Annotated in this window: 99 protein-coding genes (1 of these 99 running past the window's edge); 67 read left to right on the top strand and 32 right to left on the bottom strand. The window is 53.6% G+C overall.

Features of this window, described 5'->3' with window-relative positions:
• The first annotated feature begins 225 nt into the window (after nucleotides 1–225).
• The 6 genes from AAC019_RS08690 to AAC019_RS08715 all read left to right on the top strand — a co-directional run bounded on the left by AAC019_RS08690 (nucleotide 226) and on the right by AAC019_RS08715 (nucleotide 6,384).
• A complete protein-coding gene (locus tag AAC019_RS08690; RefSeq protein ID WP_339898365.1) occupies nucleotides 226–1,281 on the top strand; it encodes a LacI family DNA-binding transcriptional regulator in 1,056 nt (351 codons plus the stop codon).
• A gap of 531 nt (nucleotides 1,282–1,812) precedes the next feature.
• A complete protein-coding gene (locus AAC019_RS08695; RefSeq protein ID WP_339898366.1) occupies nucleotides 1,813–2,790 on the top strand; it encodes a TRAP transporter substrate-binding protein in 978 nt (325 codons plus the stop codon).
• A gap of 14 nt (nucleotides 2,791–2,804) precedes the next feature.
• On the top strand, nucleotides 2,805–3,299 hold the full coding sequence (locus AAC019_RS08700) for a TRAP transporter small permease (protein WP_339898367.1): 495 nt from the start codon (nucleotides 2,805–2,807) through the stop codon (nucleotides 3,297–3,299).
• 58 nt (nucleotides 3,300–3,357) lie between these two features.
• Nucleotides 3,358–4,662, top strand: a complete 1,305-nt coding sequence (locus tag AAC019_RS08705) for a TRAP transporter large permease (RefSeq protein WP_339898368.1) — start codon at nucleotides 3,358–3,360, stop codon at nucleotides 4,660–4,662.
• A gap of 16 nt (nucleotides 4,663–4,678) precedes the next feature.
• Nucleotides 4,679–5,062, top strand: a complete 384-nt coding sequence (locus AAC019_RS08710; protein WP_339898369.1) for a VOC family protein — start codon at nucleotides 4,679–4,681, stop codon at nucleotides 5,060–5,062.
• 38 nt (nucleotides 5,063–5,100) lie between these two features.
• Nucleotides 5,101–6,384: a right-handed parallel beta-helix repeat-containing protein gene (locus tag AAC019_RS08715; RefSeq protein WP_339898371.1), complete on the top strand. Its 1,284-nt coding sequence runs from the start codon at nucleotides 5,101–5,103 to the stop codon at nucleotides 6,382–6,384.
• A gap of 64 nt (nucleotides 6,385–6,448) precedes the next feature.
• Here the strand turns inward: AAC019_RS08715 and AAC019_RS08720 are convergent, their stop codons facing one another.
• Nucleotides 6,449–7,405: a sugar kinase gene (locus tag AAC019_RS08720; RefSeq protein ID WP_339898372.1), complete on the bottom strand. Its 957-nt coding sequence runs from the start codon at nucleotides 7,403–7,405 to the stop codon at nucleotides 6,449–6,451.
• A gap of 384 nt (nucleotides 7,406–7,789) precedes the next feature.
• Between AAC019_RS08720 and uxaC the strand changes: the two genes are divergently transcribed.
• From uxaC to AAC019_RS08735, 3 genes are read left to right on the top strand one after another with little or no spacing between them, the layout of a single operon-like run.
• Nucleotides 7,790–9,205: a glucuronate isomerase gene (uxaC, locus tag AAC019_RS08725; RefSeq protein ID WP_339898373.1), complete on the top strand. Its 1,416-nt coding sequence runs from the start codon at nucleotides 7,790–7,792 to the stop codon at nucleotides 9,203–9,205.
• Between the two features lie 9 nt (nucleotides 9,206–9,214).
• Nucleotides 9,215–10,687, top strand: coding sequence for a mannitol dehydrogenase family protein (locus AAC019_RS08730; RefSeq protein ID WP_339898374.1), 1,473 nt, complete (start codon nucleotides 9,215–9,217; stop codon nucleotides 10,685–10,687).
• Complete coding sequence (locus AAC019_RS08735) at nucleotides 10,687–11,871, top strand: pectinesterase family protein (RefSeq protein WP_339898375.1); 1,185 nt, start codon at nucleotides 10,687–10,689, stop codon at nucleotides 11,869–11,871. The genes AAC019_RS08730 and AAC019_RS08735 overlap by 1 nt, the downstream gene beginning before the upstream one ends.
• Nucleotides 11,872–12,058: 187 nt before the next feature.
• Here the strand turns inward: AAC019_RS08735 and AAC019_RS08740 are convergent, their stop codons facing one another.
• Entirely contained in the window at nucleotides 12,059–15,070 is a 3,012-nt protein-coding gene (locus AAC019_RS08740; protein WP_339898376.1) for a TonB-dependent receptor, read from the bottom strand.
• A gap of 885 nt (nucleotides 15,071–15,955) precedes the next feature.
• Between AAC019_RS08740 and AAC019_RS08745 the strand changes: the two genes are divergently transcribed.
• The 8 genes from AAC019_RS08745 (at nucleotide 15,956) to AAC019_RS08780 (ending at nucleotide 31,444) form a co-directional block, all read left to right on the top strand.
• On the top strand, nucleotides 15,956–16,960 hold the full coding sequence (locus AAC019_RS08745; RefSeq protein ID WP_339898377.1) for a substrate-binding domain-containing protein: 1,005 nt from the start codon (nucleotides 15,956–15,958) through the stop codon (nucleotides 16,958–16,960).
• A gap of 23 nt (nucleotides 16,961–16,983) precedes the next feature.
• Nucleotides 16,984–18,648 carry a family 43 glycosylhydrolase gene (locus tag AAC019_RS08750; protein ID WP_339898378.1) on the top strand — a complete coding sequence of 555 codons (1,665 nt, stop codon included), beginning with the start codon at nucleotides 16,984–16,986 and terminating at the stop codon, nucleotides 18,646–18,648.
• A gap of 348 nt (nucleotides 18,649–18,996) precedes the next feature.
• On the top strand, nucleotides 18,997–21,753 hold the full coding sequence (locus AAC019_RS08755) for a TonB-dependent receptor (RefSeq protein WP_339898379.1): 2,757 nt from the start codon (nucleotides 18,997–18,999) through the stop codon (nucleotides 21,751–21,753).
• Nucleotides 21,754–21,874: 121 nt separating this feature from the next.
• Entirely contained in the window at nucleotides 21,875–22,084 is a 210-nt protein-coding gene (locus AAC019_RS08760; protein WP_339898380.1) for a hypothetical protein, read from the top strand.
• Nucleotides 22,085–22,103: 19 nt separating this feature from the next.
• The gene (locus AAC019_RS08765) at nucleotides 22,104–23,699 is read left to right on the top strand and encodes a carboxylesterase/lipase family protein (protein WP_339898381.1); all 1,596 of its coding nucleotides are present in this window, start codon (nucleotides 22,104–22,106) and stop codon (nucleotides 23,697–23,699) included.
• A gap of 133 nt (nucleotides 23,700–23,832) precedes the next feature.
• Nucleotides 23,833–24,069 carry a DUF2789 domain-containing protein gene (locus AAC019_RS08770; protein ID WP_339898383.1) on the top strand — a complete coding sequence of 79 codons (237 nt, stop codon included), beginning with the start codon at nucleotides 23,833–23,835 and terminating at the stop codon, nucleotides 24,067–24,069.
• Between the two features lie 138 nt (nucleotides 24,070–24,207).
• Nucleotides 24,208–24,828, top strand: a complete 621-nt coding sequence (locus AAC019_RS08775; protein ID WP_339898384.1) for an energy transducer TonB — start codon at nucleotides 24,208–24,210, stop codon at nucleotides 24,826–24,828.
• A 637-nt stretch (nucleotides 24,829–25,465) separates the two neighbouring features.
• On the top strand, nucleotides 25,466–31,444 hold the full coding sequence (locus tag AAC019_RS08780) for a discoidin domain-containing protein (RefSeq protein ID WP_339898385.1): 5,979 nt from the start codon (nucleotides 25,466–25,468) through the stop codon (nucleotides 31,442–31,444).
• A gap of 103 nt (nucleotides 31,445–31,547) precedes the next feature.
• Here the strand turns inward: AAC019_RS08780 and AAC019_RS08785 are convergent, their stop codons facing one another.
• Nucleotides 31,548–32,027 carry a hypothetical protein gene (locus AAC019_RS08785; RefSeq protein ID WP_339898386.1) on the bottom strand — a complete coding sequence of 160 codons (480 nt, stop codon included), beginning with the start codon at nucleotides 32,025–32,027 and terminating at the stop codon, nucleotides 31,548–31,550.
• Between the two features lie 310 nt (nucleotides 32,028–32,337).
• On the opposite strand from AAC019_RS08785, the gene AAC019_RS08790 reads away from it, so the two are divergent.
• The 3 genes from AAC019_RS08790 (at nucleotide 32,338) to AAC019_RS08800 (ending at nucleotide 36,860) form a co-directional block, all read left to right on the top strand.
• A complete protein-coding gene (locus AAC019_RS08790) occupies nucleotides 32,338–32,880 on the top strand; it encodes a sigma-70 family RNA polymerase sigma factor (protein WP_339898387.1) in 543 nt (180 codons plus the stop codon).
• Nucleotides 32,873–33,931, top strand: a complete 1,059-nt coding sequence (locus AAC019_RS08795) for a FecR domain-containing protein (protein ID WP_339898388.1) — start codon at nucleotides 32,873–32,875, stop codon at nucleotides 33,929–33,931. Before AAC019_RS08790 ends, AAC019_RS08795 begins: the two co-directional genes overlap by 8 nt.
• Nucleotides 33,932–34,124: 193 nt before the next feature.
• Nucleotides 34,125–36,860, top strand: coding sequence for a TonB-dependent receptor (locus AAC019_RS08800; RefSeq protein ID WP_339898389.1), 2,736 nt, complete (start codon nucleotides 34,125–34,127; stop codon nucleotides 36,858–36,860).
• A 145-nt stretch (nucleotides 36,861–37,005) separates the two neighbouring features.
• Here AAC019_RS08800 and AAC019_RS08805 read toward each other — a convergent pair whose 3' ends face one another.
• Nucleotides 37,006–38,703, bottom strand: a complete 1,698-nt coding sequence (locus AAC019_RS08805; protein WP_339898390.1) for a carbohydrate-binding protein — start codon at nucleotides 38,701–38,703, stop codon at nucleotides 37,006–37,008.
• Nucleotides 38,704–39,012: 309 nt separating this feature from the next.
• On the opposite strand from AAC019_RS08805, the gene AAC019_RS08810 reads away from it, so the two are divergent.
• Genes AAC019_RS08810 through AAC019_RS08825 form a run of 4 tightly spaced genes read left to right on the top strand, consistent with a single transcriptional unit; the run spans nucleotide 39,013 to nucleotide 41,247 of the window.
• A complete protein-coding gene (locus AAC019_RS08810; RefSeq protein ID WP_339898391.1) occupies nucleotides 39,013–39,885 on the top strand; it encodes a hypothetical protein in 873 nt (290 codons plus the stop codon).
• Between the two features lie 12 nt (nucleotides 39,886–39,897).
• Nucleotides 39,898–40,455, top strand: a complete 558-nt coding sequence (locus AAC019_RS08815; protein ID WP_339898392.1) for a nucleotidyltransferase family protein — start codon at nucleotides 39,898–39,900, stop codon at nucleotides 40,453–40,455.
• A 31-nt stretch (nucleotides 40,456–40,486) separates the two neighbouring features.
• Entirely contained in the window at nucleotides 40,487–40,837 is a 351-nt protein-coding gene (locus AAC019_RS08820; RefSeq protein ID WP_339898393.1) for a hypothetical protein, read from the top strand.
• Between the two features lie 38 nt (nucleotides 40,838–40,875).
• Nucleotides 40,876–41,247: an STAS/SEC14 domain-containing protein gene (locus AAC019_RS08825; RefSeq protein ID WP_339898394.1), complete on the top strand. Its 372-nt coding sequence runs from the start codon at nucleotides 40,876–40,878 to the stop codon at nucleotides 41,245–41,247.
• Between the two features lie 113 nt (nucleotides 41,248–41,360).
• On the opposite strand, the gene AAC019_RS08830 is transcribed toward AAC019_RS08825, so the two are convergent.
• From AAC019_RS08830 to AAC019_RS08865, 8 genes are all read right to left on the bottom strand, one after another.
• A complete protein-coding gene (locus tag AAC019_RS08830; protein ID WP_339898395.1) occupies nucleotides 41,361–43,874 on the bottom strand; it encodes a glycoside hydrolase family 95 protein in 2,514 nt (837 codons plus the stop codon).
• A gap of 16 nt (nucleotides 43,875–43,890) precedes the next feature.
• Complete coding sequence (locus AAC019_RS08835; RefSeq protein WP_339898396.1) at nucleotides 43,891–44,688, bottom strand: rhamnogalacturonan acetylesterase; 798 nt, start codon at nucleotides 44,686–44,688, stop codon at nucleotides 43,891–43,893.
• An 84-nt stretch (nucleotides 44,689–44,772) separates the two neighbouring features.
• Nucleotides 44,773–45,567 (bottom strand): gluconate 5-dehydrogenase, encoded by a 795-nt coding sequence (locus AAC019_RS08840; protein ID WP_339898398.1) that lies wholly within the window; start codon nucleotides 45,565–45,567, stop codon nucleotides 44,773–44,775.
• A gap of 22 nt (nucleotides 45,568–45,589) precedes the next feature.
• A complete protein-coding gene (gene kduI, locus AAC019_RS08845; protein ID WP_339898399.1) occupies nucleotides 45,590–46,429 on the bottom strand; it encodes a 5-dehydro-4-deoxy-D-glucuronate isomerase in 840 nt (279 codons plus the stop codon).
• Nucleotides 46,430–46,457: 28 nt separating this feature from the next.
• Nucleotides 46,458–48,953 (bottom strand): glycoside hydrolase family 88 protein, encoded by a 2,496-nt coding sequence (locus tag AAC019_RS08850; protein ID WP_339898400.1) that lies wholly within the window; start codon nucleotides 48,951–48,953, stop codon nucleotides 46,458–46,460.
• 175 nt (nucleotides 48,954–49,128) lie between these two features.
• Nucleotides 49,129–51,837 (bottom strand): TonB-dependent receptor, encoded by a 2,709-nt coding sequence (locus AAC019_RS08855; RefSeq protein WP_339898401.1) that lies wholly within the window; start codon nucleotides 51,835–51,837, stop codon nucleotides 49,129–49,131.
• 313 nt (nucleotides 51,838–52,150) lie between these two features.
• On the bottom strand, nucleotides 52,151–53,563 hold the full coding sequence (locus tag AAC019_RS08860; protein WP_339898402.1) for a glycoside hydrolase family 28 protein: 1,413 nt from the start codon (nucleotides 53,561–53,563) through the stop codon (nucleotides 52,151–52,153).
• Between the two features lie 143 nt (nucleotides 53,564–53,706).
• Nucleotides 53,707–54,474 carry a FadR/GntR family transcriptional regulator gene (locus tag AAC019_RS08865; protein ID WP_339898403.1) on the bottom strand — a complete coding sequence of 256 codons (768 nt, stop codon included), beginning with the start codon at nucleotides 54,472–54,474 and terminating at the stop codon, nucleotides 53,707–53,709.
• Between the two features lie 211 nt (nucleotides 54,475–54,685).
• Between AAC019_RS08865 and AAC019_RS08870 the strand changes: the two genes are divergently transcribed.
• The 32 genes from AAC019_RS08870 to rplQ all read left to right on the top strand — a co-directional run bounded on the left by AAC019_RS08870 (nucleotide 54,686) and on the right by rplQ (nucleotide 73,630).
• Entirely contained in the window at nucleotides 54,686–56,212 is a 1,527-nt protein-coding gene (locus AAC019_RS08870; RefSeq protein WP_339898404.1) for an altronate dehydratase family protein, read from the top strand.
• 217 nt (nucleotides 56,213–56,429) lie between these two features.
• Nucleotides 56,430–57,605, top strand: coding sequence for a Re/Si-specific NAD(P)(+) transhydrogenase subunit alpha (locus AAC019_RS08875; protein WP_339898405.1), 1,176 nt, complete (start codon nucleotides 56,430–56,432; stop codon nucleotides 57,603–57,605).
• Between the two features lie 12 nt (nucleotides 57,606–57,617).
• Complete coding sequence (locus AAC019_RS08880) at nucleotides 57,618–57,902, top strand: NAD(P) transhydrogenase subunit alpha (protein ID WP_339898406.1); 285 nt, start codon at nucleotides 57,618–57,620, stop codon at nucleotides 57,900–57,902.
• 9 nt (nucleotides 57,903–57,911) lie between these two features.
• Entirely contained in the window at nucleotides 57,912–59,315 is a 1,404-nt protein-coding gene (locus AAC019_RS08885; protein WP_339898407.1) for an NAD(P)(+) transhydrogenase (Re/Si-specific) subunit beta, read from the top strand.
• Nucleotides 59,316–59,746: 431 nt separating this feature from the next.
• Nucleotides 59,747–60,058: a 30S ribosomal protein S10 gene (gene rpsJ / locus AAC019_RS08890; RefSeq protein ID WP_020210111.1), complete on the top strand. Its 312-nt coding sequence runs from the start codon at nucleotides 59,747–59,749 to the stop codon at nucleotides 60,056–60,058.
• Between the two features lie 102 nt (nucleotides 60,059–60,160).
• Nucleotides 60,161–60,805 (top strand): 50S ribosomal protein L3, encoded by a 645-nt coding sequence (gene rplC, locus AAC019_RS08895; protein WP_339898408.1) that lies wholly within the window; start codon nucleotides 60,161–60,163, stop codon nucleotides 60,803–60,805.
• Between the two features lie 20 nt (nucleotides 60,806–60,825).
• Nucleotides 60,826–61,440 carry a 50S ribosomal protein L4 gene (rplD, locus tag AAC019_RS08900; protein WP_041522371.1) on the top strand — a complete coding sequence of 205 codons (615 nt, stop codon included), beginning with the start codon at nucleotides 60,826–60,828 and terminating at the stop codon, nucleotides 61,438–61,440.
• On the top strand, nucleotides 61,437–61,733 hold the full coding sequence (rplW, locus tag AAC019_RS08905; RefSeq protein ID WP_041522372.1) for a 50S ribosomal protein L23: 297 nt from the start codon (nucleotides 61,437–61,439) through the stop codon (nucleotides 61,731–61,733). Before rplD ends, rplW begins: the two co-directional genes overlap by 4 nt.
• A 13-nt stretch (nucleotides 61,734–61,746) precedes the next feature.
• Nucleotides 61,747–62,574 (top strand): 50S ribosomal protein L2, encoded by an 828-nt coding sequence (gene rplB, locus AAC019_RS08910; protein ID WP_339898411.1) that lies wholly within the window; start codon nucleotides 61,747–61,749, stop codon nucleotides 62,572–62,574.
• Between the two features lie 33 nt (nucleotides 62,575–62,607).
• Nucleotides 62,608–62,886 (top strand): 30S ribosomal protein S19, encoded by a 279-nt coding sequence (gene rpsS, locus AAC019_RS08915; RefSeq protein ID WP_339898413.1) that lies wholly within the window; start codon nucleotides 62,608–62,610, stop codon nucleotides 62,884–62,886.
• Between the two features lie 27 nt (nucleotides 62,887–62,913).
• Nucleotides 62,914–63,246, top strand: coding sequence for a 50S ribosomal protein L22 (gene rplV / locus AAC019_RS08920; RefSeq protein WP_041522375.1), 333 nt, complete (start codon nucleotides 62,914–62,916; stop codon nucleotides 63,244–63,246).
• Between the two features lie 13 nt (nucleotides 63,247–63,259).
• Complete coding sequence (gene rpsC, locus AAC019_RS08925) at nucleotides 63,260–63,937, top strand: 30S ribosomal protein S3 (RefSeq protein ID WP_339898415.1); 678 nt, start codon at nucleotides 63,260–63,262, stop codon at nucleotides 63,935–63,937.
• Between the two features lie 12 nt (nucleotides 63,938–63,949).
• A complete protein-coding gene (gene rplP / locus AAC019_RS08930) occupies nucleotides 63,950–64,363 on the top strand; it encodes a 50S ribosomal protein L16 (RefSeq protein WP_041522377.1) in 414 nt (137 codons plus the stop codon).
• Nucleotides 64,363–64,554, top strand: coding sequence for a 50S ribosomal protein L29 (gene rpmC / locus AAC019_RS08935; protein ID WP_041522378.1), 192 nt, complete (start codon nucleotides 64,363–64,365; stop codon nucleotides 64,552–64,554). The genes rplP and rpmC overlap by 1 nt, the downstream gene beginning before the upstream one ends.
• 2 nt (nucleotides 64,555–64,556) lie before the next feature.
• On the top strand, nucleotides 64,557–64,823 hold the full coding sequence (gene rpsQ / locus AAC019_RS08940; protein ID WP_041522379.1) for a 30S ribosomal protein S17: 267 nt from the start codon (nucleotides 64,557–64,559) through the stop codon (nucleotides 64,821–64,823).
• 37 nt (nucleotides 64,824–64,860) lie between these two features.
• Entirely contained in the window at nucleotides 64,861–65,229 is a 369-nt protein-coding gene (gene rplN, locus AAC019_RS08945; protein ID WP_041522380.1) for a 50S ribosomal protein L14, read from the top strand.
• A gap of 36 nt (nucleotides 65,230–65,265) precedes the next feature.
• A complete protein-coding gene (gene rplX / locus AAC019_RS08950) occupies nucleotides 65,266–65,580 on the top strand; it encodes a 50S ribosomal protein L24 (RefSeq protein WP_041522381.1) in 315 nt (104 codons plus the stop codon).
• Between the two features lie 5 nt (nucleotides 65,581–65,585).
• Nucleotides 65,586–66,125, top strand: coding sequence for a 50S ribosomal protein L5 (gene rplE / locus AAC019_RS08955; RefSeq protein ID WP_041522382.1), 540 nt, complete (start codon nucleotides 65,586–65,588; stop codon nucleotides 66,123–66,125).
• 10 nt (nucleotides 66,126–66,135) lie between these two features.
• A complete protein-coding gene (gene rpsN / locus AAC019_RS08960; protein ID WP_041522383.1) occupies nucleotides 66,136–66,441 on the top strand; it encodes a 30S ribosomal protein S14 in 306 nt (101 codons plus the stop codon).
• Nucleotides 66,442–66,472: 31 nt separating this feature from the next.
• Nucleotides 66,473–66,865, top strand: coding sequence for a 30S ribosomal protein S8 (rpsH, locus tag AAC019_RS08965; RefSeq protein ID WP_041522384.1), 393 nt, complete (start codon nucleotides 66,473–66,475; stop codon nucleotides 66,863–66,865).
• A gap of 11 nt (nucleotides 66,866–66,876) precedes the next feature.
• Nucleotides 66,877–67,410 (top strand): 50S ribosomal protein L6, encoded by a 534-nt coding sequence (gene rplF, locus AAC019_RS08970; protein WP_339898419.1) that lies wholly within the window; start codon nucleotides 66,877–66,879, stop codon nucleotides 67,408–67,410.
• 10 nt (nucleotides 67,411–67,420) lie between these two features.
• On the top strand, nucleotides 67,421–67,771 hold the full coding sequence (rplR, locus tag AAC019_RS08975; RefSeq protein WP_041522386.1) for a 50S ribosomal protein L18: 351 nt from the start codon (nucleotides 67,421–67,423) through the stop codon (nucleotides 67,769–67,771).
• Between the two features lie 10 nt (nucleotides 67,772–67,781).
• Nucleotides 67,782–68,291 (top strand): 30S ribosomal protein S5, encoded by a 510-nt coding sequence (rpsE, locus tag AAC019_RS08980; RefSeq protein WP_041522387.1) that lies wholly within the window; start codon nucleotides 67,782–67,784, stop codon nucleotides 68,289–68,291.
• Between the two features lie 37 nt (nucleotides 68,292–68,328).
• On the top strand, nucleotides 68,329–68,514 hold the full coding sequence (gene rpmD / locus AAC019_RS08985) for a 50S ribosomal protein L30 (protein WP_041522388.1): 186 nt from the start codon (nucleotides 68,329–68,331) through the stop codon (nucleotides 68,512–68,514).
• Between the two features lies 1 nt (nucleotide 68,515).
• Nucleotides 68,516–68,950: a 50S ribosomal protein L15 gene (gene rplO, locus AAC019_RS08990; protein WP_041522389.1), complete on the top strand. Its 435-nt coding sequence runs from the start codon at nucleotides 68,516–68,518 to the stop codon at nucleotides 68,948–68,950.
• 9 nt (nucleotides 68,951–68,959) lie between these two features.
• Complete coding sequence (gene secY / locus AAC019_RS08995) at nucleotides 68,960–70,297, top strand: preprotein translocase subunit SecY (protein WP_041522390.1); 1,338 nt, start codon at nucleotides 68,960–68,962, stop codon at nucleotides 70,295–70,297.
• A 22-nt stretch (nucleotides 70,298–70,319) separates the two neighbouring features.
• Nucleotides 70,320–70,436 (top strand): 50S ribosomal protein L36, encoded by a 117-nt coding sequence (rpmJ, locus tag AAC019_RS09000; protein ID WP_020210089.1) that lies wholly within the window; start codon nucleotides 70,320–70,322, stop codon nucleotides 70,434–70,436.
• Nucleotides 70,437–70,700: 264 nt separating this feature from the next.
• The gene (gene rpsM / locus AAC019_RS09005; RefSeq protein ID WP_339898420.1) at nucleotides 70,701–71,057 is read left to right on the top strand and encodes a 30S ribosomal protein S13; all 357 of its coding nucleotides are present in this window, start codon (nucleotides 70,701–70,703) and stop codon (nucleotides 71,055–71,057) included.
• 57 nt (nucleotides 71,058–71,114) lie between these two features.
• The gene (gene rpsK, locus AAC019_RS09010) at nucleotides 71,115–71,510 is read left to right on the top strand and encodes a 30S ribosomal protein S11 (protein WP_041522392.1); all 396 of its coding nucleotides are present in this window, start codon (nucleotides 71,115–71,117) and stop codon (nucleotides 71,508–71,510) included.
• Nucleotides 71,511–71,522: 12 nt separating this feature from the next.
• Nucleotides 71,523–72,143 carry a 30S ribosomal protein S4 gene (gene rpsD, locus AAC019_RS09015; RefSeq protein ID WP_041522393.1) on the top strand — a complete coding sequence of 207 codons (621 nt, stop codon included), beginning with the start codon at nucleotides 71,523–71,525 and terminating at the stop codon, nucleotides 72,141–72,143.
• Between the two features lie 26 nt (nucleotides 72,144–72,169).
• Nucleotides 72,170–73,159: a DNA-directed RNA polymerase subunit alpha gene (gene rpoA / locus AAC019_RS09020; protein WP_041522394.1), complete on the top strand. Its 990-nt coding sequence runs from the start codon at nucleotides 72,170–72,172 to the stop codon at nucleotides 73,157–73,159.
• Between the two features lie 75 nt (nucleotides 73,160–73,234).
• Nucleotides 73,235–73,630, top strand: coding sequence for a 50S ribosomal protein L17 (rplQ, locus tag AAC019_RS09025; RefSeq protein ID WP_339898421.1), 396 nt, complete (start codon nucleotides 73,235–73,237; stop codon nucleotides 73,628–73,630).
• Nucleotides 73,631–73,732: 102 nt separating this feature from the next.
• Here the strand turns inward: rplQ and AAC019_RS09030 are convergent, their stop codons facing one another.
• The 3 genes from AAC019_RS09030 to uvrA all read right to left on the bottom strand — a co-directional run bounded on the left by AAC019_RS09030 (nucleotide 73,733) and on the right by uvrA (nucleotide 80,248).
• Complete coding sequence (locus tag AAC019_RS09030) at nucleotides 73,733–74,707, bottom strand: glutathione S-transferase family protein (RefSeq protein ID WP_339898422.1); 975 nt, start codon at nucleotides 74,705–74,707, stop codon at nucleotides 73,733–73,735.
• A 182-nt stretch (nucleotides 74,708–74,889) separates the two neighbouring features.
• Nucleotides 74,890–77,118: an NADP-dependent isocitrate dehydrogenase gene (locus tag AAC019_RS09035; RefSeq protein WP_339898423.1), complete on the bottom strand. Its 2,229-nt coding sequence runs from the start codon at nucleotides 77,116–77,118 to the stop codon at nucleotides 74,890–74,892.
• 274 nt (nucleotides 77,119–77,392) lie between these two features.
• A complete protein-coding gene (uvrA, locus tag AAC019_RS09040; RefSeq protein WP_339898425.1) occupies nucleotides 77,393–80,248 on the bottom strand; it encodes an excinuclease ABC subunit UvrA in 2,856 nt (951 codons plus the stop codon).
• A 173-nt stretch (nucleotides 80,249–80,421) separates the two neighbouring features.
• Here uvrA and AAC019_RS09045 point away from each other — a divergent pair, with 173 nt between their 5' ends.
• Nucleotides 80,422–81,789, top strand: a complete 1,368-nt coding sequence (locus AAC019_RS09045; RefSeq protein ID WP_339898426.1) for an MFS transporter — start codon at nucleotides 80,422–80,424, stop codon at nucleotides 81,787–81,789.
• A 99-nt stretch (nucleotides 81,790–81,888) separates the two neighbouring features.
• On the top strand, nucleotides 81,889–82,452 hold the full coding sequence (ssb, locus tag AAC019_RS09050) for a single-stranded DNA-binding protein (protein WP_339898428.1): 564 nt from the start codon (nucleotides 81,889–81,891) through the stop codon (nucleotides 82,450–82,452).
• 322 nt (nucleotides 82,453–82,774) lie between these two features.
• On the opposite strand, the gene AAC019_RS09055 is transcribed toward ssb, so the two are convergent.
• The 5 genes from AAC019_RS09055 to AAC019_RS09075 form a co-directional block, all read right to left on the bottom strand.
• Complete coding sequence (locus AAC019_RS09055) at nucleotides 82,775–83,137, bottom strand: hypothetical protein (RefSeq protein ID WP_339898430.1); 363 nt, start codon at nucleotides 83,135–83,137, stop codon at nucleotides 82,775–82,777.
• Between the two features lie 31 nt (nucleotides 83,138–83,168).
• The gene (locus AAC019_RS09060; RefSeq protein WP_339898431.1) at nucleotides 83,169–83,576 is read right to left on the bottom strand and encodes a roadblock/LC7 domain-containing protein; all 408 of its coding nucleotides are present in this window, start codon (nucleotides 83,574–83,576) and stop codon (nucleotides 83,169–83,171) included.
• Nucleotides 83,566–84,141 carry a hypothetical protein gene (locus tag AAC019_RS09065; protein ID WP_339898432.1) on the bottom strand — a complete coding sequence of 192 codons (576 nt, stop codon included), beginning with the start codon at nucleotides 84,139–84,141 and terminating at the stop codon, nucleotides 83,566–83,568. Before AAC019_RS09065 ends, AAC019_RS09060 begins: the two co-directional genes overlap by 11 nt.
• A 160-nt stretch (nucleotides 84,142–84,301) precedes the next feature.
• Nucleotides 84,302–84,976 (bottom strand): BLUF domain-containing protein, encoded by a 675-nt coding sequence (locus AAC019_RS09070; RefSeq protein ID WP_339898434.1) that lies wholly within the window; start codon nucleotides 84,974–84,976, stop codon nucleotides 84,302–84,304.
• A gap of 314 nt (nucleotides 84,977–85,290) precedes the next feature.
• Entirely contained in the window at nucleotides 85,291–86,421 is a 1,131-nt protein-coding gene (locus AAC019_RS09075) for a DUF5610 domain-containing protein (protein ID WP_339898435.1), read from the bottom strand.
• Nucleotides 86,422–86,673: 252 nt separating this feature from the next.
• On the opposite strand from AAC019_RS09075, the gene AAC019_RS09080 reads away from it, so the two are divergent.
• Nucleotides 86,674–87,534 (top strand): sugar nucleotide-binding protein, encoded by an 861-nt coding sequence (locus AAC019_RS09080; protein WP_339898437.1) that lies wholly within the window; start codon nucleotides 86,674–86,676, stop codon nucleotides 87,532–87,534.
• Between the two features lie 119 nt (nucleotides 87,535–87,653).
• Here AAC019_RS09080 and fabB read toward each other — a convergent pair whose 3' ends face one another.
• From fabB to AAC019_RS09115, 7 genes are all read right to left on the bottom strand, one after another.
• Entirely contained in the window at nucleotides 87,654–88,871 is a 1,218-nt protein-coding gene (gene fabB, locus AAC019_RS09085; protein WP_339898439.1) for a beta-ketoacyl-ACP synthase I, read from the bottom strand.
• 122 nt (nucleotides 88,872–88,993) lie between these two features.
• Entirely contained in the window at nucleotides 88,994–89,518 is a 525-nt protein-coding gene (fabA, locus tag AAC019_RS09090) for a 3-hydroxyacyl-[acyl-carrier-protein] dehydratase FabA (RefSeq protein WP_041522413.1), read from the bottom strand.
• 173 nt (nucleotides 89,519–89,691) lie between these two features.
• The gene (locus tag AAC019_RS09095) at nucleotides 89,692–90,654 is read right to left on the bottom strand and encodes a polyprenyl synthetase family protein (RefSeq protein ID WP_339898440.1); all 963 of its coding nucleotides are present in this window, start codon (nucleotides 90,652–90,654) and stop codon (nucleotides 89,692–89,694) included.
• A 79-nt stretch (nucleotides 90,655–90,733) separates the two neighbouring features.
• Entirely contained in the window at nucleotides 90,734–92,026 is a 1,293-nt protein-coding gene (locus AAC019_RS09100) for an NAD(P)/FAD-dependent oxidoreductase (protein ID WP_339898441.1), read from the bottom strand.
• A gap of 118 nt (nucleotides 92,027–92,144) precedes the next feature.
• Nucleotides 92,145–93,134 (bottom strand): Gfo/Idh/MocA family oxidoreductase, encoded by a 990-nt coding sequence (locus AAC019_RS09105; protein WP_339898442.1) that lies wholly within the window; start codon nucleotides 93,132–93,134, stop codon nucleotides 92,145–92,147.
• Between the two features lie 98 nt (nucleotides 93,135–93,232).
• Nucleotides 93,233–94,264 (bottom strand): helix-turn-helix domain-containing protein, encoded by a 1,032-nt coding sequence (locus AAC019_RS09110; RefSeq protein ID WP_339898443.1) that lies wholly within the window; start codon nucleotides 94,262–94,264, stop codon nucleotides 93,233–93,235.
• 1 nt (nucleotide 94,265) lies between these two features.
• Nucleotides 94,266–95,180 (bottom strand): diguanylate cyclase, encoded by a 915-nt coding sequence (locus AAC019_RS09115; RefSeq protein WP_339898445.1) that lies wholly within the window; start codon nucleotides 95,178–95,180, stop codon nucleotides 94,266–94,268.
• A 373-nt stretch (nucleotides 95,181–95,553) separates the two neighbouring features.
• On the opposite strand from AAC019_RS09115, the gene AAC019_RS09120 reads away from it, so the two are divergent.
• From AAC019_RS09120 to AAC019_RS09130, 3 genes are all read left to right on the top strand, one after another.
• On the top strand, nucleotides 95,554–98,343 hold the full coding sequence (locus tag AAC019_RS09120) for a TonB-dependent receptor (protein ID WP_339898447.1): 2,790 nt from the start codon (nucleotides 95,554–95,556) through the stop codon (nucleotides 98,341–98,343).
• An 80-nt stretch (nucleotides 98,344–98,423) separates the two neighbouring features.
• A complete protein-coding gene (locus tag AAC019_RS09125; RefSeq protein ID WP_339898449.1) occupies nucleotides 98,424–100,313 on the top strand; it encodes a phytase in 1,890 nt (629 codons plus the stop codon).
• Entirely contained in the window at nucleotides 100,306–102,318 is a 2,013-nt protein-coding gene (locus AAC019_RS09130; RefSeq protein WP_339898450.1) for a PhoX family phosphatase, read from the top strand. Before AAC019_RS09125 ends, AAC019_RS09130 begins: the two co-directional genes overlap by 8 nt.
• An 8-nt stretch (nucleotides 102,319–102,326) precedes the next feature.
• Here the strand turns inward: AAC019_RS09130 and AAC019_RS09135 are convergent, their stop codons facing one another.
• From AAC019_RS09135 to AAC019_RS09145, 3 genes are all read right to left on the bottom strand, one after another.
• Nucleotides 102,327–104,720: an efflux RND transporter permease subunit gene (locus tag AAC019_RS09135; protein WP_339898451.1), complete on the bottom strand. Its 2,394-nt coding sequence runs from the start codon at nucleotides 104,718–104,720 to the stop codon at nucleotides 102,327–102,329.
• Nucleotides 104,713–105,597, bottom strand: a complete 885-nt coding sequence (locus AAC019_RS09140) for a VacJ family lipoprotein (RefSeq protein ID WP_339898452.1) — start codon at nucleotides 105,595–105,597, stop codon at nucleotides 104,713–104,715. Before AAC019_RS09140 ends, AAC019_RS09135 begins: the two co-directional genes overlap by 8 nt.
• Before the next feature lie 295 nt (nucleotides 105,598–105,892).
• Nucleotides 105,893–106,579, bottom strand: coding sequence for an OmpA family protein (locus tag AAC019_RS09145; RefSeq protein ID WP_339898454.1), 687 nt, complete (start codon nucleotides 106,577–106,579; stop codon nucleotides 105,893–105,895).
• Nucleotides 106,580–106,882: 303 nt separating this feature from the next.
• On the opposite strand from AAC019_RS09145, the gene clpB reads away from it, so the two are divergent.
• On the top strand, nucleotides 106,883–109,531 hold the full coding sequence (gene clpB, locus AAC019_RS09150) for an ATP-dependent chaperone ClpB (RefSeq protein ID WP_339898455.1): 2,649 nt from the start codon (nucleotides 106,883–106,885) through the stop codon (nucleotides 109,529–109,531).
• Between the two features lie 91 nt (nucleotides 109,532–109,622).
• Here clpB and AAC019_RS09155 read toward each other — a convergent pair whose 3' ends face one another.
• Entirely contained in the window at nucleotides 109,623–110,054 is a 432-nt protein-coding gene (locus AAC019_RS09155) for a DUF4124 domain-containing protein (protein WP_339898456.1), read from the bottom strand.
• Between the two features lie 445 nt (nucleotides 110,055–110,499).
• Here AAC019_RS09155 and AAC019_RS09160 point away from each other — a divergent pair, with 445 nt between their 5' ends.
• On the top strand, nucleotides 110,500–112,233 hold the full coding sequence (locus AAC019_RS09160; protein ID WP_339898457.1) for an acetolactate synthase 3 large subunit: 1,734 nt from the start codon (nucleotides 110,500–110,502) through the stop codon (nucleotides 112,231–112,233).
• Between the two features lies 1 nt (nucleotide 112,234).
• On the top strand, nucleotides 112,235–112,726 hold the full coding sequence (ilvN, locus tag AAC019_RS09165; RefSeq protein ID WP_041522423.1) for an acetolactate synthase small subunit: 492 nt from the start codon (nucleotides 112,235–112,237) through the stop codon (nucleotides 112,724–112,726).
• 46 nt (nucleotides 112,727–112,772) lie between these two features.
• On the opposite strand, the gene ilvY is transcribed toward ilvN, so the two are convergent.
• Nucleotides 112,773–113,639, bottom strand: a complete 867-nt coding sequence (ilvY, locus tag AAC019_RS09170; RefSeq protein ID WP_339898458.1) for an HTH-type transcriptional activator IlvY — start codon at nucleotides 113,637–113,639, stop codon at nucleotides 112,773–112,775.
• Between the two features lie 120 nt (nucleotides 113,640–113,759).
• Here ilvY and ilvC point away from each other — a divergent pair, with 120 nt between their 5' ends.
• A complete protein-coding gene (ilvC, locus tag AAC019_RS09175; protein ID WP_339898459.1) occupies nucleotides 113,760–114,776 on the top strand; it encodes a ketol-acid reductoisomerase in 1,017 nt (338 codons plus the stop codon).
• A gap of 112 nt (nucleotides 114,777–114,888) precedes the next feature.
• On the top strand, nucleotides 114,889–115,343 hold the 5' portion of the coding sequence (gene pssA / locus AAC019_RS09180) for a CDP-diacylglycerol--serine O-phosphatidyltransferase (protein WP_339898461.1). 430 nt of this gene lie beyond the right edge of the window; 455 of the gene's 885 nt are visible here — the first part of the coding sequence; the start codon lies at nucleotides 114,889–114,891; its stop codon lies off the right edge, out of view.

The following is a 115,343-nucleotide window of genomic DNA, read 5'->3' on the forward strand; positions in this document are numbered from 1 at the left end:
CGCGAAGGTGGTCGTACCGTTGGTGCCGGCGTGGTTGCCAAAATCATCGAGTAATTTTGACGCTTTGATCGCACAAAAAAAACGCCCTCGTGGCGTTTTTTTTGTATTTATGGTATCAAGAAGTTCTTCGCAAAGTGGCGGAAGGCTCTGAGTACCTTCGTATAATAATAAGCGCCTTCAGCGGTTTTGCTCCGAACGATCACCTACCAATGGAATAGTAGACTCATGAGTACCAGAGAGCGCACGGGGAAAGCCAAGAAAGTCACCATGAAAGATGTCGCCAGCCGCGCTGGGGTATCGATAATGACGGTGTCTAGAGTGCTCAATAACGACAAGGTGTCAGAGTCCACTCACGAGCGGGTAATGGAGGCGGTAAGTGCACTTAACTATCGCCTTAACGTATCGGCGCGCAGCTTATCTGGCTCGCAATCCTATGTTCTTGGTTTTTTTTACGATAACTCTTTAGGTAGTTACATCAGTCAGTATCTGATTGGTGTTTTGCAGCGCTGTAACGAGCTGGGATACCACCTGGTACTGGAGTCGTGCTCGTTTGGTGCCGGCAATGTTGTAGAAACGGTGAGTGGGCTGACCAACCGGTATATGCTGGATGGTGTAATACTGCCGCCGCCAATGTGTGAGTTTTTACCTCTGCTCGATGCGCTGGAAGAGGCTGGGGTTCGCTATGTAAGAGTGGGGCCAGGGCTGGAGCTCGATCGCTCCGCGTTCGTCTCTATCGACGATTATCAGGCCACTTACGAGATGACCGAATACTTGATTAATGCCGGCCATAGGGATATCGGTTTTATCAAAGGCGATCGCCGTCAGGGGGTCTCTGCTACCCGTTACCGAGGATTTTGTGACGCATTGGCGGCACACGGTGTTGTGATCAATGAGGCGTTGGTTGCCGAGGGTGATTTTAATTTTGCCGGTGGCATGACCGCTTGCGAGCAAATTTTGGACTCGGGCGAGCCCGTGAGTGCGATCTTTGCCAGCAATGATGATATGGCCAGTGCGGTGATTGCCACCGTACATCGCCGCGGTCTTCGTGTGCCGGAGGATATCGCGGTTGCCGGCTTTGATGATACCGCCATTGCCCGCTCCATATGGCCGCCGTTAACGACGGTAAAACAGCCTATTGATCAGATGTCCACCGATTCGGTGGATCTATTGATTGAGGCCATCAGAGCGGACAGCCTACTGGGCATTAAGCTCAATAAGCGCGATATTCTGCCGCACTCTATTGTTGTCCGCAGTTCAACGATGGGGGATCGACCCGGCTAGCCTGGCTGGAGGTGGGGTGATAGGCGCCGCCTGTGGCGCCGAATAACACTTTTATATCGGCTATTTTGGCGTTAGTACCATACCTGCACAGTAACGGGCCACTTGTTGGCCCGTTTTTTATACCAGCTTTCCCCCCCTTTAGGTCTATCAACACGTGATGATTTGGTGGCCAGCTTGTTTGTGCCGCGGTGCGGCCATGGTAATTTTCCCTCGCGTGATAAAAGTGGTCAGCCACCCCTTGTTTTTGGTAGTCCAATATGCAACTATTACCTTGATTGGTCAGGCAGGTTGTTTGGCGACTTTTGGCCTGGATGTTGGTGGTCTAGTCACTCCAAGGCTTGAGCTTAATGTTATCTGGTCTGGCCAATTAATGTGGCTCTCCTAAGTCTTTGCTTAGGTTGTGCGGGTGATTCAGGCTGAGTCAGCGACTCTTATGGTCGTTTTGACTCTAATTCTGATAGCCCGCTCTTTTTATACCCTGTATGATTCCGGAGCCTACTAAATAAATATAAAAACCTGTGAGATGTAAGAATGGGTAAGAGCTGGATTAAAGCAATAATGTTTTTGGCTGCCACTGTGCTGCTCTCAGCCTGTGCTAAAGAAGCCGATATCAAAACCTTAAAAATGGCCCACAGTCTGGATCAAACGCACCCGGTACACCAGGCTATCGTGTTTATGTCCGAGCGGCTCGACAGTATCTCGGGCGGAAAAATGAGCATTGATATTTACCCGGGCGGTCAGCTAGGTGATGAGCGCGAGCTGATGGAGCTGTTGCAGATCGGCTCGCTGGCGATGACCAAAGTCTCGTCCAGCCCCATGGAGGGTTTTGTGCCCGCCATGAAGGTCTTTAATATTCCCTATGTATTTCGCGATAACGACCACTTTTGGCGGGTGCTTAACAGCGCCGAAGGTGAAAAGCTGCTGTTATCCGGTGATTCGGTGAACCTGCGTGGCTTAGGTTATTTTGACGCGGGTAGCCGTAGTTTTTACACCACCGATACCCCGGTGCATTCGCCTGAAGACTTAAAAGGCTTGAAGATTCGTGTGCAGCAAAGCCAAACGGCGCTGCGTATGGTGCAGGCGTTGGGCGGCTCGGGTACGCCCATCTCATGGGGCGAACTTTACACGGCTTTGTCGCAAGGTGTGGTTGATGGGGCCGAGAACAACCCGCCAAGCTTTTACACCTCCAAGCACTACGAGGTCAGTAAATACTACACCCTCAACGAGCACACATACGTGCCCGATATTGTTTTGATCTCTAGCTATATTTGGAACAACCTTAGCGCGCAACAGCAGCAGTGGTTACAGCAGGCTATGGACGAAGCCGTGGTGTACGAGCGCAAGCTCTGGGCTGAGTCTACCGCCGAGGCGTTGGCTGCGGTAGAGGCGGCCGGTGTAACCGTTATTCGCCCCGATAAAAAGCCCTTTATGGAGCGGGTAGAGCCTATGCACGAATCCTACAAAGGAACCGAACTGTACGATTTGATCCAAACCTTTAAAGCGATGTAAGCGAAGAGTCGACCATGAAGCAGTTAACCGCAGTGATAGAAAAGTTTTTGGGGGCCTTTTTGGGGCTGCTAATGGCCATAATGGTGCTGGATGTAACCTGGCAGGTTGCCACCCGGTTTATCCTGCAGGAGCCAAGCTCATACACCGAAGAGCTCGCGCGCTTTTTGTTGGTCTGGATTGGGCTTTTAGGCGCTGCGTATGCTTACCGCAAAAAGGCGCACCTGGGGCTAGATATCCTCTCGCAAAAATTAGAGGGCGATGCAAAGCGCAAGCTGGATATTTTTATTAGCGTGGTCTGCGCGCTATTTGCCTGTGTGATTATGATTTACGGGGGCGCCAAGTTAATGCTGCTGACGCTCGATTTGGGGCAGATGTCCGCCGCCCTGCAAATTAAAATCGGCTATCTCTACAGTGTCATTCCACTCAGTGGGGTGCTGATCGTACTTTTTTCTTTTGATCGTATTGTCAATGGTGATCCAGAGCCGGATCACGTCGAGTTTTACGAGTAACAGCTTGGTTCGAGCTGCGCTAACGCCAGACAAAATAAACATAATTTGAGGTAGAAAGATGGATTGGTCCGTAATTGTCCTGCTGGTGACCTTTGTGGTCCTGCTTGTGTTGAATGTCCCGATCTCTATCGGTATTGGCATTGCGACCTTCGCGGCCATGTTGTTCACTATCGATTTTGGCCCGGCGGCAGTCACCGTCGCCCAGCGAATGGCGGGTGGTATTAACAGCTTCGCGTTGTTGGCCATTCCATTTTTTGTGTTGTCCGGGTTGTTGATGGGGCGCGGCGGTATCGCCCATCGGCTGATTGAATTTGCCAAAGTTCTTATTGGTATGCTCCCTGGCGGTCTGGCCTTCGTAAACATTATTAGTTGTACTCTGTTTGGCGCTATTTCCGGCTCGGCGGTAGCGGCTACTTCCGCTATCGGTGGCTTTATGATTCCGACAATGGAGAAAGAAGGCTACGATAAAAACTTTACCGCCGCTGTAACCGTTGCATCGTCGACCACCGGGCTGCTTATCCCGCCCAGTAATATTTTAATTGTGTACTCGCTGGCCAGTGGCGGGGTGTCTATTGCCGCTTTGTTTATTGCCGGTTATTTACCCGGAATTTTGGTCGCCTTAAGCCTGATGGCGGTGTGTGCCGTTTATGCCAAAAAGCATGGTTACCCGGTTGGGCATGTGCCGACTATGAAAGAGCTGGCTAAAAAGTCGTTCGATGCGGTGCCCAGCTTGTTTTTAATTGTGTTGGTGATTGGCGGCATTGTTGGCGGCTTTTTTACCGCCACCGAGGCGAGTGTGATTGCCGTTCTCTACTCATTGCTGTTATCGGTATTCGTCTACAAAGAGGTAAAGCTGCCAGAGCTGCCCGAAATTTTTATTAAGGCTGTCGAGACAACGGCCATTGTGATGCTCTTGATTGCCACCTCTACCGCTATGAGCTGGATGCTGAGCTACGAAAATATTCCGCAAAATATTAGCGCCGCCCTGATGGGCCTGAGTGACAATCCGTTTATTATCCTGCTCACCATTAATATTATTTTGCTGCTGGTGGGGATCTTTATGGATATGACCCCAGCAGTGCTTATTTTTACCCCAATCTTCTTGCCGGTGGCGATGGAGCTGGGCATGTCGCCCCTGCACTTTGGCATTATGATGGTGCTTAACTTGTGTATCGGCCTGTGTACGCCACCGGTGGGGGCGGTCTTGTTTGTCGGGTGTGGTATTGCAAAAACCTCTATTGCCAAGCTGATAAAACCCTTGATGCCTATGTATGCCGCTATGGTGGTGGTCTTGTTACTGGTTGCGTATGTTCCGGCCATTAGTGAGTTCTTGCCCACCTTCTTTGGCCTGTACGAAAAATAATACTGGGAGTGCTGTGATGCGAATCGAACACTTTGCGTTTAATGTAAAAGATCCAATTGCTGTGGCTGATTGGTATTGTCAACACTTGGGCTTTACGGTTAAGCATAAATTTAACAAAGCGCCCCACACACACTTTTTGGCCGATAGCACCGATAAGGTAATGATCGAGATTTATAACAACCCGCCCGACGAGGTGCCGGATTACCCCTCGATGAACCCCTTAACCCTGCACTTGGCGTTTGTCTCGGAAGATCCCGAAGCCGACGCCGAGCGCTTGTGCGCCGCCGGCTGTAAGGTGGTCGACGACGTGCGCCTCAATGACGGTTCGGTGTTGTTAATGCTGAAAGATCCCTGGGGTTTTGCGGTTCAACTTTGTAAGCGCGGTAACCCAATGGTGTAGAGCTGGTTGCTGCATTTTAACGCTAACGGGGTAAAGTTATGAGTCAATCGGGGTCTTGTTTTAAGCGGATGTGGTGCTTGGCACTGTCGTTATTGTCGCTGTGTGCGTTTACCGCCAATGCGGTGGATCTTTCGGCGATGGAAGGCTTTGGTGCCGATACGACGGCCGGTTTGGGTGGCGAGGTGCTCAAGGTGACCAGCCTGGCGGCGAGTGGCCCGGGCTCCTTGCGAGCCGCGCTTGCGCAGCCGGGCAAACGCGTTGTTGTCTTTGAGGTTGGCGGCGTTATCAATTTAGCCGGACGTAACCTGGATATTGCCGAGCCGTTTGTAACGGTTGCCGGGGAAACCGCTCCGAGCCCAGGCATTACTATTATCCGGGGTGGGATCAGTATTCGTACCCACGATGTGCGCATTCGTCATATTGCCGTTCGCCCAGGTACCAACGATCAGCCAGCGTTATCAGGCTGGGAACCGGACGGTATTGGTATTTCCAGAGCCAAAGCCCGGAATGTGCATATCGATCACGTCTCTACCAGTTGGGCGGTGGATGAAAACATGTCTGCCTCGGGCGAGCGCTATGAGGGGCCGGCGGCTACCTCGGGGCGCGTAACTTTTAGCAACTCTATTATTGCCGAAGCGCTGGATTACGCAACGCACAAAAAGGGCAAGCACTCTAAGGGTATTTTGATTCACGATTACGTGCAGGACATTGCCGTTGTGGGCAACTTGTTTGCGCATAACGACCGTCGCAACCCCTATTTTAAAGCCCATGCGACGGGGGTCGTGGTGAATAATCTAATGTACAACTTGGGTAATGCTGCGATTCAGCTTGGCTATATTGCCCACGAGTGGGAAGGGCACGAGCTTAGCCCCGGCAACCCCCGGGTTGCAGTCGTCGGTAATCAGCTTATTTATGGTAGAGATACTTACTCCGACCTGGCACTGGTATCGTATCAAGGTGATGTATACCTAAAAGATAACCAAGTATTAAACCTCGATGGCGGTGATATGGCGCAGGTTCAGGGCGATATTAACTTGCTGGATAAGGCGCCGGTTTGGCCGCAAGGCCTGCAGCCGCTAGCGCTTAATAAAACTTACGATCATGTGCTAACGCATGCCGGCTCGCGGCCGTGGGAGCGCGATAAAGTGGACCTGCGGATTGTGGATTCCGTGCGGCGTAAAACCGGACGGATTATCGACTCCCAAGAAGAGGTTGGTGGCTATCCTGATTATCCCGCAGTGCGTCGGGCGTTAGAGGTGCCTGCCAATTCCGATGAGGTGGCCGATTGGTTGCTGAGCTTTGTGCCAAAGGAGTATCGTTAGAGCAGCCTTTGATACATAAAAAACGGCGCCCAAGGCGCCGTTTTTTTGTGTTGCAGTCGCGTTGTTACTGGTTGTTTTGTGCCAGCTCGCTAAGGAAAAGTTCACGATCAATAACGCCACCGCGGTGCTGGATAATAACGCGCGCACAGCGACAAGCTTGTTGGGCGGCGGCTTCGGCCGATTGCCCGGCACTGCGCGTTGCCAGATAGCCGGCATTAAAGGTATCGCCTGCAGCCGTGGTGTCGACGATGTTTTCTACCTTAGGTACCGCTACGCGCGTTTGTTGTTCAGCGTTTAAGATAATCACATCTTGGGCGCCGCGCTTGAGCACAATCTCTTCGATATTGTAAGCGGCGTAGCGCTCTTTTACCGCTTCGACCGAATCGGCCTCTTCATCGCCCCATAGCAGCTCTTCGTCATCCAGTGTCAGCAGGGCCAAATCTGTCACCGAGAGTAGCTCGCTCATAGCGCGCTGGGCCTGCTCGGGTGTTTGCCACAAGCGCGGACGATAGTTGCTGTCAAACGCGACTTGGCCGCCTTGCTCTTTAAAACGGCGTAAAAAGGCCAGCAATTGTTGTCTGGCGTCTTCACTAATAATAGCCAGGGTAATGCCGGAAAGGTAGATCATATCGTAGTCGCTGAGGGCGTCTTCGAGCATCACGATTTCTTGCTGCTGGCTAAATAAGGCCCGGGCGGGAGCCTGCGAACGCCAGTAAAAAAACTCGCGCTCACCGTCGGGGCTGTTGTGAATCATGTAAAGGCCGGGCACCGTGCCCTCTTGATGCACAATGGCCTGAGTGTCGATTTGCTCGGCTTGCAGGCGCGCGATAATGGCGTCGCTGTAATGGTCGTCGCCGAGCCGGGTGATATAAGCCGTGTCGGCACCCAGACGGGACAAGGTAACCACGGTGTTGTAGGTGTCACCCGCGTAGGACAGGGCCTTGAATTCGCGGCCGTCACCGCTGGGTTCACTGGCGGCAAGCTCGATCATAACCTCGCCGATGCAGGCAATTTTTGCCATGGTGTCTACACTCTCTTATGTGTTTTGAGGCCCTAAAGTCAGCTGGGCCGTCTTTGATAAATGTATGCTTTGCGCCGGATTTTACAATTGGTCAGACCGGTGTGCAAGCGATGGCTACTCTGTGTGACTTAGATGCGCGCTCTGGTACTCACTTTATGTTATAGTCTGTAAAACTATAAGCCTGCTAAGGCCGCCGTGCTGTTTTGATGCCAGCACCCGGCGGCCTTGCTCTGAGTCAATATTTCCCGTGCGGTATTCGATGGCGCCATTGACATAGGCGCAGACATTTGTAACTATAAATTGGTCATACCTTAGTGCGTAAAAATCCTATGGCTGGTCAGGCTGATTTTTGCCCAATCTTTTAACAATGGTAATAATATCATCATGAGTGCACTGAATTTACACCCAGATCGTCTGTTTCCCGCTGATGAAACTACCCGCGCTATCGCGCGTCGACTCTATCAAGAAGTTAAGAGCCTGCCAATTGTTAGCCCGCATGGTCATACCGACCCGAGCTGGTTTGCTGAGAATCAGCCGTTTGGCAACCCCGCCGACTTATTGATCAAGCCTGACCATTACGTGTTTCGTATGCTCTACAGCTTGGGGGTATCGCTGCCGTCACTGGGGGTGCCCAGTAAATCCGGTATCGCGGTGGAGCAAGATCCACAAAAAATCTGGCGCTTGTTTGCCGACCACTACTGGGCATTTCGCGGCACGCCTTCGCGTATGTGGCTCGATTATGTTTTTAAAGAAGTCTTCGAGTTAGATCAGGTTTTAAGTGCCGATACGGCCGACGCATACTATGAGCGCATTAACAGCTACCTGCAAAAGCCCGAGTTTTTGCCGCGCTCGCTGATGGAAAATTTCAATATCGAATATCTGGCCACTACCGAGTCGCCATTGGACGATTTGCGTCACCATAAAAAAATTCGCGACAGTGGCTGGGGCGGTGGCGTAATCACCGCATACCGCCCCGACCCCGTGGTTGACCCCGACTTTGAAGGCTTTGCCGCTAACGTGGCCAAGCTGGGGGAAATTACCGGTGAAGATACTAATACTTGGTCTGGTTATTTAGCGGCCTTGATGAACCGGCGTGAATATTTTAAATCCTTTGGCGCCACCTCAACCGATCACGGCCACCCGACGGCGACCACCGCAGATTTGTCGGTTGCCGAGTGTGAAGCACTATTTGCCAAAGCGCTGGCCGGTAACTGCACCGCGGCGGAGGCCGAGCAGTTTCGCGGGCAAATGCTGACAGAAATGGCCGGTATGAGCATCGAAGATGGCTTGGTGATGCAGATTCACCCGGGCTCGTTCCGCAACCACAACCCCAATGTGTTTCGCGATTTTGGCCGCGATAAAGGGGCGGACATTCCGTCGCAAACTGAGTACGTCAAGGCGTTAAAACCTTTGCTGGACAAGTACGGTAACGATACCCGCTTGTCGATTATTGTCTTTACGCTGGATGAGACCGTATACAGCCGCGAGCTAGCTCCGTTGGCCGGACATTACCCCGTGCTTAAGTTGGGCCCCTCGTGGTGGTTTCACGACAGCCCGGAGGGGATGCGTCGCTTCCGCGAGCAAATTACCGAAACCGCCGGCTTTTATAACACCGTTGGTTTTAACGATGATACTCGGGCGTTTTTGTCGATCCCGGCGCGTCACGATGTGGCTCGCCGTATGGACTGTAATTTCTTAGCCCGCTTGGTGGCAGAGCATCGCCTGCCGGAAGACGAAGCTCGCGAGGTGGCAATCGATTTAACCTACAAACTTGTTAAGCAGGCTTACAAGCTCGACTAAGGATTTTTCATGCAGCGCTTAAATAATCAAACACTCGCGAATGTGACGGGCGTGGCTAGCACGCCCGGCTACGACCGGGCGAACAGCAAAGCCGGAATTGTTCATTTGGGCATAGGTGCCTTTCACCGCGCCCATCAGGCGTGGTACACCGAGGCTTTGCTCAACAAGGGTGCCTCGGGCTGGCAGATTATCGGTGCGAGCCTGCGCTCGCCCACCGTTAAAGATCAGCTGGCTGAACAAGATGGTTTGTACACCATTGTCGAACGCGGCCCGGAAGGCGAAAAGTTTCAGGTCGTGGGGGCGGTTAAAGATGTGCTGGTGGGGCCCGAGTCTCCAGCAGAGTTGTTGGCGGTAATGGCCGATGCTCAGGTTAAAATCGTGTCGTTAACGGTGACCGAAAAAGGCTATTGCCACGATCCGGCAAGCGGGAACCTAAACCTTAGCAATGCCGATATTAAACACGATCTGGCTAACCCCGGCTCACCTAAGTCAGCCATTGGTTTTATTGTCGCCGCGCTCGATGCCCGCCGCCAGGCAGGGGTAGACAGCTTTACGGTATTAAGTTGCGATAACTTACCCAACAACGGTGAAGTGTTAGAGAAAGTCACTTTGCAGTATGCCGGGCAGGTCAGTGATGAGCTGGCGGCTTGGATTCGCGCCAATACGACCTTTCCCTGCACCATGATCGATCGCATTGTGCCGGCTACCACAGATGCCGATCGCCAGGAGCTGGAAGGTAAGTTGGGGCTGCGCGATGAAGGTATGGTGTTGGCGGAGCCTTTTAGTCAGTGGGTGATTGAAGATAAATTTTGCTCTGACCGGCCCGCCTGGGAGGATGTTGGCGCGTTACTGGTAGACGATGTCCACGTCTATGAAATCATGAAGCTGCGTCTGTTAAATGGCAGTCACTCTCTGCTGGCTTACTGTGGTTATCTGGCCGGTTTTGATTACGTCAGCGAGGTTATGCGCGAGCCGGTGCTGGCTAAGCTGTGCCAATATTTTATGGATCGCGAGGTGAGCGAAACTCTGACTGTGCCCGCGGGCTTTGATATGGAGCACTACAAGGTAGAGCTGCGCGAGCGATTTGCCAACCCGGGTTTAAAGCACCGCACCTGGCAGATTGCGATGGATGGCTCGCAAAAAATTCCTCAGCGCTGGTTGCAAACGCTGCAGGCGCAGCTAGAGGGTGAAGGCAACCTCGACCTTTTGTGTCTCGCGTTAGCGGCTTGGATTCGCTACGTATCGGGGGTAGACGAAAAAGGCGAAGCCATTGATGTGCAAGACCCTCTTGCCTCTGACTTAAAAGCGTTGTGCGACGCCAGTGATACACCAGAGGCAACTGTTCGCGCCGTCCTTAATGTCAAAGAGGTGTTTGGTGAAAGCTTGGCAGGCAACGAGAAAGTGTTGGCGGCTACCACCCAGTGGCTGACGCGGATAAACGAGCAGGGCGTTTTGGCTGCATTAAAAGCTGAGTTAACCTAATGGTCTGGGGGCGTAGCGCTTTAGGGCAAGTTAACGTCGGCTGGGCTAGAGTCGTTCAGTTTGTTCTGGTGATCGCGGTGATGCTGGTGGGGGTGGACTTGGCGCGCGCCGAGCCCACCTACCATGCGCTGGTGTCACCCGTGCCCGCCGCTGAGCTGGCTGATATTTCAGATCAGTATCGTGACTTACCCCGTTATGAGTCGGTAACAAAAGCGCTAGCCGCTGCGCCCAAAACGGGGCGCTATCGTGTGGCGATTTGGCCCGGTGAGTACTACGAGAAAATTACCATTCAGCGCGACAATGTATCGCTGCAAGGCATCACAACCGATGGTGTTTTACCGCGTATTTATTTTGACGCCTATGCGGGTATGGCTGGAAAGTACCATCGGGACGACTGGGGAACACCCGGCTCGGCCACTCTTACTATCAACGCCACAGGTGTGCAGGTACATAACCTGCATATCGAAAACAGCTTCGATTTTCTTGCCAACGACGGGCTGGATAAGAGCGATCCTAAAAAGTTATCTCACTCGCAAGCGGTTGCACTATTACTGGATGTCGACAGCGATAGAACGCTGATCACGGACAGTGTTATCGACGGTTATCAAGACACCGTATTTTCCGACGGTGGGCGTAGTTATTTCTACAAAACTCGCATAAGTGGCAATGTCGACTTTATTTTTGGCGATGGATTTGCGGTGTTTGATCAGTGTGAAATTGTCTCGCGTCGACGCGCCAAGGCTTTTTCGGCCGGGGATATCCAGGGGCACTTAACGGCGCCGTCAACGAATATTAACCAGCCTTACGGGTTAGTTTTTATCGACTCTACGCTCGTGCGGGAAGAGGGCGTACTAGAAAATAGCGTATCCCTCGGTCGCCCCTGGCACCCCACCACGACCTTTCCCGATGGTCGATACGCGGATCCCGAGGCTATTGGGTCGGCCATATATATTGATACCTGGATGGACAGCCATATTCACAAAGAGGGCTGGGCCAGCATGGGTGGTACCGCTCGCGATGGCACTAAAAGTCGGGTGTTTACTCCAGAGGAGTCGAGATTCTTTGAAGCGGGCAGCCGTGGCCCGGGAGACAACACGCATCCATCCCGACAGCGGCTTACGGATGTTGAGGTTCGCGCACTGAAAGATTTTATTGCTGGCTTTAAAAAAGAGCTGACTCAGTAGTTGAGGGCGTGCCCGGTTAGTGACCCAGAGGGCGAGCTGATAAATTGTGTGGGATAAAAAGGCGGCCCGATAATAATCAGGCCGCAAAAGCGATAGTGAGGAATCAGCCCTGACTCTACTTGAGCTCTCCTTTTCTCAAGATCGGTTGGATGCCCCATGGGGCATCCACCAAATACCCTTAATAATGTTAAAAGTTAACCCGGGCCCCTAAAGACCAGCGGGCCTCGTAGATATTCTGAAACGCTTTTTGGTCGCTGAACTCAAGATAGGTTTGCTGAAACTCTTCCGTGATGTTGGAGCCGTTTAGGTACAAAGCGACCGAGTCGGTAACATCCCAGGTCACGTTCATATCCAGCTGACCATAGTCGTCTTGATAAAGGCTTTGATAGCCCGTATCCAGATCTCCTGTAGTGATTAGGCGTGGTGAACGAAAGTTGTAAGCCAGGCGCGCTGAAAGGTAGTCGTTTTCAAACCAGCCTACAATGTTGTAGGTGTCTTCGGAGTTGTTAACAAAAGGCACCTCTTTGCCGCCAAAGCCAACGGCATCTTGCGAGCTATCTGAATAGGTGTAATTGACATCAAAACCAAAGTTGGAAATAAAACCGTCCATGAAGTCACTAAAGGCGATCTTTGCCGCCAGCTCAACCCCTTCGACTTTACCGCCGGTGCCCTGTACGGGTGCGGTAAACGGGTGAGGCCCGCGGTTAATGCCGTCGGCGTCGGGCTCATCGACCATAACTCGTCCAGATTGGATGAAGCTATCGATGTTGATTTTATAGAGCGCGGCGCTCAAGATCGAGGCGCTGCCAACGTACCATTCGGCACTAATGTTGGTGTTGTCACCCCGGGTTGGGTCGAGCTCAGGGTTACCGGAAAGACTGCCGTTTAATACTCGCATACAGTCGCAATCTTCGTTGTACACACGCCCGATGGATTTGCCCCCACCCCAACGCAGCAGATCGAGGGGCTGCATGGTCTCGGCGTAAGTAAAGCGCAACTTGACGTCATCGGTAACGTCATAGTTGACGTTTAATGATGGCAATACATCGGTATAGCTGCGTTGCGTTATCTCATCGCCAATATCGTAATTGCTGCCTGAGTGTGGGATGGCATCGCCCACAATGTTTTGTATCACTTGCAGGTCGGTCTCTATAACTTTGACACCTACGTTACCGTGCACTGGGCCATGCTCAAAGTTGGCTTGCAGAAAGTAGCTGAACTCGTCGAGAGCGACCTTGTATGACTGCCCGGGGTTGATGACCTCGTCCTGCGGGCCATAGATAGACTCCTGATAAGACACCACATCATCGAAAATTTCCGGGTTGGCAACCCAGACGCCAGGAATCCCAGAGACGCCGCTGAAATCATCGACCCAAATCATCTCGGCGTAATCGGCACTTTGCATCGGCGGCACTAGCGTATAGTTTTCAAACTTGCCATCGACGTACTCGCCCTGCGGAAGGCTCATGTCACACTCTGGTGTACCGGCAAACTGATCCACCGCTTTCCACAAAGCGTAACAGCCGGTCTCTTCCATGGTACTGAACAGGTCGTAAAGCTCGTGGTCGACTTTACGTTCACTTTTTCTTACCCCCATATCTATGCTCGATATGAAGGGCGTATCGGAAAACTCGTAGCTCCAGTTGGCACTTATGGTGTCTAGTTCACCTTTGTCGCGTGTGTTGCCCTCGGATGCGATCGCGCCCACATGATAGGAGTCCTGGCTTCGCATGTAATCGGCGACACTCATTTGCCCCTGGCCACCCTCAACAATTTGATCGAAACCCGAAAAGACCGGATGTTCACCCGATGCGTCGTAACGCAAATTAAAATTGCTGTCTTCAATGCCGCCAGGAGAATAGGAGACATAACAGCCTCCGTTATCACCGACTGGCGTATCGTCGGGGCCACAGTACTCGGCTGGCATGAGCCCGCCGGGGCCCGTCACAATGGAGCCTTGGTCAATGCTCAGCATGTCGCCTTCGGTATAGCCGTGACGCATTTTTGCCGAGGCCGTGGCGTGGGTGATTCTGAAGTTTGCTGTTAGTGGGCCGCCATTATCATAGTTGACTTCTATATTGGCGTTTTCAGAGTCCTCTAAATTGAAGTTAGTTTGTGAGAACGATTGCATTCGGTAAGGATTAACTTCGAAGGTGTCGCTTGTGCGCCATTGTTGCTCGTTACCATCGTCGTCAAGAACGACAAAGTCATGATCCAGAAATTCACCCTCTGGAACATACAGGTATTCGCTGAAGGATTGCCAGCGGTTATTCATAGAGAAGCCAGCACGCCGGTTGAACCGCTCCTGCTTGCTATAAAAGTAATCGGCGGTAATTTCTACCGAGTCTGTAACCATTGCTTGAAAGGATGCGTTGATTCCATCGCGATTACGCTCTTCTTGTTTTTTAAACGCGCCAAACCCTTGTGGGGAAACGTGATAGATTTCAGGGTTTACACTTGGCGTATTAGAGTAGTGATTGTTAAATGTAGCACCGATACCGCCGTTTTCAGAAGAATCAAAATAACCGTTAAAATCTGACGCTAAGTTTTTTTCGGTGGTGACGGCACTGATAAGAAAGCCCAGCTTCTCGTTGTTCCAACCGATTAAGGCATTAAAAGTTGGGTCGGCCTCTTCGGTAATGGTCCCTGTATCTACTTCGGCGGCGCCGGAGAAGGTCCAGCCTTCGTCTAAGTCAAACGGGCGCCGTGTTTTTAGATTGATCGCCCCGGAAATGCCAAAGGCGGCGTGGTTTGCCGACGGCGACTTATAAACATCGGCGCCGGAAAAGAGCTGAGAGGGTAGGTCACCAAAGTTTGCGCCAGAGCTATCGATGGTGGTTGCGCTCAAGAAGCTTTCACCGTTTAAGGTTGTAGCCACATCCCCCAGGCCGCGGATTTGTACCGGGCCACCTTCACCGGCGGTTCGCTCTACCTGAACCCCTGGCACGCGCTGAATCGAGTCCGAAATCGTGACGTCCGGAAGCTTGCCAATGTCTTCGGCCGAAATTGAATCAACGACAGATGCGGAGTCGCGTTTAATATTGACCGAGTTTTGTTGCGAGGCGTACACGCCAGTCACCACGAGTTCTTCTATGGGAGCGTCGGTTTGTGCTGAAACACCTGCCGCGCTGAATAGCGCCGTGGCGATCGATGATGCCAATAGCCGGCGATTAAAATGGTTGCGTTTTGATTGCTTCATGAGTTCCTCAATGCTTTGGTATTGTTGGTGTGAGTGCGCTAGCAATGCCTTCCTGGCTAAGCTGCTGGTTAGCAGCGTCTCCGGTAATTCTGTTCCCGCGCGTTGTCGCGCTCCGGTACTTACCACCTTGTCGCTTTAGCGTTGTCAGACCAATTAGGTGGCCTCTTCGGGGCAGTGTTGCTGGTTTTTACCGATCACCATGTAACCGGTTTATTCTGAATGTGGTCGCCAAGACAACGTTGTCAGATCATCTTATGAAATTAACTATCGTATTGATACATCACTTCTCGGTGGTGAGTGTCCGCTGTGGTGAGTGTTTGACAAGAGGGCCAATAACGGCCTGCCTTAGCGGGCCATAGAAAAGATAGGTTAAGAAAAGCGCGCTTAATTAACAGTATCTTTTTGCACCAAATCGACCCGTAAATTCCTGTGTTTTCAGTGGCTTGCACCATTTTTGGGCTGGTGTTTTGCAGCCCGGCAGTAAAGTTAATTAAGTGCCGTGCTTGCCAAAAAAGCCGCCGTTGCCGTCAGTTATTGGTTGCGCAAAAGATGACGTCGGTACTTTTTGAGCTTGCTGAGTCACGGTTTGACGGGGTTCTACACGGCGCGGCCGCTGTTGTTCGCGTTTTGCGCTATGTCTTCTGCCAGCCAAGTGCCTGGTTGCCGCCAGAAATACACGCCATCAGCAGGTGGGGGAGGTAAAAGGCGTTCTTTTACGCAGCTTTTGGTGCCATTTTTGTGTTTTAGCCTATTGCTAACTCGCATTAGCAAATTATGTACTATATATTTTCTGTAAATCGGTAAAGCCAAAATGATTATTTTGGTAAGGCTCCGGGTTTTGCCCTGGAGTCTGCAATGCACCCAATAACAATAACTGGGAACGCTATGGCTCAAACCGTCGATGATATCGCCGACCATATGGGGTTGTCGGTAACCACTATTCGCCTGGTGCTGCTCGGCAAAGCGCGTCAGTATCGTATTAGCCGTGCCACGGAAACCCGGGTGCGCGATTATATTGATGAGCATGGTTACCAAATTAATCACACGGCGCGCAGTTTGCGCTTAAAGCGCACCGATACGCTGGCGCTGATATTGCCTCGCCTGTCGAATCACTATTTTGCCTACCTTGCCGAGCTGCTGGAGTGTCGCTGTCGTGAGGCGGGGCTGCAGTTGATGGTGGCTTGCTGTGACGATAGCGAGGCAAACCAGCAAGCACTAATTGATAATTTTCAGCAGCGCAATGTCGATGGGCTTTTTTTAGTGCCTGCCAACGCCAAGTTGGCGGCTAAGCTTTTTGATAATCGCCTGGTTCTGCTCGATCGTGATTTTGGCATGTCGGAATACCCGGTAGTGGTGTCCGATAACGAGCGTGCCGGTTTTGAGCTGGGCCAAAAGTTAATCAGCTTTTGCCGTCAGAGCGGGCGTGACCCTTCGATCCTGCTGCTGGCTGGCAACCCCTTTATGCCGTCGATTGACGCCCGTACAGAGGGCATCAAACGCGCCGTAAAAGAAGCCGGGGTGCCCCGCAAAAACTTGCATGTGCAGCAGGCGCCGCGCAACGGCTTTAGCGATGGCAAAAACGCCATGCACCGCTATTTGCGCGCGGGCCAAAACCTACCCTCCGTGTTAGTGAGTTCCTCAATTCCTGTTTTTGAAGGTGCCCTGGCCGCTTTGCGCGCAGAGCAGCGGGGCTACTCTTGCGAGCAGGTGTTGGCCACCTTTGATGACAACACGATGCTGGATTTTTTACCCAACCCGGTTTGCTCTATGCGGCAAGATTGTCCGCACATGATTGATCTGGCCTTTGCCGAGATGCAGGGGCTAATGACAGGCCACGCCACTATCGGGCGGCATATCTCGCCGTTGACGTTAGTGGCTAGAAATATGTGATCGCAACAAGCAATAGGTGATTTATGAAAACGATAACGACGTTGGTGACGGCCCTTGGTGCCGTGGTGCTTTTATCGGCCTGCCAGAGCAGTCAGCAAGCCTCTGGGCAAGCGGCGCGCGAGTGCTCGAACAACCTTGGCAATGCCTTTATTGCCAGTTGTCAGCAATGGGCCACCACTTATGAGGGGCAGCGTCAGGCAGACATGGGTGACGGCACTTATCTCAATCCTATTATGGCGGGCGATCACCCGGACCCGAGCATTTTAAAAGATGGCGATGACTACTACATGGTGTTCTCCACCTTTGAGTCCTATCCCGCGTTGACGATTTGGCACTCCACCGATATGGTCAATTGGGAGCCTGTGGGCCCGGCGCTGGAAAAGTACGTCGGCAGTATTTGGGCGCCCGAGCTGACCAAACATGGCGAGCGCTACTATGTGTATATCCCGGCCAAGTACCCGGGGCATAACTCCAATTACGTTGTCTGGGCGGACGATATTGCCGGCCCCTGGTCTGATCCGGTGGATCTCGACCCCAACGAGGAGTATCCCGACCGTATCGATCCGGGACACTTGGTGGGGGAGGACGGCAAACGCTATCTGTTTTTCTCGCACGGTGATTACGTGCAGTTATCTGACGATGGCCTGAGCTACGTGGGTGAGATGAAACACGTGTACGACGGCTGGCAATACCCCGAGGAGTGGGACGTAGAAAGTTACGCCCAGGAAGGGCCAAAAATGATGAAGCGCGGCGAGTACTTTTATATGACCACTGCGGTAGGTGGCACCGCTGGCCCACCCACCGGTCATATGGTGATTACCGCGCGCTCTAAAAGCGTCCACGGCCCGTGGGAGAACTCACCCTATAACCCGATTATTCGCACTGAGTCCGCCGCCGAAAAATGGTGGTCGCGGGGGCACGCCACTGTGGTTGAGGGCCCCACCAAAGGCGATTGGTACATGATGTATCACGGTTACGAAAACGGTTTTTACACGCTGGGGCGCCAGAGCTTGCTCGAACCGATTAAGTGGCTCGAGGACGGTTGGTATGTGTCCGCCGGCTATGATGTGGGTAAACCTATTCCCAAGCCCGATGGGGGCATTGATGGCATCAAGCACGGTATGCCGCTATCCGATGACTTTAGTGAGAACAAGTTTGGTGTGCAGTGGAGCTTTTTTCGGGGTGACATCAGTGAGCAAGAGCGGTTGCACTATGGTGTTGACGAGCAGGGCCCATATTTAAAGCTCGATGCCAAAGGCGATTCGCCTGCTAACTCTTCGCCTATGACTTTTGTCGCCGGCGATCAAGCCTATCAGTTCGAGGTGGATGTTGAGATCACCCCGGGCGCCATGGGCGGTGCCTTATTGTTTTACAACGATAAGCTCTACGCCGGTGTGGGGGTGCTGGAGGATAAGCTGCTGCTGCATCGCTATGGCATGGATCAGCGCTTTAGTGATAAGCCCCGGGGCAAAAAATTGCGTCTGCGGGTGACTAATGACCGCCACATTCTGACCATTCACTACAGCACCGATGGCGGTAATAACTGGACTAAATATGACACCCAAATGGAGGTGTCTGGTTACCACCATAACGTGGCCTACGGATTTATGAGTTTGCGCCCGGCGATTTATGCGGCCGGTGACGGCGCTGTTATCTTCCGTAATTTGGTCTACCGAGCTTTACCATGACGGCGTTTAAATAAAGATGTTTGTGGTTCCCGGGGTGTTTTAGCTTCGGGGTGGGGAGTACTTTTGTTTTTTTGGTAATACCAAAAATGGGCGTATTTTTCCACGATATATGGTGGTTTTGGGCGGTTTTTCCTTGAAAAGTAAAGTTTAATCAACTTTAATTGGTAAGTCTGATTTGGTTTTTCTTTGCGGTTTATGGTTAGGCCAAATTTGGGTTTCGCTACAGCTTCGTAGATGAGGTTTTGCTCAATTTAATAATAACAGCCCCGGTATACCTCTGAGCCAGAGGTGAGGGCGTGATGAATAGACCTGTTAGTTACTAAATAATAAACACACTAGGAGAAGTTTATGTCACTTGCTAAAAGTTCAGTAAGGCGCCAACTATTGACCAGTTCATCGGTACTTGCGATGACCCTGTCGATGGCGGCTCATGTCAATGCCCAAGAATCAGCAGAGCAAATGGCTCTGGAAGAAGTCGTTGTGACGGGTTTCCGTCAGAGTCTGGAGCAGGCTCTGGATGTTAAACGCGAGGCAACGGGTACTGTCGATGCCATTATGGCCGAAGATATTGCCGATTTCCCCGATCAAAACCTGGCTGAATCGCTCCAGCGTATCCCCGGTGTAACCATTACCCGCGACTCGGGTGAAGGGCGTGGGATATCGGTACGCGGTTTATCGGGCGAGTTTACCCGGGTGCGTATCAACGGCATGGAGGCAATGGCCGCCACCGGCGGTGAGGGCGGGCCTAACCGAGGTCGTGAGTTTGACTTTAACGTCTTTGCCTCAGAGCTATTTAACTCTATCGTGGTACGTAAAACAGCTTCCGCCAATGTGGACGAAGGCTCGCTGGGCGCTGTGGTCGACTTAAACACCGGCCGCCCATTTAACTACGAAGAGGGCGTCACTTTTGCCGCAAATGTCGAAGGTCAGTACAACGATTTGACCGAAGACGTTGGCCCACGGGTGTCGGGCTTGTTTGCCTATCACGACCCCGAGGGTGTCTGGGGTGCTTCTGTTTCGGCGGCTTACTCTGATACCACAACCGAAGAGCTGGGACAAAACACCGTGCGCTGGCAGCAGGCTGAGTTTCAGTCGGTTAAAGGCGTAGATTGTGCGGCCAACCCAGGTGATGCGGGTTGCGCTGAAGTAAGTAACGCTTTTCACCCCCGTATTCCACGTTATGGTCAAATTGAAGTTAAACGCGAGCGTTTGGGGTTAACCGGTAGCTTGCAGTTCCGGCCCACCGATGCCACTAAAGTGAGCATCGATGCGCTCTATTCAGAGCTGGATGCTTCGCGTGGTGAAAAGTGGGGTGAAGTTCTACTTCGTGGTAATGAAGATGGTATGGATGTACTTGATTACACCTACGATGCCTCGACCAACAACCTTACTATGATGGAGATGAATAACGCGTGGGTGCGTAACGAGAACTTTGAAAAAGCCTGGACCACCGAGTTTGACCAAATTGGTATCGATATCGAGCACGACTTTAGCGATACCTTTTCTATGCACGCACTAGTGGGGCAATCTACCTCGACGCTGGACTTCTCGCACGAAATTACCTTTATGTACGATGACCGTGACTACAACGGTTATATGTACGACTACAGCGATGATGAAAATCCTGTGTTGGCATTTAATGGGCCGGACGTTACCGACCCGACCAACTTTCAAATGTCAGAGTTTCGCGATCGCCCCAGCAGCGTAGAGCACGCTTACGACAATGTGACCATCGATTTCACCTGGCAAATGAATGATGTGTTTAGCCTGGAGTTTGGGACCAGCTATAAGAAGTTTACCTTCGAAACAACCGGTTATAGTCGCGATTCTACCGTATGCGGTAACGAGAATATCGATTTTAACTGTGACCCCGACGGCGATGGCGAGAACGAGTTGTACGGTATTCAGGGAACGGCTGATCTTAGTGAAGTCTACCACTTTGATGATGACGTAGCGGGGGGAAGCACCACCAGCTGGGTAATCCCCAACTTGGATGCGTGGATCAATGAGATTGATCTGTTTAATCAGCCATTAAAAGAGGATACAGGTAATATTCGCAATGTAGAAGAGGAAGATCTGGGTGTGTTTATCCAGTTAAACGGCGATACTGAATTGGCTGGTATGAACTTTCTATTCGATGTAGGCGTCCGTTATGTTGAAACAGATCAGATCTCATCGGGTTATAACGGAGAGTTATGGCGCACGATCGATCGTGACCCTTATGATGATGTGCTGCCCTCGTTTAATACCGCCTTGTGGATTACTGATGATTTAGTGTGGCGAACTGCTGCAGCTCAAGTGATGACCCGTCCAGGACTGGGTAATTTGAGCCCAGGCGGTAGCGTGGATACGTTTAACTACAAGGTCTCCAATAAAAACCCCTACCTGGATCCGACCCGCGCCGACTCTATAGACACGTCTGTAGAATGGTACTTTGCCGAGCAGTCGGTATTGTCGCTAGCGCTGTTCTACAAAGACATTGAGTCTCGTCCCATTGGTTCAGAGTCGGAGGGTACTTATGCCTCTACCGGTTTGCCGCTTTCTTTGCTGAACCCGACATCGCCCGCAGGCCAAGACCCTGAAGGTCAGCCATGGACGATTTCATCTATCGATAATGGCCCCGGCGGTGAGGTCGAAGGTTTTGAGCTTGCTTATCAGTCGCCTCTGTCGGTGTTCGGTGGTAAAGACACAATTTTGGATAACTTTGGTGTAATTGCAAACTACACCTATGTGACTTCCGATGTGGACTACACCTTCGGTGACGATACTATCACCGAGCGTTTGTTTGGCCTGTCAGAAAACTCGTACAACGCCACGCTTTACTATGAAGACGATAAGTTTAACGCTCGTATTTCTGCAGCGTATCGCGATGATTACCTGACCAGCACCAGTGGTAACAATAACCGCTTTGAAGGCTACGAAGGCACAATGAACGTGGATATGTCAGCCGGTTACGCGCTAACTGAGAATTTCGACTTAAAATTTGAAGCGCTGAACTTGACCGACAATTATCAGGATCGCTTTACCGACCTTGAAAATAAGCGCCGCTATGAGTGGGACCATACCGGTCGTGTCTTTACCGTAGGCTTTAAATACACCATGTAATCTTTATCCCCAGAACGACGGTTTTTGAGCACTTTTTACCACTCGTTCTGATTCCTTCAGCCGAACCAGCTTGCTGTGTTCGGCTGCTTTTTTTTGCAGGTTTGCAAAGCCTGAGGTGGGTATGAAAACACTTTGGATGCTGGCGCTTATTGTGCTTGCCGGCTGTCAAACGTCCTCCGAGTCTGTATCGTCAAGCAGCTCAGTCAATACTTATCAAAACCTTATTATTTACGCCGATTATTTTGCCCCGGATGTGGTTGCGATAAACGGTGACTTTTTAGCGGTGGTGAAGCAAGTGATGGTTATGTCGACTTCGATTACGTCCGCTTAGGTGAGTTAGAGGGTAAACAATGAAAGATCAAATCAATAATAATCGACGCCAGCTCTTAAAAACCGGCGTATTGGCCACTGCCATTACGCCTTTGTCTTCCGCTTCTTTTGCCGCCGGGGGCGCCGAGCTGCAAACCCGCAGTGGCCGGGTGCGGGGTGAAAAGCACAATGGGCTGCATATTTTTAAAGGTATCCCCTATGGCGGGGATACCGCCAAACGCCGCTTTCAGCCACCGTTAAAAGAAACGCCCTGGAGCGGTGTGCGCGATGCCACTAATTATGGGGCCTCGGCACCGCAAGGGCGTGATGACACCGGCAGTGAAGACTGTTTGTTTTTAAACTGTTGGACGCCGGGCTTGGCTGATGGCGCTAAGCGCCCCATTCTCTTTTACATTCACGGTGGCGGCTATGCCACAGGGTCCGGCAGCGACCCTCTGTACGATGGCTCCACGTTATGCCATCAAGGCGATGTGGTGGTCATTACCGTCAACCATCGGCTTAATGCGTTTGGCTATTTGTACCTCGCGAATTTGGCGGGGCCCGATTACGCTCACTCGGGTAATGTGGGGCAGCTGGATTTAATTGCCGCGCTGCAATGGGTGCAAGAGCACGCGGAGGCACTGGGAGGCGATCCGAACAGCGTCACGGTTTTTGGCCAATCCGGTGGGGGTGCCAAAATCGCCACTATGATGGCAATGCCCGCGGCAAAAGGTTTGTTCCATCGAGCCTGGACGATGAGCGGGCAGCAGGTGACGGCCGCGGGGCCCCGCGCCGCGACTCAGCGCGCCGAGCGTTTTCTGGCGACTCTTAAGCCAGGTTCTAGTCGCGATGCGCAAATAAAGGCATTGCTACAGGCGCCGGTGGCCGATGTGTTGGCCGCGACTAAAGCAAAAGACTTCTCCCGTATTGAAGATAAGTCACTGCACTTTTGCCCCGTGATGGACAGCGGCGTGTTGCCGCGCCATCCGTTTTGGCCCGATGCTCCACTGCAGTCGGCCAACATCCCCATGGTAATTGGCAATACCCGCGATGAGACCCGCGCGTTTCTGGCAAAAGACGAAAACTTTTCGCTTAAGTGGGAGGATTTGCCCGATAAAATTCGCCGCCAACAATATGTGGATATCGAGCCCCGTGCCGTGATCGAGTTTTATCGTAAACAGTACCCAAACTACACGCCCTCGCAAGTGTTTTTTGCGGCGACTACCGCTGGCCGATCCTGGCGTGGGGCAGTAGAAGAGTTAGAAGTGCGGGCAGCGCAAGGCAATAATACCTGGGCCTATCAGCTCGATTGGGGCTCACCGCTGGACGGCGGTAAATACGGCGCCTTCCACACACTGGATATTCCTTTGGTATTTAATAATATTCACCAGGCCGGCTCGCGCACCGGGGGCAGTGACGACGCTCAAAAAATGGCGCGCAGCATGAGTGCCGCGCTACTGGCTTTTGCCAAAACCGGCAACCCCAACGACGCTGCCGTCCCTAAGTGGAAGCCGTATACGCTGGAGCAACGCGAGACCATGGTGTTTGATGTGCCCTCGCACTTAGAGAATGACCCGCGCGGCGCCGAAAGAGCGTTCTATGCGCAGGTGCCGTTTATGCAGCGGGGAACCTTCTAAGTCCGTCTGAAGAAGGCCCGTTTTAGGGCTGCAGAAAACGCTTTGAATGTGTAATGCACTCGTATCGTCACGCAATAGGTATACAGTAATGGAGTCTATACTTACCTCTGCAGTCACCGTATAGGAGCCGTTTATGGAATCGCCCGTCCACCCTTTGTCTGCCCTATTTGATCAGCTGGGATTGCCCAGTAACCCTGCAGCGATTGAGCAATTTATTGCCAACCACCGGCCGTTGGCAGCGGACGTTAAATTGGCTGACGCCCCATTTTGGGGCGACAGCCAGCAACGTTTTTTACAGCAAGCGATAAGCGATGATGCCGACTGGGCCGAAGTTGTCGATGAGCTGGACGCCTTGCTGCGCCACGGATAACCCTGTTTGCTGACTCCCCTGAAATAACGTTCTTTGCGAATCTCATGGCTTATTATTGCTAAAGGGACTTTGCGCGCCACGCTTGCGGTAACTAAGGTTAAAGCGTTGGTATCGATCATTCGCGTGAGGTAACGGGTTATGACTACAGCAACAGTAATGCGTTTTACGGCGATTCCCATGGGCATGCTGGCTACGGCGGGTTTGCTTTTGGTGATGGCCACCCTGATTCAAACGGACTATGTCGCTATGGAGCCCCCGGAGTCGGTGACCATTGGCAAGATTGTTATGCCGGAGGCGGAGATTATCGTGGATTACGAGCCGCCACTGGCCAGACCTGAAGCGCCCCCGGCACCTCCTGAAATGCCCCTGATGTCCCGTAAAATTCAAATAGACCCAGCGGCGCCCACGGGCACCGGGGTACAGTTTGCCGACCCGGTCGATGACACCCTTAGCGTTGGCCTGGTACAACCGGGCGATTACTTGCCCATCGTTAAAGTCGCGCCGCAGTATCCGCGCACGGCTATTCGCCGCGGTTTAGAAGGCGAGGTTGTGGTCTCCTTTACGGTAACCCGCACGGGTGCCACACGTGATATTGCGGTGATCAGTGCACACACGCTCGATGGTAACCCAACCAGCGTATTTAATAGCGCGGCGATAAAAGCGGCCGAGCGATTTAAATACAAGCCCCGCATTGAAAATGGCGCACCACTGGAAGTACACGGTGTGCAAAATCGTTTTATCTTTGAGTTAGCTCAATAGGCCGTACTTATACTCATACCCTCCTGCCGACCAATCGCTGGTCGGCTTTTTTGTTTTTCCGCTTGCTTAGAATACGGCGTTCCATTTATGTCTCCGCGCTTACTGTGTTTGTCTGTCCGGCGGTTACGCGTACCGTTTTTCGTTAGGTGGGGCTGGCAGGACGATAGTGCGGACGTCTCAGCCCGCTAATGCCCGTTCTATCTGGTTATAATTTGATCTCTGTAGCGTCATGTTAAGCGTCGGGAATAAGGCTAATAAAACCGTCCGCGACCGGGTTTGTCTCTCGTTAACTATTGTGTGAACGGTTTCTCGTTCTGGCCGATAAGCGGCCTTGGTTATTTTGTCAGGCACATCTTCTAAGTCTTTGAAAAAGCGATGCTTTTAAGTGCCGTTTAAATTTCACCAAGGTTTGGTGCCGATATTTATTATGGCGGATATCAGCAAGCCGCTCGTCTTGAATGTCAGGTCAAAGCGCCACTTGCCTAATGGTATGAGCGTTTCGATGTTGAGTGAAAGACTATAGCAGTCAAAGCGTTCGGTTTTTGTCGGGCGCGATAAAAGCAATAACAACACTATTGCGCACCGAGTGAGAGCCACACAGGGAAGCGCGCAAAGCAACTACACTGGAGAACACAATATGAAGAAGCCAGATAAATGGTCTGACGCTACCGGCACGCTGTCGCGTTGCTATCGCATAGGATGGAAATCGTTGCTTGGCTCCTGTGCGCTTATGTCCCTCGGCGCCACTACCGCCTTTGCGCAATCGGCTCCCACCGAGGACGACTTTCAGCGCCAGGTGGTTGCGGAAAACCTCGACCTGCCGATGGAATTTGAAATCTCTCAGGACGGACGTGTGTTTATCGCCAGTAAATGTGGCGCGCTGTACGCGTGGAATATTGATAATGGCACGCCCATCCAAACCGACACAGTGCCCAATGTGCGTTGCGCGTTTGAAGACGGCTTGCTGAGTGTTGCGCTAGACCCTAACTTTACGCAAAACAATTACATTTACTTTCAGTACACCTCACCCGGTAGCATCACTCGGGTCTCACGCTTTACCGTTAACGCCGACAACTCGCTTGACCACAACTCCGAGTCAATTGTGCTGCAGTGGATCACCGGCGATGAAGCGCACGGCCACATGGGTGGCTCCATGCAGTTTGATACGGCCGGAAATTTAATTATTACTACCGGGGACAATAAGGCCGCGGGTGGTTATTTTCAGTCGGCCGCGCAAGGTACCTCGGGTAATACCAATGATTTACGCGGTAAGGTGCTGCGCATTACCCCGACCGCTAACGGTAGCTACACCATTCCGGCTGGTAACTTGTTTACGGGCGACGCGCTGCATCGGCCCGAGATTTACGCCATGGGTTTTCGCAACCCCTTCCGCTTGAACATGGATCCGCAAACCGGTTGTTTGTACGTTGGCGACATTGGCCCAGATGCTTCGGCCGATAGTGCCGAGGGCCCGGGTGGTCTGGATGAGCTGAACGAAATATGCAGCTCGGGCAACTACGGCTGGCCTTATATTATCGGCTACAACCAGCCGTACGCCGGCTTTGACCCCAACAATATTGTGAACAACGCCTCGGATAATACCGGTGCGACTAATTTGCCCAACTCAACGGGCGCCATTTGGACTGTTCGCCATCAGGCGACTATGGCCGGCCCGGTATACCGCTACGATGAAAGCATCGAAAGCGAGTTTAAACTGCCGCCTTACTACAGCGGTAAATTGATTTTTTGGGACTTTAACAGCAGTCGGTTTTCTGTACTCGACCCTGCATCCGGTAGCAATCCGCCGGTTGCTGAAGACTTTCCGTTGAATACCGCCGGGTTTCAGGGGGCGATCGATGTTGAGCTAGACCCGCGCACGCATCAGCTCTACGTGCTGCAGTGGGGCGCGGGCTGTTGTGATAAAGAGCCTTATGGTGGTGGTGCTCTGTATCGCTTTGATTATGTTGGCGATCGCGATGACGGCCCTTTACTACCGGTGTTTAGCGCCTGGGCCAGCAGCGAAACCGGCGGCAATGTGGCGATGGACGCGTTTGACGGCGACCTCGATACCACCCGCTGGGAGAGTGAGGCCTCTGACCCGCAGTGGTTAAAAGCCGAGCTCGATCAAAGCTCTGTTATCAGTACCATTAAAATTAAATGGGAGGGCGCTTACAGTGCGCGCTATGTGCTGGAGGGCTCAAACGATGACGTCAACTGGGACATGTTGGCGCAAGAGTTAAACGGTGTTGGCGGCACGGCATTGCATATTATTGAAAACACCAATGCGTATCGCTATGTGCGTTTAACCAGCACCCAGCGCGGTACCGGTTATGGCCACTCGTTATTTGAGATGCAAATGTTTGGCGCGGGGGGCGATGAGCCCGAGCAGTGCGAGCCGACCGGCTTTGCCTACCTGAATATGCCTTGCAAGTTGGACGCAAATTTTACCGATGTGCCAACCTTGTTGTCGCAAACCGGTGTCTTTAGCGATACCGCCAATATGGTGCCGACACAAAACCTAATTGAGTTTAAACCCAATACTAAATTGTGGTCGGATCGGGCGCTTAAATCGCGCTGGATCTCGCTGCCAACCGGCACACAAATTGGCTGGGATGAAAAAGAGTTTTGGGAGTTTCCGGCCGGTACCGTGGCGGTGAAACATTTTGAGTTGCCGCTCGTGGGTGATGATGGCGCGGTGACCAAGCGCCTGGAAACACGCCTGATCGTGATGCAGCAAAACGGTAAGGTGTATGGCCTGACTTATAAATGGCGTGCCGATAACAGCGATGCCGATTTACTGACCACCGAGGTGTTGGAAGACATCGATGTGGTGGACGCTAACGGTAATAGCTGGACGCAAACCTGGGCTTACCCAAGCCCGACTCAGTGTATTGACTGTCATAACGCCGGCTCTAGCCAAATTCTGGGGATGAGCACGCGTCAGTTAAACAGCGACTACGGCTACCCCGGTGGCAGCGAGAACCAGTTGGTTCACTTTAATAATATGAACCTGTTTAACCCGGGCTTTAATAATGCGCAGGTAGATACTTTTGATCGCATGGTAGCGATTGATGATGCCAGTGCCAGTTTGGAGACGCGGGTCAAGTCGTATCTCGATGCTAACTGTGCCCATTGTCATGGTACCGGTAACGGTGGTTCGCAATGGGATGCACGCTTTAATACGCCGCTTGCCAATATGCAGGTTGTCAGCGAGTTAACCACCGGTATTCGCAACTACGAAAACTATTATGGAATCGCCGATGCCGAAGTGGTTACCCCCGGTGCACCGCACCAATCGGTGCTGTTTATTCGCGATAAGAGCGAAGACCCGGATGATCGTATGCCGCCTATCGGGCGCGCGCTGGAGCACACAGAGTACATCGATGTGTTAGAGCAGTGGATTAACTCGCTCGAAGGTGGTCAAGACACAGGCGTACGTTTGTTGTCGGATGGCGCAACCGTGCAGGCATCGTCGGTACAGGACGCATTTGTCGCTGACTTTGCAACCGATGGCGACCCGACAACGCGCTGGTCGAGCCTGGCCGAAGATCCACAGTGGCTGCAAATTGATTTAGGTGGTGTGTATGCCATCGATTCGATGACGCTTAACTGGGAAACCGCCTACGGCAGTGCCTACACCATCGAAGGCTCCACCGACGGCGTCACCTGGACTGAGGTGCTGGTCAATAATAACGGTCAGGGCGGCGTAGAAGAGTTGTCCAACCTATCCGGTAATTATCAGTACATCCGCCTGACGGGTACCGAGCGCGGCACCGAGTGGGGTTATTCGTTGTTTGAAGTTGCAGTGTACGGCACAGACGCTGTGGCTACTGAGGCCGGCTTACTGTCGCTGAATAAGCCCGCCAGCAGCTCCGATGTTGAGGGCGACATGGTGGCGGCCAATGCCTTTGACGGCGACATGGTGGCGGCCAATGCCTTTGACGGCGACCCGGCAACGCGATGGGCCAGTGAGTTTGCCGACCCGCAGTGGTTGCAGGTAGACCTTGAAGAGGTGTCCACTTTAACCGCCGTTAACTTAAGCTGGGAGGCCGCGTACGGTAGTAGCTACACCATTGAAGGCTCGGTGGATGGCAGCAACTGGACCGTGCTCGCCAGCGTATCTGGCGGCAGTGGTGGTAACGAGTCGCTGAATGTCTCGGGTGATTACCGCTATGTGCGTATGGTTGGTACTGAGCGGGGCACCGAATGGGGCTACTCGCTGTTTGAGATGGAGGTGTGGGGCTACGGCGATGTACAGGCGCCAACGGCCAGTGTCACCATTCAATCTCCAAGCGCGGGTCAGGCTCTGCAGGCCGGTCAAGCTGTTAATCTGGCGTTGTCAGTCAGCGATGCTAACTGGTTTACGGCCGGTGGCAGCGTGCGCTACAGCGTCGATGGTGGCGCTGATACGACGACTACCAGCTCGACGGTAAACCTTGGGGTACTGCCCGCCGGTGCGCATAGCGTCACGATGGTGTTGCTGGACGGCGCCGGTGATACCGTGGGCGCAACGCGCAGTGTGAACTTTACGGTGCAGGCCGGCGAGACGAATGATGCTGAGCTTTTGAGCTTAAACAAGTCGGCCACGTCGTCTGAGATCGAGGGCCCACACGTTGCCGGCAATGCGTTTGACGGCGACATGAATACCCGTTGGAGCAGCGAGCATTCGGCGACTCACTTTTTACAGGTGGACTTGGGTGCAAGCTACGCCATTGGCGGTATTCAAATCGATTGGGAGCCGGCGTACGCCACCGCTTACAGCATTGAGGTGTCAGAAGATGGCAGTGCCTGGGCGCCGGTTTACAGCACAACTAGTGGTGCCGGTGGCAACGAAACGCTCGATGTTACAGGCGTTGGTCGTTACGTGCGTTTAAACGCAACGGAACGTGCCACGGCTTACGGTTACTCCATTTGGGAGATGCGAATTTACGGCGAAGGTGATGTCGCTGTGGATGCCGGTATTGATATAACCGCCCCGTTTAACAATCAGGCTTTCGTTGTGGGCGACGCTGTTAATTTATCGGTGGCTATCGATGACGCCGACTGGTTTAACAACGGCGGTAGCTATCGGTATTACCTGGACGGCAACGGCGCGATTAGCGTGACTCAGCCGGGCAGCGTAAACCTCGGTGTGCTAAGTGTTGGCAGCCACACGGTTAGCGTCGATTTACTGGATGCTAATAACGCGGTGGTGGGTGACGGAGACTCGGTTCAGTTTGTGGTAAACACCGATGGCGGCAATAACGGTGGCCCAACTGGCTCTCCCGAGCAGTTAACGCCCATTGATGTAACCGCCTCTAGCAGTGTAGGTGCCGGTGTTGCCGCGAATGCCATTGATGGCAACGAGGCCTCGCGCTGGGAGAGTGAGCCAAGCGATCCGCAGTACCTGCAACTGGATATGGGTGAGTTAACCTACTTTACCCGTATCTTGCTGGATTGGGAGGGCGCTTACGCCAACGTTTACACCATTGATGTTTCGGATGATGGCAACACTTGGACCACTGTTTACTCAACCGACAGCGGCGATGGCAATGTCGATGACATTACGCTCAATGGTGAGTCGGGGCGCTACATCCGTATGCACGGCACAGGTCGCGCTACCGGTTACGGTTACTCGCTATTTGAAGTGGCGGTATACGGTATGGCGGCCGACCCGGATCTGGCGCTGGTGAATATTCTCTCGCCCGCAGCGGGAGCCAGCATCGCCGAGACGGACCCGGTGAACCTGCAGGTAAACATTACCGATAGCGGTTGGTTGGCAAACGGTGGCAAATATCGTTACCGCCTTGACGGCGGCGCGCCGGTGGATGTCACTAACCTAAATACCGTTAACCTCGGTAACCTGGCCACCGGCCGGCATACTTTGCAGGTTACCTTGGTTGATGCCTCTGGTGCCGAAGTGAGTATTCCACGCACACGGGAGTTCTCGGTTAACTGCGGTAATGACTGCCCCAATGTGTTGGTGTTTTCGAAAACATCGGGCTTCCGTCACGGATCGATCCCGGCCGGTATCGCGATGGTTGAAGAGATCGCCGCCGACTATGGTTACGGTATCACCGCCAGTGAAGATGCGAGTCTGTTCAGTGCGGCTAACCTTGCGCAGTACAGCACCGTGGTATTTATGAATACCACCGGTGATATCTTTACTCCTGCGCAAAAAGCGGCCTTCCAAAGCTATATCGAAAATGGCGGTGGTTTTGTCGGGACACACTCGGCGGCCGATACCGAGCACGGCTGGGATTGGTATACCGACACCTTGATGGCCGGTGCGGAGTTTATTCATCACGGTGACGGTATCCCTTATGCCCGGGTGGAGATTGAAACGGTCAATGATCCTTTGGTGGATCATATTGGCTCCGATTGGTACCTGGCCGATGAATGGTATTTCTGGCAGGGCAACCCCCGTGGTGTGGGCAATGTTCAGGTGTTGGCTAACCTCGATCGCGGTAGCTATAACTCAAACTACCCGGTGGAAGATCACCCTGTAGTGTTTAAAAACACCGTGGGTGCGGGTCGTGCGTTCTATACCGCCGTCGGGCATGTGGATGCCAATTTCTCTGACCCCAATATGGTTGAGATGATTCGCAAGGCTATTGAATGGACGTCTGAAGACTAGTCGTGCGCTGATGGCCGCAAGGCAACCGAAAGCCCGCCGCCAGGTTCTGGTCGCGGGCTTTTTTATGTAGGGTACTGGCTCGCACTATGCAAGGCTTGGCTGTTCAGCGGTTACGATTCCCGAGCGAGGTAATCTGGCTGAGCCCCTGAATAAGTTCCTGGCTAAACGACTCTATTGTGTAAGGCGCAACCGCTGTGGCTATCAGCCAGTATTGCCGCCCTCTGATGTTTAATAAATGATACAGCGCCTCAGACTTTACGCCATCTTCCTGCCAGCTAATAAGCTGATAACTGCCTTCGCTATCGGTCATGGTTTTAATCTGGTAGTGCTTTGGGCGCTGCGGCCTAACGCTCACTCGCGAGTGTTGCTGTTTAATACGCTGAGCTAAATCCAACCACAGGCGCTGTTGATTAAGCGTTCCCTCTATTTGGATTACCTGCAGCAAGTACTGACCGTCTTCTCTCTCATCTCCTGTATCAGCGTTGTTGTGACGAATAAAAATAGTGGCGTCGGCGGGCGTGCTGCTGGCGATAGGGCGTAACTGTATCGGCGCGGGAAAAGTGACACAGATCTCAGGTTGCACGCAATAAGCGCTATCACTATTGCCACTTTGCGCAAAAGACAAACGTGGACTGATCAAAGCCGAGATTATTGTTATACCGATGCACAAGGATATCGATACCGAACGCGCCACCGGTTTGGCCGCTTTGTTGTTAAGCCGCTTGCGTGGTTTAAGGTTGTGTTGCCAATGGCTGTTCACAATGGGTCGCTTAGGTATCCAAAATAACATTGGTGGAAATTGCGCTCGAAATCGTCATGGTAATTAGGCCAGAAGAATATTGCCAGCGGTCTCAACCGAACGGCCCTAATAATAAGTACAGCCAGGTATGAGCATGCACTATTCAAATGGTATGGAACGCATCTACTTTAAGGCCCTCGGATTAATGCGCCGCACTGTGGGCAGAGTGGTACCACCTGACGATGTGGAAGATATAGTGCAGGAAACCTATGTAAAAGCCTGTCAAATTCGGGATTTGGGGCACATACGCAACCCTCAGTCATTTTTACTTAAAATGGCGCGTAACCTTGCTTTAGATCACATAAAGCGAGCGGAATACCGTTTGGCTACCTCAATCACTCAGCTATCCGGCGATAGTGACTTTGAGCTTGGCTCTGAGCACGACAGTACCCTTGACTGCGTTACCGGTGATCAGGAGTTCTCGCTTTTTTGTGAGGCCGTGCGGCAGCTGCCGCAACAGTGCCGGCGCGCTTTTGTGTTAAAAAAAGTCTACGGCTACAGTCAAAAAGATATCGCTGATCGCTTGGGCATCAGCGAGAGCACGGTAGAAAAGCACATAGCCACGGGGCTGCTTAAGTCTCGCCGGTTTATGCGAAATAAAATGGGCGCATCGCTGGAGCCGGGTCGCTATGAGTAATGTATTGCGCTTTGAGAGCCGGGATGACATTGACCAGCGTGCATGTCGCTGGGTGGCCGCTATGGATCGCGGCTTAAGTACCGCTGAACGCAGCCAATTAAGCCGCTGGTTAAAGCAACACCCAGCCCATGAGCGGGCGCTGTATGAGTGCGCCCAGCTGTGGGACAACATGGATCAGCTAAGCAGGTTGGCCGAGCTGTTCCCGGAGGTAAACCCATCCCCCAGGCGCCGCCCGCTACTGTTAAGCGCCGCGGCTTCGGTGCTGTTCGTGGTTTGCCTGAGTGTCGCCTTAATGATTTCCGGTGTGGCGCAGCCCGGTTGGTTTAACCAGGCGCTACTGTCGTCGGCTCCATCCAAGGGCGTACTGACCACCGCAAAAGGTGAGCGTCGCAGCATCGCCTTGAGTGACGGCAGCCGTTTAACGTTAAATACCAACTCGCAACTTGAGTTGGATTTTAATGCCCGTTACCGCGATATTCTGCTGCGCCGTGGTGAGCTTAATGTGCAAGTGGCTCATGATAGTTCGCGCCCGTTACGGGTTTTTGCCGGCGGTAAATTAGTCGAAGCGGTGGGTACAGCATTTAATGTGCAGCTGTTGGAAGACAACCGTGTTGAGTTGATTGTGACCGAGGGTAAAGTACTGGCGGCCCACGCACGTGCTGCGGATGCACCTCAAACCCGGGCGAACACAAATTACAGCCGTATAGACCCGGCGGTGAAGCCGGTTGGGGCGCGCGAGCGGTTAGTGCTTGCCCAGGCGGAGACTGACGTAGAGCGCATGAGTGACGCCGACGTTAATACCCTGCTGAGCTGGCAGCGCGGCGAGTTAGTGTTTCGTGGCGAGACCTTGGCGCAGGCGATTGCCGAGGTGAGCCGCTATACCGATACCCGGATTACCTTTGCCGACCCGGAGCTAAAGTCGATACGTATTGCCGGGCTGTTTCGCGCCGGCGATGTCGACGGCTTGTTGGCTGGACTGCAAAATAATTTTTCAATTGGTCATCGCTACCTGGATGACAACTCTATCGAACTTAATACCCTAACCGACTAGCACCTAAGCATCTTGCCTTGATCGATAATAAAACTCAGGCCAAACCGATGAGAAAATAATAATGACAGATTGGTTTTGGGGGAAATTAACAGCAGGTTCGTCTTTGACCTTGGTGAGAGTAATACTCGCCGGGATTATAAAAAGTGTTGCGTTTTTGTTTCTGTCAGTAATGGTTTTTACACACGCTTATAGTGTGAGTCTTGACGAAAAACATCACTTTGACATCCCCGCAAGCCGAGCTGATATTTCTCTGACTGAGTTTGCTTTGCAGGCCAATATAACCTTGGTGTTTCCGTTTGATCGAGTGAAAGGCGTCACTACCAACCCGCTAGTGGGGACTTACAGTCTCGCCCGGGCACTGGATCAAATTTTAGCGTATACGCCATTGACTTATAGCGTCAGTGAAGACGGTCAGCTCGCGATAATGAACGAGCCATCTACGCAAGAGAGCGATAATATGAATAAAAAGTATCTGTCTGTGGCGGTAGCTACCGCCCTTGGCACCTTAGCAAGCGCAGCCAGCGTTGCACAGCAGGTCGCAGAGCCTGAAGCCCACGGCCTGGAGGTGGTTACTGTGACCGCCCGCCGTAAAGAAGAGAATTCACAGCAGGTTCCCGATACCGTTATTGCCTTTTCCGGTGATGCGGTAGAGCGTGCGAATATCCAGGCCGCACGGGATGTAACCGTTAGAATCCCCAATGTGGCAATTACCGAATCCTTAAGCCCTTCGTCAACGTTTTTAATTGTGCGCGGTATCTCGTCGGTACGTAACTCTGAGCCCGCGGTGGCGGTTGTTGTCGATGGTGTTCAGGTGGGTAGCGCGTCCGAAATTTCGCAATCGTTTTTTGACGTAGAACAAATTGAATTGCTAAAAGGCCCGCAGGGGGCTCTGTATGGGCGAAATGCTTTAGGCGGCGCCTTGATTGTCACCTCAAAGAAACCCACTGAGGATTTCGAGGGCCGCTTTAGTGTAGGCGGTGGCAATGGCGATTTGTTTGAGGTGAACGGATCGCTCGCGGGTGCGATTACCGATGATTTAATGTTTCGCTTTGCCGGCAATCATCGCTCGTTTGGCGGCACCATCGAAAACCAGTACTTAAACGATGTCTATGAGCGAAACTCACGTGCGGTGACCGGAGATACTCCCGGTAGCAGCTACATGGACTTTGAAGAGAATCGCGATTTTCGTGCCCAGCTACTCTGGGAGCCAACCGATCGCACCTCGGTGGATTTACGCTATTCGCAAAATGACCTCGAGTCGGGCGCCATGTGGTATCGCAATATCTACCGCTTAGAGACTGATCCAAACGAGGTTTATGAGTTTCCGATTAACTCCAACGGCAACCCCACCGCGAATCGCACCATCAATAGTGGATCGTTAAAAATTGAGCATGGTTTTGATGATGTTACCTTAACTTCGATTACCGCCGCGACGGATACCAACGAGCGCTATGGCGTTGCCGGTGAAACCCGTGGCAATGATCGCACCGGTAACGTGTTGTTTTTTACCGAGCCCTACGTCAATGCATTTATCGATAGCCTTGATAGCGGAGTCGATCGCGAATTTTTTAGCACAACACTGGCAGACTGGGCCGCGGGTAATTTTGTCGGCTCCGATCAGTACTATGATGTACAGACAGTATCGCAAGAGCTGCGTTTGTCTGGCAGCTTCTCAGACGAGCTTGAATACGTGGTTGGCGCCTACGGTTTGTTAACCGATCGCGCCGATACGCTGCGCACCACCTGGGAGCGGCCAGAAGGGCAACCCTTTGACTGTCAGCCAGCTTACCCCGGCGGCCCGATAAAAACCGACTTTAGTACCTGTAACGGTTTAATTGATGCCACCCAAAATGAGCAAGACAATACCGCCTGGGCGGTGTTTTTTAGCACTGATTACCACATGACCGACACCTTAACGTTGACCGTGGCTGGCCGTTACGACGAAGACAAGCGTGAGGTCACCCGTATTGATGGGCCAACGGTGGACACCTTTGGTCTGGGAGTGGGCAGCTGTGATTCTGTCGCTGACCCGGAGAACTGTTCGCCCTCGGGCTCTACCATTAGCCGGACTTTCTCGGCGTTTCAGCCGAAGGTGTCGCTGGCTTATACGCCAAGCGATGACTGGACCTTTTACGGCACCGCGGCGCGTGGCTTTAGAAGCGGTGGCTTTAATGCCTCGGGCGCGTTATTGACGGACAGTTATGATCAGGAGACGCTGGACAGCTTCGAGCTGGGTTTTAAGTCAACTTTGTTGGGAAATCGGTTGCGCGCCAACGGTGCGATCTTTCATCAGCGTTACGAAAACGCCCAACAGTTTGAGTTTGACGGCGCAATTTTTGTGCAGAGCTTGTATAACATTCCCCAAAGCGAAATAAATGGCGTTGAGCTGAGCTTGGACTTTGCCGCCACCGACAACCTGTTGTTGAGCGCCGGTGTTGGCATTATGGATTCCGAGATTACCGAGTTCGATTCGGGTATTCGCGATCGCATGCAATCGGAGTTACTGGCTCGTACCGCTAACACCGTTAAATTGCCCGCAGGTACTCAGGCGTCATTCGACAATAATTTTCAGGGCGAGAAAATGCCCAATTTTCCGCATCAGTCCGCTAATGTGTCGGCACGACACGATTTACCCATTGGCCGGGACGACAACCTGATCACGCAAATTGAGTATAGCTACACGGCTGACCGTTATTGGTGGATAGATGGTCAGGATGTGCAAGACGATGTGGGGTTAGTCAACGGCAGTATCGCCTACGTGTTTGACGATAACCTTGAGTTTCAGTTGTGGTGTAAAAACTGTACCGACGTCGATTACGACTCTGAGTACGCTCCCACCGAGAAAGAGCTGTTTGGTGGCGCGGCAAAAGATGTGGCCTATCAGGCCCGCGGTCGTACGTTTGGCTTAAAGGCAAAGTATAAGTTTTAGTGCTTGGAGTCCTCTGGCATGGGGTTTCGATACCCTCACTTGGCGGGCCGTTATGGCCCGCCTTTTTTATGCCCGCAGTGACACTGGTTATCCGACATAAAAAAGCCCGCGAGACTATCGCGGGCTTTTTTGGGTACGGTGGTTGTTATTGATAAACCCGAACGTAATCGACGTACATGCGCTGGGTGCTAAAGTTGGCGTGATCCGGATCACCCGGCCAGTTGCCACCAACCGCGACGTTAAGCAAGAACCAGAAGGGTTGGTCGTACACCCATTGGCCGTATTGCTCGACTTGGGCACGGGTAACACTGTAAAAGTTGATATCGTCTACGTACCAGCGAATACCGTTTGCATCCCACTCAACCGCGTAGATTTTATAGGATTGCTCGATAGGTGTGGCATGATCGAGGTGCCCGGTGATAGGCGTGTTGCCTGAGTAACCCGGCCCGTGCAGCGCGCCCGAGGTGATGTTGTTGGTACCAACATGCTCCATAATGTCCAGCTCGCCGCCCTGAGGCCACCCTTGTGTATTAAAGTTGTCACCCAGCATCCAGAAGGCGGGCCAAATACCCTGTGCTTTGGGCAGCTTTAAACGAGCTTCCATCCGGCCGTATTTAAACGACTTTTTGTTGCGGGTGTTCATCCGGGTTGAGGTGTAGCCGCAGTTGCCACCAAACCAGCAGGCGCCACCAGTCTCTTGTCGAGCTTCTAGCACCAGTACATTGCTGCCGGCCTGCGGATCGTACTGGATCGAGGCATTGTTGCCATTGGTGTAGTACTGCAGCTCATTATTACCCCAGCCGTTGCCGCCGGTTTCAAAGTTCCAGGTGTTTAAGTCGATACTATCGAACTCATCGCTCCAGGTAACCGTTGGGTTGGGGTTTGGGTTGCCGCCGCCACCGGTCGGCGTGGCTTTAATCCAGTTGAGGTTCCAGCCGCCAGTGGTGGCATACACGCCGAGACTGTGGTTACCGGCCGGTAGGTACGCATCAAGCGTCACCGTTTGCCAGGTTTGCCAGCCGCCGGTTACCGGAATGGCGACTTCGCCCAGTGAGGTGCTGCCGCCGTTTAAGTCCAGCGATAGTACTCCGCCGCTGCCACTGGCTACCCGCACCTCGAATTGATAGTTGCCGGCGGTGGGGACATTAAAATCATTGTAGGCCAGCCACTCGCCGGATTCGGTCCAGCCAACATTGTAGCCGCCGCCCTGGTCACTGGTGGCTTCGATATCCACATCGCCGCTACGATAGGCGCCCCCGGTGTTGCCTGGCGTGGTGTCGCTGGCGTTGTCGTAATCTTCTGCCTCAATCGTTATGCTGCTGCCTCCGCCACCGGTGCTGCCCACGGGCTCGACTTCAATCCAATTAAAGTTCCAGCCGCCAGTGCTGGCGTAGACGCCCAGATTGTAGGTGCCGGCGCTCAAATCGACCTCTCGCTCTAGGGTTTGCCAGTTTTGCCAGCCGCCTGTGGCGGGTATGGCAAGCTCGCCGAGCAGGATCGAGCCGGCATTGAGGTCGACTGACATGGCACCGCCCGTGCCACTGGCGACGCGTGCCCGAACCACATAGCGGCCATTGGCGGGGATGTTCAGGCTGGCGTAGGTTAGCCACTCTCCGGTCTCCACCCAGCCCACATTGTAACCGCCGCCCTCGTCGCTGGTGGCCTCGATATCGACGTCATCCGAGCGATAGGCGCCCCCGGTATTGCCGGCGGACGTGTCGGCAAAAGCGGTGTAATCTTCGGCCTGAAAGCGCGCGGCCAGAGATGCATGGCTGCACAGTATGGCGCTGGCACAGAGCGCAGCGCTGAGTAACGTTTTGGGATGTGAGTACTTTATTGTCATAGTGGTTTCCCTTGGTAGTCATTCGATACCGCAACCGGTCTTTGCACAAGGCTGCGGCTGATGCAGGCTAGGGGGCGCGGCAGGTGAGGTCGCCACACTTTGCGACTCACGCAAAGTGTGACGTCTGAAAACCGGTATGCCTTTGCGTCACGCTATAGCTGGCGGGCCCTGTAGCCGGTAGATGGGTTTGGAATATCGGTGTAGTGTTTTAATTTCAACAGGCCGTGAAGCCCCCGGTGGCTATGGTATGATGACGGCCTCCTGTGGCGACAAATAAGAGACAGATCTCAGATAAAGGTGGGGCAGGGCATGGCAATAATGAGTATTACGGTAAAGCGTTGGATAGGCCTTGCCTGCCTAATGTGGGGCAACGCCATGTCTGTGTCGGCGGCCCAAAACACCGTCGATGATGCACCAGCGGCGGATGCGCCCCACCCCGAATACGTACTGTGGGTCGGGGGTAATGCTCCGGGGCGGGCCGAGCGTGAAGTCGAGGTAATTTCTCAGGCTTTGGCGCGTACCGAGGCGAAATACGGCCCTTTTCGCTTAACCGTCTCGCGCGAGCCGTCTTTGGGTAAAGACTGGCGCCACCTGCTTACCGCCGGTGAAAAAATTCATATTGTGCCTACCTCCTATTTAAGTTTTCCTCCCGATGAAATTACGCTGATTCCGGTGCCGATTGCCGGCGGTAATCTGGGTTACCGGCACGTGGTCGTCCGGCGCGACCGGCTGGGTGAGTTTGCCGATGTCGAACACGCGGTCGACCTACGTAAAAAGTTGGCGGGCCAGGGGCGCACGTGGCCTGATATGTGGGTATACGAGGCCAATGAGTTACCGGTAAAAGGAGAGCGCGATCTAGCCTCTTTGCTGCAGGCGCTCGATAAGGGCGAAATTGATTACTTACCGCTGGGCGTCGATGAAACTGGCCCCATTTTAAAGAAGTATGCGCGTGACACTGAGCGCTTTGCCATCGTCCCCGATCTGTTGATTTACTACCCGTTATCGAGCTCGCCCGTTGTGAGCAATAAGCACCCGGAGCTGATTGCGCGGCTTAGCGAAGGGCTTGAGGCGATGCACGCCGACGGCAGCTTACGCCGCTCTACAACGAGCACGTTCGCGCCGTCACGTAGCCGTGTGATCAAGCTCGAAAACCCAACCCGCTTATTCCCCTTGGTCTATTAACATGGGGTAGCGGTGACTGAGCTCGAGTATGAGCAGCGCCTTAAAGGCTGGCTGTGGGACGACGCTTATCGTATGGCTCTGTTAACCGCTGCGGCTGAGCTGGCGTTACCCGACTGGTGCCTGGCGGCCGGTTTTGTGCGTAATCTGGTGTGGGACAAATTACACCACTATACTCAAGCGACTCCGCTTAACGACATAGACTTCATTTATTTTTCGGCGGACGAGGGCGAGATCGCCTGCGAGCGCCGTTATGAAAAGCAATTGCAGTTAACGGTGAATGCGCCCTGGTCGGTAAAAAATCAAGCGCGAATGCACCGGCGCAACGCCGACGCGCCTTATTGCTCTAGTGTTGATGCGATGAGTTATTGGGTTGAGCTGGAAACCGCCGTCGGTGTGTATTGGGCCGACAACCGGATCGAGCTGGTGGCGCCATTTGGTTTAGCCCCGCTTTTTGCGGGTACGGTTACCCGCAACCGCCGTTGTCGCAGCGCTCAGGCATTTAGTGAACGGCTAACGCAAAAAAACTGGCAACGCCACTGGCCCAAACTTAGTGTCATAAGCGCTGGGTAACACGCAAAAAGCAATGTGAGGATGATTTTCGATGGACTTTGAAGCGGCATCAGACGACGATATTTTGGCTGTGGCAACACCCATCATGGACAATTTAATGTCAGCCTCCAGCGAGATTGATCATGCCCGTCATACCCGGGATTTTACCGATCGGCTTAAGCAAATTGTAATGCCCGATTATTTGCGTGCCGTGTGTGAGAAGTACCAAAGTGAAAAAGGTTTTTTTGCCAGGCGTGAACCCGTTGCGGTGTTTCGCCGGCCCGACTCTGCCGCAATTGTTTGGCGACAGTACTTTACCAGGGCCCCTGGTGAGTTTGTGGCTGAAATGGTGCTGGTGTATCGCGACGGTCGCTATCTGTGTGATCATGCGGCGGTGTTTTAACAAACGGCTCTTAGGGCTTGTAAAATCTGGAGAATCTTATGTTGCAGATCGAAAAGATTGGTAACCAGCACCTGAACATTACCTTGTCCGGGCGCCTGAATAAAGAGCAGATGAATCAGGCGCTCGACGATTTGATGGCTAAATCGCGGGGCGTCGAACACGGCACCATGTTGTACGATATTGTAGATTTTAAATTGCCCGAGCCGCGAGCCATTGTGGCCGAAGCGATGCGTATGCCGTCGCTGCTGGGGTTAATCCGTCGCTTTGATCGGGTGGCGGTATTAGCGGATCAGTCGTGGCTGCAAAAAATCAGCGAGCTGGAAGGCATGTTGATTCCCGGATTGGAATTAAAAGCCTTTTCCCGCGCGGACCGCACCGCTGCCGAGGTTTGGCTAAAGCGCCAGGGCTAGTAGCCTCGGTTTAGGTGGCGCAAAGGCAATGCGTTTGCGCCACGAACAAAACTCTCATACCCCGTTAACGCTTTAGCGCCCTGGCTTGTAGGGTTCGGGTTGGCCAAAAGGCGTTAGGGCTGCGCGTAAAACTCATAGACCTCTCCAGGCTTTGAGTTAAAAGTGTAGGCATAGCTCGGCGCCAGTTGTAACGCGCCTGTCTCGATTCCATAGTGGTCAATTGCCGGCTTGATTTTGGCAACCCGCATCAGTGGGTTGTCAGTCCGGACGTTATTACTCACCGCGGTTAAGTCGCTATCACCCTCAAGTTTTACTGGCGTGCGCAGGGCGCACTTGCCTCCGAGTCGGGATTGTATTTTAACGTAGACCGGGGTGTGGTTGTGCCACTTTAGGTCGACGATAAAACCGCCCCGGGTGACCAGGCCTTTGACTTCACCGTTGGGCCAAGCTGAAGGTAAAGCTGGCAGCAGATCGATCACCCCGTCGTGGCTTTGCACGAGCATCTCGGCAATACCGGCGGTTACCCCAAAATTGCCGTCGATTTGAAAGGGCGGATGCGCATCTAGCAGGTTGGGGTAGGTGCCGCCGGATTCTGACAGACTGTCCGAGGTGACCAGCGAGATTTGATCCTGCAGCAGCTTGTAGGCCCGATCGCCATCGCGCAGGCGGGCCCAGAGGTTAATCTTCCAGCCCATAGACCAGCCGGTGGATTCATCGCCGCGATCATTCATAGATTGACGTGCGGCCAAAAAGAGCTTGGGGGTGCGGTAGGCGCTGATCTGATTGCTTGGGTGCAAACCGTACAGGTGCGAGACGTGGCGATGCTTATCGTTTGGGTCATCCCAGTCGTCCAGCCACTCTTGCAGTTGGCCGTGCTGGCCGATTTGCATGGGCGGCAGCTGGTCGCGCAGTTGCGCCAGTTGTTTGGCAAAGTCCTGATCCTGCCCCAGTAGCTGAGTCGCCTCAATCACCAGGTTAAACAAATCGAAAATCAGTTGGTTGTCGATGGTGGTGCCGGCGGCAATAGAAAAGCGCGCCTCTTCGGTATCGCCGGGCTGAGCCTTAATATAGCTGTTCTCTGGCGAGTTGGAAGGCAGTGCTACCAGCCAACCCGTGTCCGGGTCGCGCTGCAGAATACTGGCGTAAAATTCGGCGGCACCTTTAAGCACCGGGTAGTAGCGCTGCAAAAACTGCGTGTCGCCGGTAAAGTGGTAGCGGTAGCCAATGTGTTGCGACAGCCAGGCGCCGCCGCTGATCCACTGGCCCCAGAATGGGCCGTCTACTTCACCTGTCATACGCCACAAGTCGGTATTGTGGTGCATCATCCACCCGTTGGCATTGTAGATTTCTTTTGCCGATTGCTTGCCGGTTTGCGACAGATCTTCCAGCATATCGAACAGCGGCTGATGCAGCTCCGACAAGTTGGTTAACTCGGCGGGCCAGTAATTCATTTCGGTATTGATGTTGACCGTGTATTTACTGTCCCAGGGTGGTTTTGTGTGGCGGTTCCAAATGCCTTGTAAGTTGGCCGGTTGCGTACCGGGTTGCGAGCTGCTGATCAGCAAATAGCGACCATATTGAAAGTATAGCTCCGCCATGGCCGGGTCTTGCCGTTCTGCGAACTGGGCAATCCGCTGATCGGTCGGTAGATTAGCCTTTACTGGGTCACCCAGGTCTAAGCTAACGCGATGAAATAGCCGTTGATACTGGGCAATATGCTCGGATTTTAACTCGGCAAAGCTTTTATCTAATGCCTGGGCTAAATCATCGTGTGCCCGTTGGGCGTGATCGGCGCTGACGTCGTCATAGTGATTAAAATTGGTGCCGGTGCTGATATAAACGCTTGCCTCGCTGGCGCCCACAATGCTTAGGCCCTGGTCGTGAGTGATAATCTCGCCGTCGGTGATAACCGGCTTCACCAAAGTGGTAAAGCGTATTTTCCCTTCCACACCTTCGTGATCCTGCCCCTGCCCGGATATCACCAGCGTCTGATCTTGCGTCGCCACAGTATGAGGTTGCTCACTGGCAAATGTCAGCTCAAAGTTAAGCTTTTGCGATTTGCTGGCGCTGTAGTGGTGTACCAGTACGCGCTCGCCCAAGGCGGCAATACTCTGTCGGGTAAACAGCGTGTCTTCGCTTTTATAGCTCAGCGTATGAACCGCGTTGTCGATATTCAGTTGGCGTTGATAGTGGTTAAACTGCTGATGTTCGGGCCATGCTATCTTGACGCTGCCTATGGTCTGATAGGGCATACCGTTGTTTTTAGATTTGATAACCCGGTTGGCCAGCGCCTGAGCCTGTTGATTTTGGTTATCCAGCAGCAGCTGGTTTATTTCTTTGATGTGCTCGGCATAGTCACCACTGACATTGTTGTTGGGGCCGCCGGCCCAAATAGTGTCTTCGTTTAATTGGTACTCGTCGTGGCCGACGCCGCCGTAAATCATAGCCCCCAGGCGACCGTCGCCAATGGGTAGGGCCTGATTCCAGTTCTCGGCCGCCCGATCGTAGCGCAGGGTTAGGTCCGCCTGCCGGGGCTCTGGTGAGGTTTCCGTATTTGAGGGCGTACACGCACAAAGCGTGATACACACCAGAGTGCCTATGCCGGCGAATAGTGTTTTTGTCATCATGGTAGCTCCGCAAGCCTTAATGGGTTTGGGCTATATCAATTAAGCCTTGATAAACCAGTTTAGCAACTTCTGCTGCGCCCTCCGGCTGGAAGTGGGTGTTGTCGTCTTGCCCGTCCGGGTAGGCGGGAAACTTTCCTGCCGGTAAATTCATAAAATAGTTCGCGCTGGTGTACTCTTGGCCGCGCTGGGTAAAAAAGGCTTTGGAGCGCGCCAGTAAGTCTATCCAGGGGGTTCCCGTTTCTAGCGCGATCTCTTTCACGGCAATCGTGTATTCGCCGTGCTCATTAACTAACGTGCCGTCTTCCCACGGGTAGTTGCGAGTGACTGGTGTCAGCAGAACAGGGTAGGCGCCGCGCTCGCGGGTTTGCGCGATAAATAACCGCAGGTATTCCCGATAGCCCTCGGGGGTTACGTAGCGTTCGGTTTTTTCTACCGCAGCGTCGTTGTGACCAAATTGAATCAGCACGAGATCGCCCGGTTTAAGGTCGCGGTAAATGCGGCGCCAGCGGCCCTCTTCAAAAAAGGTGCGGGTGCTGCGCCCGCCACGGGCCCGATTGATTACCTGCACGGTGTCACCACTGATTATTGGCGCAACGGCTTCTAAATTGTCACCGCTTAACAGAGGTTCTAATTTTTGTGCCCAGCCTGTGACCGGGTGGCGGTTTTCCCAGTAGTCGTCATTGAGGGTGTGATCCGCGGCGGTAGAGTCCGATGCGATATAAACGTGAGTGATGCCGGTTTGGCTGTCGCTCCAGGCGCTGGCGGCAAGTATCAGTAAAAGCAGTATGCCGGTGCGTAAGGCTGTTAGGTGCATAGGTGTTAACCCGTTGTTATTGTTGGATGAATATAAATTTTCTACAGACGAAAAAAAACCCTGCTAAGCAGGGTTTTTTTAAAGCTAACTTTCGTTAGCAGGGCGGCCGATGGTGGCCAGGATGCCACCATCGACATAGACTATCTGCCCCGTGACAAAGTCCGATGCCCTGGACGCCAGAAAGACGGTGGCGCCTTGCAGGTCGTCGGGGTCGCCCCAGCGTCCGGCCGGGGTGCGGCTGATAATAAACTCGTTCATGGGGTTGCCATCTACCCGTATAGGCGCCGTTTGGCTGGTGGCAAAGTAACCGGGGCCGATGCCGTTAACCTGGACGTTGTGCTTGGCCCACTCGGTTGCCATGTTGCGGGTTAACATTTTCAGTCCGCCTTTGGCAGCGGCGTAGGCGCCCACCGAGTTGCGCCCCAGCTCGCTCATCATCGAGCAGATGTTGATTACCTTGCCGCCGCCGCGCTGCACCATTCTGGCAGCTACAGGCTTGGTCATGGTAAACACGCCGGTGAGGTCAGTCTTGATGACGTTTTCCCATTCATCCAGTTCCATTTCCAGCAGTGGCGTACGGCGAATAATACCGGCGTTGTTCACTAATATATCAATGGGGCCCACGTCGCTTTCAATTTTGGCGACGGCGTCGTTGACCTGGGCTTCGTCGGTTACATTAAATAAATAGCCGTGGGTGGTGATGCCGGCGTCGCGATATTCTTTTAGGGCTGCATCAACTTTTTCTTGCGATGAGTGGCCATTGATAACAACCGTGGCACCCGCCTTGCCGAGGCCCATGGCCATGGCCATACCCAAACCGTGAGTGGCTCCGGTGACCAGAGCCACTTTGCCTTGCAGAGAAAATAATTCGGTAGACATAATCGATCCTATAAAATTCGTATTACTTCAGGGTATGGGGTTTGTGGAAGTCCATATCGGTGTAGTCTAGGTTTTCCCCGGCCATGCCCCAAATAAAAGTGTAATTAGCGGTGCCGACGCCGGAGTGCATGGACCAGGGCGGTGAGACAATGGCTTGTTCATTGCCAACCCAAATATGACGGGTTTCGTCGGCAGGGCCCATAAAGTGGCACACGGCTTGTTCTTCCGGAATATTGAAGTAGAAGTAGGCCTCCATGCGGCGGCTGTGTGTATGTACCGGCATGGTGTTCCAAATGCTGCCAGGCTGCAACTCCGTCATGCCCATTTGCAGCTGACAGGTCTCTACCACCCCATTGATTAATAGCTGATTGATGCGGCGCTCGTTGCAGGTATCGCTGGAGCCTAGCTCTAGTACTTTGGCGTCACTCATGCCCACCTTTTTGTGTGGGTAGGTGTGATGGGCCGGCGCCGAGTTCATATAAAATTTGGCTGGCCGCTCGGGGTTGTCGCTGGAGAAAATCACCTCTTGGGCGCCACGGCCTATGTAGAGAGCCTCTTTGCTCTCTAACTCAAAGCGCTCGCCGTCGACAATAATGGCCCCTTTACCACCGACATTAATTGCGCCCAGCTCGCGGCGCTCGAGAAAGTAATCGGCCTTTTGTTGGTACACAGGTTCAAGCGGTACGGTGGCGTTCACTGGCATAGCGCCGCCCACCATGATTCGCTCATAGTGAGTGTAAGTGAATAACACTTCGTCGGCGGCAAATATCTTTTCAATCAAAAAGTGTTGCCGCAGCTTGTCGGTGTCGTAGTGCTTAAAGTCATCTTTATGAACAGCAAAGCGCTCTTCGATAATATTCATGGCAATACCTTAATTGACGGTTGCAACTTTACGGCTGCAACAGTTTGTGCATTTCGATACCGGCTAAAATAAACGGCCCTGTTCCTTTTGGGTCATTCTCTACGACCGGCTCGCTCATATAGTAAGCATAGCTGCCATCGCGGCCAAAACCGAGCCCTGCTACGTAACAGATGTTGGTAAGGCTAACCTCGTCGTCGCTATGCACAGTAATAAATTCCCGAATAAGGCCATCGTAGGCGGTCTGTGCGACGCTTTTATACTCTTGACCCAGGTAACCGTTGCGGATGGCTTTGGCGTAGAAGTAGGTAAACATGGAGCTAGCGCTTGATTCAAGGTAGTTGCCTGTTGCGCCGGGCTTGTCCAGAATCTGCCACCAGACGCCGGACTCGGGGTCTTGATAGGTTTTTAAATCGGCGGCCATTTCCTCAATCATAGTCAGCAGGGGTTGGCGGTGTTCGGTATCCTCTTCGGGAATGTAATCCAGCACATCGACTACCGCCATGGCTAGCCAGCCCATGCCGCGCCCCCAAAAATAGCCCGATAGACCGGTTTCCGGGTTGGCCCAATCCTGTTGCTTTTTTTCGTCCCAGGCATGGTAGTAGAGGCCGGTTTTTTCGTCGCGTAAATACTTTCGCGTCAGAACAAACTCGTTAACCACCTCTTCAATACCGTTGCCGTTATCGAACAGCTCGCTGTAATGGGCTAAAAATGGCATCCCCATATAGACACCATCTAACCAGAGCTGGCTATCGTACTTTTGCTTATGCCAAAAGGCACCCTCTGAGGTTTTGGGCTGCTGCTCGAGTTGTTGGTGCAGCGTGCTTGCGGCAATTTTGTATTTCTCTTTGCCGGTTTGCTCGTACAAACGAATTAAGTTGCGCCCTGGCGCGACTGAGTCGATGTTGTAGTTGCTGAGTTTGTAGCGCGCTATCTCGCCTTTATCATTAATAAAGCTGCCGGTCACGGTGGGCATAACATCGGCGTATTTTTCGGCTGGCGCCACTTTATTAAGCTCGTCGTACGCCATGGGTAATAGCCCGACAATGTCGTACTCAAATTTAGGTAGACGCTCGCGATTGACGTCCCAGCCGCCGTGATGGTAGCCCATGGTTTTTCGCTTGAGCTCCGAGTCAGCTAAACGCTTGCTCCAGCTCAGAGCGTTTTCAGCGCTCACGGGGTAGGATTTTTGCTCGCTGCTGTGGCGGGGAGTTACTTGCTCGCGCAAGGGTAGGGTGAGCTTTTCAGCTTCACGCTCCAGGTAGTCAACAAAGGCGTCGCGGGTTTTGATGCCGTTTTTTTCGCCTTCCCACGCACCCAGAAAATAATAATCAACGTCTTCGCCGGCGACATTCATGACCGAGACGTAATTATGCTCGTCCACCGTTTGCTCGCTGCGGTCTGATTTACGGAACAGCAGTGCCATGCCAAGCGTGTCGTCGTTTAGGGTTTGCTTGCCCCAGCTGGCGATGTAGGTATAGGCTTTTCCGGTAATATTAACTTCACCTTCTATCAGCTCGGTACCCGGATGTTTAACCAGGCCAATCGCCAGGTTGTCCAGCGGTTGATCAAGTTCAAGCTGAGTATGAACAAGGCGGCTGCCGCCGTGCATCGATAAAGTTGCACTTAAATTAACGGTTTGATTGTTAATGTTCCAGTTTTTGTAATCGATAGCAAAAGCAGAATATATGTTGCCGTTATCCAGAATTTTCGCATCCCACCCGGCAACGTCCGAGACACGCTCAACACTGTCGCCGTTCCAAAAACCGTAACCGCCTGAACCAACGGAGCTGCCGACTTTTAGGATGTCCATGCCCCAGTCGGCAGGCTCGTGGTACGAGTCAAAGCCATCTTGTCCGACGTTTTGCAGCGCCATGTCATGGGTGTATTTGCCAAAAATATCAAACCCGTTGCGCCAGTCGAGATAAACCCGATACCCCACTAAGTCAGACTCGATCCCCGGGCCTTCGTAGCGAATATAGTAAGAGTGATCGGTGTGTTGTGGCGGCGGCGTTAGCTCGCTGACATTTTCAAACTGACCGCCGACGTAAATTTGTTTGCCGGGTTTGTCCGGGTCTTCTTGCCAGGCGCCACCGGTTTTTTTGGAGATCTCGGCTTGCGTCCGCTTTGATCCCGCTATGGGCTCCATGTCGGGAAATATTTTGAGGGTGACGCTGGCACCTGAATCTATGTCGAGCAGTGTAAATAAACTGTCGGGGCTGCCGTCACCGTCGGTATCAATGCTCTGGCTGGCAATGGCTTGCCCATTGATTTTTATGCCTAGCCCGGCGGCTGAGGTTGCGGCGACTCCCAGCTCGTCAAAGCTAATGCTATAGGGTTCGTCACTGCGTTTAAACTCAGAGGGGTTGCTCAGTGTGATGGTGGCAAGGGCCGTGTTTGTGCTGGCTGAGCTTACGGCCGCGTCACTGGACGGCGCAGTAGTGGTCGTCGAAGGCTCTTCCTGACAGCCAGCTAGCGCGCTAGCGCCGACAGCGATCAACAGTGCAAGTCGTGAAACTCTTGGCATAGTCGGTACCTATTATGTGTTTTGTCTCGGGGCAACGCCCGAATGTTTAACTGTAGGGGGTAGTGCGTAAACTGCAAGAAAACTTTGGTTAAGGCCTGGCGAGCTAAGCCTTAACCAGAGACTTCCTGAAACAAATGGGCACCGGTTAGGGTGCCCATTGCCTGTGCGGTAATACTTAGAACTTATACTGAGCGCCGACATAGAACTGACGGCCAGTAGAGTGGTAGTACGACAAGCGGTTACCGCTGGCGTCCACCCACTGATCTTCCACTTCATCGGTCAGGTTCAGACCTTCAAGACTTACAGAGAGGTGCTCGTTAAAGTCATAAGAAATAGAGGCATCTACGTTGGTGGTGCCGTTGGTGCCTTCACGGTCATTGCCGTTACGGCCAGTTGCATTGGTTAAGTAGCCCGAGCGGTCGGTCATAGACACCCGCGCCTGGAACGAACCGTCATCGTAGTACAGGGTTGCACTTGAGGTGTCTTCCGACATGCCCAACAAGTCTTGCGTAGCAACCACTTCACCATCGGAGTTTAGGTAGTCCAGCTGCGCTTTAACGTAGGTGAAGTTACCTATAAAACCTAAGTTACTGAATGGACCAGGCAGGAAGGTAAACGGTTGTTGGTAGCTAACCTCAAAACCGTACAGTGGGCCGCCCGGTGCGTTGGTAGGAGAGGACACCTCCCAGTTAACATTTTCATCGCAACCTGAGGTTCCGCCGTAACCTGGGCCGGCTTCACAAGCAGCAACAGCCAGGTCAATAGGCAGGCCGGTTTCGGTGTACGGTTTGGTTTCACGAACACTTTGCACCTGGCTCTCGATGTCTTTGTAGAAGACAGCAAAGCTCATCATCGACTCGTTATCGAAGTAGAGTTCGGTCGATAAATCGTAAGTTTTGGCGCGGGTTGGCTCCAGTGTCGGGTTACCACCGCTTACGCTACGTGAACCGCCTGATACAGAGACCGATACGTTTGGACGCAAGCTCGCAATGCCAGCGCGTGCCATTACTTCGGCGTAACTGGCACGGATCAGCACGTCTTCAATGGGCTCGAATACGATGTTGGCCGACGGCAGGGTTTCGGTGTAGCTGTGCTCGGCGGTAATAAAGTCACCGGCTGAGTTTGAGTAGGCGGTAGAGGATTGGTCGGTATCAACGCGGCGCACGCCGATGTCACCGCGTACCGGCGTATCACCGATTTGGGTGTTAAACACTAATTGTGCGTAAACGCCTAGGCTTTCTTCCTCGGCCGAGTAGTTGTCGACCAGACGGTTTTCTTCGCTGACTTCAAACTCACCGGTGTTGCTGTAAATATTATTGGCGGCGTTGATGGCGTCAATGTCGGGTACTGCCCAGATGTTGCTGCCAAGGCCAGAGTCAATAACCATCATGCTGTTGGCATCCAGCACGACGCCGGCGTCGTTTTCAGAGGCGCGTCGCGCTTGATTGGTGGCGAACTGGAAGTCTTTGTACAACACGCCACCTTTTAAGGTGATGCTGTTGTTTAGGTCAAACTCCAAATCAACCGAGGCGCTGTCGAAGGTGTTGTCAGTGGTGATTGGGCGCAAGCGAATGCCGCCGTTTTCCCAGCCGTTTACATCGCCAACTTCATTACCGTAGGTTAATACCGGGTCGGTGCGGTTGGCGCCGCTGTAGTCGTACGAGAAATCGATGCCTTGTTTGCGGGCGATAATCGTGGTTTGAATCGGGTTTTCAAAGTTGGATTCAGACCGGCCAACCATACCGCTTAAGCGAGTGCGATCACCAAAGTCTTGGCTGAAGTTCAGGTTAACCTGAGTAAATTCAGTAGACAGTTCATCGTAGCGGTTTTCGGCCTGAATAGTGGCGTTCTCGAACGATGCGGCGGTCACGGTGTTGGTGTTGTCCAGCGTGTGACTTAAAACGTTCATGGCGCCGGCGTAAGAGCTGTTATTTAGGGCCGCCAGCATAAAGGTTTCTTGGCGGCTTTGATCCAGCTTCGAGTAAAGCATGTCTAAGCTGATTTCGGTAGAGTCGGTGGGCAAGAACTCAATCGAGCCTGCCAGGCCCGTGCGCTCCATCTCGTGCTGATAAAAATCGTACCGTGGCAGACGCGGGCGGAAAGCGTCATTAACTTCCGTCAGGCGTGCGTCGTCGGCGCTGCCCTGGTAGGTACCAAAATCGTTGGAGTTATCCCAGCGCACGGTACTGGCACCTTCGTCTAACAAAGTGCGCTCAGAGTAAGAGCCGGCCAACAGCACGCCGACTTTACCGTCGGCAAACATGTTGCTTACCAGGAAGGTAAGGCGTGGGTCGGTCTCTTCTGATAGGTCGTTGTAGCCAGCTTGTGCGGAGATAGAGGCGGTAAACTCGTCGTAATCAGACGCGCGTACCGTGTTCATGTCTACGGTGGCACCTAGCGAGCCCTCTTCTACGTCTGCAGAGGCTGTCTTGCGTACGGCCAGATTACCAAACAGTTCAGACGGAAATACGTTGAAGTCAAAACCGCGGCCGCGGTTGGCACCGCCGGCAGCATCAGTGCCGCCGCTGGAGGACATCGCCTCCATGCCGTTAATGCGTACGCGAGTAAATTCGGGGCCGAGGCCGCGAACCGAGATTTGACGCCCCTCACCGCCGACACGGCTAATGGCTACACCGGGAATACGCTGTAGCGATTCGGCCAGGTTCATGTCGGGGAAGCTGGCGATGTCATCGGCAACAATCGCGTCGACCGAGCCGGTTGCTTCACGCTTTTGATCCAGCGCCGACTCGAGCGAAGAGCGAAAGCCAGTTACGACGACTTCTTCTAGCATTTCGTTACCGGAGCTTTGTTCTTGGGCATAAGTTGAGGCGGCACTCGCAAGAGCAACGGCAACAACCAAGGGTTTCAGTTTAGGATTATTCATTATTTTATCCCCATCTATTTCGGTTTTGTTGTAGAGCAATTTTTATTGCATAGACCAATTTTCCTGGTAGCCGAATGATAATCGCACAGTTTGGCAGACCAATCAATAGTTTCTGCATTACCAATTTAGCGAGGGTGGATGGCTATTTTGTCGCCAAAGTGGTGGTTTTACGCTCTTAAGGCGGTGAGTTTTTATTTGTAAAAAATGTTTATAAATGCGACTGGTGTGATTGAGCTTAGTGGTTGGTGGTTGTGACGACAGGTGGGGTGGATGTGGCCCAAATTGGTCGGGCCACATCTGGTCAGGGTGACTATCAGGCTTTGAAGGGTTTGCCGTTGATAGAGACGTTCTCGATGGTCAGTTTGTCGACGTTTTCGATAACGCCGGGGTTGTCGGCGTGTTTAAACTCGCAGTCGATAAAGCGCAGATCGGTAATCGGGGCTCGGTCAAACCCCCGGACCCGAAAAACTTGGCCTGCATTTTCGCAAGTGAGGTTGCTTACCTCCACGTGGCGCACGGTCGGGTCAAAGTTGCCGGCATCGCCCTCCTCGTAATAAAAGTTAATCACGATGGCGTTTTTCACGGTGCCGATGGTGCAGTTGCGCATATACAGATGCTCCAGCAATCCACCGCGTACCGAGTTGGTTTTGATGCGAAAGCCGCGCTCGAGATCGGGGCTGCTCATGGTGTTGTGCTCGGCAAATACGTTGCGCACTCCGCCCGAAATCTCGCTGCCGATAACGACGCCGCCGTGGCCCGCCAGCATTTCGCAGTGGCGAATCACGATATTCTCGGTGGGGGTGTTGATGCGCCGGCCGTCGGCATTGCGCCCGGATTTGATGGCGATGCAGTCGTCGCCGGTATCGAAATGACAGCCCTCGATCAATACGTTTTTGCAGCTTTCGGGGTCGCAGCCGTCGGAGTTGGGCCCGAGGCTTTTTAAGGTCACCCCGCGTACCGTTACGTTCTCGCACAGGACTGGGTTAAGCAGCCAAAAGGGCGCGGCGACGATGGTGATATCTTCGATCAGAATGTTCTGGCAGCGATAAGGTTGCACAAAGGGCGGGCGAAAATAAAATCCGTCGCCATAGTGTCGCTCTTCTGGGGGCACCCCGGCCTCGGCGTCGGCAAAGAGTTGATCGCGGCCATCTTTTTGGCTGGGAAACCCGGGCTTGCCCCACTCTTTGTTACCCTTCCAGGGCCACCAGGTGGTTTCGTTGGCGCGCCCGTCCAGCGTGCCTTTGCCGGTAATGGCAATGTTGCTTTGCTCGTAGGCGTAAATGAGGGGTGAGTAGCCCATAAATTCGACCCCCTCCCAGCGAGTAAAAACCTCTGGTAAAAAGCGTTTTGGGTCGGTGTAGAACGCGAGGGTGGCGCCATCGTGCAGGTGCAAATTGACGTTAGACTTTAGGTGTATGGGGCCGGTTAAAAAGGTGCCTGTTGGCACGACGACCCGGCCGCCACCGGCACTGTGGCAGGCGGCAATGGCGCTTTTGATGGCCTCGCTGCAGTCGGTGCGGTCGTCACCACGGGCGCCAAAGTCGGTGATTATAAAGTCTTGATCGCGGAAGGTGGGCGGGGTGATTTGTGCCACAATCTCGTCGGCCAGGTGCCAGGGGGCGGCGGAGTTTTGAACTGTGCTCTGGCTCGTGTGGTGGGTGGCGCAGCCGGCCAGTGGGAGGGCGGCCAGCCCCTTAAGGGTGGAGCGTCGCGTCAACTTATTCATGGTTAACCCTGTGTTAGCATTTGTTATTGATGCTATAAGAGTAACGTAAAAAAGTTATTTTGGTAATACCAAAGGGGTTAAATTGTCAGGCAGGGGGTTGCGTAAAGCGGCGGCCGGCTTGGGTGGGCCGCCGCTATCGCGGGTTAATCGATCAGGTTGAATCGCTCGCGGCTATGCATAACCTTACGTCGGGCTTCTTCTACGGCTTCGGCTTCGGTGGCATCCAGCAACTGTTGAATCACGCGCGTTAAATGTTCCCGCATGGCGGCGCGAGCGGCTGGGCCGTTGCGGGTTTCGAGTGCTTCAAGAATGGCGTTGTGCTCTTCGATGCGGGGCTTGGAGCCGGCCTGGCGTACTTTTTCCAGGATGCGTGCAGAAACGGGCGAGCTGTTGCGCAGCCCCCACAGGTGGCTGCAGACCGAGATAATGGCATCGTTTTTGGTGGCGCGCGCGATCAGCATATGAAAGTTCTCATCGGCTTTTTCGCAGATGGGTTCGCCCTCGTTTTCGGTGACCATGTCGCTCAGGGCCTGGCGCACCTCGGCGAGCTCTTCGTCGGTGATTTTTTTGGCGGCCAGCTCGGCGGCCTCACCTTCAAATAGGATGCGCGCTTCGAGAATATCAAAAGGCCCGACATCTAATGCGCTGCTGGCCAGTTTATCGGCATGGCCGTCACACACATAGACGCCAGAGCCGCCGCGAACCTCGACAAAGCCGGCAAGCTCGAGTGCGATAATGGCTTCGCGTACGGTGGGGCGGCTGACTTCAAAGCGCTCGGCGAGCTTGCGCTCGGCCGGCAGCCGTGAGCCGGGAGGATATTCGCCGCCATTGATGACTAGCGCAAGTTGCTCGGCAACCCGCTGGTAGAGTCGTCCGCCGCTGAGTCTGCCGGTGTCTATGGATACGTTCATGGATTCGCGCTTCATTATATGAAAGTTTGACTGACTGATTCTAGCAAGAATGGCTATGCCACTCAAGCGGCGCGGTTTGTTTTTTAGTCATACCAAAATATTATTGCGGTCTGACCAATTACCTGTTAACTTTGCCCCCATGCTGTTGTGGTGTGCCGTGTGTCGGCGCCGCAAAAGAAATTTGAATATATACCAGAAAGTAGGGGTGGTTGTGAGTAAGTTCATTCACTTGCATCAAAACGATAACGTTGCCATTGCGGTTTGTGCGCTGGCTGCCGGTGAGTCCCTGGATGTTGCAGGGCGGGCGGTGCAGGTTGTGGACCCGATTGCTGAAATGCATAAGTTTGCGGTCGAGCCTATTAGGCAGGGCGAGGCAATCATAAAGTACGGGCAGTTTATCGGCTATGCCGCCGCCGACGTTGCGGCCGGGCAGCATGTGCATACGCACAACTGTATCGTGGGGGACTTTGCCAAAGATTATGGCTTTTGTCGTCACGCCGAGCCCACGGCTTATGTGCCCGATGCACAGAAGGCGAGCTTTCAGGGTTACCGTCGTGCCAGTGGCAAGGTGGGTACCCGTAATTATATCGGTATTCTTACCACGGTTAACTGCTCGGCAACGGTGGCCAAGCAAATCGCCGCCAGTTTTAGCTACCCGGGTGCCCTGGCTGATTACCCCAATATTGACGGCGTGGTGGCGCTGACGCACGAGTCGGGCTGTGGTATGCGCGCCGAGGGCGAAGGTTACGAGCTGCTGCAGCGCACCTTTGAAGGTTATGCCGCGCACCCTAATTTTGGTGGGGTGCTGTTGGTGGGGCTTGGCTGTGAAACTATGCAGGTTGACGGGGTGTTGGCTCAGGCCGGCTTGTCTGAGTCTGAGTTGTTTAAGGCTTACAATATTCAGGACGTGGGCGGTACCCGCAACGCGGTTGAGCAGGGCGTTGAGCATGTTCGTGCGATGCTGTCGCGGGTTAATGAGGCGAACCGTGAACCTTGTCCGGCCTCCGATCTGGTGCTGGCGGTGCAGTGTGGTGGTAGTGATGCTATGAGCGGTATTACCGCCAATCCGGCGCTGGGTGTGGCGGGTGATATCTTGATTCGCCACGGCGGCACGGTGATTTACTCTGAAACCCCGGAAATATACGGCGCCGAGCACCTCTTGACCCAGCGATCTATTTCGCCGGAGGTGGCCGAGCAGTTGTTGGAGCGCATCCGCTGGTGGGAAGAGTACACCAGTACCCACGGCTTTGAGCTTAACAATAACCCCTCGCCGGGCAATAAGGCCGGCGGTTTAACCACTATTTTAGAAAAGTCATTGGGCGCGCAGGCAAAAAGTGGTTCGACGACTATGACGGCGGTGTACCAGTACGCCGAGCCTGTTACGAAAAAGGGTTTGGTGTTTATGGATAGTCCGGGTTTTGATCCAGTGTCGGTGACCGGGCAGGTGGCCTCTGGTGCCAACGTGGTGGCCTTTACCACCGGGCGTGGTTCGGCGTTTGGCTACAAGCCGGTGCCGAGCGTTAAATTGTCGAGCAATACGGCCGTTTATCGTCGCATGCAGGATGATATCGACATTAACTGTGGTGCGGTTACGGACGGCGACGAAACACTCGAGAGCCTCGGGCAAAAGATTTTTGAGCGGCTGCTGGCCATCGCATCTGGTGAGCAGACCAAGAGCGAAGAGCTGGGTTATGGGGATGCCGAGTTTAACCCCTGGAAGATTGGCGCCGTCGTGTAGCTTTTTTCTTGTCGGGCGGGCGCTTGCGGTTTGCGGGTGTCGCGCCTACATTCAACAAAGGCCTGTTAACACTAATTGAATCCAGCCCGAGGGGCTGGAGCCCCTGTTGCTGCCGGCGTTGTTGCCGATCGCTCACGTGGGGCGGCCAGCTAGGCGGGCTCAATTAGTGCTCGCAGGCTCTAGTACTTCCATCCTAATAAGAATAGAGGGTAAGTCTATGAAAATAGCCGTACCAAGGGAGCGTCGTGCCCATGAAAGACGCGTGGCGGCCACCCCCGAGACCGTAAAAAAATACATCGCGCTGGGTTTTGAGGTGGTGGTTGAGGCCGGTGCCGGCCTTGAGAGTCAGGTACCCGACGAGTTGTACCAAAATGCGGGTGCCGTGATCGAGCCGGATCTTGCCCGGCTGTATCAGGGCGCGACCGTCGTGCTTAAGGTGCAGCGCCCGTTGCTTGCCGGTGAGGCTGAGCTGGATGAGCTGGCGCTTATCCCGCAGGGTGCGCTATTGCTTGCTGTACTTTCACCTTTTAATACCCCGGAGTCCGTGGAGGCCTACGCGAAAGCGGGCATCACGGCCATGGCGCTGGAGTTTGTGCCGCGTATTAGTCGTGCGCAAAGCATGGATGTGCTCAGCTCGCAAAGTAACCTGGCCGGCTACCGGGCGGTGTTGGATGCCGCCTACGAGTACGATCGTGCAATGCCCATGATGATGACGGCGGCCGGTACGGTGGCGCCCGCCAAAGTGATGGTGCTGGGGGCGGGGGTTGCGGGCTTGCAGGCAATTGCCACCGCCAAGCGCCTGGGGGCGATTGTCTCGGCTACTGACGTTCGCCCGGCGGCTAAGGAGCAGGTTGAGAGCCTTGGTGGTCGCTTCGTTATGGTGGATTCTGAGGAGACTCGCGAGGCCGAAACCGCCGGTGGTTACGCCAAAGAAATGAGCGATGACTTTAAGCATCAGCAGGCCGAGCTCGTGGCAAAGACTATTCAGGGTCAGGATATTGTAATTTGTACGGCGCTTATCCCGGGGCGCAAAGCGCCGGTTCTGGTGAATGATGAGATGGTCGCCAGTATGCGGCCTGGCTCTATTATTGTTGACCTGGCGGTCGAGCAGGGTGGCAATTGCACGGCGTCCAAAGCCGGTGAGGTGGTCAGTGTCGGCGGGGTCAGAGTGGTGGGGCATTTTAATGTGCCAAGTCGCCTGGCCGCTGATGCCAGTGCGCTCTACGCTAAAAACCTACTCAACTATGTGACTCCGTTAGTGAGCGCCGGTGAGGGCGAGGCTCCGGCCAGTTTGGCGTTGGATTTTGACGATGAAATCCTGGCGGCATCGACCCTGACCCGTGACGGTCAGGTGGTTCACGCGGCGTTCGCTGCGCAGCAAGCAGAGCAATAACGGGAGGCGGTTATGCACGGCGATTTTATATCTCAGTTATCTATTTTTGTGTTGGCGGTGTTTGTCGGTTACTACGTTGTCTGGAGTGTTACCCCGGCGCTGCACACCCCGCTAATGGCGGTCACTAATGCGATATCCAGTGTCATTGTGGTGGGGGCGCTGATAGCGGCCGGCCCCGAGGGGATGAGTTTGGCAAAGGTGTTGGGGTTTGTTGCGGTTATGCTGGCCTCGGTGAACATCTTTGGCGGCTTTGCCGTAACCCAGCGCATGCTGGCCATGTATAAAAAGAAGAAATAAGGGGGAGGTATGGAACTGCAAGCGAATGTGACGGCGCTCGCCTATCTGGTGGCGGCGGTATTGTTTATTCTCGCGCTGCGCGGGTTGTCTTCGCCGGAGACCTCTCGTGCCGGCAATACTATGGGCATGATCGGTATGGCCATCGCCGTGGCGACGACGATACTCAGCCCCGAGATTGAATCCTACACCTGGATATTGGTGGCGGTGGTGATCGGTGGTGCGGTCGGGCTGCTGATTGCATCGCGTATCGCCATGACGGCGATGCCACAGTTGGTGGCGGGATTTCACTCGCTGGTTGGCTTGGCGGCGGTGCTGGTGGCGGGGGCGGCTTATTCGCACCCGGCGTCGTTTGGCTTGCTGGACAGTGCCGGAGAGATTTTTATTGCCAGTCGGGTGGAGATGGCTCTTGGCGCGATGATTGGTGCAATTACCTTCTCGGGCTCGATCATCGCCTTTACTAAGCTGCAAGGGCTAGTGTCCGGCCGCCCGCTGACCTTTGCCGGCCAGCATTGGCTTAACGCCTTGCTTGGGGCTGTCGCGCTGGGGCTGGTGGGTTACTTTTGTGTCGATCAGTCGCCCTGGGTGTTCTGGCTGTTGGTGGCACTGGCTTTTGTCCTGGGTTTTTTGCTGATCATCCCCATCGGGGGCGCGGATATGCCGGTGGTGGTGAGTATGCTAAATTCCTACTCGGGCTGGGCGGCGGCCGGTATCGGCTTTACTTTGCACAATAATGCATTGATTGTGACGGGGGCCCTGGTGGGCTCTTCTGGTGCCATCCTATCTTATATTATGTGTAAGGCCATGAACCGCTCCTTCTTTAGTGTCATTTTGGGTGGTTTTGGTGGCGATAGTGCGGCTGCGGCCGGTGGCGGCGAAGTGGATGATCGCCCCGTTAAGCAGGGTAGTGCCGATGATGCCGCCTTTATTATGAAAAACGCCGGCTCGGTGATTATCGTGCCGGGCTATGGTATGGCGGTGGCGCAGGCGCAGCACGCGTTGCGCGAAATGGCCGATGAGCTAAAAAAAGCGGGGGTGAAGGTGACTTATGCCATTCACCCTGTGGCTGGCCGAATGCCGGGGCATATGAATGTGTTACTGGCCGAGGCCAATGTGTCCTACGACGACGTGTTTGAGTTAGAGGACATTAATAGCGAGTTCTCCCAGGCGGATGTGGCCTTTGTGATCGGTGCCAACGATGTCACCAATCCGGCGGCAAAGACCGACCCCGCCAGCCCCATCTTTGGCATGCCGATTCTGGATGTCGAGCGGGCGAAAACGGTGCTGTTTGTTAAGCGCGGCATGTCGGCCGGTTATGCCGGCGTGCAAAACGAGCTGTTTTTTAATGACAATACGATGATGCTGTTTGGTGACGCGAAAAAGATGGTGGAGAGTATTTTGCGCGCCATCGATTAGCCTGAGGCGGGTGCTCGTTGCCTTTGAGTGCCCGGCCTCTGCTGCTTCCCTTTCTCTTGTGCTGTTGTCTGTGTGCTCAGTCGGCCCGATTAACCCGGGCGGGCCCCTTCCGTACTTGGTGTGCGCGTAGATCTTGCTTCATTTATATGTGGCCGGTTGCCCGTATATGTGGCCGGTTGCCCGGGCCGCTGTATTTCTGTGTATAGGTGGATTGTGGGTGTATTTACCGCAGTATTTCGGCGGTTGGGGTAGGTGCGTCGGCCGCTTTGGCCGCCCCTGAAGGAATTGGTCAAAATATTATCAGTTTTTTCTGTTTTGTTGTTGACAGGGTGCGCCCTGATCATTAAGATTGCGCCTCCATTTTGCACGGACCCTGGTGGTCTTGCCGGGATGGTTTGTTCTTTAAAGTATATGACTGGAGTTTGGTTCACATGCAGAATCAACGCATTAGGATTCGCCTGAAGGCTTTCGATCACAAGCTTATCGATTCTTCGACTCAGGAAATCGTAGAGACCGCTAAGCGAACAGGTGCCCAAGTGCGTGGCCCTATTCCTTTGCCGACTCGCAAAGAGCGCTTCACTGTATTGATTTCTCCGCACGTTAACAAAGACGCGCGCGATCAATACGAGATTCGTACACATAAGCGTTTGCTCGATATTGTTGAGCCTACTGAAAAAACTGTAGATGCCCTGATGAAGCTAGATTTGGCTGCAGGCGTTGAGGTTCAGATTAGTCTCGGTTAACAAGTAAATGTTTGACCGGGCATTCCAGTCCGGTCGTGTGTAACGCTCTGAAATGGGCGGCCATAGCGGGTAACAGCCCCGTACACTATAGAGGTTAGTAAAATGACGATTGGTATTGTCGGCCGCAAAAGCGGTATGACTCGTATATTTACCGATGATGGTGTTTCCATTCCCGTGTCTGTGATTGAGGTTTCACCCAATCGCATCACTCAGGTTAAGAATGTAGAAACCGACGGCTACAGCTCAGTGCAAGTAACCGTAGGGTCTCGTCGTGCCTCCCGTGTTAGCAAATCTGCTGCAGGTCACTTCGCTAAGTCTAATAATGAGGCTGGTCGTGGTTTGTGGGAGTTGCGCAACAACTCAGAAGAAAGTTTTGAAGCCGGTGGTGAGTTGACTGTGGCTGCTTTTGAAGCAGGCCAGATTGTCGACGTTACCGGTACCTCCAAGGGTAAAGGTTTTGCCGGTACCGTTAAGCGCTGGAACTTCAGCATGCAAGACGCTACTCACGGTAACTCTCTTTCTCACCGTGCGCCTGGTTCGATTGGTCAATGTCAAACTCCAGGTCGCGTCTTTAAGGGCAAAAAAATGTCTGGCCATATGGGTGCTGAGCGTGTAACCGTTCAAAACCTGGAAGTGGTTAGAGTTGATGCCGAACGCAATCTGCTGTTGGTCAAAGGTGCCATCCCCGGAGCTCCGGGTGGTGACGTCATTGTGCGTCCAGCAGTTAAAGCGCGCACCAACGCTTAGTTGTCCGAGGGGAAACGACCATGGAATTAAATATTGTAACTCCCGGCGGCTCCAACGGTACCTTGAAAGTATCTGAGGTGGCCTTCGGTAAAGAATTTAATCAGGACCTGGTTCACCAAGCGGTTGTCGCCTATATGGCTGGCGCCCGTCAAGGTACCAAGGCCCAGAAAACTCGCTCTGAAGTTGCTGGTGGCGGTAAAAAGCCCTGGCGTCAAAAAGGCACTGGCCGCGCCCGTGCCGGCACCATCCGCAGCCCAATTTGGCGCAGTGGTGGTGTAACGTTTGCCGCTAAGCCACGTAGCTTTGAGCAAAAGCTGAACAAGAAAATGTACCGCGCTGCACTGCGTTGCATTTTGTCTGAGCTGAACCGTCAGGATCGTCTGGTGGTGGTTGAGGATTTCGATCTGGAAACTCCTAAAACCAAAGCTCTGGTGCAAAAGTTAGGTCAATACGGCCTGTCTGAAGCGCTGGTAGTCACTGAGAATGTTAGTGAAGGCCTGTATCTGGCTTCACGCAACCTGCACAAGGTTGATGTTTGCGATGTTGCCGCAGTTAATCCGGTTAGCCTGATTCGCTTCGACAAAGTAGTTGTGACCGTGCCTGCGATGAAGAAATTCGAGGAGATCCTGGGATGAATCAAGAGCGCATTTATAAGGTCTTGTTAGGCCCTGTGGTTTCTGAGAAAGCTGCAGCTGCTGGCGAAACTGGCAATCAGGTGGTTTTTAAAGTTGCCTCTGATGCTACCAAGCTAGAAGTTAAGGCCGCTGTTCAGGCGCTGTTCGACACTAAAGTCGAGCAAGTTCGCATTTTGAACGTTAAAGGTAAAACCAAGCGTACACGCTACGGTCTCGGCAAGCGCAGTGACTGGAAAAAAGCATACGTACGCCTTGAGCAAGGTCAGGACATCGACTTTGCGGTAGCTGAGTAAGGGGACTGTTGCAATGGCTATTGTAAAACGTAAACCAACCTCGCCCGGTCGCCGCTTTGTAGTAAGCGTTGTCAGCCCGGACTTGCACAAAGGTGCGCCATACGCGCCCCTGTTGGAAAAGAAATCCAAATCCGGTGGTCGTAATAACGCCGGTCGGATTACCACTCGCCATATTGGTGGTGGTCATAAGCAACACTATCGTCTGATTGATTTTCGTCGTAACAAAGACGGAATCCCGGCGACAGTAGAGCGTATTGAATACGATCCGAACCGCACCGCGTATATTGCGCTGGTTTGTTATGCCGATGGTGAGCGTCGTTACATTATCGCTCCTAAAGGTCTGGTTGCTGGCGACAAAATCGAGTCCGGCGACGCTGCATCGATCAAAGTGGGTAACACTTTGCCGCTGCGTAACGTTCCGGTAGGTAGTGTGGTTCACTGTGTTGAGCTTAAGCCTGGCAAGGGCGCGCAAATCGCACGTTCTGCTGGTACCTCTGCCAACTTGGTTGCCCGTGATGGTGCTTATGCCACTTTGCGTCTGCGTAGCGGTGAAACCCGTCGCGTTTTGAGCGAGTGTCGCGCCACATTGGGTGAAGTATCAAACAGTGAGCACAGCTTGCGCTCATTGGGTAAGGCTGGCGCCAAACGCTGGCGCGGTGTTCGTCCGACCGTTCGTGGTGTTGCCATGAACCCGGTAGATCACCCGCACGGTGGTGGTGAAGGCCGTACTTCTGGTGGCCGTCATCCGGTTTCACCTTGGGGTACTCCGGCTAAGGGTTATAAAACGCGCAAGAACAAGCGTACCGACAAGATGATTGTTCGTCGTCGCGATAAGCGTTAATTGACGACCTAACAACCAAAAGAGGAAGCAACAGTGCCACGTTCACTGAAGAAAGGTCCTTTTATCGATCTTCACCTGATTAAGAAGATCGAAGCAGCGATCGAAAAAAATGATCGTCGCCCGATCAAAACCTGGTCTCGCCGCTCCATGATTCTTCCGGAGATGGTTGGCTTGACTCTGGCGGTACACAACGGGCGTCAACATGTGCCAGTCCTGATCAACGAAGAGATGGTTGGGCACAAACTGGGCGAGTTTGCCGCTACCCGCACCTATCGCGGTCATGCAGCAGACAAGAAAGCTAAAAAGCGCTAAGCGCTAAGTGCCTAACGAGGTAATACGATGGAAGTAGCAGCAAAGTTACGCGGTGCTCGTCTGTCGGCGCAGAAAGCGCGTTTGGTTGCAGATCAAATTCGTGGAAAAGGCGTTGAAGATGCTCTTGATATTCTGGGCTTTAGCCCGAAGAAGGGCGCTGCGATAGTTAAGAAAGTGCTTGAATCTGCTATTGCAAATGCAGAGCACAATGAAGGCGCTGATGTTGATGAGCTGAAAGTGTCTACTATTTTTGTAGACGAAGGTATGAGCATGAAACGTATCATGCCTCGCGCTAAGGGTCGTGCTGACCGCATTATCAAGCGCACTTGTCACATCACCGTAAAAGTAGCCGACCAGTAAGAGAGCAGGCGTTATGGGACAGAAAGTACATCCGACAGGTATTCGTCTGGGTATCGTCAAAAGCCATACCTCTACTTGGTATGCCGGCAGCGACGAATACGCAGATAAACTCAACACCGACCTGAAAGTGCGTGAGTACATTCAGGAAAAGCTGGCCAGTGCATCGGTTAGCCGCGTTGATATCGAGCGCCCAGCTAACACTGCGCGTATCACTATTCACACGGCTCGTCCGGGTATTGTGATCGGTAAGAAAGGTGAAGATGTTGATAAACTGCGTGCTGAAGTTAGCAAGCTAATGGGCGTGCCTGTCCATATCAATATTGAAGAGATTCGCAAGCCTGATCTGGATGCGGCTCTGGTAGCCCAGGGTGTTGCCTCTCAGCTTGAACGCCGCGTTATGTTCCGTCGCGCTATGAAGCGCGCTGTACAAAACGCCATGCGTCAAGGTGCCGAGGGTATCAAGATTCAGGTAGGTGGCCGTCTTGGAGGTGCTGAGATTGCACGCTCTGAATGGTACCGCGAAGGTCGAGTGCCGTTGCACACACTGCGTGCCGACATCGACTACAACACCGCAGAGGCGTCAACAACCTACGGGATTATTGGCGTTAAAGTTTGGATTTTCAAAGGCGAAGTTATCGGTGATGTTGAACCGGAAACGACACCTAAGAAAAAAGGCTCAAAGTCTAAGTAAGGGGTACGCAAGATGCTGCAACCGAAGCGTACGAAGTTTCGCAAGCAACAGAAAGGCCGCAACCGCGGTTTAGCCCATCGCGGCTCCAAGGTTAGCTTTGGCGACTTTGGATTAAAAGCCACGGGTCGCGGTCGCATTACAGCACGTCAAATTGAGGCGGCCCGTCGTGCAATGACCCGCCACATTAAGCGTGGTGGTAAAATTTGGATCCGAGTTTTCCCGGATAAGCCAATTACCGAAAAACCTCTGGAAGTACGTCAGGGTAAAGGTAAGGGTAACGTGGAATACTGGGTGGCACAGATTTGCCCAGGCAAAGTCCTGTATGAAATGGACGGTGTTAGTGAGGAGTTGGCCCGTGAAGCCTTCGCCTTGGCCGCGGCAAAGTTGCCTATTAATACAACATTCGTTAAACGTTCGGTGATGTGATGAAAGCTTCAGAACTCCGGGAAAAGTCCGTTGAAGAGCTGAACAACGAGTTGCTTGCACAGCTGAAAGAGCAATTCAAGCTGCGTATGCAAGCATCGACTGGTCAGTTGAACCAGACGCACTTGTTGTCGCAGGCTCGTAAAGATATTGCTCGCATCAAGACGGCGCTTAGACAAAAGGCAGGTAACTAACGATGACTCAGGCAGAAAAACTGGCTCGTACGCTGACCGGCAAAGTAGTTAGCGACAAAATGGATAAAACCATTACTGTGCTGATCGAGCGCCGTGTAAAGCACGAGCTTTATGGCAAGTACGTGAGTAAGTCATCTAAGCTTAAAGCGCATGACGAAAACAATGAGTCCAAGATGGGCGACACTGTGACTATCGCAGAGTCACGCCCGCTGTCTAAAAGCAAGTCTTGGACTTTGGTAAAAATCGAAGAGCGCGCTACAGAAATCTAAAGATTTCTAGCGACCTAAATAGTTTCGGAGACGGACGATGATTCAAACAGAATCCTACTTAGATGTAGCTGACAATAGCGGCGCTCGCCGAGTCATGTGCATCAAGGTGCTTGGCGGCTCTCACCGTCGTTACGCAGCCGTGGGTGACATCATCAAAGTTACCGTTAAGGAAGCAATTCCTCGCGGTAAAGTGAAGAAAGGCCAGGTGATGAAGGCGGTAGTAGTACGCACCAAAAAAGGTGTGCGTCGTCAGGACGGTTCATTGATCAAGTTCGACGATAACGCTGCTGTGCTACTGAACGCCCAAGATGCTCCAGTTGGTACACGTATTTTCGGACCCGTGACTCGTGAGTTGCGTGGCGAGAAATTTATGAAAATCATTTCTCTGGCACCTGAAGTACTTTAAGTACTTTGGCAGAGTCGGAGAGTCGAGGGCAGACAAATGCGCAAGATAAAACGTGATGACGAAGTAATTGTTATCGCCGGTCGCGACAAAGGTAAGCGTGGCAAAGTTGTTCGCGTTATGCCGAACGATAAAGTGATCGTTGCTGGTATCAATATCGTCAAAAAACACCAGAAGCCTAACCCGCAAATGGGCGTTCCTGGTGGGATTGTAGAGAAAGAAGCCGCTATTGATGTTTCCAATGTTGCGATTTTTAACGCAGCAACCGGAAAAGCTGATCGCATTGGCTTCAAGGTTGAAGGCGACAAGAAAGTGCGCGTCTTCAAATCCACTGGCGAAGCCGTAGGGGCGTAAGTGACATGGCTAGGCTTAAAGAGATATACAGCAAAGAGCTCGCTCCCAAACTGAAAGAAGAGTTGGGGCTGGCAAACGTAATGGAAGTGCCACGCATTACCAAGATCACCATTAACATGGGTGTTGGTGAAGCTGTGGGCGATAAGAAAGTCCTTGAAAACGCCGTTGGCGATCTGGAAAAGATTGCCGGTCAAAAGGTTGTGGTAACTAAAGCGCGCAAATCTATTGCCGGCTTTAAGATCCGTGACGGTTGGCCGATCGGTTGTAAAGTGACTTTACGCCAGGATCGTATGTACGAGTTTTTGGATCGTCTGATTTCGATCTCGATTCCACGTATTCGCGACTTCCGCGGCATCAGCCCTAAGCAATTTGACGGTCGTGGCAACTTCTCTATGGGTGTGACTGAGCAAATTATCTTCCCGGAGATCGACTACGATAAAGTCGATAAGCTGCGCGGTTTGGATATTTGTATCACCACATCTGCACGCAACGACGAAGAAGGTCGCGCTTTGTTAAAAGCGTTTAACTTCCCGTTCAAAGGCTAAGGGTAGAGACATGGCTAAAAAATCAATGATTGCGCGCGAAGCAAAACGTGCTCGTCTGGTCGAAAAGTACAGCGCTCAACGTGCTGAGCTTAAGGCGATTGTTTCGAGCCCTGCTTCATCTGAAGAGCAAGTGTGGGAAGCGCAAGCTAAACTGCAAAAACTGCCACGTGACGCCAGTGCCTCTCGTCAGCGTAACCGCTGTCGTGTAACTGGTCGCCCACACGGCGTTTATCGTAAGTTTGGTCTTTGCCGCCACAAGTTGCGCGAAGCAGCTATGCGCGGTGATGTCCCGGGTCTGGTTAAGTCGAGCTGGTAAGCTCAAGACCCATATATAGGAGCAGATTCAGATGAGTATGCAAGATCCGTTAGCAGATATGCTGACCCGCATTCGTAATGCGCTGCAAGTTGGTAAGACTGACGTCACCATGCCATCTTCAAAACTGAAAGTAAGTGTTGCCAAGGTTTTGGAAGAAGAAGGTTACGTTACTGGTCACACCGTAAGCGAAGGCCCTAAAGCCGACCTGACGATTGACCTGAAGTATTTTGAAGGCAAGCCGGTTATCGCTGAACTCGTTCGCGTTAGTCGCCCCGGTTTGCGCAATTACGCTGGTAAAACCGAGCTGCCGAGTGTTCGCAACGGCCTGGGTGTTGCCATCGTTTCGACAAGTAAAGGTGTTATGACTGATCGTGCTGCCCGCGCCGCTGGCGTTGGTGGTGAAGTCCTCTGCACAGTATTCTAACGGGAAGAACCATGTCACGAGTTGCAAACAGTCCGGTTGAAGTGCCTGCTGCAGTTAATGTCACCCTGAATGGGCAAGACCTTAGCTTAAAAGGCAGCAAGGGCACGTTGGCGCTGACAATTCACGAGCAAGTTGAAGTTAAACAGGACGAAAATGTTCTGCGCTTCATCGCCCGTGACGGCGCCAAGCAGTCCATCGCGTTGGCAGGCACCATGCGTGCCCTGGTCGGTAACATGATGCACGGCGTAACTGAAGGCTTCGAGAAGAAGCTGCAGTTAGTCGGTGTTGGTTATCGTGCCAAAGCTGAAGGAAAAACTGTAAACCTGTCTTTGGGTTTCTCTAACCCTGTTAACTTCACTCTCCCAGAGGGTGTAACAGTGGAAACTCCAAGCCAGACCGATATCGTACTTAAGAGCGCTGATAAGCAGCTGCTCGGTCAGGTAGCTGCGGAAATTCGCAGCCTGCGTCCACCAGAGCCTTATAAAGGTAAAGGTGTTCGTTTTGCCGACGAGCAAGTACGTCGTAAAGAAGCTAAGAAGAAGTAAGGGCTAGGTTATGAGCGATAAGAAGCAATCTCGTCTTCGCCGTGCGCGCCGTGCCCGTGCCAAGATTCGTGAGTTGGGTGCTAACCGTTTAAGCGTTTACCGCACCCCACGTCACATATATGCGCAAATCATCGCGCAAGATGGCGCGAGTGTTCTGGCAAGTGCGTCTACACTGGACAAGTCACTGCGTAGCGGTAAAACCGGTAACGCAGAAGCCGCTAAAGCCGTTGGCGAGTTGATCGCCGAGCGTGCCAAAGCCGCCGGTATCACCCAGGTGGCCTTTGATCGTAGCGGTTTCAAATATCACGGTCGCGTAAAGGCATTAGCCGATGCCGCGCGTGAAGCTGGTTTGGAATTCTAAGGGTAAAGACATGGCTTTTACTAAGAAAGATGACAGCAACAACGAAGGCTTCCAGGAAAAACTGGTTCAGGTCAATCGTGTTGCCAAAACTGTTAAAGGTGGCCGTATCTTTGCCTTCACCGCGCTGACTGTTGTTGGTGACGGTAACGGTAAAGTCGGCTTTGGTCGCGGTAAAGCGCGCGAAGTGCCAGTAGCTATTCAAAAAGCTATGGAAGCAGCTCGCCGTAATATGATCTCTGTAGATCTAAACGGTGATACACTGCAGTACGCCACTAAGGGTCGCCACGGCGCCTCTAAGGTTTACATGCAGCCAGCTTCTCAAGGTACCGGTGTTATTGCCGGTGGTGCGATGCGTTCAGTACTTGAAATTGCCGGTGTACAGAACGTTCTGGCTAAGTGCTACGGTTCTACCAATCCTGTAAACGTAGTTCGCGCTACGTTCCAGGCGCTCAAGTCAATGGCCTCTCCGGAGTCTGTTGCAGCTAAGCGCGGTAAGAGCGTAGAAGATATTCTGAACTAATTGGCATTGTCCGATTACTAGACAGCGGTATACGAGCATGGCTAAGAAAATGATTAAAGTGACTCAGCTGAAGAGTACCGCAGGCCGACTGAAGAACCATAAGGCTTGTGTTACTGGTTTAGGGCTGCGTCGCATCGGTCACACTGTAGAGGTTGAAGATACTCCATCTACGCGTGGCATGATTAATACTGTGAACTATCTGATTAAGGTAGAGGGAGAATAACATGCGTCTTAATACGCTGAGTCCCGCTCCAGGTAGCACCCATAGCAAGAAGCGTGTTGGCCGTGGTATCGGTAGTGGTCTGGGTAAGACTGCTGGCCGGGGTCACAAAGGTCTGAAATCACGCTCTGGCGGCAGTGTTGCTCCGGGCTTTGAAGGCGGTCAGATGCCTTTGCAAAAACGCTTGCCGAAGTATGGCTTTAGCTCACGTATCGGCCGCGTTACTGCGGAAGTGCGCTTGAACGAGCTGAACCTTATCGAAGGCGAAGTAGTAGATCTGGAAACCTTGAAGCAAGCTGACGTGATCGGCTCGCAAATCAAGCGTGCTAAGATCTTTGCTTCAGGCGAAGTGAAAAAAGCCGTTACAGTGAAAGGTATTGCTGTAACAAAAGGCGCCAAAGCTGCCATTGAAGCGGCCGGCGGTAAAGTCGAAGAGTAAGAGGTGCCAATGGCAACTCCCGGTAATCTGCCGTTAGCAAATCAAAAAGGGTTGGGCGAGCTTTGGGCTCGCCTTCGTTTTCTGTTTTTGGCAATCGTGGTTTACCGTATCGGTACCCACATTCCAGTTCCGGGTCTCGACCCGGAGCGAATTGCCGATCTGTTTAATCAGAATCAGGGAACGGTGCTAGGCCTGTTTAATATGTTCTCGGGCGGTGCCCTTGAGCGTATGAGTATTCTTGCACTGGGTATTTTCCCTTACATTTCAGCGTCGATTATCATGCAGTTGATGACCGCCGTTACTCCTTCGCTGGAGCAGCTGAAAAAAGAGGGTGATGCGGGTCGTCGCAAGATTAACCAATACACTCGCTACGGTACTGTGATTCTCGCAACCGTTCAGGCGATGGCAATGGCGGTTAGCTTTTCCGGTTTCGCCTATGGTGGTGAGCCAGGATTCGCTTTTTACTTTATTGCAGTTACCTCACTGGTTACCGGCGCAGTCTTTATGATGTGGTTGGGTGAGCAGGTAACCGAGCGCGGTATTGGTAATGGTATATCCATGCTGATCTTCGCCGGTATCGTTGCGGGCTTCCCCACGGCGATTGGTGCAGCGTTTGAAAGCGCACGCCAGGGTGACTTACACATTTTGATGTTGTTGGTTATTGCGGTTGTAGCTATGGCGGTAATCTGGGCGATTGTCCGGATCGAGCGTGGCCAGCGTCGCATTACAGTGAACTACGCTAAGCGTCAGCAGGGTCGTCAGGCCTACGCGGCTCAGACTAGCCACTTGCCTCTCAAGATCAACATGGCGGGTGTTATTCCGGCGATCTTCGCCAGCTCGATTTTGCTGTTCCCTGCTTCTATCGCGCAGTGGTTTGGTGAGGGCGGTGAAGGTGTTGTGAGTAACTTCTTGCAGGACTTTGCCTTGGCGATTGGCCCAGGCCAGCCTTTGAACATTATTTTGTTCACCGGTTTGATTGCATTCTTCTGCTTCTTTTACACGGCGTTGATGTTTAACCCAAAAGAAGTAGCTGACAACCTGAAAAAATCAGGTGCTTATATTCCGGGGATTCGTCCCGGCGAGCAATCAGCCAAGTATATCGATAGCGTTCTAACCCGGTTGACTGTGGTTGGCGCCATCTATATGTCGGTAGTGTGTTTGATGCCCCAGTTCTTGGTGGTGGCCTTTAATGTGCCATTCTACCTAGGCGGCACTTCACTGCTCATTGTAGTAGTGGTAGTGATGGACTTTATGTCTCAGGTTCAATCTCACTTGATGTCCCATCAGTATGAATCACTGATGAAGAAATCAAACTTAAAGGGATACGGCAGCGGCAACGCTCGCTAATCCCGGTTTTAAGGGTAGGATCATGAAAGTTCGTGCTTCTGTTAAAAAGATTTGCCGCAACTGCAAAATGGTACGTCGTAACGGTGTTTTGCGAGTAATTTGCAACGCCGAGCCACGCCACAAGCAGCGTCAAGGCTAAGCAAGACAATCAGGCAGCCACTGGTTGCCGATTGGCCAGAGAAGGTGGCATAATATGCCGCCTTTTCTGTCAGCTGAAACACTAAAGGTTTATCTCGGCTGGCTTGCACAATAGGGGGCGTTGACTGTCGTCTGGTGAGAAATCGCCAGGCTATTGCTTTTTTGTGTTTTTACCGCTATCCTTGCGCGCCTTTTTACCATGGTGCGTCGGGGTGGTGTAATTTCACGTCAACGCTGCAATTTTAGAGTTACTGGAGTAATTTGAATGGCCCGTATTGCTGGTGTAAACATACCAGACCATAAACACGCGGTTATATCCCTGACTTATATCTATGGGGTAGGCCGGACCACTGCCAAGCAGATTTGTGCTGCTACAGGCATTGCGGAAGATACCAAAATTGGCTCGCTGAGCGAAGACCAGGTGGATCAGATCCGTAATGAGTTGGGCAAGTTCACCGTAGAAGGTGACCTGCGTCGTGTTGTGTCTATGAACATTAAACGTCTGATGGATTTGGGATGCTACCGTGGCTTGCGCCACCGCCGTAGTCTGCCGCTCCGTGGTCAACGTACTAAGACTAACGCACGTACCCGCAAAGGTCCGCGTAAACCAATTAAGCGTTAATTCGCTGGTTTTCGCTCACATTCAAGTACGGTAACAACAGTTAGGAAGAGAATTGCTATGGCCAAGCCAGGTAATAAAGCTACGACCAAAAAGAAGGTCAAAAAGCAGGTTGCGGATGGTGTTGCACACATCCATGCTTCTTTTAACAACACGATCGTTACGATCACCGACCGCCAGGGTAATACCCTGACTTGGGCAACTTCAGGTGGCTCAGGTTTCCGCGGTTCACGTAAAAGCACCCCGTTCGCCGCTCAGGTAGCAGCAGAGCGCGCTGGTGAAGCCGCTAAAGAGTACGGCTTGAAGAACCTTGACGTGGAAGTAAAAGGCCCAGGGCCCGGCCGCGAGTCTGCCGTGCGCGCCCTGAATAACGTTGGTTATAAAATTACCAACATCACAGACGTGACGCCGATACCACACAATGGCTGTCGTCCGCCGAAAAAACGTCGAGTGTAAGGGGGCAAACTAATGGCACGTTATATTGGACCAACTTGTAAACTGTCCCGTCGCGAAGGTACTGACCTCTTTCTTAAGAGTGGTGCGCGCGCGCTGGATTCAAAGTGTAAACTGGAAACCGCTCCTGGCCAGCACGGTCAGCGTCGCGGACGCCTGTCTGATTACGGCATCCAGTTGCGCGAGAAACAAAAAGTACGTCGCACCTATGGCGTTCTGGAGAAGCAGTTCCGTGGCTACTACAAAGAAGCCGCTCGTCGTAAAGGCGCGACTGGTGAGAACCTGCTGAAATTGCTGGAATGTCGCTTGGATAACGTGGTTTACCGCATGGGCTTTGGCGCTACTCGCGCAGAAGCACGTCAGTTGGTATCTCACAAAGGCATTACCGTTAACGGCCAAACCGTTAACATCGCTTCTTTTCAGGTAGCGGAAGGTGATGTAGTTGCGGTTCGCGAAAAGGCTAAAAACCAGCTGCGCATCCAGAATGCTTTGACCTTATCGGGTCAGCGCGCTGATGTTGAGTGGGTTGAAGTTAACGCTGACAAGAAGGAAGGCACCTATAAGCGCGTTCCTGATCGCAGCGACTTGCCGGCTGAGATCAACGAAAACCTTATCGTAGAGCTTTACTCCAAGTAAGGGATTAACCGTTAACAGGTGTGGCTATGCAGACTGCAGTAAACGAATTTTTGACTCCGCGTCATATCGACGTTACCGAAAACAGCCCAACTCACGCGCGAGTTGTGCTGGAACCGCTGGAGCGTGGTTTTGGACATACTTTGGGCAATGCGTTGCGTCGTATTTTGCTTTCATCAATGGCCGGTTGTGCCGTTACTGAAGTAGAAATCGATGGTGTGTTGCACGAGTATAGTGATATCGAGGGGGTCCGTGAGGACGTCATCGAGATCCTGCTGAACCTCAAAGGCGTTGCCGTGGTAATGCACGGTAAAGATCAAGCCGTACTGACGCTGACCAAAAAAGGTCCGGGTGTTGTGACTGCGGGTGATATTCAGGTTGACCACGACATCGAGGTGAAAAACCCCGAGCACGTGATTGCCAATATCACTGGTGACACTACTTTGACCATGCGTTTGACGGTTGCCCGCGGCCGCGGTTATCAGCCTGCTGATGCTCGCCGCCAGGAAGAAGACGAAAGTCGTGCTATTGGTCGCCTCCAGCTGGATGCGTCTTATAGCCCCGTTCGTCGTGTTGCTTACAGCGTTGAAAGCGCTCGGGTTGAGCAGCGCACTGACCTGGATAAACTGATTTTGGATCTGGAAACCAACGGTACCATTGATCCTGAAGAAGCTATCCGTCGTGCCGCTACCATCCTGCAGCAGCAGTTGGCGGTGTTTGTTGATCTGGAAGGCGAAAAACTGTCACAACCGGAAGAAAAAGAAGAGGCGATTGACCCTGTTCTGTTGCGTCCGGTAGATGATTTAGAGCTGACCGTACGTTCGGCAAACTGCCTGAAAGCGGAAAATATCTACTACATCGGCGATCTGATTCAGCGCACAGAAGTTGAGCTGTTGAAGACCCCGAACCTGGGTAAAAAGTCTCTGACCGAGATTAAAGATGTATTGGCCTCTCGTGGCCTTTCGCTCGGTATGCGTTTAGAAAACTGGCCTCCGGCTAGCCTGCGCAACGAAGACTGATTAATAGACCGTCCCGCGCGTTGCGCGGGCTAACGCGATTGCTGTGAAGCAATCATAAGTGAAGGATTTAGCGTCATGCGTCATCGTCATAGTGGCCGTCAACTGAATCGTAACAGTTCACATCGCAAAGCCATGTTTCGCAATATGACCGCGTCACTGGTTGAGCACGAACTGATTAAGACTACCTTGCCTAAGGCCAAAGAGCTGCGTCGTTTTGCCGAGCCTTTGATCACCTTAGCTAAGAAAGACAGCGTTGCAAATCGCCGTTTGGCATTTGCCCGTCTGCGCAACCCTAAAGCTGTAGGTAAGCTGTTTGCCGAGCTGGGTCCACGTTACGAGAGTCGTCCAGGTGGTTACCTGCGTATTCTTAAGTGTGGCCTGCGTTCTGGTGACAAAGCAACCATGGCTTACGTTGAGCTGATGGATCGCCCTGTTACAGGTGCAGTTGAAGAAGCGGTCGAAGCCGAGTAAATACTGGCTTTATCGTTATACGCAAAAAAGCCGGCTTGCCGGCTTTTTTGCGTTTTTGTATTTGTAGCTTTGCGTAAAAAGTGCGTCAGATTGCTCGCTACATTAGTTATCCCGGCCATGAGGCTGTTTAAGGTCGAGCATTGGCCCCTGGGGCACAATAGCCGTCGGGTTGATCATGGTGTGGCTGCGGTAATAGTGGCCTTTGATGTGCTCAAAATTTACCGTCTCGGCCACTCCCGGCCACTGGTAAAGCTCGCGGGTAAAGGCCCAGAGGTTTGGGTAGTCGACAATGCGTTTTAAGTTGCATTTAAAATGCCCGTGATACACCGCATCAAAGCGTATTAGCGTGGTAAACAGTCGCCAGTCGGCCTCGGTTATTTGATCGCCGGCTAAGTAGCGCTCTTTACTTAAGCGCTCCTCTAGGTCATCTAGCGTATCAAAAAGTGTTATTACGGCCTCGTTGTAAGCCTCTTGCTCTGTGGCAAAACCGGCTTTGTACACGCCGTTGTTGACGTTGTGATACACCGCATTATTGACGTCATCAATTCGGCCTTGTAGCGCTTCGGGGTAATAGTCACCCTCGATGGCTCCGAGCTGATCAAACGCCGAATTTAATATCCGGATGATGTCCGCAGACTCGTTATTAACGATGCATTCGCGCTGTTTGTCCCAAAGTACCGGCACGGTTACCCGACCGCTATAGGTGGGGTTGTCCCGCGTGTATAGATCGTGTAAAAAGCCCGAGTTATAGAGTCTGTCACCGGTCACGTCACTGCCCGGGGCGAAGGTCCAGCCGTTTTCGCGCATCAGTGGGTTAACCACCGACACCTCAATCATATCCTCAAGACCCTTAAGAGCCCGCATAATTAAACTGCGGTGAGCCCAGGGGCACGCGAGCGACACATACAGATGATAGCGCCCGGCCTCGGCTTTAAACCCAGAGTCGCCGGTGGGGCCGGCGCTGCCGTCAGGTGTAATCCAGTGGCGATACTGTGATTCACTGCGTACAAACTTGCCGCCTGAAGCTTTGGTGTCGTACCACTTGTCGTGCCATTGTCCGTCGATCAGTAAACCCATAAAACCTCCATTGCCTCGCCACATGGGGCGTTTAGTATGCTTTAAGTCGGTATAGGTTAGCGCGTGGAAGGCTTGAAAAACACCGGGCAAGTGCTCGGCTAATGATTGAATAAATCGATAGATGTGCGCATACAAAAAAGGCGGCCCATGTGGGCCGCCTTTTACTACCAGATGCGCCAGAGTTACAGGGCGTTGATGATCTGGTTGAGAGTGCCGCTGGCACGCATCGCGGCTGCGGTTTTAACGTCATCGGTCTGGTAGTAGCCACCGATGTCTACAGGCTTGCCCTGTGCGTCGTTTAGTTCGCCGATAATGGCTTGCTCGTTGGCGGCCATCTCGTTGGCGACTTTGCTAAAGCGTGCCTGCAGGTCGGCGTCGTCGGTCTGTGCGGCCAGAGCCTCAGCCCAATAAAGCGCCAGGTAAAAGTGACTGCCGCGGTTATCGATTTCGCCAACTTTGCGCGACGGTGACTTGTTGTTGTCGAGGAATTTACCGGTGGCTTTATCCAGCGCATCACCCAGGACTTTGGCTTTCGGGTTGTTATTAACCTGACCAAAGTGTTCCAGTGAGGCCGCCAGAGCCAAAAATTCTCCCAGTGAGTCCCAGCGCAGGTGACCTTCTTCGGTGAACTGCTCGACGTGCTTAGGAGCAGAGCCGCCGGCGCCGGTTTCAAACAATCCGCCGCCGTTCATCAGAGGCACAATAGACAGCATCTTGGCGCTGGTGCCCAGCTCCAGGATGGGGAACAAATCGGTGAGGTAGTCGCGCAATACATTACCGGTGACCGAGATAGTGTCTTCGCCGTCTTTGGCACGTTGCAATGTTACGCGAGTTGCCTCTACCGGTGCCAGGATGCGAATGTCCAGGCCATCGGTGTCGTGCTCGGGCAGATAGGCGTTAACTTTTTTGATCAGCTCGGCGTCGTGGGCGCGGTTTTCGTCCAGCCAGAAAATAGCAGGGCTGCCAGTGGCACGGGCGCGGTTCACGGCAAGTTTGACCCAGTCTTTGATCGGCGCGTCTTTTACCTGACAGGCGCGGAACAGGTCGCCTTGCTCTACCGGCTGCTCCAGCAGGGTGTTGCCGTCGGCGTCGATAACACGCACGGTGCCGCTGCCGGACATCTCAAAGGTTTTGTCGTGCGAGCCGTATTCTTCGGCTTTTTGCGCCATCAGGCCAACGTTAGGCACGCTGCCCATGGTGGTTGGGTCGAAGGCACCGTTCTCTTTACAGAAATCGATGGTTTCGGCGTAAACACCGGCATAACAGCGGTCTGGAATAGTGTACTTGGTATCCTGCAGATTGCCTTCTGGGCCCCACATCTTGCCTGACGAGCGAATTGCCGCCGGCATAGAGGCGTCGATGATGACATCGTTAGGTACGTGCAGGTTGGTGATACCTTTGTCCGAGTTCACCATGGCCATTTCTGGGCCCGCGGCGTAAACGGCTTTGATGTCGGCCTCGATGGCTTCGCGCTTCTCGGCAGGCAATTTTTGGATATTGGCCAGCACGTCGGCGAAACCGTAAGTGGGGTCTACCCCCAGCTCTTTAAATTCGGCGCTGTATTTTTCGAACAAATCTTTAAAGAAAACGCTGACAGCGTGGCCAAAGATGATGGGGTCCGAGACCTTCATCATGGTGGCTTTCATGTGCAGTGAGAACAGCACGCCTTGCTCTTTGGCATCGCCAATGGCTTCTGCCAGGAACGAGCGCAGCGAGCTCGCGCTCATCACGGCGGCATCGACAATCTCACCCGCTTGCAGGGCCAGGCCGTCTTTTAATACTTGCTTGCTGCCATCGGCTTTTTCAAACTCGATTTTGGCGGTAGTGGCGGCGGGCAGGGTGACTGACTTTTCACTGCCAAAGAAATCGCCTTCGCTCATGTGCGATACATGAGACTTAGAATCTTTCGACCAGGCACCCATAGAGTGCGGGTTTTTGCGCGCGTAGGCTTTTACCGACGGTGGGGCGCGGCGGTCTGAGTTACCCTCACGCAGTACCGGGTTTACCGCGCTGCCTTTGATTTTGTCGTAGCGGCCGGCGATGTCTTTTTCTTCATCGGTGCTGGGCTCGGCGGGGTAGTTGGGCAGAGCGTAGCCTTTATCTTGCAGCTCTTTAATGGCTTCTTTCAGCTGTGGGATGGAGGCGCTGATGTTGGGAAGCTTGATGATATTGGCTTGGGGGGGTTTGGCCAGCTCGCCCAACTCGGCCAGTGCGTCGCCCTGGCGCTGATCTTCTGTTAGGTACTCGGGGAAGGCGGCGATAATACGGCCTGCCAAAGAGATGTCTTTTAACTCTACACCCACGCCAGAGACTTGGGTAAACGCCTCGATAATAGGCAGCAAAGACTGTGTGGCAAGCGCTGGGGCTTCGTCGGTCTTGGTGTAGATGATTTTGGAGTCTGATGTAGCCATTCTTTTACCTATGGTTTTAAGAGGGTATCTTCAGAGGCCGGGCGGGTACTGCTTGCAAGCGGGGACGACTGAAAACTTCAGCCAGGTACGGATAAGTGCCTTCCCGTGCAAGTGCCACCAACCCTTTATCGGCAGCTTTTGGCCGCCAATCAATTCGGCACACAAGCCTCTGCATTGGAGGAGGCGGCATTATACCAGCTCGAACACGTCTGGAGTAGATGTGCCCGAGCGGTAAACAATACCGCCGGCAGCCTCTCGCCGGGGTCAAACACCGTTAGCCATTGCGAGCTTTGGCCCGCTCTTGGGAAATTTTAAGCATTGGCGCCAAAAATTGTCCGGTGTAAGACTTTTTAACCTTGGTGATATCTTCAGGCGTACCGGTGGCTATTATCTGACCGCCACCGCTGCCGCCTTCGGGGCCCAAGTCGATAACCCAGTCGGCGGTTTTCACCACATCCAGGTTGTGTTCAATCACCACCACGGTATTGCCGTGGTCGCGTAGCCGCTGTAGCACCGTCAGTAGTAGCTGAATGTCGGCAAAGTGTAACCCCGTGGTGGGTTCGTCGAGAATATAAAGCGTTTTGCCGGTATCGCGCTTGGATAGCTCTTTGGCCAGCTTAACCCGCTGCGCTTCACCGCCCGAGAGTGTGGTGGCCGCTTGCCCTAAGCGAATGTAAGACAGGCCCACATCCATGAGCGTTTGCAGTTTTTTGGCGATCGCCGGGATGGCGTCAAAGAACTCGCGGGCGTCTTCGACGGTTAAATCCAGCACCTCGTGAATGTTTTTGCCTTTGTATTTCACCTCGAGGGTTTCGCGGTTATAGCGCTTGCCTTTGCAAATATCGCAGGGCACAAACACATCGGGTAGAAAATGCATCTCGACTTTGGTGACGCCATCGCCCTGGCACGCCTCACAGCGGCCGCCTTTGACATTAAAGCTAAAGCGCCCGGCTTTGTAGCCGCGTGAACGGGCCTCGGGGGTGCCGGCAAACAGCTCGCGCGCTGGGGTAAAAATACCGGTGTAAGTGGCCGGGTTAGAGCGCGGCGTGCGGCCGATAGGGCTTTGATCGATATCGACACATTTATCAAAAAACGCCATGCCCTCGATGCTGTCAAACGGGGCCGGTTTTAAGGTGGTTGCGCCATTAAGCTCGGTGGCGGCCACCGGGTGCAAAGTGGCGTTAATCAGGGTGGATTTACCCGAGCCGGATACCCCGGTAACGCAGGTCATCAGGCCCACGGGTAGCTCGAGGTTAACGTTTTTTAAGTTGTTGCCGCGCGCGCCCAGCAGTTTGAGCATTTGCTTGGGGTCGACGGGGGTGCGCTTGGCCGGTATCGCGATTTCCTTGGCGCCGCTCAGGTACTGCCCGGTCAGGGATTTCTCGCTGGCCATAATGTCATCGACGGTGCCCTCGGCGATCACTTCGCCACCGTGAACGCCGGCGCCGGGGCCAATATCAATCACATGGTCGGCCAGGCGAATGGCGTCTTCGTCGTGCTCGACCACAATAACCGTATTGCCCAGGTCCCGCAGGTGGGTCAAGGTGGCCAGCAGGCGCTCGTTGTCGCGCTGGTGTAAACCAATCGAGGGCTCATCCAGAATATACATAACCCCTACCAGCCCGGCGCCAATCTGGCTGGCCAGCCGAATACGCTGCGCCTCGCCGCCCGATAAGGTGTCGGCGCTGCGGTTAAGGGTGAGGTAGTTAAGGCCCACGTCGACCAAAAAGCTAAACCGCTCGCGTAACTCTTTTAAGATTTTATCGGCAATACCCGCGCGCGAGCCGGTAAAAGTAAGGCTGCTAAAGTATTGATGCGCCTCGCCCACGGGTAGCTCGGTAATCTGCGGCAGGGTGCGCTCGTCGACAAATACATTGCGTGCCTCTAGCCGCAAGCGTGCGCCTTTGCACGAGGGGCAGGGCTGGGTCGAGAGAAATTTCGCCAGCTCCTCGCGCACCGATGACGATTCGGTATCGCGGTAGCGCCGCTCCAGGTTGGGTATCACCCCTTCAAAGATGTGAGTGCGTTGGATGACATCGCCGCGCTCGTTGACATAGTTAAAGGTGATTACATCGTCGCCCGAGCCCTCAAGCACCGCGCGCTGGTGCTCCTTGTTGAGGTCTTGCCAGGGGGTGTCCACTTCGAAACCGTAGTGTTTGGCGATGGAGGTGAGCATATGAAAATAGTAAATATTGCGTTTGTCCCAGCCGCGAATAGCGCCTTGCGCTAGCGATGCCTCGGGAAACAGCACAACCTTGCTCTCGTCAAAAAACTGCTTAATACCCAGGCCGTCACAGGTGGGGCAGGCGCCGGCGGGGTTATTAAACGAAAACAGCCGTGGCTCCAGCTCGCTCAAACTGTAGTCACACACCGGGCAGGCGTGTTTCGCCGAGAAAATGCGGTCGGGCTGTTCGCCGTCCATATCGCTGATGCCGGCCAGCCCCTCGGACAAGTTAAGCGCTGTTTCAAACGACTCGGCCAGGCGTACCTGTAGGTCCTCGCGCACTTTAAAGCGGTCTACCACCACATCGATGGAGTGTTTTTTCTTTTTATCCAGCTTGGGCGCATCGTCCAGGTCGACCAGTAGGCCGTCGATGCGGGCGCGGATAAACCCCTCTCGCTTTAAATGATCGAGGGTATGTAAGTGCTCACCTTTACGGTCGCGCACGATAGGCGCCAGCAGCATCAATTTACTGCCCTCGGGCAGGGCCAGCACGGTATCGACCATCTCGCTCACGGTTTGTGCCGCCAGTGGTTGCCCGTGCACCGGGCAGCGCGGCTCGCCCACCCGGGCAAACAACAGGCGCAAATAATCGTAGATCTCGGTGATAGTCCCAACGGTGGAGCGCGGGTTATGGGAGGTGGATTTTTGCTCGATGGAGATCGCCGGGCTCAAGCCCTCCACGTGATCCACATCGGGTTTTTCCATCATCGACAAAAACTGCCGGGCATAGGTAGACAGAGATTCGACGTAGCGGCGCTGGCCCTCGGCGTAGAGGGTATCAAACGCCAGCGATGACTTGCCCGAGCCCGACAGGCCAGTAACCACTACCAGTTTATCGCGGGGTATATCCAGGTCGATATTTTTGAGGTTGTGGGTGCGCGCGCCGCGAACGTAAATCGTATCCAATCTATATCACCTGTTGGGGCTCAAGTTGCCCCTTTGCCTAAAAACTCACCATTATACGTTATTTGGCAGTGCTAATCGGCCCCGGCGGGCGATAAAGCTTTGCTACTGATTGGCAAACGCGTTTTGCTTCGCGCTGTGGTAAAATTCGCCGCTTTTACCAAGCAGGATTTCTTGTGTCCGAGCCTACCGCCTCTTTTGAGCGCCGCGTTGTGATGGCGCTGTCTTCGCTTTATGCATTCCGTATGCTCGGTTTGTTTATGGTGCTGCCAGTGCTCACCCTGTATGGCGATGCCTACAGTGGCGCGACGCCGGCATTGCTGGGGCTGGCGCTGGGTGCCTACGGCTTTAGTCAGGCGCTGCTGCAAATCCCCTTTGGCATGTTGTCTGATCGTATTGGCCGCAAGCCCGTTATTGTCGGTGGCCTGCTGATTTTTGTGCTGGGTAGCGTCGTTGCCGCTCAGGCCGATACCGTGTACGAGCTGGTGCTCGGGCGTATTTTGCAGGGTGGCGGTGCCATTGCCAGCGCGGTGATGGCCATGGTGACCGATTTAACCGCCGACGAAAATCGCACCAAAGCCATGGCCAGTATCGGCGCCTCGATTGGGGTGTCGTTTGCATTGGCCCTGGTGATTGGCCCGGCTTTAGCGGGTATCGGCGGGTTAGGGCTTATTTTTTGGGTGACCGCCGCCCTCGGCTTGGTGGGTGTTTACATCATTATTTATCAGGTGCCGGCGGTCAGCCATGGGGCCAGCGCGGCGCGGCGGCGCGAGACGGGCGCGGTACCGGCACTGTTGGCTAAAACCCTACGCAACCCCGAGCTGCTGCGCCTTGATGTCGGTATTTTTGCCCTGCACTGTGTACTCACGGCAAGCTTTGTGGTGTTGCCCGGCGTATTGGCGAGTTCGTTGGGCGTGGCGAGAGCGCACCACTGGGTGATTTACCTGCCACTGTTAGTGGGCTCGTTTATCGCCATGCTGCCCTTTATTATCATCGCCGAAAAGCGCCGTAAAATGAAGCGCGTGTTTTTGGCGGCTATCGGGCTGTTGGCGGGTGCGTTGCTCTGGCTGGTAGTCACGCCGCAAACACTGCTGTGGTGGTTGCCGGGGCTATTTGCCTTTTTTATGGCCTTTAACCTGCTAGAGGCAACGCTGCCGTCGCTGGTGAGCAAGCTGGCCCCGGCAGGCTCCAAAGGCACCGCCACGGGTATTTACTCCACTGCACAGTTCCTAGGGGCCTTTACCGGCGGGGTGGCCGGTGGCGCATTGCTGCAGTGGCAGAGTGCGCAATTTGTGTTGGCGGCAGGCGCGGCGCTGGTAGCCTTGTGGTGGCTTATCGCTCGCCCAATGACGCCGCCGCGTTATTTGGCCAGCATGCTCCTGCCGCTTAACGGCTGCGACCCGGCCAAAGTTAGCGATACGCTCACGCAAATCGACGGTGTGGCTGAGGTTGTGGTCGTGCCCGACGAATCAATGGTCTATCTAAAAGTCGACGCTCAGAAAGTGGAGCGCGAACAAATACTGGCCGCTATGGCCAGCCAATAAGCTCGCTGGTGCTGATGCGCCAGACGTGACAAACTAGCGGATTACTGCGCCCGATGCGCGCAGACCGTAATAAGCAGAGATAAGTGCGAGGAGGCAACTATGGCATCGCGTGGCGTCAACAAAGTAATTCTGGTCGGTAACCTGGGGCAAGACCCAGAAACCAAATACATGCCATCGGGCGGGGCCGTGACCAACATCAGTGTGGCTACCTCCGAGCAGTGGAAAGACAAACAAACCGGTCAGCCGCAAGAGCGCACCGAGTGGCACCGCGTGGTATTTTTTAACCGCATCGCCGAGATCGCCGGCGAGTACCTGCGCAAGGGCTCAAAGGTTTACATCGAGGGCTCGCTGCGTACTCGCAAATGGCAAGGGCAGGACGGCCAGGATCGCTACACCACCGAAATCGTTGCCAATGAGATGCAAATGCTAGATAGCCGCGGTGGCGACGGTGGCAATAATTACGGCCAAGATAACTACAATCAAAACCAAAATTACGGTGGCGGGCAAAACTTTGGCGGCAACCAGCCGCAGGGGCAGCCCCAAGGGCAACCACAGTCACAACCGCAGCAAGCGCCGCGTCAGGCTCCACCGCAACAGCAACCCCAGCAGCCACAACAACCGGCCGGTGGGTTTGATAGTTTTGATGATGATATTCCCTTCTAGAAAAAAAATCTTTTCTGTAAAGTTTTCAACTAAGCCCTTATTTTTAAGGGCTTTTTTGTAAGCTTGGGCTGGCTTTTTCTCAGTGGAGCATTGATGCCAGCTGGTAACGCATTGACAAACACCGTAAGTTCGGCAGGCATCCGCCTGTAAGAAAACCGCACAATTGCTGAAGCACGTTTCTGAATAATGGAAAAGGATAATAGTTGTATCTGTTTGGGGGCTTACCGTTGGATGCGTTTACTTAAAGCGGTTACTGTTGGGGTGTGGGCCCTAAAAATATTTAGGGCTCTGTGTTTTTGTCGTGATAATTAATTTGCCGGGTTTATACCCGTTGCAGCTGAGTTTCCAAGTCTGCGGTTTTGCGCCGCGCTAATGCAAGATTAGAGGTTTCTTTGTCGAGCACGAGATAAATAAAAAGCCCTTCGTTGGTGATGCTGGGGCGGATAATATGTGTTTGGTTTTTTAGCGTGATGAGGATGTCTTCAATACCGCCATCAATGCCTAAGCTTTTCATGGTTTTAAGTTTAGCCTTGACGACTTCACTGTTGCCAGCGGCTGCCAGTTCAAGGTCTACCCCCGACCCCTCTGAGGCCAGAAGCATGCCAGTGGTGTAGTCGACGATGGCGCAGCCTAAGGCTCCGCTTACGCTCATTAGCCCTGCTGTTATATCGTTTAAGTTGCTCATGGACTTCTCCTTGTGGACCTTATAATGCCACCTATGCCGAGGCGGCTTCGGGTTTTAGATCGCCAATTTCATTGGCAAGCCGGTTGATTAATAATCGTAAACTGGCGATGTTCATATCGCTTTTAGCGGACATAACCAGTACATAGTCGCTTCCGTTAAGTTGAATAGATATAAAAGCAACATTCCCTTGCTCGGCCTCAATAAAGGTAACCTTAAAGCGCTTGCCTAGGATTTGTTGCGCCACGGCGTTGCTTACAGAGTGTAGTGTGCTGGCAGCGGCTGATAAGCTGTCTTCTTCAAAGCTTGAGTTAACTTTATTGAGAGTGTAAATAGGAAAACCATCCGCGGTGGCGAGAGCTATGACCTCTACCGAGCCTTTATTGGCGTAGTCGGAAAATTTCTTTTTTAATTGCCCGGATAAGTGCTCGTTAAACGACATTTATACAGTCTCCCATGTCAATATCAAAAACATTGTTTATTGAGTCGAGTGTTTGTAGCACCAAAAGGCATGATTCGGCATCGCGCGGATCAATTGGAACGATGGGAGCGCTGACGGATTTTTGGTCGAGTATCGATTGGATGGTCTGAATAACAGTCACCAGGCCTCGCTCATCCTGCATTAAATCGTAGTGGCTAAGGCCTATAACTGTTGGGGTGTGGTTGTTGGCGATATCAAAATGAGTAAGCACGTCATTGAGGGCGTCAATGTTGAGATCCTCATTATATTTAATTAGTATCAGTAGCCCCCAGAGCCCGCTTTTCACCATATCCCACAGTAATTTAAAACGTTTTTGTCCAGGCAGGCCATAAAGGCCCAGTGCTATTCCTTGGTCGAGTGTTAGTCGGCCGTAGTCTATTCCGACCGTCGTAAACTCCTTTCCTATATCGACGCTCGATTTCTCTTCTGTGGCGAAGGGGGATATCTCACTGATGGTGCTAATTAACTGAGTTTTACCGGATCCGACTTCACCCACTACCGCTAATTTTTTATAGAGTATGTCCATACGTGGTTAGACTCTCCTTGCTCGTTGCGATCCTATAAACTTCTTTAATGCTTGGCTGAAGCGGTGGCCTGATGTAGAGGGTGGGGAGCCTGTGTTGGAGGAAGTGTTCTTGATAAACGATAAGTTGTCGGATCGTGTGTTTTGCTCGACGATTAATGCATCAGATTGTTTTAACAGCAGCAACGTTTTTTTGCAGCTCCGCCTCGGATGAGAATAGTTGTAGCTCCACCAGGCGTTGGTAGGAAACGCTATGGCCTATAAGTATTGAACTTATTTTCATTAGGGGGGCGGTAAGCCGAAGTTTTGTCGGACAGGGCCACGACTTCATGGAGAGTGTAGTATGGTTGAAGTGTTCGTGGTTTATAGTCTCGCTGCATGGCTTTTTATGTTGGGCGGAAGGGTGGAGTGGTTGCTCTGAGGCGAAGTCAAATAGGTAACGAAACATTTCTTTGTCAGCCTCCGAGGGAAAGCGTAAATCCGCTTGCAACAACGCGTGCATTTTTTTTATATAGGGCGTGTGATGTGAAGGGTCGTCATCCAGAAGTTTGATGCTCCACCGGCTAAACGCCGGTTGTTTAATTTCTTTGTTTAGGATGATGCTAACGGCGGTTATGCCTGGGTCCCGATTAATTCGATAGATTACTTTGGCCAGCGCGTCTGAGTCACCCTCAAGAACTTGCAGAGTAATTGTGTCTTTAATTAAAAAGCTGCCATTAATGTTGTTTTCTTTGTTGAATATTCTTGCGGTCTCAAAAGCACTGAATACGCGTTCTGAGTGATGATTTTTATGTGCGCTTTTGACTAGGGTGGCAAGACAGGCAATTCGCTTAATCAAAATCAATTCCCTTTTAAAGTGGGTCCGTGCCTGTTAAAGCTTAGCCTTCAACTCGGAAGGTGCAATGCTATGTTTATGATGTTTTGAAATAATATTTCCTGGAATTCTAAGTTTTAATAATTATCTTTGGTGAAGATCCGGTTTTTTTGCTTTTGGGGGCAATGGATGATGACGTTGACGGGTAGGTAAAAAGGTGTCTTGGTGCTATTGTCCGGCATGGCATTGTTAATGCCGGACAATGAGGAGTTTGATGCCGGACTCTGGTTTCTGGCTCTTTAGTGGCGGCGGTTGTTCAGATGTATGTTTGCCCTGGATTAACTATCGCTTGCGGGGCCGGCTGTGGCTAAGGAGTTACCCAGTAATTCGCCGAGAAAATCTGCAAAGCGTTTGCCATCGCGATTGCCGGATAACTCGGTATCGGCGTAAAGCCCATCCACCATATCCAGCAGCAGCTGGTAGGGCTCGGCAAAGTGGCTGGCTTGATTCAGTGCCTCTTGGACGTTTTTGATAAACTGCCCAACCGGTTGCAGCCGCTGTTGCAATCCGCCTGCCGCTGGCGGCTCGTGGCCATAGGCGCTGCTGACGCGTTGAATATCAACACGAGTCAAGTTGAGTGCAAAACCTTCAATCTGAGTTTGGTCATAGCCTAATTCCAGCGCTGCTTCAAAAGCGCCAGAGATGTCGTCGGTAAAAAACGATTCGGCCAGCGAATTAACCTGTTGCAGCAATTCGTTAATGGCCGCTTGTTCGGCCTCGTTAAGCTCGCCGGTAATATTTAAGCTGTAGCTAACGCCAGAGCTTGACGCGCTGGAGCTGCTGCCATCAGCAGCGCGCCAAAATTGGGTTTCACCATGACTGGCGTTGGCCTGAATGCTGACCTTGTCGCCCTCGGCGGTGAGCAGCTCAAAGCGAAAGCTCTGGGCGGATGCGTATTCATAGCTGGCCCGGCTTGCTGTGGTGCCGGGGGCAATGTCGTTTGTTTTGGGTGCCCTGGTGGTATCGCTGAGGGTGCGGCCCAAATGGTCCTGTGCCAGCTTATCGATACCCTGGGTGACTAGCTGGTAGGTTTTGTCGATCGCACTGTTTACCTGATCGTCGAGCAGGCTTAGGGCTTCTAGTCGCTCGCGGGCTTCATTAAACCCTTTATTAAACCCCGAAAGCCCTGCCTGCAGGCGAGATTCTAGTTCTTCATCGGTAGCGCCATTGGCTGCGTCCCGCTCTAGCTGGCGCTGGATAAACCCGAGAATATTACCGGCGGCTTGCTCCGCCGTTAAAGGTTTAAAGTTGCCTGCTTCTGCCGGCTGGATATGCCCGGCGGCCTTGTCCCCCACCAAGGTTAAAGCTTGCGTTACTTTGCTGTTAACCACGCCACCGGTGGTGTTTGGCGGTGACGCTTGGCGGGCGCCGCTTAACGCACTGTGTAGGCCGGTTTGATGGGGTGACATAGTAACCTCGGGTAAGAAAAAGAGTGGCACATAACCGGTTATCGACCGCGAGGCGCAATCTTTAAGGCATTTTTTAGTTTACTGTGGCCTAACACCCCCGGCGTACCGGGGCTCTGGGCTCTATGTGTGATATAAAGACGGTATCGTTGTTGTGACCCGTGGTTCTCGCCAGGCTGCAGGCTTCGGTGTTGCGCCACAAGGCTCTGCCGCTAGCCACAAGGCTCTGCCGCTAATAGAAAAGAGAGATTAGATTTGAAGTTGTTATTAACCGATAGCGCGCACTCGCTGGGTGTTGCGCTTGAGCACGAGCTGGAGCGCGAACCTTTTGGGTTACTGGCGCCGGCGGCTAAAGACGTCGATTGGTGCGACCGCGAATCGGTTGACGCCTACATTGGCCAGGGTAAGCCTAATCTGGTGATCAATACGCTGGGTTGGTCGGATGCGCCGAGTGAACCCGATTGTAAGTTGCTGCCATTGGCGGCCGAAGCTTTGGCCGAGGTGTGCAAAGAGCGGGGCATCCCGATGATTCAGCTCTCGAGTTACCGGGTGTTTGGCGACGACAATAAAAGCAAGCACTCTGAGCGTGATGAGCCTGTGCCTAATAGCTCGGTAGGGCGGGCGTTTTACGCCGCCGAGCGGGCCGTGACGGAGCGGCTGGAGCGGGCTATTGTGTTGCGCACCAGCTGGGTGATTGGCAGTTTTGGTGATAATCACTTAACGCGTTTGATGCGCGCGCTGCAGGCCGGCGAGAGCTGGAAGCCTAACAACCGTTTGCGCGGCGCGCCGACCGCTCTGTCGGATCTGGCGCGAGTGACTGTGGGACTGATTAAGCAGATTAGCTGCGGCGCCGAGTGCTGGGGAATTTATCACTATTGCAGTGGCGATGCCTGCACCGAGGTGGAATTTGCCGAGCAGCTGCAGCAAGTGTTGCAGCAGCAGGATTATCAGGGCCCGGAGCCGGTCTTTGAGGTCGTAGATGAGGCGCCCGCAGGTGAGCCGTTAAGTGCGGTATTAAGTTCGCTGCGGGTTCGCAATGACTTCGGCGTACAGACGCGTACCTGGCGCACCATGCTGGTGTCTATGGTCAAGCAGTGGTTGCACACGAACCAGTAGTGGGCGGTGGTAGCGGCAGCAGCGCTTTGATAGCGAAGTGTTATTGAGCCAGGTGTGTTACCAGAGAGGGCGAGAGCGTCGGTGCCCAATGTGCACCGACGCTCTCTTAGTGTGGCGGGTTAGTCCGTGTAGCGCTGGAACACCAGTGACGCGTTAGTGCCACCAAAGCCAAAGCTGTTAGACAGCACACGGTTGAGTGTGACATTGTCTTGGCGCTCGCGCACGATAGGGATGTTGGCCGCTTCTGGGTCTAGCTCTTCGACGTTAGCCGAGGCGCAGATGAAGTTGTTTTCCATCATCATCAGCGAGTAAATCGCCTCTTGAACGCCAGTGGCGCCCAGCGAGTGGCCGGTTAACGACTTGGTCGAGCTAATGGCGGGAATCTTCTCGCCAAAGGTATTGCGTACGGCTTTAAGCTCGGCCAGATCACCCACCGGTGTACTGGTGCCGTGCGAGTTGATGTAATCGATGTCGCCCTCGACGGTGGCCATGGCCTGACGCATACAGCGCTCGGCACCTTCGCCAGAAGGGGCTACCATATCGTAGCCATCGGAGGTTGCCCCGTAGCCCACCAGCTCGCCGTAAATTTTGGCGCCGCGCGCCTTGGCGTGCTCGAGCTCCTCGAGCACTAAGCAGCCGCCACCACCGGCGATCACAAACCCGTCACGGGCCGAATCGTAAGCACGCGAGGCCTTATCCGGGGTGTCGTTGTATTTGGTCGAGAGTGCGCCCATGGCATCAAACAGGCAGGACAGCGACCAGTGCTCTTCTTCGCCGCCGCCGGCAAATACCACATCTTGCTTGCCCAGCTGAATTTGCTCCATGGCATTGCCGATGCAGTGCGCGCTGGTGGCGCAGGCTGACGAGATAGAGTAATTCACCCCTTTGATTTTGAACGGGGTTGCCAGGCAGGCCGAGGTGGTGCTGCCCATGGTTTGGGTCACGCGGTAGGGCCCAATACGCTTGAGGCCACGGCTGCGTAAAATGTCGGCCGCCTCTACCAGATTTTGTGAGCCGGCGCCGCCAGAGCCCATAATGATGCCGGTGCGCTCGTTCGAGTACTCGGCCTCGGTAAGGCCGGCATCTTTAATAGCCTGCTCCATAGAGACATAGGCAAACGCCGCGGCATCGCCCATAAAGCGCAGCACTTTGCGGTCGATCATTTCTTTTAAATCAAGATCGATCGAGCCGGCCACGCAGGAGCGAAAGCCCATCTCTTCATAGCTAGAGTTGTATGTAATACCAGAGCGACCGTGACGCAGGGCGTCCAGTACGGTGGATTTATCATTACCGATGCAGGAAACAATGCCCATACCAGTAACTACAACGCGTTTCATAGGCTACCTCTTAATAGTGCTCAGCTTTGATCAGCGAGAGCGGCTACATTTTTGTCTATTATGCCACAGCGCGACCAACTTCAACCGATTTGACAGTGGGTGCTGAGCTTAGTGCCTTACTGTTAAAAGGAATCGGTGTTGGAAAACAAGCCGACCCGCAGGTCCTTGGCAAAATAAATATCTTTGCCGTCAACCGATACCCGGCCGTCGGCAATCCCCATAATCAACTTGCGCTCAATCACGCGTTTTAAGTTGATGTGGTAGCTAATCTTTTTTGCGGTGGGCAGAATTTGCCCGGTAAACTTAACCTCGCCGCAGCCCAGTGCGCGTCCGCGTCCGGGGTTGCCTTTCCAGGCCAGAAAGAAACCCACCAGCTGCCACATGGCGTCTAGCCCCAGGCAGCCAGGCATGACCGGGTCGCCCGGAAAGTGACAGTCAAAAAACCACAGGTCTGGGCTGATATCCAGCTCGGCGATAATCTCGCCTTTGTTGTACTCACCGCCGGTTTCGCTGATATGGGCAATACGGTTAAGCATAAGCATGTTAGGTACCGGCAACTGCGCATTACCGGGCCCAAACAGGCGACCGTGGCCGCATTCGAGCAGTTCTTCCAGGCTGTATGAGCTCTGCTGGACGTGTGAATTCATAGTGTTAACTCTGAGCAGTAAATCAAACGGGTGGGGCCATCCGGGCCGCAAAGGGGCACATTCTACCTTGTGCCACTGGCTTGTCTAGTGTTGTATCGGGTAATCCGTGTTTTCAGCGCTCGCCGCGCCCGTAATAAAGTCTAGTACATAGCGCCGCCGTATAGGCTTTGCCGCTAGTGATTGCGGCCGGTGGCGAACTCGGCAACATCCGCTAGTGCGCTGCGATAACGGCTCTCGGGGAGGGCCTCTAGCGCCGTCAATGCCAGGGCTACGGCCTCGCGGGCGGCTGCCAGGGTGTACTCCATAGCGCCGGTCGCCTCGACAATAGCCACTACCTTATCGAGCTGGCTGGCGTCGCCGTTGCTGATGGCGTTGCGGATCAGCTCGCGGTCGGCGTCTGGCGCTTTTTCCATCGCCCGGATCAGGGGCAGGGTTGGCTTGCCTTCCGCCAAGTCATCGCCAACATTTTTGCCTAACGCTTCGGCGTCACCTTTGTAGTCCAGCGCGTCATCCACGAGCTGAAAAGCAATGCCCACTTGCAAACCGTATTGGCTGAGCGTCTGGCGGGTGGTGGCGTCGGCACCGGCAATGACTGCGCCCACCTCGCAGGCGGCGGCAAACAGTACCGCGGTTTTCTTTTCGATCACTTGCCGGTAGCCCGCTTCGGTCAGGTCCGGGTCTTTGGCGTTTACCAGCTGCTGCACTTCGCCTTCGGCAATAATATTGGTGGTTTTTGACAGGATGGTCATGATGTCCATGTTGCCAATGGCCACCATCATCTGAAACGCGCGCGAGTATAGAAAGTCGCCCACCAGGACGCTTGGGGCATTACCCCATTCGGCATTGGCGGTGGGGCGGCCGCGACGCAGGCTCGAAACATCGACGACATCATCGTGCAGCAGTGTTGCCGAGTGAATAAACTCGATCACCGCAGCGAGGTCTAAATGGTGTTTACCGTTGTAATCTAAGGCGCGAGCACACAGCAATACCATAAGTGGGCGCAGCCGTTTGCCGCCGGCCTCAATAAGGTAGTGCCCGATGTTTTCGACCAGACCGACATCAGAGTAAAGTTGGCGAATGATGAGATCATTCACCTCGCTAAAATCGTCGGCGACGACATCGTGAAACGGCAGCATTTACAGATCCTTATTAACGCGAGAGCGCATCCTAGGCAGGGCCGCGCGGGCTGTCAAGCCACGGGCCCGCTAGCGGTGATTAGTGCAGTTTGAGTTTTGGCTTGAGCCAGCGATTAATGCTGCCCGATAACATCACCAGCACGGTTTTTAGGTAGCCGTGTACCGCCACCTGGTGCATGCGATACAGCGAGACGTAAACGATTCGCGCCAGCCGCCCCTCAATAAACAGCGAGCCACCACTTAAGTTGCCCATCAGGCTGCCCACGGTGGAGAAGTTAGACAGTGATACCAGCGAGCCGTGATCTTTGTAGCGGTACACTTTAAGTGTTTTGCCCTCTAGTTGAGCGCGGATATTGTGGTAGCAGATATCCGCCATTTGGTGAGCCGATTGTGCCCGCGGCGGCACCCGGCTGCCGTCGGTTTGAATAAACTCGGCGCAGTCACCCAGGGCAAACAGGTTGGGCTCGTTTTTGATTTGCAGGTAGGCGTTAACCGGCAGTTGATTGATGCGGTTGGTCGGGATGCCGCCTAAGTTTTTTAGCGCGTCGGGCACTTTTACGCCCGCAGCCCACACCATTAAATCCGAGTCTATCTTTTCGCCGTCGGCGGTTTCCAGCCCATCGCTTACCGCGGCGGTAATACGGGTGTTGAGCTTGATGTTAACGCCGAGTTTGGCCAGCTCGCGGCTGGCGGCGGCCGAGATGCGCTCGGGCAGTGCGGGCAGAATACGCGGCCCGGCTTCCACCAGGGTGATGTTTAAGTGCTCGCTATCGATAGCGTCAAACCCATAGGTGTGAAACTTGGCCACCGCGTGGTGCAGCTCGGCCGAGAGCTCAACGCCCGTGGCGCCGGCGCCGACAATGGCGATGTTGACGGTCTTACGGGTTTCGGGGACTCGCTGAATACGCAAAAAACGCCCCAGCAGTTTGTTGCGAAACCGGTGTGCCTGAGTGGGGCTGTCGAGGAAGATACAGTGATCTTTAACCCCGGGCGTATTAAAGTCGTTTGAGGCCGAGCCCATGGCGAGCACTAACACATCGTAATCGATGTGTGTTTCGGGCAGCATTTCCTGGCCATCTTCATCGATGATCGGGGCAAGAATAACCTGCTTTGCCTCGCGATCAACACCTGTCATGGAGCCTATGCGAAAGTGAAAGTGGTTATCAAAGGCGTGGGCGCGATAGCTGACGGCATCGACACCTTCGTCCATGGTGCCCACCGCGATCTCGTGCAGCAACGGTTTCCAGACGTGGGTGGTGTTGCGATCAATGAGGGTAACGTGGGCCTTGCCTTTGCGACCGAGCTTGCGCCCCAGTTTGGTGACTAGCTCTAACCCGCCGGCGCCGCCGCCGACTACGACAATCTTTTTCAAATCTGGCTCCTTTAATAATTATCGAGGGGTTGCCTCGCGATAAACGTGGGCGATTAACCCGGGCTTTTGGCCCTTATTGGTTGTGCCTCCAGCACTAAGCGATCCCCTGGGTGAGGGGCTATAGGCTGATCCAGCTTTGTTGTTTGGCACTGCTAACAATTGCATCGAGAACAGTCATGTTGTCGAGTGCGTCAGTCATCGGGGTTGGTACCGGCTTATTATGCAAGATTGCGGCGGCAAACGCATCGGCCATATTGCGGTAATGGTTGGCCGGCTCAATGTTGCGCACCTGAATGGTGCCGTTGCGCTTTAGCGTTAGCTCGGCCGCGTTATCGGCCACCGGGTTAAACGGGATATGAATGCGCAAGCTCCCCGCCTCGCCGGCAATCTCAACCCACTGCTCGGGCTCGGTTTTGGTCGAGCAGGTAAAACTTGCGATAGCGCCGTCAAACTCCATGAGTGCCGAGGTAATACAGTCGACCTCATGGTCGCCGAGATTGTTCATGTGGCCCAGTACCCGGCTTGGCTCAGTGCTCAGTAAAAACCGCGCCAGCGAGATGCCGTAGCAGCCAATGTCCATCAGTGCGCCGCCGCCCATGGCGGCACTGTTGCGGATGTTGCCGGCGTCGCGGTTATTGTAGCTAAACGCACACTGAATGGTGCGCACCCGGCCAATAGCGCCTTCGTCGCACAGTTGTTTAGCTTGCCGCCACTGGGGGTGAAAGCGGTACATAAACGCTTCCATCAGTTTCAGCTCGGGGTGACGCGCCGCGCAAGCCAGCAATGGCTCCAGGTCCGCCACATTAAGGCCGGCCGGTTTTTCGACCAGCACGTGTTTGCCGGCCTCTAGCGCTTTAATGGACCAGGGCACATGTAGGTGATTGGGCATTGGATTGTAAATAGCATCGATGTCGGGATCGGCCAGCAGCGCCTCGTAACCGCCGTAGGCGCGCGCAATGCCAAGCTGATCGGCATGCTGACGGGCGTTGTGCTCATCTCGCGAGGCAATGGCAACCACCTCGCCCAACTGTGACGTTTGCATCGCAGGAATAGTGTGTAATCGGGCAATTTTGGCCGTGCTTAACACGCCCCAGCGGATTTTGGTCATGGCAGCTCTCTTAGCTCGGTAGGGTTAATGGGCCTTTGTGGCCAGATTATACGCGTTAATAAGAGCTTTCGCAGGCGCCCCGATGATAGCAGCAGGGGTTAGCGGGCAGGGGTGATCGCAGGGGTGAGTTGGCTGGGAATGACTCCGGTCCAGCGTTTAAAGGCGCGGCGCAAGTTGCGCGCATCGTGAAAGTGCAGCCGGGTGGCAACCTCGGCCAGCGGCAGTTGCTCGCGGGTGAGCCAAAGCAGTGCTTGCTCTTTGCGCACCAAATCAAAACGCTGCTGAAAACTCGTGTGATGTTTTTTAAGTTTGCGCTTGAGAGTGGCAGGGCTTATGCAAAACTCACTCGCGGCCGTTTCAAGTGATGGGTTGTCTGGCAGTTGATGGCGTAAGTACTGATCGAAATGGCTGATAAACCCCAGGCTGGGAAGCTGCTGCAAGCGGCGTTCACACTGGCTGCTGGCAATGTGCCCCACGCTAGGGGCAGCGCCCGGCCAGTGGTGGGCCAGCTCGCTGCGCGAGATTTGCATGCGGTACTGGTGGCTGTGAGGGTAGATAGACCGGCCCCAGTGCACCTCGTATTGTTCGCGGTGAGCGGGCTCACCCGGCAGGTAAAATTGCCAGGCGAGCGAGCGCCCTGCCAAGATCTTACTGGTGCTCACTAATGCGGTAATCATCATGTCGGTTAAAAATGCGACGTGCTCTCCGGCGCCGCAGGCATCGTGCCAGTAAATGCATAAATCGTCGCAGTGCCACTCTAAACGCGGGCTTAGCAGCGGCGACAAAATCGCCTGATACTGAACGAGTACGTTAAGCGCTTGCAGCAAATTGCCTGAGCTTTGCAGGGCGCTGGAGGCGGGGCCAAAATTGCCGGGGTAAAGCCGGGCGCCCGCTAAAAAAGCGGTTTCGGCGGCGGGTAATAATTTGCGTATATTGGCTACAAGGGCAAAGCATTGCTCGGGGCGCAAGGTTAGTTCGCCCCTTAAAAAATCGTCTAAAAAAATACCCGTTCCGCGTAATAGGCGGTTGCTGTCAACGCCGCGGCTGCAAGCCAGGTCGATTAACGCGGCCGGAAACTCATGGGCCTGGACACAAACCGTATCGATTTCGTAGTGGTTGCTAGTGGTCATGTTAAGCGGCCACGCCTTGTGCGTTTTTTTGATCTTTAGCTTGCAGCAGCCGGGTAGTGGCGCGCTCGATCAGTGCGTCGGCGTTGTCGTCTTCGGCAACGCTAATGCCGGCACTGATGCTTTGGTACAAAGTCTCGCCTTGCTGCGCGGTTTTGTAGGCAAAGTGCTCGATAGCCCGGCTGAGCTGGGCGCTAATCTCCCGCGCCATGAGTTCACCGGTGTTGGGTAACACAACGGCAAAACGGTCTCCGGCGTAGCGGCACAGTAAATCGGTGCGGCGCAAGTTAAGCAGTATCAGCTCGGCCAGCTCTTGTAGCAGGCGGTCGCCCTCGGCGTGGCCAAAGCGCTGGTTGGTGACGGCAAAGTGATCGATGTCCAGCAGGATCAGCGCCAGCGGTTGCTGCTGGCTGCGCGCGCGCTGTAGGGCTGAGCTTAATTGGTGGCGTAAAAAACGCGCGTCGCCAAGCCCGGTCAAACCATCTTGCAGGCGGTACTCGCGAAACACCTGTTCGCGCTTGCGGCGTTGCTCAGAAAACACCAATTGCTCTCTGTGCCAGTGATACAAACCAAAGGTTAATACCGTTAAGCCGATGGGCATAAGGGCCGACTCTAGCCCGCTGTTTAAAAATAGGTTTTTATCGATAGCGATAATTTCGTCCAGCAAATCCTGAAAGGTTCCGACAAAAATTAACCCGAGCCCTAGTGTTAACAAATTGGTGACGGCCCCGTTCGGCCGGCTATTTAAGGTAAAGCCAAGCCACAGCGCTGTCAGCAAACACACGCCCCCCTCGCCGACGATATCCAGCCAGTCAATGTCGGCCCAGTTTTTTACATCGCCTACCGCAAGGCTCAACACAATCGTGATGTTGGTGATGAAGGCAACCGTGAGCAGTTTCCATTTATGTAATCGAATCATGTGAGCTTCCCGCAATTGTTACGGGTGTCTATAGCAGCTCAATGTAACGGTTTTGTGACAGGTGGTTGCGAGAGGTGCAATGAGCGCGAGGTGAAGCCCGGGGGCAAATCGGCTCAGCTAATCGTTCGCTAGCGGGCAAAAAAATGTGGGTTGACGAGTTGCCGCGCGGTAAAGGGCTTTTTCTGGGGGGCCGCTTAGCTCAGTCGGTGCGTTTTAGGCGCCTTAAAGCGTGGTTTTCGGGTGGCTGATCAACCGCTGTCACAGTCTTGTCATTTTCACTTTCTATTGTCGGCGCACCAAATAACGAGGTGTGCGCTCTTGGCTTGTTCAAGCAAAGCGCGCCAACTAACGATTATCATCACAGGAGAGGGTTGTGACTCAGATTTATAAAAACCGTCGGGCATCCAATATCACGAAACAGTGGCCGCGCAATATTTTAGCTTGCGCGGTAGGCGCTTTAGCGGCAGGTAACGCTTTTGCCGATGGCCGTATCAGTGGCCAACTGACTGCCGAAATAAGCGGTATGCCACTGCAGGGTAGCCGGGTAAAAATTGAAGAGTTAAACCAAAGTGCGGTAACCGCCCGCGATGGTCGCTTTGTGATGACGAGCGTTAAACCCGGCTCTTACACCCTAAGCGTTAGCTACCTGGGTGTCGAAACCATGACCCGCCAGGTGACGGTAACCGACAACGAAACAACCGTGGCCAATTTCAAAATATCGCCCGAGCGCCCCGAGCAAGAATACGTCATTGTGTTGGGGCAGGCGGGCAGCTTAAATAAGGCGCTTAACCGTCAGCGCTCTGCTGATAATGTGGTCAGTGCTGTGTCGGCCGATGCGATCGGCCAGTTGCCAGATACCAATGTGTCGGAAGCCCTACAGCGTTTGCCGGGCTTGTCGATCGAGCGCGATCAGGGTGAGGGTCGATACGTTCGGGTTCGCGGTTTGGGGCCAGACTACAATGCGGTAACCATTAATGGTGTGAGTTTGCCATCGCCCGACAGTGGTCGTCGCGCCGTGGCGCTGGATGTAATTCCCTCAGACCTGCTTGAAGGTTTAATGGTAACCAAAACCCTAACGCCCGATATGGATGCCAACGCGTTGGGCGGCAGTATTGATATTCAAAGCTTGTCGGCTTTTGATCGCGAAGGAAACTTCTACTCTTTTACCGCTGAGGGCAGTTACAACGAGCTGACCGATAACACCAGCCCCAAGTTGGCACTGACCGCCTCGGATCAATTCAGCGTTGGCAGTGGCACGGATAACTTAGGGATTGCCGCGGGCGTGAGTTGGTACGATCGCCAGTTTGGCTCAGACAACGTGGAGACCGGTGGCGCCTGGGACTTTGATGATGGCGCGGCACTGCTAGAGGAAATGGAGCAACGCGATTACACCATCGAGCGCGAGCGCTCGGGTATGACTTTAAATATCGATTATAAACTGTCGGAAAACACCGACCTCTACTGGCGCAACCTGTACAGTAAGTACACCGACTCCGAGCAGCGCCTGGCCAATATTGTCGAGTTTGAAGACGCGATCGGTGCCGGCGATGTAACAAACGCCGAAGTGTCTCGCGAGCTTAAAGACCGTTCGGAGACCCAGGAAATTCTGTCGAGTGCGCTGGGTGGTAGTACCCGCGTTAACAGCTGGACGTTTGATTATCGCGTTGCCCTGTCAGAGTCCAGCGAAGACGAGCCGCAACATATGGGTGGCGCAGCCTTTGCCAGCATCGACGATGTTGAGGGTGTATCTTTCAGCGATACGGCCACGCCTTACTTAAATACACCCGCCGCTTTTACGGATATTAATAATTTTGAGCTGGATGAAGTCGAGCTGGCACAGTCGAACACCAATGATACCGATACCAGCTGGCAGTTTGATGCTACCAAAGATTTCTTTATTGGCTCTCACTCGGCGATGCTTAAGTTTGGCGGTAAATACAGCGACCGCGATAAAGACAGCGACGTAGAAATTTGGGTATACGAAGATCTGGATGAGCATGGCTTTAGTGATGAAGCATTATTAATGAGCTCGTACGCGGCTTCCAGCCCGGATTACACTTTGGGTAACTTTGGCCCGGGGATCGACTCTGCCGCCGTGGCGAATGCGATTTCAGGTTTGGATCAAACAGAGTTTTACTCTGAAGAGGATTCCCGGATTGAAGACTTTGATGTATCCGAGCAAGTCTCTGCCGCCTACCTGATGGGGCGTATCGACTTAGGTGACTTGCGCCTGTTGGCTGGTGTGCGCTACGAGGATACCGACTTTAATGCGTTGGGCACACGCTACGACGGTGACAGCTTTAGCGACAACAGCGCCGACAATCAGTACGATCACTTTTTGCCATCGCTGCATGCGCGTTATGCGCTGGGCGATAACACCCAACTGCGCGCCTCCTGGACCAATACCTTGGTGCGCCCTACGTTTGATCAGCTAGCCCCGTTTTTTGTAATCGATGACGAAGAGGCCGAGTTTGGTAACCCAGAGCTTGAGCCGCTGGAATCGAGCAACATTGATGTGGGTATTGAGCACTATATGGGCTTGGCCGGTGTGGTCTCCGCGTTTGCTTATTACAAAGACATCGATAACTTTATTTATCAAACGGACTTGGCCGGCACGCCGATGTACGCCGATTATGACGAGGCCATTACCTATGCCAACGGCGACTCGGCTGATATCTACGGTGTAGAGCTGGCGTTCTCTAAGCAGTTTACGTCACTGCCTGCGCCTTTTAACGGTTTGCTGTTATCGGCCAATGCTACCTTTTCGGATTCGGATGCGACGCTGGCTTATTATGATGAAGACGCCGGCGGTGTTGTTTCGCGCGATAGTGCTATGCCCAGTCAGTCTGACACCACGGGTAACCTTTCTATCGGGTACGATGCCAGCAGCTTTAGCATGCGCTTAGCGGCCAATTATAAATCTGAATATTTGTTAGAAGTTCAGGACGTGAGCGATGCGGTGCAAGACGTGTACGTGGATGAGCAAACGCAACTGGATTTCTCGGCACGTTATTATCTAACCGAGGGTATGCAACTGTACTTTGAGGCGGCTAATTTAACCGATGAGCCTTACTACGCCTACGTTAATGAGGCGTCCTATAACGCCCAGTACGAAACCTACGGTTTGACCTATAAGTTGGGTTTAACCATTACCAACTTCTAATAAGCTGTTAATAGCAGCCGGGCGCCTACAAAATCATGTGGGGCGCCCGGTGTCGCGAATAAAAACGACAGGACTTAACCATGAAACTAGTTCGAATTTGTTGCGCGTTACTCGCCTCGGCCAGTATTAACGCCTGTGCCACCACAAGTCAGCAGCCGGGCAGTGTCTCCGCCGCGGCCCTAGCACCTTTAAGCAAAAATCAATACCTGTTATTAGATAATACCGGCACCCTGAACTGGTACGCTGCCGATGCCAGCCCTAAGCCTCTTGATATTACTCAGGCTGAGTTGCTGGATGTAATGGCGACCGACAGTGCGGTGTACGCCGCCACGTTTGTGGGCGAGGAGTATCGGCCAACATTGCTGCGGGTAGAGCCAAAAACGCAATCCGTCGCCGTGGCTGCACAAGCCGCCGCACCGGCATTTTTACCCGAAGCGCTATGCCTTGACCAAAACAGTGATGGCCATATCTCGTTGTTTGTGGTGGACGAGCGCGGTGGTGCCGAGCAGTGGTTGATGGCCGATAGTAGCGGTCCGATTAATCCGGTTAAAGTGCGCACTTTGGCGGTCGCCCCCAATGTAACCAGTTGCGCCAGCGATAATTCCGGCAGCTTGTACGCCACCGAAGAGGGTGTGGGTATTTGGCAATACTCGGCCGACCCGGAGTTGCCCGCTGGCCGCCGGGCGGTGGATATGGCTGTACCTTTTGGCGCATTGGCCGGCGCCAGTGAAACCGTCGCCGTGGTGGGTAGCTCGGTATTGGCCGTTAGTGTCGATAGCCAAGAGCTGAGCATTTATACCCAGACAGACGATGGCTTTAAAAGACAGGTGTTGGGCCAGTTTGAAAACCTTGGCGAGCTAGAGGGGCTGCGCGCCTGGTACTCGAGCAGCGATAACAAGCTGCACACGTTAGTGCGCGACGATGACAGTGGTTTAATTCACCGTAACCACTGGGCGTTGCCGCAAGGCTTTGACCGCAAACAGTTGCAACCCATTGCCACAGCGAGCTTGCCGAGTGTTATGCCCACAGTGCAAACCGAGCCTGTAGTGCGATTTGGCGATGCCGCCGATGACCCAGCCATTTGGGTACACCCAACCGAGCCCGCCGCGAGCCGTATTATCGGTACCGATAAAAAGCACGGTCTGTTGTCTTACGATATGAACGGCAAGCAAGTACAGCTGTTGCCGACGGGCCGCTTAAACAATGTAGATTTACGTTATGGTTTTAACTGGGGCGGCAGCGCCGGCGATATCGCCGTCGCCAGTCAGCGTGACCACAACTCGCTATCGGTTTATCACATTGATGCTGCAACCGGAGAGCTCTCTCATCGCGCCGAGATTCCCACCGGCTTAGACGAAATCTACGGCTTGTGTATGTACCAAAACGCCGATGACTTCTACGCGATTGCCAATGGTAAAAGCGGGCGCTTTGAGCAGTACCTACTGGCGGTTAACAATGGCAAGGTAACAGGTAAAAAAGTGCGCGAGTTTAGCGTCGACACGCAACCAGAAGGTTGTGTCGCCGATGACGCGCGAGGCCAGTTGTTTGTCGGTGAAGAAGATGTCGGCATCTGGGCGTTATCGGCCAAAGCCGATGCCGCTGCAAACCTTGAGCCGGTAAAAATGATCGACGCCGAATTGGTCGACGACGTTGAAGGTTTAGCGCTTTATCCTGCCAGCAATAGCCGCTACCTGATTGCCTCCAGCCAGGGGGATAATACTTATCTGGTGCTGGAAAGCCAGGCACCTTACCGCACGCTGGGTAAATTTCGCGTTGCGGCGAACACCGCCGCCGGTATCGACGGCATCTCAGAGACCGATGGTTTAGAGGTAACGCATCGCTCATTGGGCAAGGGCTATGAGCAGGGCGCGTTTATTGCTCAAGACGGCCACAATGTCATGCCCGAGCAGCCACAAAATTTTAAAGCCGTTAGTTGGCAAGCTATCGCCGAGGAGCTGGGCCTTGAGTAAGCGTTTCTCCTTAAAAAATGGCAATAGTTTACAGGCGGATTTAACGGCCCGGGGTGTCGCGGATATCGATGATATTGCGGTGAACCGTTCGGGCAACCAGTCCCTTTGGGAGCTCTCCTGTAGCCGGCGCAAGCTGGCTACCGGTTCCATGACGCTTTGCCTGGCGAGTATCGCCGGGCCTTTTTCGTTAAGTGGGTGTGCCAGTGCAAAACGCGGCAATACTTTTAGCGATACCCTGCGGCCTGACATTGGCTTTACCCCGGTGCCTGCGGCGCTGGGCGATAGTATTGACAGTGTGACCGTGCCCGAGGGCTACACGGCCCGTGCGTTTTACAGTTGGGGCGATGCGGTGCTAGAAGGTGCGCCGCCTTGGCAACAAGACGCCAGCAACAGTGCGGCCGAGCAAACTCTGCAAGCCGGGCAAAACCACGATGGCATGCATTTTTTTCCGTTCCCCGACGCGCCCAATGAGCACGGCTTGTTGGTGGTGAACCACGAGTACAGCAACGATACTCTGCACCCGAGTGGCCCTACGGTTACAACCGCCGCCGACGGCAGCAAACAGCGCCCCGCACAGCAAGTTGCCAAAGAGCAGGCGGCTCACGGCGTTAGCGTCATTGAGATTAAACGCGTTGCCGGGCAGTGGCAGCGGGTGTTTCCCTCACGCTATAACCGCCGTTTAACGGCAAATACTCCGATGGCGCTAAGCGGCCCGGCGGCCGCAGTGGAATCCATGAAAACCGCGCAGGATCCAACCGGAACCCGGGTGCTGGGCACTTTAAATAACTGCTCTATGGGGGTGACTCCGTGGGGAACCTATTTAATTTGTGAAGAAAACTGGAAAAACTATTTTGCCAATCGCGATACCAACGATTGGCAAACCCGGGCGAGTCACCAGCGGTACGGTGTAGCGGTAGGCGCCCACAGTCACAAGTATTATTGGGAGTCAGTTGACCCGCGTTTTGACGCGACCTTTAAGCCCGGCTTACCCTACGGCGGCTTTGTTAACGAGCCCAACCGGTTTGGCTGGGTCGTCGAGTTTGACCCGTTCGATTCAAGCTCAACCCCCGTTAAGCGCACGGCGTTGGGCCGGCTGGTGCGCGAAGGTTGCACCTGCGTGCAAGCGCCCGACGGCAGCCTGGCTTTTTATTCGGGCGACGACACCCGCGGCGAGTATGTTTATAAATTTGTTCCCGATGGCAAGTATGATCCAGGCAACCCCGCGGCTAACCGCCGTTTACTAGACTCTGGCACTGTTTATTGCGCCGTTTATCACGCCGATGGTCGCGGTGAGTGGCGGGCACTGGTGCACGGGCAAAACGGTTTAACGGCGCAGCGCGGTTTTCATACCCAGGCGGACGTGTTGATTAACTTGCGCGGCGCGGCGGATGTGGTGGGGGCGACCCCGATGGATCGGCCCGAGTGGGTCGCTGTGCACCCGCAATCCACCGATGGCTACGTTGCCCTTACCAACAACGACGAGCGCGGCAGTACAGAGCGCCAGGCGGTGGATGCCGCCAACCCCCGCGCCGACAATCACCACGGGCAAATTTTGCGCTGGCGCGAGCACAAGCAACACCCGGCCGCACTAGCGTTTGAGTGGGAGTTGTTTTTGCTGGCTGGCCCGACATTAAGTGCGCCTAACCAAAAAAATGAATTGGCACCGCTGGCCGGTGATCGTTTTTCTTGTCCCGATGGCTTGTGGTTTGATGGCGATGGCCGCTTGTGGATCGGCACCGATTACGACGAGTTGGAGGAGCCCTACCTGGGGCAGGGCATGAATCAGTTGTTGTGCGCCGACCCTGTCACGCGAGAGGTGAAACGGTTTATGACCGGCCCGGTGGGCAGTGAGATAACCGGGTTGACCGGTACACCCGATGGCACCACTTTATGGTTTAACGTGCAACACCCGGGGCTTAGTTACCCCGCCTCGGACGGTAAAACCCGGCCGCGCTCGACCACCGTGGTCGTCACCAAAAACGATGGTGGCGTTATCGGCACGTAGCAGGCAGCTTAAGCGCTTTTAATAAAGCGCTTAAGCAATACCGGTAACAGCGTTAAGTCAGTGATTAAGGCAATTACCATCGCCAAGCTGGTGAGTAAGCCAAACTGTACGCTGGGTACAAAATCAGAAAACACCAACAATAAAAAGCCCAGCGTGATAATGGTGGTGGTGTACAGCAGCGCGTAGCCGACACTCAGATGGCTGCGCTCGAGCGCGTGGGCGCCATCGCCCTCGGCCAGTTCTTCGCGGTAGCGGTGGATGTAGTGAATCGTGTCATCCACCGCAATGCCCATGGCAATTGAGGCGATCGTGATTGTCATTAAGTCCAGCGGTATCGCCATCCAGCCCATAAAGCCCAGCACCGCTACCGTGGTAAGTACGTTGGGTGTAATGCCAATTAAGGCAATTTTAAACGAGCGAAACAGCACCCAAAACGCCAGCAGCAACAGCACATAGACAATGCCCAGTGCCAAAATCTGTGAGCGAAACAGTTTGTCTAAAATATTTTGGTACAGCACAAATAAATCGGTCAGTAGGTAGCGGTCTTCGGGGATTTCGAGCTTTTCCATATCAGCGCGAATGCCGGCCAGTAAATCGGCGCGGTTGAGCCCCTCGGTGGTGTCCTGAATACGGGTACTGATACGTACCTGACGCTCGTCCGCGTTAAAATACGAGCCGAGCAAGTCGTTTTTTAAGCTCTCGTCCATGCTCCAGTAAACCGCGTTAAGCTCGTACTCGGTCAGCGGCTTGCCATCGTTAATCTGTTGCGCCAGCTCGGTAAAATTAACCACCGATAGCGTGTCTCCCACGCCCTTGTGGTTTTCGAGCGCCGCTTGCATTAACTGCATGGTCTGAATGTCACGGGCGGTAAACTCTAAATCGGTATCGCCGGACTTTTCCGGCAGGGTGTAAATCAATTGCAGTGGCGTCGACCCGCCAAACTCTTGGTCGATAAAGCTTAACTCTTGATGGACTTTAGTCGAGTCACGAAAATAATTGATAAAGCTGTTTTCGACGCTTAAAAAGAACAAGCCGGACCCGCCCAAAATTAACACGATTAAACTTGCCACCACCGGCCAGCGTGGGTGTTTTTGAATCCAGTTGGCGTTGGCTGTTAGCAGCTTGCTGGCCCAGCGAGATTTTTTGCCGGCCTGCTCGCGTTTTAATAGCGCCAGAATCGAGGGGAACAGTAATAAGCTCACGGCAATGGATAGTGTCATGGCGATAATCATCATCCAGCCAAAGCTAATAACCGGCTGGATGTCGGTAAAAACCAACGAGGCAAAACCAATGGAGGTGGTAATGCCGGCGTAAAAACACGGCTGGACTTTGCGGGCAAAGGTCTCAATGATTAGCTGGCTTTGAGCCCAATCCGGGTTGGCGTTGCTGTATTCGCGGTATTGCACAATTAAGTGCACCACAATCGCTAGCGTGAGAATGAGCTGTAAGGCAATAAAGTTGGAGGAGATAACCGTCGCCTTAAGCCCCAGTAAGCCGAACAGGCCCACGGTGCACACCACACTGCTGATACAGCACAGCACCGGAATCGCCACCCAGCGCACTTTGCCAAATACAATAAAAAGTACCAGGCAGATCATGGCCGCAATGGCGCCGCCAAAAATGGTTAAGTCACTTTTAATGATGTTAATTAGCTGATAGCCCAGCACGTGGGCGCCGCCCAGATACAGGTTGGCATCGGCTTCAAACGGTTTTATCAGTTCGCGAATATGCGCAATCTCGCTGTTGCGCTGGCGGGTGAGCTCGCGGGTTAGGGGTTCGGCCTCAGCCTGTAATTGCTCGAGCTGCTGCGTGTCTTGCTCGTTTAGCTCGCCATTTAATGCCCGCTCTTGCAGGGCGGTAATCTTGCTGTCGATCTTGGTTAGCGTGGCGTTGGGCTTAAAGAGTACCTGCAGCGCGGTAGCCGTTTGTGGTTGGTTGATCACCAAGTCTTCGTAAATGGGGTGATCTTTAAACAGCTTTTTTAGCTCATCAGTACTAAAGTTGCTTTGCTCGATGGTCCATTTTTGCGTGGCGTTGTCGGCGCTTAGGCCGCCATCGGCTAGGCTTAACAAGGGTACGTTAAGTATCGAGCGCACCGAGTCTACCCGCTCCATTTGGCTCAGTTGTTTACTGAGAGAGCCAATGTCCTTAAAGGTGCGTTGGCTTAACACTTCATGGTTTTTGGGTTTGTAGGCAATCAGCAAAAACTCTTGAGGCGAGAAGCGCTCGTTAATGACCTGCGTTTGCAAATAGAGTTTGTTGCCTTTGGTCAGTAGGGTGTCAGCCGAGGCATCTATTTTAAAGTTTAGCGCCTGATAGCCAAGCGCCGCCGTGATAATAAAGAATACCAACAGCACCAGTTTATGGCGCTCGACTAAAAACCGCGCGATGCGCTTATTCATAATCGGCGTCCCTCATGATGCTTTGCAAATACAGGTTGCGGAACAGAATGTAGGGGTCGTCGCTTTTGTCGTACAACGTTTTATAGCGTTCGGCATCACTGGCGTAATCTTGTAAGTAGTCTACGGAGCGCACCGCAAAACGCTCGGGTTCATCCAGTAAATAGTTAATGGGGTTTAAAAAGTAATCGGTAATGGCCGAGGCGCCGTCGCGTAAATCCGAAGGCCCCAGCAGCGGTAATACAATGTACATGCCGTAGTCGGCGCCCCATGCCATCAGGGTGTCATCAAAGTGCGCTTCGGCGCGCTCCAGGCCAAACCATGCCTCGGCCGGATCAAACAGCCCGGCAACCCCCAGGGTAGAGTTGATAAGAAAGCGGGCCAGGTTGCGACAGGCGAGCTTGCCCTCGAGCTGTAAGGCATTGTTCACGACGTAAATAGGGGATTTTAAATTGTAGAAAAAGTTGGTCACGCTGTTGCGCACCGGCAGCGGTAATACTTTTACATAACCATTGGCCAACGGTATAAGTACATAGCGATAAGAGAAGTCGTTAAAGGCAAATATTGCCCGGTTTACGCTTATCAGCGGGTCGTTGTAGTCGGTGTAAGACACCACCGTTGGGCGTACATCGGGAATCCCCTCCGGCGCTTCGATAACCTTGCCGCCGTCGTCGGCCTCGCGGGTTAAGCCCGAGCCACCTTGCTCTGGCGTTTGCTCGCTGGGGGCGCTTTCGTAGGGGACGTAAGTGCGGCCGATGTCATTCGCCGGTTGCGGCTGGCTGGAGCAACCGGTAACAAGGGCGAGCAATAGCATCGAGCTCAGCCATAGCGGCCAGCGTGTTTGGTGGCTAGGTCGGGCGGGCGGTCTCATCGTGCTCATAAGGTGTCTCGCGCAAGTAAGGTTCGGGTCACAGTTTTTATTGTTGCTGCTGTACGGTCGGTGCATGGGCCAAAGCTCAGTGCTCGCCTAAGCATAGCAAGCCTTATGCCATAGGGTAGAGTGTGACATGACAGGGGGACTGTGGCGCAATCGGCGAGAGGGCGCAACCATTGCTGGCGCGAAATACATTTTGTTGTAAATTCTACGATGCGCGCGCGGCGGGGCAGAGTGGCGCAATGGACCGACAAAAAAGGCGGCCGTAGCCGCCTAAGAGGGAGTCTGGAACCAATAGGCTTTAGTGCGCCTGAGCAAGTCCGTTGGGCTCGGCCGGGTTGAGGATACGAATCTCCACCCGGCGCTCTAGCGCGTAGGTCTCGGTGTCGCCGGGGGTTGCTTTAGTGGTGCTGGCGCCGTGAGCGTTGAGTTGTACTCGCTGGGGGCTGACCCCGGCGGCCACCAGCGCTTCGAGTACGGTGCGTGCGCGATACTGCGACAGGACATTGTTGTACTCATCCGTGCCCCGGGGGTCGGCGTAGCCGTCCAGTTGTACTGACAGTTCGGGGTTTTCGACTAAAAATTTCGCCAGAGTATTAAGCGCGCTGCTGTTTTGCGGGCTAAGCTGATCCTCGCCGGTTTTAAACATCACTTGCAGCTCCAGCTGATCGAGCGTGATGGTCTCAAAATTATCGATGGTGCTGTGTGCGGCATGCAGTTGGCGGGTCATGTCGTTAAGCTCCACCTGCGAGGCCTGCCATTTTTTTTCCAGCGCCGCCGCCTCGGCGTTGTTCTCCATTTGCTCACTGACATAAATGGTGCCAACGAATGCCGCGACCAGGCCTGCCGGGCCGCCAATCAGTGCTCCGGCCAATAGGCCGCCGGTGGCGACGCCAGCTTGCTTGGTCTCAAGGCTCACAGCGTGGCTGTCAATCGAGGCTACTGCGGTGGTGGCGACGATGGCGCTGGCGAGAAGTGCTTTTTTCATAGTGCTGCTCCTGATGGTGGGGTATGGTTTTGCTTCAGGTGCTATTACACAAAACAAAGTAGGCGAGCCTGTGCTGCAATTAAGGCAACCTGGCGCTCAATTGTGATGAAATATGACGTTGCTGGCTGGCGTTATGATGAATATTGTTTAGGCTTGCCAGCGCCGCTTGCGCACAAAGATTGTTGCGCCGGCATCTTGATATTGCCCGCCGCGCCCTTATTAAATAACCACGAAAGCTTTGTGGGCTTTATGTTTAGTGCCGCGCCTGTGCTGGGCCCGGTATGGCAACGCGAGGAATGATCAATGCGAATAGATCGCTTAACAAATCAATTGCAACTGGCTCTGTCGGACGCTCAGTCGCTGGCTGTCGGGCGGGATCACAGCCAGCTGGAGCCAGTGCACTTGCTGTTGGCCTTGCTCGATCAGCAGGGTAGTACAGTGCAACCGTTATTGTCCCAGGCGGGCTTTGATGTAAAGGGCCTGCGTAATGAGCTGAATAAAACCCTCGATCGTCAGGCTCGGGTGCAAGACCCTTCGGGCGATGTGCGTATGTCACCCGAGCTGGGCCGGCTGTTAAATTTGGCCGACCGCTACGCGCAAAAAGCCGGCGACAAGTTTGTCTCTAGCGAGTCGTTGCTGCTGGCAACCATGAAGGACAAAGACTCCGAGTTAGGTAAACAGCTGGCGCAGTTTGGTAACACCGAGCGCTTGGCGCAAGCGGTAGAGGCGGTGCGCGGTGGCGAGACGGTGGATGACGCCGACGCCGAGGGCAACCGCCAGGCGCTGGATAAATACACCTTGGATTTAACCGCGCGCGCCGAGGCGGGCAAGCTTGACCCGGTGATTGGCCGGGACGATGAGATTCGCCGCACCATTCAGGTATTGCAACGGCGCACCAAAAACAACCCGGTATTGATTGGCGAGCCCGGTGTGGGTAAAACGGCTATCGTCGAGGGGCTGGCCCAGCGCATCGTTAATGGTGAGGTGCCCGAGGGGCTTAAAAACAAGCGTTTGCTGTCGCTCGATTTAGGCGCGCTGTTGGCCGGTGCCAAGTTTCGCGGTGATTTTGAAGAGCGTTTAAAGGCTGTAATGAATGAGCTGGGGAAGCAAGAGGGCCGGGTGATTCTGTTTATCGACGAGTTGCACACCATGGTGGGTGCCGGTAAAGCCGAGGGCTCGATGGATGCCGGCAATATGCTCAAGCCTGCGCTCGCCCGTGGCGAGCTGCACTGTGTGGGCGCCACTACGCTGGATGAATACCGCAAATTTATCGAGAAAGACGCCGCGCTCGAGCGTCGCTTTCAGAAGGTATTGGTGGATGAACCCTCCGAGGCCGACACGATTGCCATACTGCGTGGTCTTAAAGAGCGCTATGAGGTTCACCACGGTGTCGATATCACCGACTCGGCGATTATTGCCGCGGCCAAGCTATCTCAGCGTTACATCACCGACCGGCAGCTACCCGATAAAGCCATTGATTTGATCGACGAGGCCGCCAGCCGTATACGCATGGAGATTGACTCCAAGCCGGAAGAGATGGATCGCCTGGAGCGACGCTTGATCCAACTTAAAATCGAGCGCGAAGCGGTTAAAAAAGACGAGGATGAGGCCAGCCGTAAACGTTTGGCGAAACTCGAAGCTGATATTGATGAGCTGGAGCGCCACTACGCTGAGCTAGAAGAAATTTGGCGCAGCGAGAAGGCCGCGCTGCATGGCTCACAAGAAATTAAAAGCAACTTAGAGCAGGCGCGCCTGGATTTAGAAACCGCCCGTCGCGCAGGTGATTTAGGGCGGATGTCCGAGCTGCAGTACGGCATTATCCCCGAGCTGGAAAAACAACTGGATATGGCCAGCCAGGTCGACATGATGGAGATGACCCTGCTGCGCAACCGCGTCGGCGATGAAGAAATTGCCGAGGTCGTCAGCAAGTGGACCGGTATCCCCGTGAGCAAAATGCTCGAGGGCGAGCGCGAAAAACTGCTAAAAATGGAGCAGGCGCTGCACCAACGGGTGATCGGTCAGGATGAAGCCGTAGTGGCTGTGTCCAACGCCGTGCGCCGCTCGCGGGCCGGGCTGTCCGATGCCAACCGGCCCAACGGCTCGTTTTTGTTTTTAGGGCCTACCGGTGTGGGTAAAACCGAGCTGTGTAAAGCGTTGGCTACCTTTTTGTTTGATACCGAAGATGCCTTAGTCCGCATCGATATGTCGGAGTTTATGGAGAAGCACTCGGTGGCCCGCTTAATTGGTGCCCCTCCTGGCTACGTAGGTTATGAAGAGGGTGGCTATCTGACCGAGGCAGTGCGGCGTAAGCCTTACTCGGTATTGCTGCTCGACGAGATCGAAAAAGCGCACCCGGATGTGTTTAATATTTTGCTGCAAGTGCTGGACGATGGCCGCTTAACCGATGGTCAGGGGCGCACGGTCGATTTTCGCAATACCGTGGTGGTGATGACCTCCAACTTAGGCTCCGATCGCATTCAGGATCTGGCCGAAGATAAATCCTTCGATACCGTCTCGTTTGATGCTACCGGCCAGTTGGCCGACTCGGTGGACAACGAAAACCGTTACGCCGCGATGAAGGCCGCCGTTATGGAGGTGGTGGGGCAGCACTTTCGGCCCGAGTTTATCAACCGCGTGGATGAGGCGGTGGTCTTCCACCCACTGGGGAAAGCGCAAATACGTGGCATTGCCGATATTCAGGTAGGGCTGCTGGCTAAGCGCCTGGCCGATAAAGACATGTCTTTGGGTTTAAGCGACGGCGTGATGGATCGGCTGGCCGAGGCGGGGTTTGACCCTGTGTACGGTGCGCGTCCGCTCAAAAGGGCGATCCAGCAATCGATCGAAAATCCGCTGGCGCAAGAGATATTGGCGGGTAAGTTTGCGCCGGGAGATGTGATACAGGCGGAGCTTGCCGGCGATACTATTGTGTTCTCGGCGGCTAAGCCTCACTGAGCCTTCTAACGGTTTAAAGCCAGCCACAAAAAAGCCCCGGAAAATCGGGGCTTTTTTGTTTTGTGGGTGGACGCTTGTGCTTAGAGCAAGCTTAGCAGGATTCGTCTACCGCTTCTTGCGCTTGCTCGATACGCTCGGCTTTTTGTTCTTCACTTAAATAGATAAAACTGCCGTCGTCGGTTGGCTCGCGAACCCGTCCGCCGCGGTTTAATATCTCCAGATTACTCTGGGCCACTTTGCAGCGCTCCGGATCTTTATTGGAGTTGTCTTGGGTGGCCGTTTGCTGCTGCTTGGCGGCGGCCTGCTCGTCGTCGCTGGCAAAGTGATCGTAGTTTACCGGCTCGCTATGGCCCGTTTTGGGTTGGATGGCCGTGCTTTCTTTACCGCTGGGTGGCCGGGTACCAAAATGTACAACGCCTTCCTCATCCGTCCATTTATAAAACGTATCGGCAATTACCTGAGTGCTGCCAAATGCACCGACCAGTGCCAGCACGCCCAGTGCGCGACCGAAGATTTTGTACATAATGCCACCTTAAAGTACGTTGTTATCCCGCCCACTATAACGCTTATTGCCGGTTGGCGGAAAACTCCGTGTCGCAAAAATGTGACTGAGTCGGTCGCCTGCGAGGTTTTTTGCCCGCCAAACCGGTATAAGAGGTGCCTTAATACTTGACAAAAATGGTCAAGTTGGGAAAATAGCCAGTTCGCTAGATGGCCCGTAAGCTCTGCCGACAACCTCGGTGTTTCACGCTACGCCCAGCAGGTCACCCGCTTGTTGAACCATCCGCACCGCGTAGGCGCATCCACCGATGCCGCCTGCCCAAGAAACCGCCATCGCTACAAGCGCGTAACTTGGGGAATCTACTATCTATTTATCGCTCTGCTATCCTGACGCGGCCTTTCTGCCGTGGTCTTTGGTATAGTGGGCGCATTCTGTTGAGACCAGCTGTTTTAAAAGGGGATACAACGTGGAAATGCTATCAGGCGGCGATATGCTCATTCGCTCGCTGCGGGACGAAGGGGTGAAGTACCTGTTCGGTTACCCGGGCGGCGCAGCACTGCATATTTACGACGCCATTTTCCGGCAACAAGACGTTCAGCACATCTTAGTGCGCCACGAACAAGCCGCGACACACGCGGCCGACGCATATTCGCGCGCCACCGGCGAAGTGGGCACCGTACTGGTGACCTCGGGCCCTGGCGCGACTAACGCCATCACCGGTATTGCTACCGCCTATATGGATTCGATCCCGATGGTGGTGATTTCCGGTCAGGTCATGAGCCACCTGATTGGCGAAGACGCCTTCCAGGAAACCGATATGGTCGGTATCTCGCGCCCGATCGTAAAGCACAGCTTTATGATTAAGCACCCGAGCGAAATTCCCGAGGTGGTTAAAAAAGCCTATTACATCGCCCGCACTGGCCGCCCCGGCCCGGTGGTTATCGATGTGCCCAAAGACTTGACCAGCCCGTTTGAGACCTTCCCCTACGAGTATCCCGAGAAGGTCAAAATTCGCTCTTACACGCCGGCCACTCGCGGCCACGCGGGGCAAATTAAAAAAGCCGCGCAATTGTTGCTTGAGGCTCGTCGCCCGGTGATTTATGCCGGCGGTGGCGTGGTGCAGGGCAATGGCTCAGAGCTGCTCACCGACCTGGCAAAAAAGCTGAATTACCCGGTGACTAACACCTTGATGGGCCTGGGCGCCTACCCGGGTAGCGATAAGCAGTTTCTGGGTATGCTGGGTATGCACGGCACCTACGAGGCCAATATGGCCATGCATCATGCCGACGTGATTTTTGCCGTGGGCGCGCGCTTTGACGATCGCGTGACCAACGCCGTTAAGCAGTTTTGCCCTAACGCCAAAATCATTCACGTGGATGTCGACCCGGCGTCTATCTCGAAAACCGTGACCGCCGATATCCCGATTGTGGGCTCGGTTGAGAGCGTGTTAAGCGAAATGCTGGCACTGATTTTAGAGGGTGATGACAAGCCCGATGAAGGCGCGATTGCCTCTTGGTGGACGCAGATCAATGAGTGGCGCGAGCGTCACGGCTTGTACACCGCCCCGCGTTACGACAACAGCGGCGAAAAAATCATGCCGCAAGACGTCATCAAAACCTTGCACGAAGTCACCGGCGGCGATGCTTACGTTACCTCGGATGTTGGTCAGCACCAGATGTTTACGGCGCAGTACTATCTGTTTGATAAACCGCGCCGTTGGATCAACTCCGGCGGCCTGGGCACCATGGGCTTTGGCTTGCCGGCGGCCATGGGCGCGCAAATGGCCGATCGCGATGCGGTGGTGGCCTGTGTCACCGGCGAGGGCAGTATCCAAATGTGTATTCAGGAGCTCTCTACCTGTACCCAGTACCACTTGCCGATCAAGATTATTTGCCTGAATAACCAGGCGTTGGGCATGGTGCGCCAATGGCAGGACATGCAGTACTCCAGTCGTTATTCCGAGAGCCTGTACGAGGACTCGTTGCCGGACTTTGTTAAGTTGGCCGAATCTTATGGCCACGTGGGTATCCGCGTGACCAAAAAAGAAGAGCTTAAGGCAAAAATGGAAGAGTGCTTTGCCATGAAAGACCGCGTGGTCTTTATGGATATCTCGGTAGACACCTCTGAGCATGTATACCCCATGCAGGTAGCCGGTGCGGCCATGCGCGATATGTGGTTAAGCAAGACGGAGCGTACATAACATGAGACGAATTATTTCTGTACTGATGGAAAACGCCCCCGGCTCGCTCTCGCGCGTGGTGGGCTTGTTTTCCCAGCGTGGCTACAACATCGAGTCGCTCACGGTAGCGCCTACGGAAGACGAAACCCTGTCGCGGTTGACGCTTACCACCGTGGGTGACGATCATAAAATTGAGCAGATCACCAAGCATCTGAACAAGTTGATTGATGTGGTTAAGCTGGTGGATTTGACCGAGGGCGCCCATATCGAGCGCGAAGTCATGCTGATCAAGGTGAAAGCCGCCGGCGCCCAGCGCGCCGAGATCAAGCGCTGCGTCGATATCTTTCGCGGTCAAATCGTCGATGTAACCGCGAGCTTGTATATCATCCAGATCACCGGCACGAGCGACAAGCTCGACGCCTTCTTGCAATCGGTGGGTGACGCCTCGATCCTCGAGGTGGTGCGCTCCGGCGTCTCGGGCATTGCCCGTGGTGAAAAAGTTCTTAGCTTGTAACGTTTGCGCCGGCGAACTTTGAGTTCGCCGGCGTTGCCTCCCCCTTTTAACTGTTTATCTGCGCCCACAGTGCCGCCACAATCGGGCTCTTCAATCGTTTCTCTAGCACGCAAATCCCTGTTTCAAAGGGGCCCATGTCGGGCTGATCGGGCAGTCGTTTTACCCGTTGTTGTAGCGGGCTATTGTCCAGCACAATCTGCGGCACTAGGCCAACTCCAAACCCCAGGCTCACCATACTCACAATGGCTTCATTGCCCTTCACCTCGGCGTAAATATTGGGGGTGAGATTCTCTTTTTGGCACCAGGCGTTAAAGCGCTCGCGGGCCAGTCCATCCTCTGAAATAATCATCGGTAAATCGCGCCACTGGCTGAGTTTGCCGCCCAGATGCGTTTGGTCAACCGGGCCGATAAACACCAGTGGCGAGTGGGCAATGGGTTTAAAATCGAGCCCCGCCGGCAGGCGCTCGGGTCGAGTGGCGATGGCCACATCCTCCAGCCCCCGGGTGATACGCTCGATCGCCTGAGCTGGATCGCCGGTATGCAGTTTGATATTGATGCCCGGATGACGGGGGCGAAACTCCGTAAGAATCTCGTATAAAAAGCTATAGCTAGCGGTTACTGAACAGTACAAACTGAGTTGCCCACGTAACTCTTTGGCGCCAGCGAGTAAAGATTCCTGAAAGGTTTCCCACTGCTGTAATGTTTCCCGGGCAAACTGCAAAAATTGCTGTCCCTGATCGGTCAGTGCCACCGAGCGGTTATCACGTAGCACTAACTCTGTACCCAGCTCTTCTTCCAGCTGCTTTAGGTTGCGGCTGATGGTGGAGGGGCTGACATGGCAGCTATTGGCGGCGCGGCCAAAGTGGCCAGCCGCGGCGAGTGCGGTAAACAGCTTGAGCTTATGTATATCCATAGCGGGCCTTTGTTGCGAGTTGTGCAATATAAGGTTGCGAATATATCATTTTACGTAACGCCGTGCATTGACTAAACTGCATGGGATTTTTCTACTCACCTATTTCTACAGGAGTCTGCTATGCAGGTTTATTACGATAAAGACTGTGATCTGTCGATCATCCAAGGTAAAAAAGTTGCCATCATCGGTTACGGTTCTCAGGGCCACGCTCATGCGTGTAACCTGAATGACTCTGGCGTTAATGTAACCGTTGGTCTGCGTAAAGACTCTTCCTCTGTTGCTAAAGCAGAAGCTCACGGCTTAAAAGTAAGCGAAGTGGCCGAAGCCGTTGCCGGCGCTGAAGTGGTTATGTTGCTGACTCCCGATGAGTTTCAGGCGCAGTTATACAAAGAAGAGATCGAGCCAAACCTAAAAGAGGGCGCCACTTTGGCCTTCGCCCACGGTTTTGCCATCCACTACAACCAAATCGTGCCGCGTAAAGACCTGGACGTGATCATGGTTGCCCCTAAAGCACCTGGCCACACTGTGCGCACCGAGTTCACCAAAGGCGGCGGCATCCCCGATCTAATCGCTATCTTCCAGGATGCGTCTGGCAAAGCCAAAGACGTTGCGCTCTCTTACGCCTCAGGCGTGGGCGGTGGTCGCACCGGTATCATCGAAACTACCTTTAAAGACGAAACCGAAACTGACCTGTTTGGCGAGCAAGCGGTTCTGTGTGGCGGCGCCGTTGAGCTGGTTAAAATGGGCTTTGAAACCCTCACCGAAGCGGGCTACGCGCCGGAGATGGCTTACTTCGAGTGTCTGCACGAGCTGAAGTTGATTGTTGACCTGATGTACGAAGGCGGCATCGCCAACATGAACTACTCGATCTCTAACAACGCTGAGTACGGCGAGTACGTAACCGGTCCTGAGGTGATCAACGAAGAGTCTCGCGCGGCTATGCGTAACGCTCTCAAGCGCATTCAAAATGGCGAATACGCCAAGATGTTTGTTGCAGAAGGTGCGCACAACTATCCTTCAATGACCGCTAACCGTCGCAATAACGCGGCGCACCCAATCGAGCAAGTGGGTGAGAAGCTGCGCGCCATGATGCCTTGGATTCAGGCTAACAAGATCGTCGACAAGTCTAAAAACTAAGTCGCGCTCTGCTATACCGGAAGCTTTGCTTCTGACCGCAAACCCCTGCCTTGCGCAGGGGTTTGTCGTTTATGTGTTACGCTAATGTTTTGAATCGGCGAGATGAGACTGTATGAGCCAAGATCCGCAAAAGCACCTTGACGAGCAAGACGACGATAGCCTGCTGCCGTTTGATGAACATGTCGAGGAAGTTCAGGAGGGCGATAAAAAAGTACGCCACCGCGGCGTTTACTTGTTGCCCAACTTATTTACCACTGCTGCACTGTTTAGTGGCTTTTACGCCATTATTTCGGCTATGCATGGCCGCTTCGAGGTGGCCGCTGTTGCCATTCTGGTGGCGATGGTATTCGACGGCCTGGACGGGCGTGTCGCCCGGCTGACTAACACCTCCAGCGCTTTTGGCGAGCAGTACGATAGCCTGGCCGACATGGTCTCGTTTGGCGTGGCCCCCGCTCTGGTGGTCTTTAATTGGGGGTTAGCCGATTTTGGTAAAGTCGGCTGGGCCGCAGCCTTTGCGTTTACCGCTTGCGCTGCGTTGCGTCTGGCTCGGTTTAATACCCAGATCGG

It is taken from the genome of uncultured Gilvimarinus sp., assembly GCF_963975215.1.
GTDB lineage: Bacteria > Pseudomonadota > Gammaproteobacteria > Pseudomonadales > Cellvibrionaceae > Gilvimarinus.

Coding starts and splice junctions, on each gene's coding strand:
- kduI (WP_339898399.1), bottom strand. CDS start 46,429: ATGAATATTATCGAAGAGCGCTTTGCTGTTCATAAAGATGACTTTAAG.
- secY (WP_041522390.1), top strand. CDS start 68,960: ATGGCAACTCCCGGTAATCTGCCGTTAGCAAATCAAAAAGGGTTGGGC.
- AAC019_RS09105 (WP_339898442.1), bottom strand. CDS start 93,134: ATGACCAAAATCCGCTGGGGCGTGTTAAGCACGGCCAAAATTGCCCGA.
- fabB (WP_339898439.1), bottom strand. CDS start 88,871: ATGAAACGCGTTGTAGTTACTGGTATGGGCATTGTTTCCTGCATCGGT.
- AAC019_RS08855 (WP_339898401.1), bottom strand. CDS start 51,837: ATGAATAATCCTAAACTGAAACCCTTGGTTGTTGCCGTTGCTCTTGCG.
- AAC019_RS08835 (WP_339898396.1), bottom strand. CDS start 44,688: ATGCACCTAACAGCCTTACGCACCGGCATACTGCTTTTACTGATACTT.
- AAC019_RS08765 (WP_339898381.1), top strand. CDS start 22,104: ATGAAAGATCAAATCAATAATAATCGACGCCAGCTCTTAAAAACCGGC.
- AAC019_RS08745 (WP_339898377.1), top strand. CDS start 15,956: ATGGCTCAAACCGTCGATGATATCGCCGACCATATGGGGTTGTCGGTA.
- AAC019_RS08795 (WP_339898388.1), top strand. CDS start 32,873: ATGAGTAATGTATTGCGCTTTGAGAGCCGGGATGACATTGACCAGCGT.
- AAC019_RS08770 (WP_339898383.1), top strand. CDS start 23,833: ATGGAATCGCCCGTCCACCCTTTGTCTGCCCTATTTGATCAGCTGGGA.
- AAC019_RS08780 (WP_339898385.1), top strand. CDS start 25,466: ATGAAGAAGCCAGATAAATGGTCTGACGCTACCGGCACGCTGTCGCGT.
- rplW (WP_041522372.1), top strand. CDS start 61,437: ATGAATCAAGAGCGCATTTATAAGGTCTTGTTAGGCCCTGTGGTTTCT.
- rplP (WP_041522377.1), top strand. CDS start 63,950: ATGCTGCAACCGAAGCGTACGAAGTTTCGCAAGCAACAGAAAGGCCGC.
- rpmD (WP_041522388.1), top strand. CDS start 68,329: ATGGCTAAGAAAATGATTAAAGTGACTCAGCTGAAGAGTACCGCAGGC.
- AAC019_RS08885 (WP_339898407.1), top strand. CDS start 57,912: ATGGAACTGCAAGCGAATGTGACGGCGCTCGCCTATCTGGTGGCGGCG.
- AAC019_RS08710 (WP_339898369.1), top strand. CDS start 4,679: ATGCGAATCGAACACTTTGCGTTTAATGTAAAAGATCCAATTGCTGTG.
- AAC019_RS08820 (WP_339898393.1), top strand. CDS start 40,487: ATGGACTTTGAAGCGGCATCAGACGACGATATTTTGGCTGTGGCAACA.
- fabA (WP_041522413.1), bottom strand. CDS start 89,518: ATGAATTCACACGTCCAGCAGAGCTCATACAGCCTGGAAGAACTGCTC.
- AAC019_RS08700 (WP_339898367.1), top strand. CDS start 2,805: ATGAAGCAGTTAACCGCAGTGATAGAAAAGTTTTTGGGGGCCTTTTTG.
- AAC019_RS09135 (WP_339898451.1), bottom strand. CDS start 104,720: ATGAATAAGCGCATCGCGCGGTTTTTAGTCGAGCGCCATAAACTGGTG.
- rplN (WP_041522380.1), top strand. CDS start 64,861: ATGATTCAAACAGAATCCTACTTAGATGTAGCTGACAATAGCGGCGCT.
- AAC019_RS08830 (WP_339898395.1), bottom strand. CDS start 43,874: ATGATGACAAAAACACTATTCGCCGGCATAGGCACTCTGGTGTGTATC.
- rpsD (WP_041522393.1), top strand. CDS start 71,523: ATGGCACGTTATATTGGACCAACTTGTAAACTGTCCCGTCGCGAAGGT.
- AAC019_RS08775 (WP_339898384.1), top strand. CDS start 24,208: ATGACTACAGCAACAGTAATGCGTTTTACGGCGATTCCCATGGGCATG.
- AAC019_RS09155 (WP_339898456.1), bottom strand. CDS start 110,054: ATGTACAAAATCTTCGGTCGCGCACTGGGCGTGCTGGCACTGGTCGGT.
- rplB (WP_339898411.1), top strand. CDS start 61,747: ATGGCTATTGTAAAACGTAAACCAACCTCGCCCGGTCGCCGCTTTGTA.
- AAC019_RS08825 (WP_339898394.1), top strand. CDS start 40,876: ATGTTGCAGATCGAAAAGATTGGTAACCAGCACCTGAACATTACCTTG.
- rplF (WP_339898419.1), top strand. CDS start 66,877: ATGTCACGAGTTGCAAACAGTCCGGTTGAAGTGCCTGCTGCAGTTAAT.
- AAC019_RS09125 (WP_339898449.1), top strand. CDS start 98,424: ATGAAACTAGTTCGAATTTGTTGCGCGTTACTCGCCTCGGCCAGTATT.
- rpsQ (WP_041522379.1), top strand. CDS start 64,557: ATGACTCAGGCAGAAAAACTGGCTCGTACGCTGACCGGCAAAGTAGTT.
- rplR (WP_041522386.1), top strand. CDS start 67,421: ATGAGCGATAAGAAGCAATCTCGTCTTCGCCGTGCGCGCCGTGCCCGT.
- AAC019_RS08720 (WP_339898372.1), bottom strand. CDS start 7,405: ATGGCAAAAATTGCCTGCATCGGCGAGGTTATGATCGAGCTTGCCGCC.
- uxaC (WP_339898373.1), top strand. CDS start 7,790: ATGAGTGCACTGAATTTACACCCAGATCGTCTGTTTCCCGCTGATGAA.
- AAC019_RS09110 (WP_339898443.1), bottom strand. CDS start 94,264: ATGACCACTAGCAACCACTACGAAATCGATACGGTTTGTGTCCAGGCC.
- AAC019_RS08755 (WP_339898379.1), top strand. CDS start 18,997: ATGTCACTTGCTAAAAGTTCAGTAAGGCGCCAACTATTGACCAGTTCA.
- ilvN (WP_041522423.1), top strand. CDS start 112,235: ATGAGACGAATTATTTCTGTACTGATGGAAAACGCCCCCGGCTCGCTC.
- rpsE (WP_041522387.1), top strand. CDS start 67,782: ATGGCTTTTACTAAGAAAGATGACAGCAACAACGAAGGCTTCCAGGAA.
- AAC019_RS08860 (WP_339898402.1), bottom strand. CDS start 53,563: ATGAATAAGTTGACGCGACGCTCCACCCTTAAGGGGCTGGCCGCCCTC.
- AAC019_RS08690 (WP_339898365.1), top strand. CDS start 226: ATGAGTACCAGAGAGCGCACGGGGAAAGCCAAGAAAGTCACCATGAAA.
- rpsC (WP_339898415.1), top strand. CDS start 63,260: ATGGGACAGAAAGTACATCCGACAGGTATTCGTCTGGGTATCGTCAAA.
- rpsN (WP_041522383.1), top strand. CDS start 66,136: ATGGCTAAAAAATCAATGATTGCGCGCGAAGCAAAACGTGCTCGTCTG.
- AAC019_RS09035 (WP_339898423.1), bottom strand. CDS start 77,118: ATGGCTACATCAGACTCCAAAATCATCTACACCAAGACCGACGAAGCC.
- AAC019_RS08875 (WP_339898405.1), top strand. CDS start 56,430: ATGAAAATAGCCGTACCAAGGGAGCGTCGTGCCCATGAAAGACGCGTG.
- rplO (WP_041522389.1), top strand. CDS start 68,516: ATGCGTCTTAATACGCTGAGTCCCGCTCCAGGTAGCACCCATAGCAAG.
- AAC019_RS08805 (WP_339898390.1), bottom strand. CDS start 38,703: ATGACAATAAAGTACTCACATCCCAAAACGTTACTCAGCGCTGCGCTC.
- rplV (WP_041522375.1), top strand. CDS start 62,914: ATGGAAGTAGCAGCAAAGTTACGCGGTGCTCGTCTGTCGGCGCAGAAA.
- AAC019_RS08750 (WP_339898378.1), top strand. CDS start 16,984: ATGAAAACGATAACGACGTTGGTGACGGCCCTTGGTGCCGTGGTGCTT.
- AAC019_RS08705 (WP_339898368.1), top strand. CDS start 3,358: ATGGATTGGTCCGTAATTGTCCTGCTGGTGACCTTTGTGGTCCTGCTT.
- rpmC (WP_041522378.1), top strand. CDS start 64,363: ATGAAAGCTTCAGAACTCCGGGAAAAGTCCGTTGAAGAGCTGAACAAC.
- rplD (WP_041522371.1), top strand. CDS start 60,826: ATGGAATTAAATATTGTAACTCCCGGCGGCTCCAACGGTACCTTGAAA.
- ilvY (WP_339898458.1), bottom strand. CDS start 113,639: ATGGATATACATAAGCTCAAGCTGTTTACCGCACTCGCCGCGGCTGGC.
- AAC019_RS09030 (WP_339898422.1), bottom strand. CDS start 74,707: ATGGGTTTACTGATCGACGGACAATGGCACGACAAGTGGTACGACACC.
- AAC019_RS08840 (WP_339898398.1), bottom strand. CDS start 45,567: ATGTCTACCGAATTATTTTCTCTGCAAGGCAAAGTGGCTCTGGTCACC.
- rpmJ (WP_020210089.1), top strand. CDS start 70,320: ATGAAAGTTCGTGCTTCTGTTAAAAAGATTTGCCGCAACTGCAAAATG.
- AAC019_RS08790 (WP_339898387.1), top strand. CDS start 32,338: ATGCACTATTCAAATGGTATGGAACGCATCTACTTTAAGGCCCTCGGA.
- AAC019_RS08880 (WP_339898406.1), top strand. CDS start 57,618: ATGCACGGCGATTTTATATCTCAGTTATCTATTTTTGTGTTGGCGGTG.
- rplQ (WP_339898421.1), top strand. CDS start 73,235: ATGCGTCATCGTCATAGTGGCCGTCAACTGAATCGTAACAGTTCACAT.
- rpsH (WP_041522384.1), top strand. CDS start 66,473: ATGAGTATGCAAGATCCGTTAGCAGATATGCTGACCCGCATTCGTAAT.
- rpsJ (WP_020210111.1), top strand. CDS start 59,747: ATGCAGAATCAACGCATTAGGATTCGCCTGAAGGCTTTCGATCACAAG.
- AAC019_RS09075 (WP_339898435.1), bottom strand. CDS start 86,421: ATGTCACCCCATCAAACCGGCCTACACAGTGCGTTAAGCGGCGCCCGC.
- AAC019_RS08715 (WP_339898371.1), top strand. CDS start 5,101: ATGAGTCAATCGGGGTCTTGTTTTAAGCGGATGTGGTGCTTGGCACTG.
- rpsK (WP_041522392.1), top strand. CDS start 71,115: ATGGCCAAGCCAGGTAATAAAGCTACGACCAAAAAGAAGGTCAAAAAG.
- rpoA (WP_041522394.1), top strand. CDS start 72,170: ATGCAGACTGCAGTAAACGAATTTTTGACTCCGCGTCATATCGACGTT.
- AAC019_RS09065 (WP_339898432.1), bottom strand. CDS start 84,141: ATGGACATACTCTATAAAAAATTAGCGGTAGTGGGTGAAGTCGGATCC.
- AAC019_RS09055 (WP_339898430.1), bottom strand. CDS start 83,137: ATGAGCAACTTAAACGATATAACAGCAGGGCTAATGAGCGTAAGCGGA.
- AAC019_RS09115 (WP_339898445.1), bottom strand. CDS start 95,180: ATGATTCGATTACATAAATGGAAACTGCTCACGGTTGCCTTCATCACC.
- AAC019_RS08760 (WP_339898380.1), top strand. CDS start 21,875: ATGAAAACACTTTGGATGCTGGCGCTTATTGTGCTTGCCGGCTGTCAA.
- AAC019_RS09060 (WP_339898431.1), bottom strand. CDS start 83,576: ATGTCGTTTAACGAGCACTTATCCGGGCAATTAAAAAAGAAATTTTCC.
- AAC019_RS08865 (WP_339898403.1), bottom strand. CDS start 54,474: ATGAACGTATCCATAGACACCGGCAGACTCAGCGGCGGACGACTCTAC.
- ilvC (WP_339898459.1), top strand. CDS start 113,760: ATGCAGGTTTATTACGATAAAGACTGTGATCTGTCGATCATCCAAGGT.
- AAC019_RS08740 (WP_339898376.1), bottom strand. CDS start 15,070: ATGAAGCAATCAAAACGCAACCATTTTAATCGCCGGCTATTGGCATCA.
- rpsM (WP_339898420.1), top strand. CDS start 70,701: ATGGCCCGTATTGCTGGTGTAAACATACCAGACCATAAACACGCGGTT.
- rplE (WP_041522382.1), top strand. CDS start 65,586: ATGGCTAGGCTTAAAGAGATATACAGCAAAGAGCTCGCTCCCAAACTG.
- AAC019_RS09145 (WP_339898454.1), bottom strand. CDS start 106,579: ATGAAAAAAGCACTTCTCGCCAGCGCCATCGTCGCCACCACCGCAGTA.
- AAC019_RS09095 (WP_339898440.1), bottom strand. CDS start 90,654: ATGCTGCCGTTTCACGATGTCGTCGCCGACGATTTTAGCGAGGTGAAT.
- AAC019_RS08695 (WP_339898366.1), top strand. CDS start 1,813: ATGGGTAAGAGCTGGATTAAAGCAATAATGTTTTTGGCTGCCACTGTG.
- rplX (WP_041522381.1), top strand. CDS start 65,266: ATGCGCAAGATAAAACGTGATGACGAAGTAATTGTTATCGCCGGTCGC.
- AAC019_RS09140 (WP_339898452.1), bottom strand. CDS start 105,597: ATGAGCACGATGAGACCGCCCGCCCGACCTAGCCACCAAACACGCTGG.
- rplC (WP_339898408.1), top strand. CDS start 60,161: ATGACGATTGGTATTGTCGGCCGCAAAAGCGGTATGACTCGTATATTT.
- AAC019_RS08810 (WP_339898391.1), top strand. CDS start 39,013: ATGGCAATAATGAGTATTACGGTAAAGCGTTGGATAGGCCTTGCCTGC.
- AAC019_RS08730 (WP_339898374.1), top strand. CDS start 9,215: ATGCAGCGCTTAAATAATCAAACACTCGCGAATGTGACGGGCGTGGCT.
- AAC019_RS08735 (WP_339898375.1), top strand. CDS start 10,687: ATGGTCTGGGGGCGTAGCGCTTTAGGGCAAGTTAACGTCGGCTGGGCT.
- clpB (WP_339898455.1), top strand. CDS start 106,883: ATGCGAATAGATCGCTTAACAAATCAATTGCAACTGGCTCTGTCGGAC.
- AAC019_RS08850 (WP_339898400.1), bottom strand. CDS start 48,953: ATGCCAAGAGTTTCACGACTTGCACTGTTGATCGCTGTCGGCGCTAGC.
- ssb (WP_339898428.1), top strand. CDS start 81,889: ATGGCATCGCGTGGCGTCAACAAAGTAATTCTGGTCGGTAACCTGGGG.